91 protein-coding genes, 12 tRNA genes, 3 rRNA genes and 3 pseudogenes (2 of these 109 only partly in view) are annotated in these 115,343 nt (G+C 62.2%); 72 read left to right on the top strand and 37 right to left on the bottom strand.

Annotated features, from left to right (window positions below; genetic code table 11):
* The 4 genes from pstC to H0194_RS03730 all read left to right on the top strand — a co-directional run.
* Nucleotides 1–499: the 3' portion of a phosphate ABC transporter permease subunit PstC gene (gene pstC, locus H0194_RS03745; RefSeq protein WP_185176493.1), read on the top strand. It extends 566 nt beyond the left edge of the window; 499 of the gene's 1,065 nt are visible here — the last part of the coding sequence; the start codon falls outside the window, past its left edge; its stop codon occupies nucleotides 497–499.
* A gap of 14 nt (nucleotides 500–513) precedes the next feature.
* Nucleotides 514–1,434: a phosphate ABC transporter permease PstA gene (pstA, locus tag H0194_RS03740; RefSeq protein ID WP_185176492.1), complete on the top strand. Its 921-nt coding sequence runs from the start codon at nucleotides 514–516 to the stop codon at nucleotides 1,432–1,434.
* A gap of 33 nt (nucleotides 1,435–1,467) precedes the next feature.
* The gene (pstB, locus tag H0194_RS03735; protein WP_185176864.1) at nucleotides 1,468–2,241 is read left to right on the top strand and encodes a phosphate ABC transporter ATP-binding protein PstB; all 774 of its coding nucleotides are present in this window, start codon (nucleotides 1,468–1,470) and stop codon (nucleotides 2,239–2,241) included.
* Between the two features lie 212 nt (nucleotides 2,242–2,453).
* Complete coding sequence (locus H0194_RS03730) at nucleotides 2,454–3,497, top strand: cytochrome P450 (protein ID WP_246389049.1); 1,044 nt, start codon at nucleotides 2,454–2,456, stop codon at nucleotides 3,495–3,497.
* Here H0194_RS03730 and phoU read toward each other — a convergent pair.
* Nucleotides 3,494–4,258 carry a phosphate signaling complex protein PhoU gene (phoU, locus tag H0194_RS03725; protein WP_185176862.1) on the bottom strand — a complete coding sequence of 255 codons (765 nt, stop codon included), beginning with the start codon at nucleotides 4,256–4,258 and terminating at the stop codon, nucleotides 3,494–3,496. The two genes, H0194_RS03730 and phoU, sit on opposite strands and share 4 nt — an antisense overlap.
* Before the next feature lie 44 nt (nucleotides 4,259–4,302).
* Nucleotides 4,303–5,448, bottom strand: coding sequence for a tRNA dihydrouridine synthase DusB (gene dusB, locus H0194_RS03720; protein ID WP_185176491.1), 1,146 nt, complete (start codon nucleotides 5,446–5,448; stop codon nucleotides 4,303–4,305).
* Between the two features lie 234 nt (nucleotides 5,449–5,682).
* Here dusB and scpC point away from each other — a divergent pair, with 234 nt between their 5' ends.
* From scpC to H0194_RS03705, 3 genes are all read left to right on the top strand, one after another.
* The gene (gene scpC / locus H0194_RS03715; RefSeq protein WP_185176490.1) at nucleotides 5,683–7,194 is read left to right on the top strand and encodes a succinyl-CoA:acetate CoA-transferase ScpC; all 1,512 of its coding nucleotides are present in this window, start codon (nucleotides 5,683–5,685) and stop codon (nucleotides 7,192–7,194) included.
* Between the two features lie 82 nt (nucleotides 7,195–7,276).
* Nucleotides 7,277–7,349 (top strand) — tRNA-Lys (locus H0194_RS03710).
* A gap of 312 nt (nucleotides 7,350–7,661) precedes the next feature.
* Nucleotides 7,662–7,952, top strand: coding sequence for a hypothetical protein (locus H0194_RS03705; RefSeq protein ID WP_185176489.1), 291 nt, complete (start codon nucleotides 7,662–7,664; stop codon nucleotides 7,950–7,952).
* Here the strand turns inward: H0194_RS03705 and H0194_RS03700 are convergent.
* Nucleotides 7,949–8,317: a metal-sensitive transcriptional regulator gene (locus H0194_RS03700; RefSeq protein WP_185176488.1), complete on the bottom strand. Its 369-nt coding sequence runs from the start codon at nucleotides 8,315–8,317 to the stop codon at nucleotides 7,949–7,951. The two genes, H0194_RS03705 and H0194_RS03700, sit on opposite strands and share 4 nt — an antisense overlap.
* Before the next feature lie 140 nt (nucleotides 8,318–8,457).
* On the opposite strand from H0194_RS03700, the gene H0194_RS03695 reads away from it, so the two are divergent.
* The 5 genes from H0194_RS03695 to H0194_RS03675 all read left to right on the top strand — a co-directional run bounded on the left by H0194_RS03695 (nucleotide 8,458) and on the right by H0194_RS03675 (nucleotide 9,503).
* A tRNA-Glu gene (locus H0194_RS03695) sits at nucleotides 8,458–8,530 on the top strand.
* A 38-nt stretch (nucleotides 8,531–8,568) separates the two neighbouring features.
* Nucleotides 8,569–8,645: transfer RNA gene (locus H0194_RS03690), tRNA-Asp, on the top strand.
* A 258-nt stretch (nucleotides 8,646–8,903) separates the two neighbouring features.
* Nucleotides 8,904–8,977: transfer RNA gene (locus tag H0194_RS03685), tRNA-Asp, on the top strand.
* 24 nt (nucleotides 8,978–9,001) lie between these two features.
* Nucleotides 9,002–9,074, top strand: a tRNA-Phe gene (locus tag H0194_RS03680).
* A gap of 69 nt (nucleotides 9,075–9,143) precedes the next feature.
* Nucleotides 9,144–9,503, top strand: a complete 360-nt coding sequence (locus H0194_RS03675) for a GNAT family N-acetyltransferase (protein ID WP_185176487.1) — start codon at nucleotides 9,144–9,146, stop codon at nucleotides 9,501–9,503.
* Between the two features lie 24 nt (nucleotides 9,504–9,527).
* Here the strand turns inward: H0194_RS03675 and epsC are convergent, their stop codons facing one another.
* Both epsC and cysK read right to left on the bottom strand, forming a co-directional pair.
* Nucleotides 9,528–10,091, bottom strand: a complete 564-nt coding sequence (epsC, locus tag H0194_RS03670) for a serine O-acetyltransferase EpsC (protein WP_185176486.1) — start codon at nucleotides 10,089–10,091, stop codon at nucleotides 9,528–9,530.
* Nucleotides 10,092–10,162: 71 nt separating this feature from the next.
* Nucleotides 10,163–11,098, bottom strand: a complete 936-nt coding sequence (gene cysK / locus H0194_RS03665; RefSeq protein WP_185176485.1) for a cysteine synthase A — start codon at nucleotides 11,096–11,098, stop codon at nucleotides 10,163–10,165.
* Between the two features lie 344 nt (nucleotides 11,099–11,442).
* On the opposite strand from cysK, the gene ramA reads away from it, so the two are divergent.
* From ramA to H0194_RS03630, 7 genes are all read left to right on the top strand, one after another.
* Entirely contained in the window at nucleotides 11,443–12,282 is an 840-nt protein-coding gene (gene ramA, locus H0194_RS03660; protein WP_185176484.1) for an acetate metabolism transcriptional regulator RamA, read from the top strand.
* Nucleotides 12,283–12,336: 54 nt separating this feature from the next.
* Nucleotides 12,337–13,611 (top strand): UDP-N-acetylglucosamine 1-carboxyvinyltransferase, encoded by a 1,275-nt coding sequence (gene murA / locus H0194_RS03655; protein ID WP_185176483.1) that lies wholly within the window; start codon nucleotides 12,337–12,339, stop codon nucleotides 13,609–13,611.
* Nucleotides 13,612–14,216: 605 nt separating this feature from the next.
* Nucleotides 14,217–15,730 (top strand): 16S ribosomal RNA (locus H0194_RS03650).
* A 463-nt stretch (nucleotides 15,731–16,193) separates the two neighbouring features.
* Nucleotides 16,194–19,264 (top strand): 23S ribosomal RNA (locus H0194_RS03645).
* 121 nt (nucleotides 19,265–19,385) lie between these two features.
* A 5S ribosomal RNA gene (rrf, locus tag H0194_RS03640) occupies nucleotides 19,386–19,502 on the top strand.
* Together the 16S, 23S and 5S rRNA genes form the textbook arrangement of a ribosomal RNA operon.
* A 294-nt stretch (nucleotides 19,503–19,796) precedes the next feature.
* Nucleotides 19,797–20,552, top strand: a complete 756-nt coding sequence (locus H0194_RS03635; RefSeq protein WP_185176482.1) for an ABC transporter ATP-binding protein — start codon at nucleotides 19,797–19,799, stop codon at nucleotides 20,550–20,552.
* An 8-nt stretch (nucleotides 20,553–20,560) separates the two neighbouring features.
* Nucleotides 20,561–23,155, top strand: a complete 2,595-nt coding sequence (locus tag H0194_RS03630; protein ID WP_185176481.1) for an ABC transporter permease — start codon at nucleotides 20,561–20,563, stop codon at nucleotides 23,153–23,155.
* Here H0194_RS03630 and H0194_RS03625 read toward each other — a convergent pair.
* Together H0194_RS03625 and H0194_RS03620 are read right to left on the bottom strand one after the other, a co-directional pair.
* Complete coding sequence (locus tag H0194_RS03625; RefSeq protein ID WP_185176480.1) at nucleotides 23,152–23,544, bottom strand: fluoride efflux transporter FluC; 393 nt, start codon at nucleotides 23,542–23,544, stop codon at nucleotides 23,152–23,154. The two genes, H0194_RS03630 and H0194_RS03625, sit on opposite strands and share 4 nt — an antisense overlap.
* On the bottom strand, nucleotides 23,541–23,906 hold the full coding sequence (locus H0194_RS03620) for a fluoride efflux transporter family protein (RefSeq protein WP_246389048.1): 366 nt from the start codon (nucleotides 23,904–23,906) through the stop codon (nucleotides 23,541–23,543). The genes H0194_RS03625 and H0194_RS03620 overlap by 4 nt, the downstream gene beginning before the upstream one ends.
* Nucleotides 23,907–23,986: 80 nt before the next feature.
* Between H0194_RS03620 and H0194_RS03615 the strand changes: the two genes are divergently transcribed.
* The 3 genes from H0194_RS03615 (at nucleotide 23,987) to H0194_RS03605 (ending at nucleotide 25,484) form a co-directional block, all read left to right on the top strand.
* Entirely contained in the window at nucleotides 23,987–24,484 is a 498-nt protein-coding gene (locus H0194_RS03615) for a DoxX family protein (RefSeq protein ID WP_281382577.1), read from the top strand.
* Between the two features lie 86 nt (nucleotides 24,485–24,570).
* A complete protein-coding gene (locus H0194_RS03610; protein WP_185176479.1) occupies nucleotides 24,571–25,323 on the top strand; it encodes a DsbA family protein in 753 nt (250 codons plus the stop codon).
* Between the two features lie 85 nt (nucleotides 25,324–25,408).
* Nucleotides 25,409–25,484: transfer RNA gene (locus H0194_RS03605), tRNA-Ala, on the top strand.
* A 168-nt stretch (nucleotides 25,485–25,652) separates the two neighbouring features.
* Here the strand turns inward: H0194_RS03605 and H0194_RS03600 are convergent.
* Nucleotides 25,653–27,800 (bottom strand): YhgE/Pip domain-containing protein, encoded by a 2,148-nt coding sequence (locus H0194_RS03600; RefSeq protein WP_185176478.1) that lies wholly within the window; start codon nucleotides 27,798–27,800, stop codon nucleotides 25,653–25,655.
* Complete coding sequence (locus H0194_RS03595; protein ID WP_246389046.1) at nucleotides 27,797–28,342, bottom strand: hypothetical protein; 546 nt, start codon at nucleotides 28,340–28,342, stop codon at nucleotides 27,797–27,799. Before H0194_RS03595 ends, H0194_RS03600 begins: the two co-directional genes overlap by 4 nt.
* Nucleotides 28,343–28,667: 325 nt before the next feature.
* On the opposite strand from H0194_RS03595, the gene H0194_RS03590 reads away from it, so the two are divergent.
* Entirely contained in the window at nucleotides 28,668–29,438 is a 771-nt protein-coding gene (locus H0194_RS03590) for a fructosamine kinase family protein (RefSeq protein ID WP_185176477.1), read from the top strand.
* 6 nt (nucleotides 29,439–29,444) lie between these two features.
* On the opposite strand, the gene nadE is transcribed toward H0194_RS03590, so the two are convergent.
* A complete protein-coding gene (nadE, locus tag H0194_RS03585; protein WP_185176476.1) occupies nucleotides 29,445–30,293 on the bottom strand; it encodes an ammonia-dependent NAD(+) synthetase in 849 nt (282 codons plus the stop codon).
* Between the two features lie 26 nt (nucleotides 30,294–30,319).
* Here nadE and H0194_RS03580 point away from each other — a divergent pair, with 26 nt between their 5' ends.
* The 9 genes from H0194_RS03580 (at nucleotide 30,320) to H0194_RS03540 (ending at nucleotide 40,411) form a co-directional block, all read left to right on the top strand.
* Nucleotides 30,320–31,726 (top strand): sugar porter family MFS transporter, encoded by a 1,407-nt coding sequence (locus H0194_RS03580; RefSeq protein WP_246389044.1) that lies wholly within the window; start codon nucleotides 30,320–30,322, stop codon nucleotides 31,724–31,726.
* 119 nt (nucleotides 31,727–31,845) lie between these two features.
* Nucleotides 31,846–31,968 (top strand): type B 50S ribosomal protein L36, encoded by a 123-nt coding sequence (gene ykgO / locus H0194_RS03575; RefSeq protein WP_012732041.1) that lies wholly within the window; start codon nucleotides 31,846–31,848, stop codon nucleotides 31,966–31,968.
* A 450-nt stretch (nucleotides 31,969–32,418) separates the two neighbouring features.
* Nucleotides 32,419–32,658, top strand: a complete 240-nt coding sequence (gene nrdH, locus H0194_RS03570; protein WP_185176474.1) for a glutaredoxin-like protein NrdH — start codon at nucleotides 32,419–32,421, stop codon at nucleotides 32,656–32,658.
* A 50-nt stretch (nucleotides 32,659–32,708) separates the two neighbouring features.
* Complete coding sequence (gene nrdI, locus H0194_RS03565) at nucleotides 32,709–33,143, top strand: class Ib ribonucleoside-diphosphate reductase assembly flavoprotein NrdI (RefSeq protein WP_185176473.1); 435 nt, start codon at nucleotides 32,709–32,711, stop codon at nucleotides 33,141–33,143.
* Between the two features lie 148 nt (nucleotides 33,144–33,291).
* On the top strand, nucleotides 33,292–35,418 hold the full coding sequence (gene nrdE / locus H0194_RS03560) for a class 1b ribonucleoside-diphosphate reductase subunit alpha (protein WP_246389132.1): 2,127 nt from the start codon (nucleotides 33,292–33,294) through the stop codon (nucleotides 35,416–35,418).
* Nucleotides 35,419–35,540: 122 nt separating this feature from the next.
* On the top strand, nucleotides 35,541–36,536 hold the full coding sequence (gene nrdF / locus H0194_RS03555; RefSeq protein WP_185176471.1) for a class 1b ribonucleoside-diphosphate reductase subunit beta: 996 nt from the start codon (nucleotides 35,541–35,543) through the stop codon (nucleotides 36,534–36,536).
* 466 nt (nucleotides 36,537–37,002) lie between these two features.
* Nucleotides 37,003–38,700: an aa3-type cytochrome oxidase subunit I gene (ctaD, locus tag H0194_RS03550; RefSeq protein WP_185176470.1), complete on the top strand. Its 1,698-nt coding sequence runs from the start codon at nucleotides 37,003–37,005 to the stop codon at nucleotides 38,698–38,700.
* Nucleotides 38,701–38,853: 153 nt separating this feature from the next.
* Entirely contained in the window at nucleotides 38,854–39,642 is a 789-nt protein-coding gene (locus H0194_RS03545) for an ACT domain-containing protein (RefSeq protein WP_185176469.1), read from the top strand.
* A 10-nt stretch (nucleotides 39,643–39,652) separates the two neighbouring features.
* The gene (locus H0194_RS03540) at nucleotides 39,653–40,411 is read left to right on the top strand and encodes an aminoacyl-tRNA hydrolase (protein ID WP_185176468.1); all 759 of its coding nucleotides are present in this window, start codon (nucleotides 39,653–39,655) and stop codon (nucleotides 40,409–40,411) included.
* Nucleotides 40,412–40,419: 8 nt separating this feature from the next.
* Here the strand turns inward: H0194_RS03540 and H0194_RS03535 are convergent, their stop codons facing one another.
* Both H0194_RS03535 and H0194_RS03530 read right to left on the bottom strand, forming a co-directional pair.
* A complete protein-coding gene (locus tag H0194_RS03535) occupies nucleotides 40,420–42,405 on the bottom strand; it encodes an ATP-dependent DNA helicase (RefSeq protein ID WP_185176467.1) in 1,986 nt (661 codons plus the stop codon).
* 149 nt (nucleotides 42,406–42,554) lie between these two features.
* Nucleotides 42,555–43,892, bottom strand: a complete 1,338-nt coding sequence (locus H0194_RS03530) for a nicotinate phosphoribosyltransferase (RefSeq protein WP_185176466.1) — start codon at nucleotides 43,890–43,892, stop codon at nucleotides 42,555–42,557.
* A gap of 104 nt (nucleotides 43,893–43,996) precedes the next feature.
* On the opposite strand from H0194_RS03530, the gene clpS reads away from it, so the two are divergent.
* From clpS to rdgB, 7 genes are all read left to right on the top strand, one after another.
* Complete coding sequence (gene clpS, locus H0194_RS03525) at nucleotides 43,997–44,284, top strand: ATP-dependent Clp protease adapter ClpS (protein WP_185176858.1); 288 nt, start codon at nucleotides 43,997–43,999, stop codon at nucleotides 44,282–44,284.
* Between the two features lie 19 nt (nucleotides 44,285–44,303).
* Nucleotides 44,304–44,843, top strand: coding sequence for a DUF2017 domain-containing protein (locus H0194_RS03520; RefSeq protein ID WP_185176465.1), 540 nt, complete (start codon nucleotides 44,304–44,306; stop codon nucleotides 44,841–44,843).
* A gap of 42 nt (nucleotides 44,844–44,885) precedes the next feature.
* Nucleotides 44,886–45,653: a rhomboid family intramembrane serine protease gene (locus H0194_RS03515; RefSeq protein ID WP_185176464.1), complete on the top strand. Its 768-nt coding sequence runs from the start codon at nucleotides 44,886–44,888 to the stop codon at nucleotides 45,651–45,653.
* Nucleotides 45,654–45,726: 73 nt separating this feature from the next.
* A complete protein-coding gene (gene murI, locus H0194_RS03510) occupies nucleotides 45,727–46,551 on the top strand; it encodes a glutamate racemase (RefSeq protein WP_185176857.1) in 825 nt (274 codons plus the stop codon).
* Nucleotides 46,552–46,649: 98 nt separating this feature from the next.
* Entirely contained in the window at nucleotides 46,650–47,417 is a 768-nt protein-coding gene (locus tag H0194_RS03505) for an MBL fold metallo-hydrolase (RefSeq protein WP_185176463.1), read from the top strand.
* Between the two features lie 36 nt (nucleotides 47,418–47,453).
* Complete coding sequence (gene rph, locus H0194_RS03500; protein WP_185176462.1) at nucleotides 47,454–48,191, top strand: ribonuclease PH; 738 nt, start codon at nucleotides 47,454–47,456, stop codon at nucleotides 48,189–48,191.
* 35 nt (nucleotides 48,192–48,226) lie between these two features.
* Nucleotides 48,227–48,829 carry an RdgB/HAM1 family non-canonical purine NTP pyrophosphatase gene (rdgB, locus tag H0194_RS03495; RefSeq protein ID WP_185176461.1) on the top strand — a complete coding sequence of 201 codons (603 nt, stop codon included), beginning with the start codon at nucleotides 48,227–48,229 and terminating at the stop codon, nucleotides 48,827–48,829.
* Nucleotides 48,830–48,855: 26 nt separating this feature from the next.
* On the opposite strand, the gene H0194_RS03490 is transcribed toward rdgB, so the two are convergent.
* Together H0194_RS03490 and H0194_RS03485 are read right to left on the bottom strand one after the other, a co-directional pair.
* Nucleotides 48,856–49,233 (bottom strand): DUF3817 domain-containing protein, encoded by a 378-nt coding sequence (locus H0194_RS03490; RefSeq protein ID WP_185176460.1) that lies wholly within the window; start codon nucleotides 49,231–49,233, stop codon nucleotides 48,856–48,858.
* Entirely contained in the window at nucleotides 49,211–49,678 is a 468-nt protein-coding gene (locus H0194_RS03485; protein WP_185176459.1) for a hypothetical protein, read from the bottom strand. Before H0194_RS03485 ends, H0194_RS03490 begins: the two co-directional genes overlap by 23 nt.
* Before the next feature lie 127 nt (nucleotides 49,679–49,805).
* Between H0194_RS03485 and H0194_RS03480 the strand changes: the two genes are divergently transcribed.
* From H0194_RS03480 to acpS, 4 genes are all read left to right on the top strand, one after another.
* Nucleotides 49,806–49,887 (top strand) — tRNA-Leu (locus H0194_RS03480).
* A gap of 353 nt (nucleotides 49,888–50,240) precedes the next feature.
* The gene (locus tag H0194_RS03475; protein ID WP_246389042.1) at nucleotides 50,241–51,386 is read left to right on the top strand and encodes an SPFH domain-containing protein; all 1,146 of its coding nucleotides are present in this window, start codon (nucleotides 50,241–50,243) and stop codon (nucleotides 51,384–51,386) included.
* Nucleotides 51,387–51,521: 135 nt separating this feature from the next.
* Complete coding sequence (locus H0194_RS03470; RefSeq protein WP_246389040.1) at nucleotides 51,522–60,695, top strand: type I polyketide synthase; 9,174 nt, start codon at nucleotides 51,522–51,524, stop codon at nucleotides 60,693–60,695.
* Nucleotides 60,696–60,733: 38 nt separating this feature from the next.
* On the top strand, nucleotides 60,734–61,174 hold the full coding sequence (acpS, locus tag H0194_RS03465; RefSeq protein WP_185176855.1) for a holo-ACP synthase AcpS: 441 nt from the start codon (nucleotides 60,734–60,736) through the stop codon (nucleotides 61,172–61,174).
* Between the two features lie 8 nt (nucleotides 61,175–61,182).
* On the opposite strand, the gene H0194_RS03460 is transcribed toward acpS, so the two are convergent.
* Both H0194_RS03460 and bcp read right to left on the bottom strand, forming a co-directional pair.
* On the bottom strand, nucleotides 61,183–61,818 hold the full coding sequence (locus tag H0194_RS03460; RefSeq protein ID WP_185176458.1) for a TetR/AcrR family transcriptional regulator: 636 nt from the start codon (nucleotides 61,816–61,818) through the stop codon (nucleotides 61,183–61,185).
* Nucleotides 61,819–61,824: 6 nt separating this feature from the next.
* A complete protein-coding gene (gene bcp, locus H0194_RS03455) occupies nucleotides 61,825–62,316 on the bottom strand; it encodes a thioredoxin-dependent thiol peroxidase (RefSeq protein ID WP_185176457.1) in 492 nt (163 codons plus the stop codon).
* 168 nt (nucleotides 62,317–62,484) lie between these two features.
* Here bcp and H0194_RS03450 point away from each other — a divergent pair, with 168 nt between their 5' ends.
* Nucleotides 62,485–62,763: a DUF3618 domain-containing protein gene (locus tag H0194_RS03450; RefSeq protein WP_185176456.1), complete on the top strand. Its 279-nt coding sequence runs from the start codon at nucleotides 62,485–62,487 to the stop codon at nucleotides 62,761–62,763.
* Between the two features lie 81 nt (nucleotides 62,764–62,844).
* Here H0194_RS03450 and H0194_RS03445 read toward each other — a convergent pair whose 3' ends face one another.
* Entirely contained in the window at nucleotides 62,845–63,441 is a 597-nt protein-coding gene (locus tag H0194_RS03445) for an isochorismatase family protein (RefSeq protein ID WP_185176455.1), read from the bottom strand.
* Between the two features lie 61 nt (nucleotides 63,442–63,502).
* Here H0194_RS03445 and H0194_RS03440 point away from each other — a divergent pair, with 61 nt between their 5' ends.
* On the top strand, nucleotides 63,503–64,846 hold the full coding sequence (locus H0194_RS03440; protein ID WP_185176454.1) for a glutaminase: 1,344 nt from the start codon (nucleotides 63,503–63,505) through the stop codon (nucleotides 64,844–64,846).
* Nucleotides 64,847–64,955: 109 nt separating this feature from the next.
* On the opposite strand, the gene H0194_RS03435 is transcribed toward H0194_RS03440, so the two are convergent.
* The 3 genes from H0194_RS03435 to H0194_RS03425 form a co-directional block, all read right to left on the bottom strand.
* Nucleotides 64,956–65,984, bottom strand: coding sequence for a PRC and DUF2382 domain-containing protein (locus H0194_RS03435; RefSeq protein WP_185176453.1), 1,029 nt, complete (start codon nucleotides 65,982–65,984; stop codon nucleotides 64,956–64,958).
* A gap of 366 nt (nucleotides 65,985–66,350) precedes the next feature.
* A complete protein-coding gene (locus H0194_RS03430) occupies nucleotides 66,351–66,728 on the bottom strand; it encodes a hypothetical protein (protein WP_185176452.1) in 378 nt (125 codons plus the stop codon).
* 92 nt (nucleotides 66,729–66,820) lie between these two features.
* Nucleotides 66,821–66,893 (bottom strand) — tRNA-Lys (locus H0194_RS03425).
* A 302-nt stretch (nucleotides 66,894–67,195) separates the two neighbouring features.
* On the opposite strand from H0194_RS03425, the gene H0194_RS03420 reads away from it, so the two are divergent.
* From H0194_RS03420 to H0194_RS03410, 3 genes are read left to right on the top strand one after another with little or no spacing between them, the layout of a single operon-like run.
* Nucleotides 67,196–68,473, top strand: coding sequence for a L,D-transpeptidase (locus H0194_RS03420; protein ID WP_246389039.1), 1,278 nt, complete (start codon nucleotides 67,196–67,198; stop codon nucleotides 68,471–68,473).
* Nucleotides 68,451–69,416 carry an MsnO8 family LLM class oxidoreductase gene (locus tag H0194_RS03415; protein ID WP_185176451.1) on the top strand — a complete coding sequence of 322 codons (966 nt, stop codon included), beginning with the start codon at nucleotides 68,451–68,453 and terminating at the stop codon, nucleotides 69,414–69,416. The genes H0194_RS03420 and H0194_RS03415 overlap by 23 nt, the downstream gene beginning before the upstream one ends.
* Before the next feature lie 40 nt (nucleotides 69,417–69,456).
* A complete protein-coding gene (locus H0194_RS03410; protein ID WP_185176450.1) occupies nucleotides 69,457–70,239 on the top strand; it encodes a DUF6882 domain-containing protein in 783 nt (260 codons plus the stop codon).
* 57 nt (nucleotides 70,240–70,296) lie between these two features.
* Here the strand turns inward: H0194_RS03410 and H0194_RS03405 are convergent, their stop codons facing one another.
* Complete coding sequence (locus H0194_RS03405) at nucleotides 70,297–70,659, bottom strand: PH domain-containing protein (RefSeq protein WP_185176449.1); 363 nt, start codon at nucleotides 70,657–70,659, stop codon at nucleotides 70,297–70,299.
* A 178-nt stretch (nucleotides 70,660–70,837) separates the two neighbouring features.
* On the opposite strand from H0194_RS03405, the gene H0194_RS03400 reads away from it, so the two are divergent.
* A protein-coding gene (locus H0194_RS03400) for an IS3 family transposase (RefSeq protein ID WP_185176448.1) occupies nucleotides 70,838–72,075 on the top strand; the annotation gives its coding sequence in 2 pieces (ribosomal slippage) (nucleotides 70,838–71,165 and nucleotides 71,165–72,075; 1,239 coding nt in all).
* 75 nt (nucleotides 72,076–72,150) lie between these two features.
* Nucleotides 72,151–73,127: pseudogene (locus tag H0194_RS03395) on the top strand (IS3 family transposase); the annotation flags it as partial.
* A gap of 36 nt (nucleotides 73,128–73,163) precedes the next feature.
* Here the strand turns inward: H0194_RS03395 and H0194_RS10960 are convergent.
* From H0194_RS10960 to H0194_RS03375, 3 genes and pseudogenes are all read right to left on the bottom strand, one after another.
* A pseudogene (locus H0194_RS10960) lies at nucleotides 73,164–74,074 on the bottom strand (IS3 family transposase); the annotation flags it as partial.
* Between the two features lie 264 nt (nucleotides 74,075–74,338).
* Complete coding sequence (locus H0194_RS03380) at nucleotides 74,339–75,319, bottom strand: hypothetical protein (protein ID WP_185176445.1); 981 nt, start codon at nucleotides 75,317–75,319, stop codon at nucleotides 74,339–74,341.
* Nucleotides 75,320–75,487: 168 nt separating this feature from the next.
* Nucleotides 75,488–77,395 carry a hypothetical protein gene (locus H0194_RS03375; RefSeq protein WP_185176444.1) on the bottom strand — a complete coding sequence of 636 codons (1,908 nt, stop codon included), beginning with the start codon at nucleotides 77,393–77,395 and terminating at the stop codon, nucleotides 75,488–75,490.
* Nucleotides 77,396–77,581: 186 nt separating this feature from the next.
* Between H0194_RS03375 and H0194_RS03370 the strand changes: the two genes are divergently transcribed.
* Nucleotides 77,582–78,418: a trypsin-like serine peptidase gene (locus H0194_RS03370; RefSeq protein ID WP_185176443.1), complete on the top strand. Its 837-nt coding sequence runs from the start codon at nucleotides 77,582–77,584 to the stop codon at nucleotides 78,416–78,418.
* Between the two features lie 164 nt (nucleotides 78,419–78,582).
* Here H0194_RS03370 and H0194_RS03365 read toward each other — a convergent pair.
* The 4 genes from H0194_RS03365 to H0194_RS03350 all read right to left on the bottom strand — a co-directional run bounded on the left by H0194_RS03365 (nucleotide 78,583) and on the right by H0194_RS03350 (nucleotide 80,359).
* A tRNA-His gene (locus H0194_RS03365) sits at nucleotides 78,583–78,655 on the bottom strand.
* A gap of 50 nt (nucleotides 78,656–78,705) precedes the next feature.
* On the bottom strand, nucleotides 78,706–79,344 hold the full coding sequence (orn, locus tag H0194_RS03360) for an oligoribonuclease (protein ID WP_185176442.1): 639 nt from the start codon (nucleotides 79,342–79,344) through the stop codon (nucleotides 78,706–78,708).
* 34 nt (nucleotides 79,345–79,378) lie between these two features.
* Complete coding sequence (gene cmrA / locus H0194_RS03355) at nucleotides 79,379–80,194, bottom strand: mycolate reductase (protein WP_185176853.1); 816 nt, start codon at nucleotides 80,192–80,194, stop codon at nucleotides 79,379–79,381.
* 91 nt (nucleotides 80,195–80,285) lie between these two features.
* Nucleotides 80,286–80,359 (bottom strand) — tRNA-Arg (locus H0194_RS03350).
* A 98-nt stretch (nucleotides 80,360–80,457) separates the two neighbouring features.
* Between H0194_RS03350 and H0194_RS03345 the strand changes: the two genes are divergently transcribed.
* From H0194_RS03345 to ald, 6 genes are all read left to right on the top strand, one after another.
* Nucleotides 80,458–82,581: a bifunctional copper resistance protein CopD/cytochrome c oxidase assembly protein gene (locus tag H0194_RS03345; protein ID WP_185176441.1), complete on the top strand. Its 2,124-nt coding sequence runs from the start codon at nucleotides 80,458–80,460 to the stop codon at nucleotides 82,579–82,581.
* A gap of 302 nt (nucleotides 82,582–82,883) precedes the next feature.
* Nucleotides 82,884–83,618, top strand: coding sequence for a single-stranded DNA-binding protein (locus H0194_RS03340; RefSeq protein WP_185176440.1), 735 nt, complete (start codon nucleotides 82,884–82,886; stop codon nucleotides 83,616–83,618).
* A gap of 111 nt (nucleotides 83,619–83,729) precedes the next feature.
* Complete coding sequence (ettA, locus tag H0194_RS03335) at nucleotides 83,730–85,400, top strand: energy-dependent translational throttle protein EttA (RefSeq protein ID WP_185176439.1); 1,671 nt, start codon at nucleotides 83,730–83,732, stop codon at nucleotides 85,398–85,400.
* A gap of 161 nt (nucleotides 85,401–85,561) precedes the next feature.
* Nucleotides 85,562–85,990 (top strand): acyl-CoA thioesterase, encoded by a 429-nt coding sequence (locus tag H0194_RS03330; RefSeq protein WP_185176438.1) that lies wholly within the window; start codon nucleotides 85,562–85,564, stop codon nucleotides 85,988–85,990.
* Entirely contained in the window at nucleotides 85,983–86,639 is a 657-nt protein-coding gene (locus tag H0194_RS03325; RefSeq protein ID WP_185176852.1) for a DUF8185 domain-containing protein, read from the top strand. The genes H0194_RS03330 and H0194_RS03325 overlap by 8 nt, the downstream gene beginning before the upstream one ends.
* Before the next feature lie 187 nt (nucleotides 86,640–86,826).
* Nucleotides 86,827–87,912, top strand: coding sequence for an alanine dehydrogenase (gene ald / locus H0194_RS03320; protein WP_185176437.1), 1,086 nt, complete (start codon nucleotides 86,827–86,829; stop codon nucleotides 87,910–87,912).
* A 7-nt stretch (nucleotides 87,913–87,919) separates the two neighbouring features.
* Here ald and chrA read toward each other — a convergent pair whose 3' ends face one another.
* Together chrA and H0194_RS03310 are read right to left on the bottom strand one after the other, a co-directional pair.
* Nucleotides 87,920–89,119, bottom strand: a complete 1,200-nt coding sequence (gene chrA / locus H0194_RS03315; RefSeq protein ID WP_246389126.1) for a chromate efflux transporter — start codon at nucleotides 89,117–89,119, stop codon at nucleotides 87,920–87,922.
* A 166-nt stretch (nucleotides 89,120–89,285) separates the two neighbouring features.
* Nucleotides 89,286–90,344 carry a mechanosensitive ion channel family protein gene (locus tag H0194_RS03310; protein ID WP_185176435.1) on the bottom strand — a complete coding sequence of 353 codons (1,059 nt, stop codon included), beginning with the start codon at nucleotides 90,342–90,344 and terminating at the stop codon, nucleotides 89,286–89,288.
* A gap of 128 nt (nucleotides 90,345–90,472) precedes the next feature.
* Between H0194_RS03310 and H0194_RS03305 the strand changes: the two genes are divergently transcribed.
* Nucleotides 90,473–91,246 carry an SDR family oxidoreductase gene (locus H0194_RS03305; protein ID WP_185176434.1) on the top strand — a complete coding sequence of 258 codons (774 nt, stop codon included), beginning with the start codon at nucleotides 90,473–90,475 and terminating at the stop codon, nucleotides 91,244–91,246.
* On the opposite strand, the gene H0194_RS03300 is transcribed toward H0194_RS03305, so the two are convergent.
* Complete coding sequence (locus tag H0194_RS03300; RefSeq protein ID WP_185176433.1) at nucleotides 91,243–93,333, bottom strand: FAD/NAD(P)-binding protein; 2,091 nt, start codon at nucleotides 93,331–93,333, stop codon at nucleotides 91,243–91,245. The genes H0194_RS03305 and H0194_RS03300 overlap by 4 nt on opposite strands.
* 143 nt (nucleotides 93,334–93,476) lie before the next feature.
* Here H0194_RS03300 and H0194_RS03295 point away from each other — a divergent pair, with 143 nt between their 5' ends.
* Genes H0194_RS03295 through crtI form a run of 6 tightly spaced genes read left to right on the top strand, consistent with a single transcriptional unit; the run spans nucleotide 93,477 to nucleotide 101,323 of the window.
* A complete protein-coding gene (locus H0194_RS03295) occupies nucleotides 93,477–95,153 on the top strand; it encodes a TIGR04028 family ABC transporter substrate-binding protein (protein ID WP_185176432.1) in 1,677 nt (558 codons plus the stop codon).
* Nucleotides 95,154–96,107 (top strand): ABC transporter permease, encoded by a 954-nt coding sequence (locus H0194_RS03290; protein ID WP_185176431.1) that lies wholly within the window; start codon nucleotides 95,154–95,156, stop codon nucleotides 96,105–96,107. It begins immediately after the preceding gene.
* Nucleotides 96,104–96,919, top strand: a complete 816-nt coding sequence (locus H0194_RS03285; RefSeq protein ID WP_185176430.1) for an ABC transporter permease — start codon at nucleotides 96,104–96,106, stop codon at nucleotides 96,917–96,919. The genes H0194_RS03290 and H0194_RS03285 overlap by 4 nt, the downstream gene beginning before the upstream one ends.
* A gap of 3 nt (nucleotides 96,920–96,922) precedes the next feature.
* Nucleotides 96,923–98,548 carry a dipeptide ABC transporter ATP-binding protein gene (locus H0194_RS03280; protein WP_185176429.1) on the top strand — a complete coding sequence of 542 codons (1,626 nt, stop codon included), beginning with the start codon at nucleotides 96,923–96,925 and terminating at the stop codon, nucleotides 98,546–98,548.
* Nucleotides 98,549–98,550: 2 nt separating this feature from the next.
* The gene (locus tag H0194_RS03275) at nucleotides 98,551–99,810 is read left to right on the top strand and encodes an alkylhydroperoxidase domain protein (RefSeq protein ID WP_185176428.1); all 1,260 of its coding nucleotides are present in this window, start codon (nucleotides 98,551–98,553) and stop codon (nucleotides 99,808–99,810) included.
* Between the two features lie 10 nt (nucleotides 99,811–99,820).
* On the top strand, nucleotides 99,821–101,323 hold the full coding sequence (gene crtI, locus H0194_RS03270; RefSeq protein ID WP_185176427.1) for a phytoene desaturase family protein: 1,503 nt from the start codon (nucleotides 99,821–99,823) through the stop codon (nucleotides 101,321–101,323).
* 81 nt (nucleotides 101,324–101,404) lie between these two features.
* Here the strand turns inward: crtI and pepN are convergent, their stop codons facing one another.
* On the bottom strand, nucleotides 101,405–103,939 hold the full coding sequence (pepN, locus tag H0194_RS03265) for an aminopeptidase N (protein ID WP_185176426.1): 2,535 nt from the start codon (nucleotides 103,937–103,939) through the stop codon (nucleotides 101,405–101,407).
* A gap of 103 nt (nucleotides 103,940–104,042) precedes the next feature.
* Between pepN and H0194_RS03260 the strand changes: the two genes are divergently transcribed.
* Nucleotides 104,043–104,666: a mycothiol-dependent nitroreductase Rv2466c family protein gene (locus tag H0194_RS03260; RefSeq protein ID WP_185176425.1), complete on the top strand. Its 624-nt coding sequence runs from the start codon at nucleotides 104,043–104,045 to the stop codon at nucleotides 104,664–104,666.
* Between the two features lie 24 nt (nucleotides 104,667–104,690).
* Here H0194_RS03260 and H0194_RS03255 read toward each other — a convergent pair whose 3' ends face one another.
* Nucleotides 104,691–105,122 (bottom strand): hypothetical protein, encoded by a 432-nt coding sequence (locus H0194_RS03255; RefSeq protein ID WP_185176424.1) that lies wholly within the window; start codon nucleotides 105,120–105,122, stop codon nucleotides 104,691–104,693.
* A gap of 144 nt (nucleotides 105,123–105,266) precedes the next feature.
* Here H0194_RS03255 and H0194_RS03250 point away from each other — a divergent pair, with 144 nt between their 5' ends.
* The gene (locus H0194_RS03250) at nucleotides 105,267–105,749 is read left to right on the top strand and encodes a ribose-5-phosphate isomerase (RefSeq protein WP_185176423.1); all 483 of its coding nucleotides are present in this window, start codon (nucleotides 105,267–105,269) and stop codon (nucleotides 105,747–105,749) included.
* 108 nt (nucleotides 105,750–105,857) lie between these two features.
* Here the strand turns inward: H0194_RS03250 and H0194_RS03245 are convergent, their stop codons facing one another.
* Nucleotides 105,858–106,688: an aldo/keto reductase gene (locus H0194_RS03245; protein ID WP_185176422.1), complete on the bottom strand. Its 831-nt coding sequence runs from the start codon at nucleotides 106,686–106,688 to the stop codon at nucleotides 105,858–105,860.
* Nucleotides 106,689–106,744: 56 nt separating this feature from the next.
* Nucleotides 106,745–107,539, bottom strand: a complete 795-nt coding sequence (locus tag H0194_RS03240) for a DUF1542 domain-containing protein (protein ID WP_185176421.1) — start codon at nucleotides 107,537–107,539, stop codon at nucleotides 106,745–106,747.
* 133 nt (nucleotides 107,540–107,672) lie between these two features.
* Between H0194_RS03240 and H0194_RS03235 the strand changes: the two genes are divergently transcribed.
* Nucleotides 107,673–107,747 (top strand) — tRNA-Gly (locus H0194_RS03235).
* A 133-nt stretch (nucleotides 107,748–107,880) separates the two neighbouring features.
* On the opposite strand, the pseudogene H0194_RS03230 reads toward H0194_RS03235, so the two are convergent.
* Nucleotides 107,881–109,067: pseudogene (locus tag H0194_RS03230) on the bottom strand (IS1249 family transposase).
* Between the two features lie 215 nt (nucleotides 109,068–109,282).
* Nucleotides 109,283–109,486, bottom strand: a complete 204-nt coding sequence (locus tag H0194_RS03225) for a cold-shock protein (RefSeq protein WP_185176420.1) — start codon at nucleotides 109,484–109,486, stop codon at nucleotides 109,283–109,285.
* Between the two features lie 325 nt (nucleotides 109,487–109,811).
* Between H0194_RS03225 and H0194_RS03220 the strand changes: the two genes are divergently transcribed.
* From H0194_RS03220 to H0194_RS03200, 5 genes are all read left to right on the top strand, one after another.
* A complete protein-coding gene (locus H0194_RS03220) occupies nucleotides 109,812–111,458 on the top strand; it encodes an ABC transporter transmembrane domain-containing protein (protein WP_185176419.1) in 1,647 nt (548 codons plus the stop codon).
* Nucleotides 111,455–113,269 carry an ABC transporter ATP-binding protein gene (locus H0194_RS03215; protein WP_185176418.1) on the top strand — a complete coding sequence of 605 codons (1,815 nt, stop codon included), beginning with the start codon at nucleotides 111,455–111,457 and terminating at the stop codon, nucleotides 113,267–113,269. Before H0194_RS03220 ends, H0194_RS03215 begins: the two co-directional genes overlap by 4 nt.
* Nucleotides 113,270–113,353: 84 nt before the next feature.
* A tRNA-Pro gene (locus H0194_RS03210) sits at nucleotides 113,354–113,427 on the top strand.
* 344 nt (nucleotides 113,428–113,771) lie between these two features.
* The gene (gene tig, locus H0194_RS03205) at nucleotides 113,772–115,127 is read left to right on the top strand and encodes a trigger factor (protein ID WP_185176417.1); all 1,356 of its coding nucleotides are present in this window, start codon (nucleotides 113,772–113,774) and stop codon (nucleotides 115,125–115,127) included.
* Between the two features lie 183 nt (nucleotides 115,128–115,310).
* On the top strand, nucleotides 115,311–115,343 hold the beginning of the coding sequence (locus H0194_RS03200; RefSeq protein ID WP_185176416.1) for an ATP-dependent Clp protease proteolytic subunit. The gene runs 567 nt beyond the window's last position; the window shows 33 of its 600 coding nt (coding positions 1–33); it begins with the start codon at nucleotides 115,311–115,313; its stop codon lies off the right edge, out of view.

Genomic DNA, 115,343 nt, shown 5'->3' with positions numbered 1-115,343 from the left:
CTCGTGGGCGGGCGGTTTCTTCCTGTTCACCACCTACTCCAACTCCCCGTCCTTCGGCACCGCCCGAAACATGTTCACCGGTGGCATTGTTCTGGCCGTGATGATTCTTCCGATCATCGCCGCCACCGCCCGTGAGGTGTTCGTGCAGACCCCGAAGGGCCACATCGAGGCTGCTCAGGCTCTGGGCGCAACGCGTTGGGAAGTTGTTCGCATGACCGTGCTTCCGTTCGGTCTGTCCGGCTACATCTCCGGTGCGATGCTCGGCCTCGGCCGTGCGCTGGGTGAAACCATGGCGCTGTACATGGTCGTGGGCCCGTCCACCGAGTTCCGCTGGTCCCTGTTCGATGGTGGTACGACCTTCGCTACCGCGATTGCTCGTGCCGCGCCGGAGTTTAACGACCCGACCCGTTCGGGTGCGTACATCGCCGCCGGCCTGGTCCTGTTCGTGTTGACCTTCGTGGTCAACGCTATCGCCCGTGCGATCGTGGCTAGCAAGTAGAAAGCGAGAAAACAATGACTAACAAGACTGTTGCCCCGACCTCCTCGAAGGTCAATGGCTCCTCCGCTTTCACTGACATCTCTGGCAGCCGTAAGGCCGTCAACACTATCGCGTCCGTCATCATCTACCTGTGCATGTTGATCGCACTGATTCCACTGGTATGGGTCCTGTGGGAGCTTATCGTCAAGGGCCTCCCCGTCACCCTGCGCGCCGAGTGGTGGACCGAGGACATGCTGGGCACGATGTACCACTCCAAGGGCGGCGGTGCGCTGCACGCCATCACCGGTACCTTCATCCAGACCCTGATCGCCTCCGTGGTCGCTATCCCGATTGGCGTGTTCACCGCCATCTACCTGGTGGAGTACTCCACCGGCGGCTGGCTGGGTCGCATCACCACCTTCATGGTGGACATCCTCTCCGGTGTTCCTTCCATCGTCGCCGCACTGTTCGTGTACGCAGCGTGGATCACCACCATGGGCTTCGACCGCTCCGGTATGGCTGTGGCCTGGTCGCTGCTCCTGCTCATGATTCCCGTGGTTGTTCGTAACACCGAGGAAATGCTGCGCGTGGTTCCAATGGACCTGCGCGAGGCCTCCCTGGCACTGGGCGTTCCGAAGTGGAAGACCATCGCCAAGATTGTTCTGCCGACCGCCCTGTCCGGCATCGTCACCGGCATCATGCTGGCGATCGCGCGCATCATGGGCGAGTCCGCACCGGTCCTGATCTTGGTGGGCTCGACCTCCGCGTTGAACACCAACCCGATGGACGGCCCGATGTCCTCGCTGCCACTGATGATGCTCGATATGTACAAGGCCGGCGTTACCGAAAACGTCCTGGACAAGATGTGGGGTGCCGCGTTTACGCTGGTGCTGCTGATCGCCCTTTTGAACATTGGCGCACGCATCATCTCCGCTAAGTACTCAGTCAAGAAATAATCACCCCTCTCATATCCCCAACAGGAGTAAATGATGTCCAAGCTTGCACTTAATGACGTCAACATTTACTACGGCGATTTCCACGCTGTACAGAACGTCAACATGCAGATCCCGGCACAGGCAGTGACCGCTTTCATCGGCCCTTCCGGCTGTGGTAAGTCCACCGTTCTGCGCACTCTCAACCGCATGCACGAGGTTATCCCCGGTGCTTCCGTCAAGGGCGAGATCCTTCTCGACGGCGAGAACATCTACGGCAAGAACATTGACCCAGTGGCGGTGCGTAACACCATCGGCATGGTGTTCCAGAAGGCTAACCCGTTCCCCACCATGTCCATCGAGGACAACGTTGTGGCAGGCCTGAAGCTGTCCGGTGAGAAGAACAAGAAGAAGCTCAAGGAAGTTGCAGAGAAGTCGCTGCGCGGCGCGAACCTCTGGGAAGAAGTCAAGGACCGCCTGGACAAGCCGGGCGGCGGCCTCTCCGGTGGTCAGCAGCAGCGTCTGTGCATCGCTCGTGCGATTGCAGTGGAGCCAGAGGTTCTGCTCATGGACGAGCCTTGCTCCGCTCTTGACCCGATTTCCACCCTGGCCGTGGAGGACCTCATCCACGAGCTGAAGGAAGACTTCACCATCGTCATCGTGACCCACAACATGCAGCAGGCAGCTCGTGTGTCCGACAAGACCGGCTTCTTCTCCCTGGAGGCAACCGGTAAGCCGGGCCACCTGGTGGAGTTCAACGACACCACCAAGATCTTCGAGAATCCTGACAAGAAGGAAACCGAAGACTACATCGCTGGTCGCTTCGGCTAAACCAGCACGCACATAGTCCGAGCAACGAGCCCGGCACTCCCGCACGCGCGGGTGGTGCCGGGCTCGCCTCAGTTTTCACGCCTCAACTCGGGACATATGAGCTACCACGAATCACAGTCAGGAACTGATCCCAGCGCTGGGCGGAGAGCGTCCACAGCACCGGTTGCCCAGTTGTCCATGGCGGTTCGCCTGGGGGAGAAGACACTGGCGAAGTGGTAGTTGCCGGACACGCGGAGGCCGTTGCGGTCGCGCAGGACCCCATGCGCTATTCGTCGGCTGTGTCCCGCTTCATGCAACTGCCGAATGGTCTCGACGGTGAGGCGCACACCGCCATGCGGGGTCTCCTTGACCGTTACCTCAACGTCAGCGTCGTCGAGAAGCTCGAAGCAACCTTCCGCGGCGTCGCCCGGGAGCTCCTCAAGTCATTTCCTGGGAGCAGCACTGTCGACGCCGTGAGTGAACTCGGCGAGGTCTATGCCGTCCGTGCCATGCTGGCCTGGCTAGGATGGCCGCAGGAATTGGAGCCGCGCCTGCTGGCATGGGTCCAGGAGAATTCCGCGGCCACCCGCTCCGGGGAGTTGGAACGCACGGCAGCGGTGGCGGCGGAATTCGACGCCATCATCGGGGACGTCATCACGCCGCGCGTGGACAATCCAGGAGAGGACGTCACAAGCGCGCTCGTGCACGATACCTCCTTGGGGCGACGCTTGGAGGGTGAAGAAGTTGTTTCCATCCTGCGGAACTGGACGGCCGGCGACCTCGGCTCCATGGCGCGCTGCATCGGGGTGATTGTCGCGCGCCTGTGCGACGACACCACACTCCAGGATCGGTTGCGCCAAGGGGTGAAGGAGGTGGAATTTACCTCTATCGCGGATGAGATCCTGCGCATTGACGATCCTTTTGTGTCCAACCGTCGAATCACCACCTGTCCAGTGAAGCTCGGCGACCTTGAGCTACCGGCTGGGCAGCGCGTGCGCATTCACTGGACCGCGGCGAACCGTGATCCGCGCGCCTTCCCGGAACCCGACACCTTTGCGCCCGAAGCCAACGCAGAGCGCAACCTCGTATGGGGCACGGGGCCGCACGAATGCCCCGGCAAACCGCTATCCATGGTGGAGTTGCGAGCGTTCTTCGAGGAACTATTAACACAGTTCAAGCTCGAACGTCCCGAACAGGGGACCGCGGCCGCGCCACAGAGGGAGGAATTCCCCGTGGGTGGCTGGGCGCGCCTGCCAGTTGTGTTAACGCGGCTTTAACCCTCAGGGGCATCGGTGGGGCGGGGGCTGGAGCGGCCGTGGAACTGCTTCTCCAGATCCTGGAAATGTCGGAGCATCTCTTCCCTGTCCTTGGCCTCGGCGCGCTCGGCCAGGTACTGGTCTGGGGTGAGTCCGGTGGTGAGGTAGACAATGCGGGCGGAGACGTTGACGCAGTGATCCGCGAAGCGCTCGTAGTAGCGCGCCAGCAACGTAAGATCGACGGCCTCGCGGGTGGTGTATTCCCACTCCTTCATCGTGAGCGCAGTGAGCAGGTGCTCGTTGATGTCATCAACCGCGTCGTCGTCCTTGGTCAGTTGCAGCGCCACGGTGGTATCCGGGCTGACCAGGAGGCTGCGGGTGGTTTCGCACATGTGGCGCACCAGTCGGCCAAGTTCCACAAAGTACCCGCGGTAGGCCTCAGGCACCGCCGGGTCTGGGTGGCGACGGCGAGCAGCCTTGGCCACGTGCTTGCTCAAGCTGGCCATTCGGTTGAGGTCTTCCACGATATAAATGGAGGAGACCACTTGGCGCAGATCGGAGGCCACGGGGTTCTCCAGTGCTAAGAGCTTCACGGCGCGTTCTTCGCAACGCTGGCGAATATCTTCCAGGTCATCACTGGTGGACAAGGCTTCTTCCGCGGGCTCGAGCCGGGAATGCACCAGGGCTTCAGTGGCCTTGTCCATGATCGAACCCACCATATCGCACATGATGATGAGATCGTGTGCGAAGTTGTCAAGGTTCTCACGATAGGCGGTACGCATGGAATCCATATTAGGGGAAAGTATGCGTTGGCGTGCGGCGAAATTTATCCGCCGGAATTTTCAATCTCCGCGCCGACCGGCACGGTATCGTCCTCGGGGTCGTCAAGCCAGCCGTCGGGAAGCGCCACCTTCGCCGGGGAACCCTGGCGCCCGCGGGCCCCGTCGGCGTCGTTAGCCTTAGCAGTAGAATCCGCCCACGGCTCCAGCATCTCCTTGAGGTGCGCCAGCGATTCCACCCGTGCCAACTGCGCGCGGACCTCGCCGCCGACGGGGAATCCGCGCAGGTACCAGCCCATATGTTTGCGGATATCGCGACAGGCGTGGTGCTCGCCATCATGCGAGGCCAGCAGCTCCGCATGGCGGTAAATAATGCGAGTAACTTCTCCCAGCGTCGGTTCCTCCGGGATAGGCTCGCCGCGCAGCTGGGCGGACAGCTCAGCGAACAACCATGGCCGTCCCAGACAGCCACGCCCCACGACCACGCCGTCGCACCCGGATTGCGCCATCATGTCCGAGGCGTCGGTGGCTTTGAAAATATCTCCATTGCCCAACACAGGTACCCCCGACTCCGCCAGGTGCTCCTTGAGGCGGGCGATCTCTGTCCAGTCCGCATCGCCTGAGTAACGCTGCGCAGCGGTGCGGCCGTGCAATGCGACGGCTTGGGCGCCCATGTCCACGGCGATCCGCCCGGCGTCGAGATGCGTGCGGTGCTCATCGTCGATGCCGATGCGCATCTTTACCGTTACTGGGATGTCCGTGCCCTCCGTGGCGCGCACCGCGGCGTCCACAATCTGGCCGAACAGCCGCCGCTTGTAGGGGAGCGCAGCGCCGCCGCCTCGGCGGGTGACCTTGGGCATGGGGCAGCCGAAGTTCATATCGATGTGGTCGGCTAAATTCTCGTCCACGATCATCTTCGCGGCTTTGTAAGTATATTCCGGATCCACAGTGTAGAGCTGCAGGGAACGCGGGTCCTCGTCGGGCGCGAACGTCGTCATGTGAATCGTCTTCTCATTGCGCTCCACGAGTGCTCGCGCGGTCACCATTTCGCAGACGTAGAGTCCCGACACGGTGCCAGTCAGCGCGCGCTCTTGTTCGCGGCACAGGGTGCGGAAAGCCACGTTGGTTACCCCTGCCATCGGGGCCAGGATGACGGGGGATTCGAGGTTAATCTTTCCAATTCGCAGACTCACAAGGCCCCATTGTGCTCCCTGTGCAGGTCTGAGGGCAAATATGAAATCTTCGCTGGCTTGCCGACGCCCGCGTGGGGCACGGCCACGAAACCCTCCGGGTGGGAGGCCTGTCAAAGTTTTGCAAACTATTGGAAAAGATTTGGGAAAGTTCGCTAATGTGGTCTGTGTAACTTTAATTGAAGGGGGCCAACGTACGTTGTCTGGCCATGTCCTTCCTGCAAGGAGGTAAAACGCATGTCCGAGAGGATCGCGAACGAATTTTTCCAGTCCAAGGTGATGTCTGCTGACGAGGCGGCGCAGTTTGTCAATCATGGCGACCGCGTAGGCATCTCCGGCTTCACGGGCGCCGGCTACCCGAAGGCTCTCCCACAGGCCATCGCGGACAAGGCGCGTGCGGCGCACGAGAAGGGCGAGGAGTTCAAGATCGACGTCTTCTCCGGCGCGTCCACCGCACCGGACGCAGACGGTGTTCTGGCGGAGGCAGACGCACTGCGCTTCCGCACTCCGTACAACTCCGATCCGGTCCTGCGTAACAAGGCTAACTCCGGCGAGATCCTGTACCAGGACGTGCACCTGTCCCACATCGGCATGCACGTAGAGCAGGGCTTCTACGGTGACTTCCAGGTCGCCATCATTGAGGCCGTGCGCATCACCGAAGAGGGTAACATCATCCCGTCCTCCGCAGTGGGCAACAACCTCGAGTACATCGATGCCGCTGACAAGATCATCATTGAGGTCAACGAGTGGCAGTCCCTCAACCTGGAGGGCATGCACGACATCTACAAGATTGAGAAGCTGCCTAACCGTCAGCCAATCCCGATCACCAAGGTCTCTGACCGCGTGGGCACCTCCTACATCGAGATTCCGCAGGAGAAGGTCGTAGCGGTCGTAGAGACCAACGCTCCGGACCGCAACGCTCCGTTCAAGGCCCCGGATGAGGTGTCTGAGAAGATCGCTGCAAACTTCATCGAGTTCCTGGAAGGCGAGGTCGCCGCTGGCCGCCTGGCTTACGACCAGTTCATCATGCAGTCCGGCGTGGGCAACGTCCCGAACGCCGTGATGGCAGGCCTGCTGGACTCCAAGTTCGAAAACATCCAGGCCTACACCGAGGTTATCCAGGACGGCATGCTCGACCTCATCGACGCCGGCAAAATGACCATGGCGTCCGCGACGTCCTTCGCGCTGTCCCCGGACTACGCAGAGAAGATGAACGCGGAGGCAGATCGCTACCGTAACCACATCATCCTGCGTCCGCAGCAGGTGTCCAACCACCCTGAGGTCATCCGCCGCGTCGGCCTGATTTCCTCCAACGGCATGATTGAGGGTGACATCTACGGCAACATCAACTCCACCAACGTGGGCGGCACCCGCATTATGAACGGCACCGGCGGTTCTGGTGACTTCACCCGTAACGCTTACATCTCCACCTTCGTGTCCCCGTCCGTGGCGAAGGACGGCAAGATTTCCGCCATCGTTCCTTTCGTGTCCCACACCGACCACACGGAGCACGACACCATGGTCATCATCACCGAGTACGGTGTCGCTGACCTGCGTGGCCTGGCTCCGCGCGAGCGCGCCGAGAAGGTTATCGCCATCGCTCACCCGGATTACCGTGAGGCACTGACCAGCTACTTCGAGCGCGGTATGCAGGGCAAGTTCGTACACACCCCGCACGATCTGAAGTCCGCCTTCGAGTTCCAGATTAAGTTCGCCGAGACCGGCGACATGCGCGACGCCGACGTCTAAACGTCGCTCGGAACCTGTTTCACCCGCCGAATTGACCTAGTTTTTGCTGGGCCAGCCCGGCGGGTTAAACTATGTGTTCGTTGGGCCTTTAGCTCAGTTGGTAGAGCTACGGACTTTTAATCCGCAGGTCGCGGGTTCGAGCCCCGCAGGGCCCACAGCAAGCACCCCATACGCTGCATAAACGCGGTGTATGGGGTGTTGTCGTTGGGGTGCTAGGTCATGGGGATCCCTTATTTGATCCCTCATCGCTGATCTTCTGCGCTCACCGCCGGGCGTGTGACGCGGTTTTTGCGTTGTGAGCGCAAGTCACGCAATATCGGCCTGAAAAACCGTCACTTGCGCTCACAACGTAAATTTTGCGGGGCTCACAGCGGGCGGCTGGCGCCGAGACCGCAGTCGAGTAGGGGACATGGCTACTCCAACCGCGACGCGGGATAGTGAAGGCAAGGTGCACTTCCGGCCCGCCCATGCCTGTCGCCATCAAGAAGTGCGTGCCGGACGAACAGCTCGTCGTGGACGCCGGCATGTGGGTGCCGGAGATGCGCGTCGAGGACGGCGCCATTGAGCTGTTGCACGCGATTGAGGATGCCGAGGGCGCGGCGTCGATAGGCCCGGGTTGGGAGTTCTACATGGACCGCCTCGCGGTCGCATACCGCGGCGAGGACGTTGTTGCCGTGGACCTCGAGACGGACTACTACCCGGTGATGAGCGACTATTTCACCGCGCTTTACGGACGCGTGGCTAGGAAGGCGCGCTAGCTCTTCACCATCTTCTTGATGGCTTTCATTGCCTCGTCGATCTTCTCGCGCGCCACCTCGCCGTCTTCGGCGGCGGCCCCGGTGACGCAGTGAGAAATATGGTCGTCGAGAAGCGCTAGGGCGACGTTCTCCAGCGCCGAGGTTACCGCGGAGATCTGGGTGATGATGTCAATGCAGTACTGGTCCTCGTCCACCATCCGCTGAATGCCCCGCGTCTGCCCCTCGATGCGCTTGAGGCGCATGAGGTATTTGTCTTTGTCCTCGTTGTAGCCGTGCACGTTCGCCTCGTGGCAGGCACACGTAGCAGTGGTATCTGAGGCTGCCGTGGGGGCTGCAGGAGAGGGGGCATTATCGGTGGCGCTCATAGACACTGATTATCCCACCCGCCGTGGCAAAGAGAAAGTGTGTGGGGGTAACGCCGCAGCGTGGCTGCCGATTTTGTTTCCACCGTAGCTGTCAAGTATATTTTGATAAGTCGCAACAGCGCGTGCGCGTGATGCGGCAGGCCCCCATCGTCTAGCGGCCTAGGACACCGCCCTTTCACGGCGGCGGCACGGGTTCGAATCCCGTTGGGGGTACGAAAAGTTCAGGACTTTTCGTACGTTTGAATAGCAATGGCCCTGTGGCGCAGTTGGTTAGCGCGCCGCCCTGTCACGGCGGAGGTCGCGGGTTCAAGTCCCGTCAGGGTCGCCATTGTTTTTAGCCTCCCGGCATCCATAGTGGTGTCGGGAGGTTTCTTTTTGTCGCATAGACCCGCGTGCCGAGGACGCTAGCGGTCTCGGTGTGGGCGGGGTGTTGAGGAAGTACTCTTCTAGGTTTGCGTGAATCGGGCATTTACCTGGCGATTTGTGCGATTCATAGCCAGCTGTGTAAAGTGAATTCTCGTGCAAAGGAGTGCCTCAAAGGTTCGCGCAGCGAGCTGAAGAGGGCTGCGGAGCATAAAACTGAAAAGGCCCTGTGGCGCAGTTGGTTAGCGCGCCGCCCTGTCACGGCGGAGGTCGCGGGTTCAAGTCCCGTCAGGGTCGCAAGGTTGTCCTTGTGGCAATCTTGGCCAGATAGCTCAGTCGGTAGAGCACACGCCTGAAAAGTGTGGGGTCGCCAGTTCGATCCTGGCTCTGGCCACAATCACACCCTCGAATTAACTAGGAAACGTCCAGTTAATCCGAGGGTGTTTTTGGCATACTGGGCGCCATGACAAACGCAGATGGCAAGAACGCAGAGTCCAACCCGGCAGTAGAAGTGCGCCAGGATGTGGAGAATTCGCGCTTCGTCGTCACCGTGGACGGCCACGAGGCTGGCTTCGCGGCGTACAACGAGGGGACTCCTAGCGCCGGTGCAGACGCCACAGTGGAACCGGCGGCTAACGTTCGCGAATTTGACCACACGGAAATCTACCCGGAGTTTCAGGGGCGGGGGCTGTCGAAGCCGCTCATTCAAGCCGCACTGGACGCCACGCGCACGGAGAGCTTGAAGGTGGTGCCGACCTGTTCGGCGGTTCAGGGCTTCATCGACAAAACCCCCGATTACCAGGACATGGTAGCCGAGGGCTAGGAGCTTCTTGCGCTTGTTGGAGCGCTAGATGTAATAGTCCGGATCCACCAGCTTGATGCGCTCTTCCTTGCGGCGCGGGCGGTTGGTGGCGGGGATGCCCACCGCGATGTGGTGAGCAGGCACGTCCTTGGTGACCACGGCGTTGGCGCCGATGGCGGAGCCCTCGCCGATGGTGATGGGGCCCAAGACCTTCGCGCCCGCACCCACCGTGACGTTGTCCTCAATAGTGGGGTGGCGCTTGGTCTGCGTCAGGACCTGGCCGCCCAGGGTGACGCCGTGGTACAGCATAACGCCGTCGCCGATCTCGGCGGTCTCGCCGATGACGATGCCCATACCGTGATCAATGAAGAATCGGCGACCGATTGTAGCCCCGGGGTGGATTTCCACGCCGGTGAGTAAGCGGGTTGCCTGCGCGAGGATGCGGGCGGGGCCTTTAAATCCGCGTAGCCATAACCAGTGGGAGATTCGGTGGGACCAAATGGCGTGCAGCCCGGAATAAACAATGGCGTTTTCCATGTCCCCGCGCGCGGCGGGGTCATGGTCGCGGGCGTTCTTTAGGTCTTCACGGATCCTCGCGATGATGCTCATGGGGACTGAGCATACTCTTTACTCTCGCGCCCCGCGGACATTAGTCTACGGCGACCGAGTGGGCTTGCCGCTTAGTCGCGGATGTCCTCGAAGAGGACGGTGGAGACGTAGCGCTCACCGAAGTCAGGGAGAACAACCACGATGGTCGTGCCCTCGTACTCTGGGCGGCCCGCTAGCTCGAGAGCAGCGTGTACGTTAGCGCCCGCGGAAATGCCGACCAGAAGGCCCTCGTCGGTGGCCAACTTCCGTGCGGTGGCGATGGCATCCTCGTTGGACACGGTCAGCACCTCATCCAGGATGGTGCGGTCCAGAACCTCCGGGATGAAGTTGGCGCCCAGCCCCTGGATCTTGTGCGGGCCGGCCTTGCCCGCGGTCAGGAGCGGGGAAGCAGCGGGCTCAACGGCGATGGCCTTGATGTCGGCGTTCTGTTCCTTGAGGTAGCGGCCGGAACCGGTGATGGTGCCGCCAGTGCCGATGCCGGCAACAAAGGCGTCGAGCTGGCCGTCGGTGTCCTCCCAGATTTCCGGGCCAGTGGTCTGGTAGTGGACAGCGGCGTTGGCTTCGTTGGCGAACTGCCGGGCCAGGATTGCGTTCGGCTCGGCTTCCAGGAGCTTGTTTGCCTTGTCGACGGCGCCCTGCATGCCGGCTGCGCCAGGTGTAAGGACGATTTCTGCACCATAAGCGCGCAGCAGGACGCGGCGCTCGTTGGACATGGTCTCCGGCATGGTGAGCTTCACGGTGTAGCCGCGCGCCGCGCCGACCAGCGCCAAAGCGATGCCGGTGTTGCCAGAGGTGGCTTCGATGATGGTGCCGCCAGGTTTGAGCTCGCCGGAAGCCTCCGCAGCGTCGATAATTGCCTTACCGATGCGGTCCTTCACCGAGTTAGCGGGGTTGAAGGACTCAACCTTGGCCACGATCGTCGCGCCCTTGCCTTCGGTAAGGCGGTTGAGGCGTACGAGCGGGGTGCCGCCGATGGTGTCGAGGATGTTGTTATAAATCTTGCCCATGAGGTGTACTTCCTTTGCGGATTGGGAATTTCAATTCTTTCTACTCCCTGGATGGTACACCACATTTCTAGACTTTCCAGTATATTGTTAGTAGACTAAACGGTCTACTAATCTACTATTTGTCCAGCGCATAGTCTAGAAACGAGGTTGTGGATATACCGCCTAGTGAAGGGGGTCAAAGAATACGACTGCGATGCGCGAGGGGCAATTGGGAGATTCAAAACTGAGGGGCTACTATTACCCCCATATAGCCCCGCGCAAGCGAAATTTTTGGAATTTTGTTGTTACATACAGCAAATTTCGGGTGCACCTTAACGGGTGTATCGGCGACAGTAGGAGAGGTCATGGATTCAGTACGAATCAAAGACGACGCAGAAGCGATCCGCTCGGCACTCACAGCGCTGAAGAACGAGACCGGCATCCCGGTCACGATGTTCGCGACGTTGCATAGTGATAATCGCTTGCACATCTCCCATTGGATTGGCCTCCGGACCCCGGCGCTGCAGGACCTCGTCCTGGAGCCCGGCGTGGGCCTTGGTGGTCGCGTCGTCGCTACTCGACGCCCCGTGGGTGTCACCGACTACGCGCGCGCTACCACCATCACCCACGAGAAGGACTCCGTCATCCAAGACGAGGGCCTGCACTCGCTAGTAGCTGTCCCTGTTATTGTTCGCCGTGAGGTGCGCGGCGTCCTCTACGTTGGTGTGCATTCCCCGGTGCGCCTTGGTGACAAGGTCATCGAAGAGGTCACCACCACTGCCCGAATTCTCGAGCAGGAGCTCGCGATCTCCGCAGCGCTGCGCCGTGGCGACGGCGCTAAGGGTGCTGGGGTAGGCAGCCACGTTATGAATGGTGCGGAGTGGGAACAGGTGCGTTCCACCCACTCGAAGCTGCGCATGCTTGCTAACCGGGTGGAAGACGAGGCGCTCCGCAAGGAACTGGAGTCTCTGTGTGATCAAATGGTCTCTCCAGTGCGGGTCAAGCAGACCACCAAGCTCTCCGCGCGCGAATTGGACGTTTTGTCCTGCGTCGCGCTTGGCCATACCAACGTCGAAGCCGCCGCAGAAATGGGCATCGGTGCTGAAACCGTCAAGTCTTACCTGCGTTCCGTGATGCGTAAACTTGGCGCGCACACCCGGTACGAAGCCGTTAACGCTGCCCGCCGTATTGGCGCCCTGCCGTGATGGCGCGCCGGGGAAGAAAGCCAGCGCGCTAGATTTCCCGGTAAGTTGGTGGGCGTGAAGGATCAATTCTTAGTTTCAGGGGGAGCCCGCCTGCAAGGCTCCGTGAAGGTGGATGGCGCCAAGAACAGCGTGCTTAAGCTGATGGCGGCTGCCCTGTTGGCCGAAGGTACCACCACCTTGACCAATTGCCCGGAGATTCTCGACGTCCCGCTCATGCAAAAGGTCCTCGAAGGGCTGGGGTGCGAGGTCACCGTTGACGGCGGGGCCGTCTCCATCACCACCCCGAGCGAGCTGTCTTCCGATGCCGATTTTGATGCAGTTCGTCAGTTCCGTGCGTCCGTATGTGTGCTTGGCCCCCTCACCGCCCGCTGCGGCCGGGCCAAGGTCGCTCTTCCAGGCGGCGACGCGATCGGCTCTCGCCCGTTGGATATGCATCAGTCCGGCCTCGAGAAGATGGGGGCCACCACCCGCATTGAGCATGGCGCTGTCGTTGCCGAGGTAGACCGGCTGCGCGGTGCGCACATCAAGTTGGACTTCCCCTCCGTGGGTGCCACGGAAAACATTGTGACCGCAGCCGTGCTCGCGGACGGGGTCACCACTCTGGACAACGCTGCGCGTGAGCCAGAGATCATGGACCTTTGCGACATGCTGATGTCCATGGGTGCGCAGATTGACGGCGCCGGCTCATCGACGTTGACCATCACGGGCGTCGACAAGCTTTGTCCCACCACCCACGAGGTGGTCGGTGACCGGATCGTCGCCGGCACCTGGGCCTACGCGGCGGTCATGACGCAGGGCGACATTACTGTCGGTGGAATCTCTCCACGCCATTTGCACCTCCCGTTGGAGAAGCTCAAGGTTGCCGGCGCCCACATCGAAACCTACGAGAATGGTTTCCGCGCCAAGATGGATCGCCGTCCGGACGCCGTGGACTACCAAACCTTGCCTTTTCCCGGCTTCCCGACGGACTTGCAGCCCATGGCAATCGGCCTCTCGGTGATTGCCAATGGCACTTCTGTGATAACCGAGAATGTCTTCGAATCGCGTTTCCGTTTCGTCGATGAATTGTTGCGCCTTGGTGCTGATGCACAAGTGGATGGCCATCACGTGGTCATTCGCGGAATCGACAAGCTTTCATCGACTCATGTGTGGAGTTCCGACATCCGCGCTGGTGCGGGGCTGGTCCTCGCAGGCTTGGTAGCTGATGAGCAGACGGTGGTGCACGACGTTTATCACATCGACCGCGGTTACCCGCACTTCGTGGAAAATCTCAACCGCCTTGGCGCCAACGTGCAACGAGTGAGCGTGGAGGAGCCAGAGATCTACTAGCTGCCCACTCCGCGAGGGCAAGCTTTTCGACGTCCCCGGTGCAGACCAAAACTAGTGCCTAAAACTGCGGTTTCTTGGTGGCTGTTTTTGTGTGTTGTGCTGGGGATTTGTGTTTGGTTTGTGTGGTGTGTAAGTTTATCTAGGTCAGCGCGACCGACAGCGCCCCACAGGAATTGATTGTTTCTGGTTGTGTGGCGGGAGGAAAACAGGTGCTGGCTAAACACTCGCTTATCTTCTTTGTGGTGGTTTTGTGCCGTCATGGGGTTGTGGTGTGGTGACGTTGTCTGAGAACTCAATAGTGTGCCAATGTACTTTTTTATTTTTTGTGTTGTTGCGCATGGTGTGTTGGTGGTTGTGGTGTGTGCCGGGTGGCGCCTTGTAATGAGGGCGTTACTGTAAACATTTAAGTGTTTCATTGGCTGCATTGTGATTACTGATTTGCATTTGTGTGTGATGATGTTTCTGGCCTCGTTTTGCCCCGTCGGGTTGGGGTCAGTTTTTGTAGTATTTTTTTTGTCAGCTACATGGGCATTCTGCGGCTTTTGGTTGTGGGTGTTTGTGTGGTTTGTCTTATTTTGGTTAGGTTTGGGCTTTTCACGAGCCTTTTTGTGGAGAGTTTGATCCTGGCTCAGGACGAACGCTGGCGGCGTGCTTAACACATGCAAGTCGAACGGAAAGGCCTTGCTTGCAAGGTACTCGAGTGGCGAACGGGTGAGTAACACGTGGGTGATCTGCCCTGCACTTCGGGATAAGCCTGGGAAACTGGGTCTAATACCGGATAGGACCATCGTTTAGTGTCGGTGGTGGAAAGTTTTTTCGGTGTAGGATGAGCCCGCGGCCTATCAGCTTGTTGGTGGGGTAATGGCCTACCAAGGCGTCGACGGGTAGCCGGCCTGAGAGGGTGGACGGCCACATTGGGACTGAGATACGGCCCAGACTCCTACGGGAGGCAGCAGTGGGGAATATTGCACAATGGGCGGAAGCCTGATGCAGCGACGCCGCGTGGGGGATGAAGGCCTTCGGGTTGTAAACTCCTTTCGCTAGGGACGAAGCTTTTGTGACGGTACCTAGATAAGAAGCACCGGCTAACTACGTGCCAGCAGCCGCGGTAATACGTAGGGTGCGAGCGTTGTCCGGAATTACTGGGCGTAAAGAGCTCGTAGGTGGTTTGTCGCGTCGTCTGTGAAATTCCGGGGCTTAACTCCGGGCGTGCAGGCGATACGGGCTAACTTGAGTACTGTAGGGGTAACTGGAATTCCTGGTGTAGCGGTGAAATGCGCAGATATCAGGAGGAACACCGATGGCGAAGGCAGGTTACTGGGCAGTTACTGACGCTGAGGAGCGAAAGCATGGGTAGCGAACAGGATTAGATACCCTGGTAGTCCATGCCGTAAACGGTGGGCGCTAGGTGTGAGGGACTTCCACGTCTTTCGTGCCGTAGCTAACGCATTAAGCGCCCCGCCTGGGGAGTACGGCCGCAAGGCTAAAACTCAAAGGAATTGACGGGGGCCCGCACAAGCGGCGGAGCATGTGGATTAATTCGATGCAACGCGAAGAACCTTACCTGGGCTTGACATACATCAGATTGCCGTAGAGATACGGTTTCCCTTGTGGTTGGTGTACAGGTGGTGCATGGTTGTCGTCAGCTCGTGTCGTGAGATGTTGGGTTAAGTCCCGCAACGAGCGCAACCCTTGTCTTATGTTGCCAGCATTTAGTTGGGGACTCATGAGAGACTGCCGGGGTTAACTCGGAGGAAGGTGGGGATGACGTCAAATCATCATGCCCCTTATGTCCAGGGCTTCACACATGCTACAATGGTCGGTACAACGCGCAGCTACATCGTGAGGTGGTGCGAATCGCTGAAAGCCGGCCTTAGTTCGGATTGGGGTCTGCAACTCGACCCCATGAAGTCGGAGTCGCTAGTAATCGCAGATCAGCTACGCTGCGGTGAATACGTTCCCGGGCCTTGTACACACCGCCCGTCACGTCATGAAAGTTGGTAACACCCGAAGCCAGTGGCTCAAACTCGTTAGGGAGCTGTCGAAGGTGGGATCGGCGATTGGGACGAAGTCGTAACAAGGTACCCGTACCGGAAGGTGCGGGTGGATCACCTCCTTTCTAAGGAGCATTATTATTTTTTATTCCTGGCATGTTGTGTACACGGTTGTGTGCGGGGGTGTCAGGTGTGGTGGTTGAGTGCCCGTGTGTGGTGCTGCTGCCGTTATGTAAATCGGGTGGACGCATACCCGGTGCCTATTGTGGGGCGCTGTAGAAGCAACTTTTTACCTGCGTGCTGTTGTGCAACGTTTTTGATGCAAAAGATAGAAGTTTTGAGTGTGTTGGCATGCTGTTGGGTGTCTGGGACATGCGTTTGTGTGTTCTGGTTGCCGCATCATTGAAGGTGGGCTGCTTGTGGGTGGTCTGGTTTTTTGGTGGTGTGGGTGTTGTGTGAGAACTGTATAGTGGACGCGAGCATTACAAACACATATGTACTGGTTCTTTTGTGGATTGGTGGGTGTGTGTTTGGTTTTGTTTTGTAGTGTGTTTTGTTTGTTTTTTTAATCAAGTGTGTTTATCTTGTGTGTTTGTTGTTAAGGGCGCATGGTGGATGCCTTGGCATGCTAAGCCGATGAAGGACGTGGAAGGCTGCGTTAAGCCTCGGGGAGTTGTCAATTAAGCGTTGATCCGAGGATGTCCGAATGGGGAAACCTAATCATCTTTGTGGGTGGTTACCTGCATCTGAATTCATAGGGTGTAGGGGGTAATGCGGGGAAGTGAAACATCTCAGTACCCGTGGGAGAAGAAAATAAATTTAATGATTCTGCTAGTAGCGGCGAGCGAACGTGGATGAGGCTAAACCGTGTGTGTGTGATACCGGACAGGGGTTGCGCATGCGGTGTTGTGGGGTTGTTGCGTGCATCATCTGTTCGTGGTGCGTGTGGTGTGTTGTGTTAGGTGAACTGGCTTGGAATGGTCGACCGGAGTGGGTGAGAGTCCCGTAGCTGAAGGCATGGCAGGCTGCATTGTGATTGTCCCCGAGTAGCAGCGGGCTCGTGGAATCTGCTGTGAATCTGCCGGGACCACCCGGTAAGCCTAAATACTTAGTGTGACCGATAGTGAATTTAGTACCGTGAGGGAATGGTGAAAAGTACCCCGGGAGGGGAGTGAAATAGTTCCTGAAACCATGTGCTTACAATCCGTCAGAGCACCTGTTGTGTGTGATGGCGTGCCTTTTGAAGAATGAGCCTGCGAGTCAGCGGCATGTCGCGAGGTTAACCCGTGTGGGGTAGCCGTAGGGAAACCGAATCCTAATGAGGGTGTTGTCAGTGGCATGTTCTGGACCCGAAGCGGGGTGATCTACCCATGGCCAGTGTGAAGCGATGGTAAGACGTCGTGGAGGCGCGAACCCACGTAGGTTGAAAACTGCGGGGATGAGTTGTGGGTAGGGGTGAAAGGCCAATCAAACTCCGTGATAGCTGGTTCTCCCCGAAATGCATTTAGGTGCAGCGTTGTATGAGCTTGTTGGAGGTAGAGCTACTGGTTGGTTGAGCGGGACTATCATCTTAGCAATGTCAGCCAAACTCCGAATGCCAGCAATTTGTGTTATACAGCAGTGAGACTGTGGGGGATAAGCTTCATAGTCGAGAGGGAAACAACCCAGATCGCCGGTTAAGGCCCCTAAGGGTGTGCTAAGTGGAAAAGGATGTGGGATCGCGAAGACAGCCAGGAGGTTGGCTTAGAAGCAGCCATCCTTGAAAGAGTGCGTAATAGCTCACTGGTCGAGTGGTTCTGCGCCGACAATGTAGTGGGGCTCAAGCACACCGCCGAAGCCGCGGCAACAATTTTATTGTTGGGTAGGGGAGCGTCGTGCATGATGTGAAGCAGTATCGTAAGGCGCTGTGGATTGTGTGCGAGTGAGAATGCAGGCATGAGTAACGAATTGGAAGGTGAGAATCCTTCCCGCCGGATGACTAAGGGTTCCTGGGTCAAGTTCGTCTTCCCAGGGTGAGTCGGGACCTAAGGCGAGGCCGACAGGCGTAGTCGATGGACAACCAGTTGATATTCTGGTACCCGTATTATCGCGCCCATGGTAAAGCATTGATACTAACTACCCACAAACCACACCTGATCACCTTCGGGTGTGTGGTGTGGTGCGTGCGTAGGGCCTGATATGTGGTCCAAGTGATGGGGTGACGCAGTGGGGTAGCCAAGCCGCTTAATGGATTGTTGGTGTAAGCGTGTAGCTGATGGCATAGGTAAATCCGTGCTTGTTAGGTAAGACGTGATGCGTAGCCCTAATGGGGTGAAGTTGGTGATCCCGTGCTGTCGAGAAAAGCCTCTAGCGATGTGGTGATACGGCCCGTACCCTAAACCGACACAGGTAGTCAGGTTGAAAATACTAAGGCGTTCGGGTGAACTGTGGTTAAGGAATTCGGCAAAATGCCCCCGTAACTTCGGGAGAAGGGGGACCACATACTGTCAACACCTTTTCGGTGGGCAGCGGTGTGTGGTCGCAGAGAATAGAGGGAAGCGACTGTTTATCAAAAACACAGGTCCATGCGAAGACGTTGAAGTTGATGTATATGGACTGACGCCTGCCCGGTGCTGGAAGGTTAAGAGGACCTGTTAGCCAGTAATGGCGAAGCGGAGAATTTAAGCCCCAGTAAACGGCGGTGGTAACTATAACCATCCTAAGGTAGCGAAATTCCTTGTCGGGTAAGTTCCGACCTGCACGAATGGCGTAACGACTTCTCTGCTGTCTCAACCACAGGCCCGGTGAAATTGCACTACGAGTAAAGATGCTCGTTACGCGCGGCAGGACGAAAAGACCCCGGGACCTTCACTATAGCTTGGTATTGGTGTTCGGTTCGGTTTGTGTAGGATAGGTGGGAGACTATGAAGCTATCACGCCAGTGGTGGTGGAGTCGCAAGTTGAAATACCACTCTGATCGGATTGGATACCTGAACCTTGGCCCATGATCTGGGTTGGGGACAGTGCCTGGTGGGTAGTTTAACTGGGGCGGTTGCCTCCCAAAATGTAACGGAGGCGCCCAAAGGTTCCCTCAGCCTGGTTGGCAATCAGGTGTTGAGTGTAAGTGCACAAGGGAGCTTGACTGTGAGAGAGACATCTCAAGCAGGGACGAAAGTCGGGACTAGTGATCCGGCACCAACGTGTGGAAGTGGTGTCGCTCAACGGATAAAAGGTACCCCGGGGATAACAGGCTGATCTTCCCCAAGAGTCCATATCGACGGGATGGTTTGGCACCTCGATGTCGGCTCGTCGCATCCTGGGGCTGGAGGAGGGCCCAAGGGTTGGGCTGTTCGGCCATTAAAGCGGCACGCGAGCTGGGTTCAGAACGTCGTGAGACAGTTCGGTCTCTATCCGCCGCGCGCGTTGAAACTTGAAGAAAGCTGTCCCTAGTACGAGAGGACCGGGACGGACGTACCTCTGGTGTGCCAGTTGTTCCGCCAGGAGCATTGCTGGTTGGCTACGTACGGAAGGGATAACCGCTGAAAGCATCTAAGCGGGAAGCCTGTTTTAAGATGAGGTTTCTTTTGAGGTCCCCTAAAGACTATGGGGTTGATAGGCCAGACCTGGAAGCAGCGTAAGCTGTTAAGGCTACTGGTACTAATAGACCAAAACAAACACCAAACAACACTTGGTGAAACAAAAAACAACAAAAACATGACAAAACTTGTCGCACGCGTCCACTATGCAGTATTTGACACAACACCACCAGAAACACACCCATAGTGTGTGTCCTGAAGGTTTGTCGGTGGCAATAGTAGCAGGGAAACGCCCGGCCCCATTCCGAACCCGGAAGCTAAGCCTGCTCACGCTGATGGTACTGCACCCGGGAGGGTGTGGGAGAGTAAGTAACCGCCGACACTACAACATAAAACAACTCAATAAACCCAAAAGAGGCCCACGGCACACCACACAGCGTGCCCTGGGCCTCTTCCCCCTTTTCTTTCTCCTACCCACACCCCGCCAGGCCGACTGGATCGTGCAAAAACTACTAGCACACATCATTACAGGTACCCGCACAACCAAAAACCACAGAAAACTCACAACAGTAGGCCACATGTCGTCCGAGGGGATGATGGCGTGGGTACTGGTGAACGCGTAGTGTTATCTCTTGTTGTTTAAAGAAACGCAAGTAACAGGAGTAGATGGCTACGCATGGAATCTCACGTAGGACAAGCATCGGGGAAGCCCGCCGCGGCGCGGGCAGTGGACCTTTTCAAGCAGTATGGCCAAGGCGATACCGCCGTGACTGCACTCAACCGGGTGAGCGTCGAATTCGCTAAGAACGAGTTCACCGCCATCATGGGGCCGTCCGGTTCCGGCAAGTCCACCCTGATGCACACCATGGCTGGTTTGGATTCCGCCACGTCCGGTGCCGCGTTCATCGGTGATACCAACCTGTCGGGCCTCAATGACAAGGCCGTCACGGCGCTTCGCCGTGACCGTCTGGGATTTATCTTCCAGTCCTTTAACCTCGTGCCCACCTTGACCGCCGAGGAAAACATCTGCCTGCCGATGAACATCGCGGGCAACAAGGTAGACCAGGCGTGGTTTAAGGAAGTGACGGATCGTCTCGGGTTGTCCCAGCGGCTAAACCACCGACCAGCAGAGCTGTCCGGTGGTCAGCAGCAGCGCGTAGCGTGTGCTCGCGCGCTTGTGGCGCGACCGGAGATCATTTTTGGCGACGAACCCACCGGTAACTTGGACTCGAATTCCTCGGCGGAGGTTTTGGATATCCTTCGCACCGCTGTGAACCAGGACGATCAGACCGTCGTGATCGTGACCCACGATGCCAAGGCGGCGAGCTACGCCGACCGCGTGATTTTCCTCGCTGACGGTCAGCTGGTTAACGAAATCTACCAGCCGACCATGGAATCTATCCACGCAGTCATGGCCGAGATCGAGTCCTAGGGGTTTTGATGGCTTCAGCAAACACGATGCGCAAAGTTTCGTTGCGTAATGTATTCGCCCATAAACTTCGCTTGGCGCTTACCGTCATCGCGGTGGTTCTAGGCACGTCGTTTATCTCCGGTGCGTTCATGTTCACCAACTCTTTGTCGGACACCTTCGACTCCGCAGTGCAGAACGCGTTCACGGATGTGGACGTTGCAGTCACCCCGGCTGACGGGGAGGAGCACGTCAAGAAGGAGGACCGGGCGAAGTTAGAAAAGGATGACAAAGTCGCAGCGGTCAACGTCATCGATAACAAGACCGTGGTTGTGGCGCGAGAGGACGCGTCGCCGCTGCAGACCGGTGGCGGTACGTCGTCGCTCGGCCTGTGGTACTCGCCGGAAGATTCGGTGGCGAAGCCGAACGAGCTCGTCGAGGGCGCCGCTCCGAAGGGTGAGAAGGAGGTCGTGGTTAACGCCAGCGCCGCGGAGCAACACGGCATCAAGGTCGGGGACAAGCTCTTGGTCGTAGAGCCGGACGAGCGCTACACCATGAAGGTCACAGGCATCTATGAACCCGCCATGGAGGAGGCGGCAACCGGTGTCCGCCTCTACATGGATGCGAAGACATACCTGGGCGGTAATGGGGGCGTCGCCAAGCAAGTGGTGGTGAAGGGCGCAGACGGGGTCGAGCCACAGGCTCTCGTGGATCACCTAAATAAGGAATACCCCAAGAATTTCACCGCCGAGACCGGCGAGAAGCTGGCGGAGGAGATGTCGGACGCGATTTCGTCCGCGCTGAAGTTCGTCAACTACTTCCTCGTTGCCTTCGGCCTCATCGCGCTGCTGGTCGGCACGTTCATTATTGCGAACACCTTCTCGATGATCGTCGCACAGCGCACCAAGGAGTTCGCGTTGCTCCGCGCGCTGGGCGCCTCTCGCCGCCAAATTACAAACTCCGTGGTCGTGGAGGCCATCATCATTGGCGTGCTGGGCTCTATCCTCGGTGTTTTTGCCGGCGTGGGCCTGGTGGCGGCGATTAAGGCCGTTATGGAAAAGCAGGGGATGCCGTTAGGAGACAGCCTGGGGCTTTCGGTCTCCGCTGTCGTGGTGCCCATCGTCCTTGGCACGTTGGTCACGGTGGCTTCCGCGTGGGCCCCGGCGCAGCGCGCGGGCGCGGTGGAGCCTGTAGAAGCCATGCGTAGTACGGAATCCGCAGCGGGCTCGTCGCTCAAGGTGCGTTCCATCCTCGGCCTCTTGGTCTTGGCGGTGGGCGTCGCTGCCGCTGTCCTCGGTGCGTGGGTGATGTCCGATGCCTCTACCGCAACTCGCGCCATTCTCGTCGGCGTGGGCGCCTTCGGCCTCATCGTGGGCTTCTTCCTGGCCGGTCCGGCATTGTCACTGCCCATCGTTCCCGTCTTCGGGCGGCTGATCGGCGCACCTTTCGGGGCCGTCGGCACGCTGGCGGCTACCAACTCCCAGCGCAACCCTCGGCGTACGTCGGCCACCGCCTTTGCCCTTACCCTGGGTCTTGCCCTGGTAACGGCGATCGGCATGCTCGGTGCCTCGATGAAAACCTCCGTGGCCGACGTCATGGAGGACAAGGTACGCGCGGACTACATCCTGTCCGGGCCTACGACAGGGGGCTTTCCGACGCCCAGTGAGACCCCCAAGTTAGCCCGCGAGGTCGAGGGCGTGGACAAGGTTTTGGCCATGACGATGGCACCGGCGGCCGTGGACGGTGAGGCCTCGGTGGCTTATCAGGTGTCCATGTCTTTCGGCGTGGATGAGAACCCCGCGGACTTCATCAACATGGAGGTCGTGGAAGGTGACGTGAACCTGAAGGATAACCCGGGCTTCATCGCTACGGATGAGTTTGCGAAGAAGAACGGCTGGGTCGTGGGCAAGGAATACGACCTCACTTCCGCCGCGGCCGCGATGGCCGAGAAGAAGGGCGCGAAGCTCCCTGGTGCGAAGACTGAGAAGGTCAAGCTCATCGGCACCTTCAAGCGCAATGAGGTCATCGAGAACATGGCGGTGAGCCAGGAGAAGCTGAACAAAATCGTCTCCGCGGGACAAACCCGCACCCAGCTGGTGGGCGTAAACGTCGCGGAAAGTGCGGATCCAGAGCAGGTTCGCCCGAAGTTGGAAGAGGCGGTCAAGGACCTGGTGGTGGTGCAGATCATGTCCGCCGAAGAGTTCTCGGACCAGGCCGCCCAGGCGGTCAACCAAATGCTGGCCATCCTCTACGGACTGCTGGCTCTGGCGGTGATCATTGCGATCCTGGGCATCGTGAATACCTTGACCTTGGGTGTGATCGAGCGCCGCCAGGAGATCGGCATGTTGCGTGCGGTGGGTACGCAACGCCGGCAGATCCGCACCATGATTACGTTGGAGGCGGTGCAGATCTCCGTGTTCGGCGCAGTCATGGGCATACTCATCGGCCTTGGGTTGGGCTGGGCGTTCCTGGAGGTCTTAAGCTCCCAAGGCCTGGACACCATCACGGTGCCGTGGGGCCAGCTGGTCATCATGCTCGCGGCGTCGGGCGTCGTGGGTGTGATCGCGGCTATCTGGCCGGGCGCCCGAGCGGCGAAGACCCCGCCGCTCGAGGCCATCGCCGATTAACCCGCGATGAAGTGGCCCCACCGCACCCCGCGGCCGGCGGCCACCACGCCGACGGCGAGAGTGAAACCGAGATAGATGGCGAGCGTCTTCCACTGGCGCTCGCGCAGCAGCTCGCCGCACTGCTTGGCCAGGGTGGACCAGGTGGACAGCCCGCCGGCCACGCCCACGCTGAGTGCCAGCACGGCGCGCGCCTGCCACGACTGCGCGGTGAACCCCGCCTCCTGGGAGATGCCAAAAGCCACGCCTGCCAGCGTGCAGGCCGCCAGGTTCGCGGCGAAGATGGCGGGGCGATCGGGGAGCACGCGCAGCAGGCCCCAGCGCCCGAGGCCGCCTCCGAAGCCGCCCAGTGCGACCAGGGCAATGGACAAGGCAATGGTGGATAGGGTCATGCGCCTGACCTCGCTTGACGACGCCCCGAGTTTCGCCGGTGCCAGGCATCACCCAGGCACCACGCCGCGATGCATCCCACGGTCATGGCGGCAGTAAAGCCAGCGGCCACGGCGGCGTGAGAGGTTGCGGTGGCCACCGCGAAGGCCGAGAAGGTGGTGAAACCGCCGAAGAATCCAGTGCCCCAGAACGGCCCCGGCTTGGCGGCACCCATGAGAAGGCAGCCGACAATATTGATGACGAGGAGAGGGGCGTACTCGCCCCACGGCGCCAGGGCGGCGCTGGTGCCGTAACGGGCAACCGCGCCGAGGGCGACGCCGAGGCCGACGGTCAGGGCGTCGCAAAGCGCGCGGGGCATAGACATGGCATTAATGGTACGAAACTTTTAGGATTCGAGGATTTTGTGTCAGCCGAGCGTGTCGTATCATTAACCGCGTGAACACAATCAAAAGGTTGATATCCGGCGCTGGTGCGGACGGGCAGGGCGTGGACACGCGCACGTTCGTTGTGGACCTCGTCTCCGCGTTCGCGCGGTTTTACATGGCCTATATCTGGATCAAGGCGGGTGTGTCCAAGCTTGGGCAGCACCACTCCGTGACTCAGTCGATTAAGGGCTACGAGATCTTCACGCCGGAATGGTCGGATGCGTTGGCCACGCTGATCGGCCCCCTCGAAGTCGCCGGTGGTGTGCTATTGCTGCTGGGCATCTTCCTGCGGGGATCGTCTAAGGTGGCGGCTATCGTATTGACGCTGTTCATGATTGGTATCGCACAGGCCTGGGCGCGCGGGCTCGGTATTGATTGCGGATGCTTCCAGCCGGACCCCGGCTCGGACGCGCAGGTCATGAACTACGTCAAGACCTTGGCTCGCGACGCGTTCTACATGGTGCTCACGGTATGGACAATCGTTCGTCCGTACCGCCGCGCCGCCATTTACTCGTAACTAGTTGTTAAAATACCCAGCGTCGACTCATGCAGCAGCGGCGCGCACATAACATCACGTTCGCGTGAAGAAAAGAAGGTTGAACAGTGAGCAAGACCAGCACCAAGGTGCAAGACCCCAACGCCAAGGGCAGCAACGGTTTTATCGTGGCCGTCGGTGTCATCCTGCTGATCGTGGCGGCGATTATCGGCTACATCGTGTGGAATGGGCAGAACGCCAAGACGGATCGCCTCGCCGAGCGCGAGGAGATTCCGGTCAACATGGACATTGAGCTCAAGGACAATGCCTTCGTGCTCAAGTCCGACAAGGCCACCAAGGATACCCCCCGCGTAGAGCTCTACGAGGACTTCTCCTGCCCACACTGTGCCGATCTGTCGATTGCCACCGACGAGCAGATGCATAAGGCGGTTGAGGACGGCAAGCTGATCGTGGATCTACGCATGATGAACTTCCTCGACGGCAAGGATGCCGCGGGCAACATCAACGTGGGCCACTCCACCAAGGCCATCGCCGTGGAGAAGCAGATCCTCGAGGCCGGCGACCTCAAGACCTTCTGGAACCTGCACGACGTGCTCATGAGGGACCAGCAGAAGGTGGTTGGCCAGTGGGAGGACGAGGACTTGGTCAACGCTGCCAAGGCACTCGGTGCGAGCGAGGAAGCGCTCAAATCCCTGGAGACCATTGACACTGATGCCGCGATGAAGCTGGCCCAGTCGAACTTTGAGAAGCTGGAGAAGGACACCGGCAAGGCGTCCACCCCGCGCGTTATCAAGGACGGCAAGGACCTCAAGGTCGAGGATCTCTCCCAGTGGGTTGAGGTTGCCACCCAGGGTAAGTAAACCCGCATTAAGCAGCGGATTTGGTCACGCTGACGAGTCCGCTGTATATTAAATCAAGTTCCGCTGAATGGCGAAACTTGGTTAAGGGGCTATGGCGCAGTTGGTAGCGCACCACACTGGCAGTGTGGGGGTCACGGGTTCGAATCCCGTTAGCTCCACCATCACAACCCCCGTCTACGTCGGTAGGCGGGGGTTTTGCGTTGGACGTGGCGAAAATTTACATTGCGAGCGCAAGTCAGCGAAAACTTGGATGTTGAAGGCTGACTTGCGCTCGCAATGTAAATCCCGCGAGGAAGATGACGCGCGTCTGGGGCGCCGGGGCGCCACAACTAGACGTCGATAGGCGGGTGCAGGCGCTTCATCGTCCACATCCGGTTGCGGCGGGCACACAGAGAGGTCACCGCAACCGCTATCGCTGTGATGGCAGCCACGGCAAGGACTGCCTGCAGCAGCCGATGGTCGATGTTGCCGTACATGAGCTGTCGGAATCCGTTGATGGAATAGGTCATCGGGTTAATCGGGTGCAGCCAGCTAAACAGCTTCGGCTCTGTTTCTACGGGGTAGAGGCCATTCGATGACAGGATCTGCAGCATGAGTAGCGCCATGGCTAGCACCTTGCCAGGGCCAGGGCCAAGGGCCACGTTGAGCATTTGGTTTACTGCCACGAACATCACGGAGACACCCAAGCAGAACAACCACAGCGCCACCGGGTGGGCGGCGTTAAGCCCCACGCCCCACAGCGTGACCGCTACGATGGCACTGGCCTGGGCCATGCCGATCAGGGCGCCCGGCCACAGGCCGTCCCACGCCGCACGCAGCGGGGATACGCCGGCGGCCACCGCGCGGTTGTGTAGGGGGCGCAACAACAAGAACGTGATCATTCCGCCGATGAACATCGCGAGTGAGAAGAAAAACGGGGCCAAACCTGTACCGAAGGTCTGTGGGCCCGCTTCGTCACGAGCATCGAGGCTCGTAGGATTGGAGATGAGGTCGGCGGTATTCGAGCGCTGAGCGGCGTTCATGGCGGGCACTTTCTGGGCGCCGGAGTCTAGCTTTTTCGCTAGGGTGTCAGCGCCATCGACAAGCTTTTTCGCACCGGAGACCGCGGTGGGCATTTTCTCGTTGAGCTTGTCCGCACCGTCTTCCAGCTTGACCAGTCCGTCAGAGAGCTCCTTGCTCTTGGTGGCCAGGGTAGACGTGCCTTGGTCGTTGAGAGCGTGCGCACCGTCGGCCAGGTCGCTCGTGCCGTTCTTGAGCTTCTCGGTGCCATCGGTGAGCTTCTTCACCTGTTTGGGGAGCTTTCCGGTGCCCTCATGCAGGCTGTCAAATCCCTTGCGGAAGTCCGCCTCCGGGTTGCCTAGCTGGTAGGACAGTGCTGCGGTGCCATCAGCCAACGCGTGGATATCTTTGACGTTTTGCGATTCGGGGCCCAGGGCGGATTTGTCAGCTTTATCCGCGAGGTCTTGGATGTCCTTTCCTGCCGCGCGTACCTGCGGGATGGGGCTGGCAGCCAGCTGTTTCGCCAGCGTCTCCAGATCCTTTGTGGCATCGCTTTGTGCTTGGGAAAGAGTGTCCACCTTGGCGGTGAGTTTCTGCACACCATCGTCGATTTGATCTGCGCCGGTGCTGAGTTCATCGAGACCGTCGTGGAGCTTGTCGACGCCGTCTGACATCTCGTTGAGCTTGCCAGCCGCGGTGTCCACGCCCTCGTCCAGGTCCGAGGCGCCTTTGGCGACTTTATCCGCGCCGGTGGCCAGATCCCCGGCCTTTTTGTCCAGTTCCTTGGCGCCCTTCGCGAGTTTGCCAGCGCCCTCCGCGGCGTCACCGGTCTTGTCGGCGAGCTTGTCGACGCCTCGTTCAGCCGTGACCAACCCGTCCTTGAGGTCGTCCGCGCCGTCGTGAAGCTTGGAGGCACCATCTGCGGCCTGGTCGAGGCCGGTGCCTGCGTCTTGGATGCCGACGAGGACCTTGTCCACGACATTGGCGCCCAGTTCGTTGGAAATTGTAGGGACCAGCGTGCGCATGACGTTTTCGCCGATCATGGTGGACAGGTAGCCGTTGGCCGAGTTGTAGTTCGTTTCGATGACCGCTGGGTGGGCGTCGCTGTCCGAGATAGACGCCACTGACTGTGAGAAGTCCGGGGTGAGCCGAACGACGAAGTAGTAGTCACCGTTGCGCACACCTTCTTGGGCGGTGCTGTTGTCGACGAGGGTGAAGTTAATCTGGTCTTGATCGCCGAGACTGTCTACGATGCGATCGCCGGCCTGAAGGGGCTGGCCGTCCACAGTGGCACCTTCGTCGTCGTTGACGAACGCGATGGGGAGCGACTTCAAGTTGCTGAACGGATCCCAGAACGCCCATAGGTACAGTGCTGAATAAAGAAGTGGGATCAGGATGATTGCGAGGATTGCCACGCGTCCAAGCTTGCTGCGGTGGAAGCGGCGTAGCTCCCCGCCAACGTGGAGGCCTGAGATCATTGGTCGGAGTCCTTTGGTTCTGGTTGGAGATGGTGGTGGTCAGTGAACAATTCGATGCTCTGATGAGGCGGGGCGCTCTCTGCGGGGAGAGGATTCACCGAATTGATGACTACTGGAAAGCGCTCCGCTAAGCGCACTAGAGTGTCGAGAAGAGCGGCGCGATCGGCGCTTTCACGGACCTGGTCGAGGTCATCCATGATGAGCAACTTGATTTCTGAGCCGGTCGCGGGGCGGAGTGCCAATGCAATGCGCAGCAAAATGCGATCCAGACTGGAAAGCTGCGCGACGTAGGCGTCTAGCGGTGGAAGTGGCCTGTGACCGAAGACGTCAGCGCACAGTGCTTCGTAATAGTCTTCGTCAACCCGCGAGGTCCACGACAGCCAGGGTCGGGACCACCCGCGATGTTCGGTGAGCACAGTTCTGACGCGTACATCTCGGTCGAGGGCATCGATAGCGTCAATGCCCGCCACCGCCACTGTGCGGCGGATGCGCGCGGGCTTTGTCTCCCCCGCGACTTCCAAACGGCCGTGGCTTAGTTTCATTGCTCCCGCGAGACATAGCGCGAGCGCGGTTCTTCCAGAGCCACCACGTCCGGTCAGCACAGTGAGGCCGGTAGCGGGGATGGAGAAGGTGAGGGGGCCGAAAACACGGCCTTCGTCGGCGTCGAGACTGAGGGCTTCAGCGTGGACGATGGGGGGGGGAGTCGGTGGGGTCCGGGGGTGGTGCGGTCTGCATGGAGTGCTCCTAGCGTTGTGCCACTCGAAAATAGTTTCTCTGTTTGAGTAATTTACTCTTGGAGTCAAATCGCACACGAACATGCAGTCGCGCACAAATGCCTCTCGCCTTCGCCGACTAGAATAACTTCCCATGGAGACACCGCCGAGGATTCAACCAGAGGAATACACCAAGAACTGCGCAACCCCGGAGCAGGCACAGGCGGAGGCCGCCGGGCTGCGGTGGCTGCGGGAGGGGAGCGACCGGGTCATTGAGGTCCTGGGGGTTGAGGGGTCCGCGCTGCGCATTCGTCGCGTGGAGCGGGTGCGCCCGAACGTGGAGGACGCCCGCGCGGCGGGCCGCGAATTGGCAGCGATCCACGCGCAGGGCGCGCCGGCCTTTGGCGCGGCGCCCGAGGGCTGGGAGGAGCCCAACTTCATCGGGCGGGTGGAGCAAGAGTGCACGCCCACCGAATCCTGGGGCGAGTTCTACGCCACCCAGCGCGTGCTGCCTTTTGCCCGCGCGGCGCTGGAACAGCATGGGGCACTCGAGGAACTGAAAGTAGTAGAAGCCGCCTGCGAGCGCATCGCGGACACCTCCTGGGACGTCCAGCCCGCGCGTATTCACGGCGACCTGTGGGCGGGCAACCTGCTATTCGAGGACGCCGGGCCCGTGTTTATCGATCCCGCGGCGCATGGCGGGCACCCGCATACGGATCTCGGCATGCTGGCGCTGTTTGGCGCCCCGCACCTGCGGGAGATCCTCGTCGGCTACAACGAGGTCGCGCCCTTCGGCACGGAGGACGACCTCCTGGTATTCATGCACCAGCTGCACCCGCTCGCCGTGCATTCGCTCACCCATGGTGCGGCGTACGTCCCCGAGCTTGTCGACGCCGCGCGCAAGACCCTCAGTGCGCTGGGCTAGGCGTCGCTAGCGCCACCACTGCTCATCGGGTCCCGGGGGCAGGTGCCGCTTGTGCTGGCCGCGCGCCCAGTGGCGCTCGATGACCTCGCGGGCGTCGGCAGGCACGTCCTTGCCCTCCAGGTAATCGTCAATGAGGCGATAGGTCACTCCGAGCGCCTCCTCGTCAGAGAGCATGGGGCGATCCTCTTCCAGATCCGCGGTGGGGATTTTCTCCCAGGTGCGCGCCGGGGCACCCAGGTGCTCCAGCAGGCTGGCGCCCTGCCGCTTGTTCAGGCCGGCCAGCGGCAGTAGATCGGCCGCGCCATCGCCGAACTTGGTGAAGAATCCCGTGACGTTCTCCGCCGCGTGGTCAGTGCCGATAACTAGCGCCCCCACCTCGCCGGCCACGGCGTACTGCGCAATCATCCGCTGCCGGGCCTTGACGTTGCCCTTGTTGAAGTCGCCGAGCTCTCCGACGCCGTCCTCACCCGTCGCGAGTGCGCCCGCGACGGCCGCATCCATGGCGTCGGTGGCGCCCGCGATGTTGATAGTCAGGGAGTGGTCAGGCTGGATGAATTCGAGCGCGAGGAGGGCATCGTCCTCGTCGTTTTGCTGGTTATACGGCAGGCGCACCGCCCAGAACTGCGCGCCGAGGACGCGGTCCACAGCCAGCTGCGCGAGCTTGCCGCCGAGCGTGGAGTCTTGGCCGCCGGAGATGCCGAGGACGAAGCCCTTGGCGCCGGTGATAGTGAGGTAGTCCACGAGGAATTGGACCCGACGCTCAATTTCTTGTTCTGGATCGATAAAGGGCTTGGTGCCCAGCGTCTTTATGATGTTTTCTTGCACGCTGCCTGGTGTCGGTGACATGACTTCCATCGTAGAGGACTGGGAAGATGGCGGTCGTGAAACAAACAAAGCAGTCCTCGTACGTCCGCTGGGTGGCCACCATTGCCGCGCTCGGCGGACTGTTGTTTGGCTATGACACCGGCGTCATGTCCGGTGCCTTGCTTTTCTTAAGCCCCGAATTTGACATGGACGCCCACCAGGAAGGCCTGGTCACCTCCATGCTGCTGGTCGGTGCTGCGGTTGGAGCGATTACCGGTGGGCGCATCGCGGACGCCCTGGGGCGTCGCAACACGCTGCTGGCTGGTGGTGTCATCTTCGTGGTGGGGTCCATCTGGTGCGCTGTGGCGCCGTCGGTGGCAATGCTCGCCGCCGCGCGCACGTTCCTGGGCGTAGCGGTGGGCGCGGTGTCGATCGTCTCGCCCATGTTTATCGCGGAAAAGGTGCCTGCCGACGTCCGCGGGCGCATGGTCTCGCTCAACACCCTCATGATCGTCGTTGGCCAGCTTGCCGCCTACCTTGTGAACTCGGCGCTGGCCCACACCGGCAACTGGCACCTCATGCTGGGGCTCGCCGCCGTGCCGGGCGCGATGCTTGCCATCGGCATGCTGTGTATCAATGACACCCCGGCGTGGTACTTGCGGCGTGGCGACGTCGCGAAGGCCCGTGAGGTAGCCGCGCGCTCGGGTATGTCCTTGGGCGAGGTGAGCGGGGCCACTGCCGACGCTGCTGCCGACGCTGGCGCTGAAACGGGTGCGGATGCGGGCGTCGCCAAGCCCTCGGAATGGAAAGCGCTGAAGGGGAACCGGTGGATTCAGGTGACCGTGGCGTTGGCCATGCTCATGGGCCTTACCCAGCAGATCACGGGCGTGAACGCCATCGTGTACTTCGCACCGACGCTCATGAACCAGGTGGGCATCTCTACACAGAACTCCGTGTACACCTCCATCGTTATTGGCACGGTATCGGTGATCGCTTGTGTGATCGGACTGCAGTTGGTGGACCGCATTGGGCGCAAGCGGCTGTTGCTCTACGGGTTGACTGGCAACGTCATTTCTCTGCTGGTGTTGTCGGTAACCTATGCCTTCGCGGATCGGTCGACGGCGCTGGCGATGGTCTCGCTAACCTTCATGGCGCTGTTCATCGCCTTCCAGCAGGCGGCGGTCTCGCCGACGACGTGGCTGCTTATCTCTGAGCTCGTCCCGGTCCAGGTGCGCGGCATCGGCATGGGCATCGCTGGTTTGAGCCTGTGGGTGACCAACTGGGCGGTCGCGCAGTACTTCCTGCCGCTGGTGGAGTGGCTGACAGGGCCGTGGGCGTTCGCGTTGTTTGCCGGTTGCGGTGTGGTGGCCATTGGCTATACCAAGGCGCTGATCCCGGAAACCATGGGGCGTAGCTTGGACGAGGTGGGCGAAGAGATGCGCGTGCGTTACGGGCGTTTTGGATCTGGGGCCAAAGGCAGGTAATATTTCCCCTCGTGTCATGCTCGGTCGAGTAATCAGCCGAGTCGTGCTGTGACAGTAATTATTAATCATTCGCACTTTTCTCGCGAACAGATGCGCAGTCTCAATGAAAGGAGCGCCCGATGAAGGTCCGCAAGTCGCTTCGGTCGCTGAAGAACAAGCCGGGCGCTCAGGTTGTGCGCCGCCACGGCAAGGTCTTCGTGATCAACAAGAAGGATCCGCGCTTCAAGGCTCGCCAGGGCTAAAGCGTCGATTCATGGGACCACGAATGAATTTGTGGCCCAAGGGATTAAGCGTCCCGTGTTTTCCGCCTCGTTGGGGTGGGGGAACGCGGGGCGCTTTTCCTATGCCTCAAGGTGAACTTGAGGTTAATAGTTCCTGAAATTGCACGCGTGTAGTTCCACGGGTGGTGCTTGGCGCGACAGTGAAGGACAAGATGTGGGGCGTAGGGAGTTGACATCCTGGGAATTCCACCGATGTAACTACTATATGTTGTGCCACTTGCGACTTTTTGGCACAAAGTATAGTGTTGAGGCTACCGCTCAACGGAGACCGGAAAACACCAATTGACTTCGCTGAAACCGCCGTCAAAGGCAAGCCTTCAGTGCTTCTTGGTTGCCGTTGGGTCCAATAAATAAAGCGTCCTCGCCGTCGGTACCTGGTACCGCTTCTTGAAACAAGGAATTCTCAGCAGTATGTCTATCACCGTCTACTCCAAGCCAGCTTGCGTCCAGTGCACCGCTACCAAGAAGGCCCTCGATCGTTCGGGTCTCGATTACGAAGTTGTTGACATCAGCCTCGACGATGAGGCTCGCGATTACGTGATGGCTCTGGGCTACGTGCAGGCGCCGGTTGTAGAGGTGGACGGCGATCACTGGTCCGGCTTCCGCCCGGATCGCATCAAGGCTTTGTCTGCTACCGCTGCCTCCGCTTAGCCACCCCACCGGGGCCGCGGCCCTGGATGCACCTTAAAAAGAAGAACATCATGCTCGTCGTTTATTTTTCCTCCGCTACCGAGAACACCCGGAAGTTCGTGGAAAAGCTCGGGTTCCCCAGCAAGAGGATCCCGCTGCACAAAAGCGACGAGCCTTTGGTAGTTCATGAGCCCTACGTCTTGGTATGCCCGACGTATGGGGGAGGGGCATCCATTTCTCACCAGAACTCCCGGCCGGTGCCCGTCCAGGTCATTCGTTTCCTCAATAACCCCCACAACCGCGGCCTCATACGAGCTGTTATCGCGGGGGGAAACAGTAACTTCGGCGCGGACTTCGGCAAGGCCGGAGACGTTATTTCCCGCAAGTGCCGCGTTCCTTACGTTTATCGCTTCGAGCTCCTCGGAAACGAAGATGACGTGCGTCTTTGTCGGGAAGGACTCCAAGCAAACGCGCAAGCGCTAGGCTTGGAACCAATGTCGGCCTAAGGCAGCCGCGTCCGCGTCTAAGTACATAATTTCTCATTAACTTTCTTGCCCTCATCTTCCACGCACCCCTCGGAAAGGCCCCTGTTTCGTGAGTACTCCCACCACCTCCGGTTCCGCCCAGCAGCTAGGAAAGTCCGTCGCAGAGCCGGTGAAGCCGGCCGACCAGCTTGATTACCACGCGTTGAACGCACTGCTGAACCTTTACGACGAAAACGGTCAGATTCAGTTTGATAAGGACCGCGAGGCGGCCAACCAGTTCTTCCTCCAGCACGTGAACCAGAACACCGTCTACTTCCACGACCTGGAAGAAAAGATGGACTACCTGGTGAAGAACAAGTACTACGAGCAGGAAGTGCTCGATCAGTACGACTTCGACTTCGTGAAGTCCCTGTTCAAACGCGCATACGGCTTTAAGTTCCGCTTCAAGTCCTTCCTGGGCGCGTACAAGTACTACACCTCTTACACCCTGAAGACCTTCGACGGCCGCCGCTACCTTGAGCGCTTCGAAGATCGCGTGGCCATGACCTCCTTGTTCTTGGCTGACGGCGACAAGGGCCTGGCGGAGAAGATGGTGGACGAGATCATGTCCGGCCGCTTCCAGCCGGCTACCCCGACCTTCCTCAACGCCGGTAAGGCACAGCGCGGTGAGCTGGTGTCCTGCTTCCTCCTGCGTATTGAGGACAACATGGAATCCATCGGCCGTTCCATCAACTCCGCGCTGCAGCTGTCCAAGCGCGGTGGCGGTGTGGCGCTGCTGCTGTCCAACATCCGTGAGTCCGGCGCGCCGATTAAGCACATCGAGAACCAGTCCTCCGGCGTCATCCCCGTGATGAAGCTGCTCGAGGACTCCTTCTCCTACGCCAACCAGCTTGGCGCCCGCCAGGGTGCCGGCGCGGTGTACCTCAATGCGCACCACCCGGACATCCTCAGCTTCCTGGACACCAAGCGCGAAAACGCCGACGAGAAGATCCGCATCAAGACCCTGTCGCTGGGCGTGGTCATCCCGGACATCACTTTCGAGCTGGCCAAGAAGAACGACGACATGTACCTTTTCTCGCCATACGACGTCGAGCGTGTCTACGGCAAGCCCTTCGCGGACATCTCCGTGACCGAGCACTACGAGGAGATGGTGGAAGACCCGCGCATTTCCAAGAAGAAGATCAACGCGCGCCAGTTCTTCCAGACCTTGGCGGAGATCCAGTTCGAGTCCGGCTACCCGTACATCATGTACGAGGACACCGTGAACAAAGCGAACCCAATCAAGACGTCCTGGATTAACATGTCCAATCTGTGCTCCGAGATCCTGCAGGTAAACACCCCGTCCGAGTTCAACGCGGACCTGAGCTACGAGACCATCGGCAACGACATCTCCTGTAACCTCGGCTCGCTCAACATCGCGATGACCATGGATTCCCCGGACTTTGGTTCCACCGTGGAGACCGCCATCCGCGGCCTGACCGCCGTCGCCGACCGCACCTCCATCGACTCCGTGCCATCCATCCGCAAGGGCAACAACGAGTCCCACGCCATCGGCCTGGGCCAGATGAACCTGCACGGCTACCTAGGCCGCGAGCACATCGCCTACGGCTCCGAGGAAGGCCTGGACTTCACCAACGCCTACTTCGCCGCCATCATGTACGCCTGCCTGCGCGCGTCCAATAAGATTGCCCGCGAGCGCGGCGAGTATTTCGCGGAGTTCCCGCAGTCCGAGTACGCCACCGGCGAGTTCTTCGACCGCTACAACCCGGCGGACTTCGCCCCGAAGACAGAAAAGGTCAAGGAGCTTTTCGCCAACTCTTCGATCCACACCCCGTCGGTGGAGGACTGGGCGCAGCTGAAGGCGGACGTCGCCAAGCACGGCCTGTACAACCGCAACCTGCAGGCAGTGCCGCCGACCGGTTCCATCTCGTACATCAACAATTCCACCTCGTCGATCCACCCGATTGCCTCCAAGATTGAGATCCGCAAGGAAGGCAAGATTGGCCGCGTGTACTACCCGGCACCGCACATGGACAACGAGAATCTCGACTACTTTCAGGATGCGTACGAGATCGGCTTTGAGAAGATCATCGACACCTACGCTGAAGCCACCAAGTACGTGGACCAGGGCCTGTCGCTGACGCTGTTCTTCAAAGACACCGCCACCACTCGTGACATTAACCGCGCGCAGATCTACGCATGGCGCAAGGGCATCAAGACCTTGTACTACATCCGCCTGCGCCAGATGGCACTGACCGGCACCGAAGTCGAGGGTTGCGTATCCTGCATGCTGTAGAACCCCGCTCGCAGGGCCGCGGCGCTTAACGACGCCGTGGGGTAGCGGTCAATCACCCAAGTTCAACGCCCCGGATAAGAGCGGGGCAACAAGGCAGTAGACAAGGCGACAAGGGAGTCAACGTGGTCGAGCACAACGAGTACGACAAGTTTCTGGCTGAACACGAGAAGCCGGTGAAGGCTATCAACTGGAACACGATTCCGGACGACAAGGACCTGGAAGTCTGGGATCGTTTGACTGGCAACTTCTGGCTGCCGGAAAAGGTTCCGGTGTCCAACGACTTGCAGAGCTGGAAGACGCTCACGGAAAAAGAGCAGGAGACCACCATGCGTGTGTTCACTGGCTTGACCCTTCTGGACACCATCCAGGGAACCGTGGGTGCGGTGAGCTTGCTTCCCGACGCCGTGACCCCGCACGAGGAAGCGGTGTACACCAACATCGCTTTCATGGAGTCGGTGCACGCGAAGAGCTACTCCAATATCTTTATGACGCTGGCGTCCACCCCGATGATCAACGACGCGTTCCGCTGGTCCGAGGAGAACGAGAACCTGCAGCGCAAGGCCAAGATCGTCATGTCGTACTACCAGGGCGATAACCCATATAAGAAGAAGGTTGCCTCGACTTTGCTGGAGTCCTTCCTCTTCTACTCGGGCTTCTACCTGCCGATGTACTTCTCTTCGCACGCCAAGCTGACCAACACCGCGGATATCATCCGCCTCATCATCCGCGACGAGGCTGTCCACGGCTACTACATCGGCTACAAGTACCAGGTGGGTGTGTCTAAGCTCAGCCAGGAGGAGCAGGACGAGCTCAAGGCCTACACCTTTGACCTTGTCTATGATCTCTACGAAAACGAGCTGGACTACACCGAGGACCTCTACGACGAGCTCGGCTGGACCGAGGACGTCAAACGCTTCTTGCGCTACAACGCTAACAAGGCGCTGAACAACCTTGGTTACGAGGGACTGTTCCCGGCGGACGAGACCCGTGTGTCGCCAGCCATCCTGTCTTCCCTGTCGCCGAACGCTGATGAGAACCACGACTTCTTCTCCGGCTCCGGTTCGTCCTACGTCATCGGTAAGGCCGAGGACACCACCGACGACGACTGGGATTTCTAACCCGTTAACGTTGCCGCCGCAGGCTCAGCTGCGTTATTCCTGAGACCACCCGACGCCCCGCACGCGCTCCAGCGCGCGGGGCGTCGGTCGTTACTGTGCGGGGGACGTGCTCCTGGGGCGCCTTCCCGTTGGAGTTCCTTCAACCTTAAGTTTGATACCTACCGGGGGTGTTAATCGTCGACCGGGGCGCAACGTCCTCGAAAACGGTGTGGCGTATGCCACGTGTTTGGCCAGCGGAAGAGGGGGATCGCTGGAAACTCGGCCGAGTTGGGGCCGTCGACGTGGTACAACGCGGCATGGGTGGGAACTTTCCGTGGCACGCCCGCGACTAGTGGGTGCAACCGGATTGGGATTGGCTGGAAATTCTTCCAGGCGATGGCCTAATATTAATCGGTGTAAAAGCGTGGCCTTTGTAGTGCGTATTAAAAGTGCGTGGTGCAAAGGCCTCATAGTCAGGAGGATTCACATGACCGCTGTGGCGCCAAGGGTGGACAATTACGTCCAGCCGACTCGTCCAGAGCCAACTGGTAATGCAAAACAGGGCTCCTTTGCCTGGAAGATGCTTACCACCACCGACCACAAGCAGCTGGGCATCATGTACATCATCATGTCGTTCAGCTTCTTCTTCCTCGGTGGTCTGATGGCCCTGCTGATCCGTGCGGAGCTGTTCGTTCCGGGTCTGCAGTTCTTGTCCAACGAGCAGTTCAACCAGCTGTTCACCATGCACGGCACCGTGATGCTGCTGCTGTTCGCAACCCCAATTGTGTGGGGCTTTGCTAACTACGTCCTGCCACTGCAGATTGGTGCCCCGGATGTTGCCTTCCCACGTCTGAACGCCTTCGGTTTCTGGATCACCACCATCGGTGGCGTGGCTATGCTCTCTGGCTTCCTGACCCCGGGCGGTGCAGCAGACTTCGGCTGGACCATGTACGTCCCGCTGGCTGACAGCGTGCACACCCCAGGCATCGGCGCTGACATGTGGATCGTCGGTGTCGGTGCAACCGGTGTTGGTACCGTTGCATCCGCTATCAACATGGTGACCACCATCCTCACCCTGCGCGCTCCTGGTATGACGATGTTCCGTCTTCCAGTATTCACCTGGACCATCTTCGCGGCATCCATCATCGTTTTGATGATTTTCCCTCTGCTGCTCGCTGCAGCGTTGGGTGTTCTGTATGACCGCAAGCTCGGCGGACACATCTTTGACTCCGCTAACGGTGGCGCAATACTCTGGCAGCACCTCTTCTGGTTCTTCGGACACCCAGAGGTTTACGTTATTGCACTTCCATTCTTCGGCATCATTTCCGAGATCGTTCCAGTGTTCTCCCGTAAGCCAGTCTTCGGCTACATCGGCCTAGTATTTGCAACCTTGGCCATCGCGGCACTGTCCATGGCTGTGTGGGCACACCACATGTTCGTAACCGGTGCGATTCTGTTGCCGTTCTTCTCCTTCATGACCTTCCTGATTGCGGTTCCAACCGGCGTTAAGTTCTTCAACTGGGTGGGCACCATGTGGAAGGGCCACATCACCTGGGAGACCCCGATGATTTGGGCAATGGGCTTCATGTCCACCTTCCTCTTCGGCGGTATGACCGGCGTTATGCTGGCCTCCCCGGCACTGGACTTCCACCTCGCTGAGTCCTACTTCCTGATTGCTCACTTCCACTACACCCTGTTCGGTACCGTGGTGTTCTCCGCCTTTGGTGGTCTGTACTTCTGGTTCCCGAAGATGACCGGTCGTATGCTGGACGAGCGCTTGGGCAAGATTCACTTCTGGTTGACCTTCATCGGCTTCCACGGCACCTTCCTCATCCAGCACTGGGTGGGCAACATGGGTATGCCACGTCGCTACGCCGACTACCTCGAGTCTGACGGCTTCACCGCGTACAACCAGATTTCCACCATCTTCTCCTTCGTGCTGGGTGCTTCGGTTATCCCGCTCGTGTGGAACACCTTCAAGTCCTGGCGCTACGGCGAGATTGTCACCGTGGATGACCCATGGGGCTACGGCAACTCCCTGGAGTGGGCAACCTCCTGCCCGCCGCCGCGCCACAACTTCGTGTCCCTGCCGCGTATCCGCTCCGAGCGCCCTGCGTTCGAGCTGCACTACCCGCACATGGTGGAGCGTATGCGTAAGGAAGCACACGTTGGCCACGGCCACTAGTTAACGAAAGTTAGCGCAGTCGCCTTCCAAGGCTGACACCTGAATTTCCTGACAAAGTTGGGCCCGCGAGGTTTTACTCGCGGGCCCGCTTTTTATATTCCACCCTCCGCACTTTTTTGGCGCTGCAAGCAAGATAGGACAATAATGGATAGTGTGAATAAACCCGCGCGCACTAAAGCAGTCATCTCCACCTCCGGCCCGGATAAGCCCGGTATTTCCTCCGCGTTCTTCCGCGTCCTTGCCTCCAATGGCGTGGAACTCGTGGACGCTGAGCAGTCCATTATCCGCGGGCGCATTACCTTGGTGGCGTTTGTCAACATCGATACTGACCGCATTGATGTCACGCGCGAGGGCCTGACGAACACGTTGAGCGTCTACTCGCATAACGTTTTCGTGGAGGCTGGCGATGACGTCGAGCGCGGCTCCCGTGCCCGTTCGACGCATTCCCTGGTGCTCTTTGCGCCGGAGATTTCCGCACACTACGTATTCGCGGTCGCCCAGACACTGGCTGACTTCGACGTCAACATCGACCGCATCCGCGGCACCGCGCGCACCCCGCTGACCGCGATTGAGCTGTACCTCACCGTGCCCCACGACGACGAGGGCGTACGTGCCGAACTTGCCACACTGGCCCAGCGCATCGGCTTGACGATAAGCATGTCGCGCTTCGTGCGCATGCGTGCCATCGACGACGTCGTGGTGATCAATGAGCCGGAGGGGCAGGCGCCCGCCATCGAGGAGAGCTTCGCTGAGTCGCTGCGCACCGCAGGCTTCCCAGTGGAGTTTGTCGATGCCGAATCCGACCGCGACGTTAGCCGTTCCCTAGTGTTGGGCAGCGGTGCCACCGGCGCTGAAGTTCACTCCCGCGCGGGCATGTCCGTGGCAGGCGTGAGCTCCGAGATTCCCGATGCCCTGAGCATCCTGGGCATCGTGGACGCCTAATCCGCGACGCATGACCCCCGAGTTTCACCAGGCGCACCGCCGACTCGTCGCCGCCACCACCGCACGGAGTTGGCGTGATGACGTCGAGGACCCCGACGATCCCGCGACCGTCCAGGCAATGCAGATGGCATTGAACCTGCCCAAAGGTACCCCGCCCGCGCGCAACGCGGTGTTGGTCGCCGCCGCGCAGGCCGTCGTCGCCGTGTGCCTTGACGAGCGCGCTGGCGCTGAATCCGGTGCCTTCGTCGACGGCCTCGCTCAGTGGTACGGCCACCGTATCCGGAAGGTAGCGCGCCGTGCCCGCAATAAGGCCTGGGACGACGTCCAAGCTCTGCCCGGCGTCACGGTGGATAACCTCGCGCGCGCCTTCGTTCCCTCCGCGGTGGCGGAGGTTCCCGCGGCCGTCGCGAAGCTGCAGATCGGGCACACCGATCTCCCGCATGATGATGACCTACCGGCACCCACCCCGGAGCACCCAGCGTTGTACGTCGACGGCGGATTGGGGATGTCCATGGGCAAAGCCGCAGCGCAGGTCGGACACGGTTCCATGCTCCTGGCGGCGGCCATGACCGCGGACGAGGCCCACGAGTGGGCCCAGACCGGCTACCCGCTCTCCGTCGTGGAAGCCTCGCCGGAGGTTTTTACTGCTGCCCTTGAGAAGGCAGAGACTGATCCCGGTGCGGGCGTAGTGATCCGTGATGCCGGCTACACCGAGGTTGCGCCGGATTCCGCGACCGTCGTCGCGTTCCACAGCCCGCTCGCCGAATAAGCTGCGGCCTAGTTCCCAGCCACGAGTCGGCGCAGGGCGCCCTTGGCTACGTCGGGCGCCGTGGTCTGCCAGTAGGGCAAAAGAGAGGACTTCAAGAAGCCACCGTAGCGCTTGGTGTCCAGGCGCGGATCCAGCACAGCGATGACTCCGCGATCGTTGACCGAGCGCAACAGGCGGCCCGCGCCCTGCGCCATGAGCAGCGCAGCGTGCGACGCGGAGACTTCCATGAAGCCGTTGCGGCCCGCGGCGTCGGCGGCTTCCTTGCGTGCCTGCGGCAGCGGATCGTCCGGACGGGGAAACGGGATGCGGTCAATGGTCACCAGTGAGCACGCGGTACCGGGTACGTCCACACCCTGCCATAGCGACAGCGTGCCAAACAGACACGAGTTTTCGTTCTTGGAGAACTTCTCCACGAGGGCGCCGACGGAATCGTCGCCCTGCAAAAACACGTCAAAGGGCAAGCGTGGGCGCAGCGCCTCAGCAGCTTCTTTGGCCGCCCGGGTGGAAGAAAACAGGCCCAGGGTGCGCCCACCCGCGGCCATGATGAGCTCGAAGAGCTCCTCCAGGCGTTCCTTGCCCAGGCCATCGCGACCGGGGTCGGGAAGGTGGCGCGCCACGTAAAGGATCCCGGCTTTGGACGGGTCGAACGGCGTACCCGCGTCCATGGAATCCCACTCGCCGGCCGGGAGTCCCCAGCGGGCGGCCATCGCGTCGAAGCGACCGCCGATAACCAAGGTGGCCGAGGTCAGCACCACTGTGCGGGAGCCGAAGAGCTTCTCCCGCAGCATGTCCGCTACCGACAGTGGCGCGACCGCCAAGGTGCTGAGGTCATTGTCCCGCCCCGTCTCCAGCCAGACGACGTCCTCGTGCTTCGCCGGGTTGGGGGAAGAGAAAACATCGAGGATGCGGACGATGGTGCGTACGGTCTCATCGACCAAGTTCGTGAGGTTCATTCGCTCCGCGTAGGTCTCGGGGTCCTGCGTGGGCTCACCGGACGGGACGTCGGAAATTGCGGTGCGTAACGACAGTAAGGTCTCCTGCAGCGAGACCAGCTGGCCCTTGATGGGGCCTTCGATGTTTTTCCACCTTCCCGGTGGCAGCTCGGAGACGTCCTGTGCGAAGTCATCGGCCTGCTCCGTCAGCCGCGCGTCCTTGCCCTCCGCGCCCAGGGAGCGCGCTCGGGTGGCCATCATCCGCAACGAACGCGCATTGATGGCCGCGGTGGCAGAGGCAGTGATGCGAGCGTCCAACTCGTGGGCCTCGTCCACGATGACGGCGTCGTGCTCGGGAAGGATGTTGATGTCGCTGAGGGCATCGATGGCCAAGAGACTGTGGTTGGTGACCACGATGTCCACGTCCTGGGCACGCCGGCGGGCGGCTTCTGCGAAGCATTCCTCGCCGTGCGGGCAGCGCGTGGCACCCAGGCACTCGTTGGAAGTCACCGACACCGCTTTCCAGACCTTGTCCGGAACGCCCGGTTCCAGGTCATCGCGGTCGCCGGTCTCCGTCTCGTCCGCCCAGTCAGCAACGCGCTTGACCTGCTTGCCCAACCAGGTGATCCCGCCCTCGTCCTCGCCAAGTTCTGCAGGGGTGCCTTCTTCTTTAGCGATCCGGTTGAGGCAGACGTAGTTGTTGCGGCCTTTCAAAATCGCAAACGTCGGCTTCTTCTCCATCTCGCCGTCCAGGGCGTCGACAAGCCGTGGCAGGTCGCGCTCCACCAGCTGTCGCTGCAGCGCCAACGTTGCGGTGGAGACCACCACCGTGGAACCGGTTGCCTGCGCGTGCCGAATTGCGGGGACCAGGTACGCCAGCGATTTGCCGGTACCCGTGCCGGCCTGGACAGCGAGGTGCCGCTTGTTCTCCAGCGCGGTGCTGACGGCATCCGCCATCTTTTCCTGCCCCTCGCGGCGGGCCCCACCCAACGCGGCAACCGCCACCTCCAGCAACGCCCGGGTGCTGGGAAGCTCTGCTGGGGTGGCGGTCTCTTCAGTCATGCTGGGCGGCTTCTTCCTATGGGGTGCTGTGCGTGCCGGGAATGACCCAGGCAGGCTGTTAGTACCTAGACAGTGTATCTAACGCTCATGACTTTCTGTGACGCGCTTCGTGAAGTGTAGGAGCTCCGGTGATGTCGTCTGTCGGGGGATTAGAAACCAGAAAAGCGAGTGTTGAGCGCCGGCTCGCCACGCGAGAGCGCCAGGCCTTCCCATGGGAGGGAGACCAGGGCCTGCTTGACGTATTCGCGGGCCTCCTCCAAGGAAGGCAGCTCGTCGACGAGCTCACCGTCGCGCATCATCGGGGTCGTGATCTCGCGGACTTCCAGGCGGGGCGACACAGCGTCGGGCTGCTCGGCCGCGATGGGGGTGACTACTTCCTCCACCGCGGTACCGGTGCTGCGGTAGGTGCGGAAGCCGCGCTTGGCGGCGCCCAGCGATTGCTTGGAGGAAGAACGCTTGGCCACTGGATGTCCTTCGACCTCCACGACCTTGTACACCAGGCCGGCGGTCGGGGAGCCGGAACCGGTGACCACCGAGGTGCCCACGCCGTAGATGTCCACGGGATCGCCGCGCAGACCAGCGATGGCAAACTCGTCGAGGTCCGAGGAGACCACGATCTTGGTGTTGGTGGCGCCGAGATCGTCGAGCTGCTTGCGCACGCGGCGGGTCACCGCGCCGAGGTCGCCGGAGTCGATACGCACGCCGCCGAGCTCCGGTCCGGCGACCTTGACTGCCGTCTCGACGCCCTTGGTGATGTCATAGGTATCCACCAGCAGCGTGGTGTCCGTGCCCAGCGTCTCCACCTGGGAGCGGAACGCGGCTTCTTCGTTCGGGGTGCCGTCCTCGTTGACATGCGCCAGCGTCCACGCGTGTGCCGCGGTGCCGGAAGCCGGGATGCCGTAGCGGTAAGAAGCCTCGAGGTTCGAGGTGGCTTCAAAGCCCGCCAGGTAGGCGGCGCGGGCCGCGGTGACCGCCGCGTATTCATGGGTGCGGCGGGAACCCATCTCAATGATGGGGCGACCGTCGGCGGCCGTGACCATGCGGGCGGCGGAGGAGGCTATCGCGGAGTCCGCGTTCATGATGGAGAGGATGACCGTCTCCAAGATGACGCATTCGCCGAAGGTGCCCCGGACGGTCAATAGCGGTGAATGGGGGAAGTACAGCTCGCCCTCGCGGTAGCCGTCGATCTGCCCGGAGAACTTGTAGTTACGCAGGTAGTCGATGGTTTTTTCGTCAAGGAAGTGAAGCGTTTCCAACTGCGCTTCGGTGAAACGGAAATCCTGGATAGCGCGCAGCACGCGGGTGGTGCCGGCCACCATGCCGTAGCGGCGTTCGTTGGGCAGGCGGCGGCAGAATACCTCACAGGCGACCTGGCGGTCCACGGTGCCGTCGCGAAGCGCCGCCTGCAACATGGTGAGCTCGTACTTGTCCGTGAGCAGAGCGGTGGAGCGGTCTGCGGACAGGGAAGTCGGTGGAGTGTAATTCACCCCACATACCTTACCCGAAAAGAATTTGCCAGAAATCCGCGCTACGCTTGTACCTTATGAAGGTGCCTAACGCTATTGACTCCTCCCGCGTGGTTGCGGGGCCCATGGCCTCGCCCGAGCTAGATCAGGAGTTGCAGCTCGACGTTGCCACGAGTGAGAACCTGCCCTGGATGTGCATCGTCTGGGATGACCCCGTCAACCTCATGTCGTATGTCTCCTATGTTTTCCAGACCGTGCTGGGCTACGACAAAAAGCGCGCCCAGGAACTCATGATGCAGGTGCACACCGAGGGCAAAGCAGTAGTCTCCACGGGCGAGCGCGACAAGATCGAAGGCGACGTGAAGAAGCTTCAGGTTGCTGGCTTGTGGGCAACCATGCAGCAGGCCGGCTAGGGGGAGTGAGGTAGCGACAATGCAGGAGTGGAAGAAGAAAAAGGCGCTCATCAAAGGCGTCAAGTACAGCACGGTGTTCGAACCGATTGAGCGGGAGGTCTTAGGCGATCTCGCGGCGTCGGTGAGCGAAGCGATCATCGCGCGGGTGCAGTCCGCGCCCAAGGATGAACTTGCGGACATGATGGGGATGGCCTCCGGGCACAAGGACGCCCCGGAGGATCCGTCGCTAGCGCGCCTGTTCCCGGATTTCCAGCGCGAGGGCGATGAGGAGTTCGACGGCGACGCGCAGCTTCTACGCAGCCTGCACGAGAATGACATCGCGCGCGCGAAGCTCATGAACCTCCAGCTCATCGGCGAGGTCTTGGGGCCCAATGGCAGCGTCAATGTGACGTTGGACGAAGAGGAGGCCGCGTCCTTCGTGGCTGGGCTCAATGACCTGCGCTTGTTCCTCGCCGCCAGCGAGATGCCGCAGGGAGAGGGCCCCATGGCGGACCGGGACGCTCTAGTAGAGTGGCTGGCGTACAACCAGGACAGCCTGCTGACCGCGATGATGGATTAGCGGCGTCCGCCCAGGACTAGCCGGAAAGGGCGCATCCTCACCATGAGCTACCAGTATCCCTCCGGGGGTGACCGCAGTCGCCCCACCTCCGGCTATGGCCAGATGCCGCAAACGGGTCCGCAGCCCGGTGGCTTTAATCAAGGAAATATCTTCGGTGATGCCCGGCCCGTCTCCTACCAGGGGCCTGGCGCGCCGCGCCGCACCCAGCGCCCGCAGGCTGGTGGTTTCCGCACGGGGATGTCGTTTGCGGTGCTGTACGTTGTGTCCATCTGGGCCGTGCACCTCATCAATACCTTTGTCTTTGGCGGGTTCCTGACGCATTTTGGTATCCACCCGTGGGATATCTCCAGCATGTGGGGAATCCTCACGGCGCCACTACTGCACGTCGGATTTGATCACCTCATTTCTAACACCGTGCCCGGCGCTATTTTTAGCTTCTTCATTGGAGCCACCGGCCGCCGCACCTGGTGGGAAGTCACCGGCATCGTGGTGGTGCTGGGCGGCCTGGGCACGTGGCTGCTGGGCGGCTTGGGCACCAATCACGTTGGCGCATCCGGGCTGGTGTACGGCTGGCTGTGCTACCTGGTGTGGCGTGGTTTGTTCAACCGCAGTTTCCGCCAGGTCATCTTGGGCGTGGTTCTGGGCTTCATGTACGCCGGCCTCATTTGGGGAGTGTTGCCTAACGACGCCGGGGTGTCCTGGCAGGCACACCTGTGCGGCGCCCTGGCCGGCATCGTGGCCGGAATGGTTATCACGAGCGATGATCCGCCGCGCCCGAACTCCGCGGCGAATCGTCAGCTGACGTACTAGTTGCATTGCGTAGCGGCTAGACTTGGCCACCATGAGTAGCTCCACCCCCCACGATCCTGTTGCGCGTTTTGTCATGGGCACTCAGGAGATCACCGAAGTGAGCCCGATTGGCATGTTCGACTCGGGCGTGGGCGGTTTAACGGTGGCACGTGCGCTCATGGACCAGCTGCCCAATGAGTCCATCTACTACATCGGCGATACCGCCCATGGCCCTTACGGCCCGCTGCCGATCGCGGAGGTGAGGGAGCATTCCCTGCGCATCGCCGATGAGCTGGTGGAGGCCGGGTGCAAGATGCTCGTCATCGCGTGCAACACCGCCACCGCCGCGTTCTTGCACGACGCTCGTGAGCGTTACGACGTCCCCGTGGTTGAGGTCATTCAGCCTGCCGTGCGGCGCGCGCTACGCACGACCCGCAACGGCAAGATCGGCGTCATCGGCACCCAGGGCACGGTGAACTCCGGCGCGTACCAGGACATGTTCGCCATCAGCCCGGGCATCGAGGCGCACGCGGTGGCCTGCCCGCAGTTCGTTCCCTACGTGGAGCGGGGCATCATCACCGGCCAGGAGATCCTGGACATCGCCAAGGGGTATGTGCAACCGTTGCGCGAAGCGGGCGTCGACACGCTCGTCCTCGGTTGCACCCACTACCCCCTGCTCACCGGTGTTTTGCAGCTGGCCATGGGAGACGAGGTCAACCTGGTGTCGTCAGCGGAGGAGACCTCGAAGGACGTCATCAAGGTGCTGACGGAAGAAAACATGTTGGCACCGCTGGGAAACACCCCGACGCGAGTGTTCAAGTCCACCGGCGACCCCGAGATCTTTGAGACCCTCGCCAGCCGATTCCTGCCGCCGTCGACCGGCGAGCTGCGCCGCATCGGGGCCGGGGAACACTTCTAGGCCTGTTCCTGCGGTCGACGAAGGTATATTTCCAAGGGATTTGCCGCAAAACCTGCTTTTGTCCCCCACAACGGTGAATTTCGTGGCAGGATAACCCCATGAAGTTGACCGTCCTTGGTTGTTCTGGTTCCGTGCCTGTGCCGGGAAACCCGGCCTCTGGTTACCTGCTGTCCTTCCCGGATGCGCCGTCCATCGTCATGGACATTGGCCCGGGCACCCTGGCGGCCCTGCAACAGGTCCAAGATCCTTGCGACGCCCATGTGCTATTCAGCCACCTGCATGCTGATCACTGCATGGATTTTCCCTCCCTTTTGGTGTGGCGCCGCTTCCACCCAGAGGCGCCCGCGGCATCGCGCAATCTGTGCTTCGGTCCGCAAGCAACCCCGGTCCACCTGGGGCGGCTGAGCGCGGACGCGGGCCAGGAGGTCGACGACATGTCCGATACCTTCGCGTTTGAAGCGTGGGCCGATGGCGAATCTGTCCTCATCGACGACGTCACCGTCACCCCGTTTGCCGTCTCCCACCCGGTGGAGGCCTTCGCGCTGCGCGTGGAACACCGCAAGTCCGGCACGGTGCTGACCTACTCCGGTGACACCGCGTACTCGCCGCGGCTTATCGACGCCGCGCGCGGCGCGGACGTCTTCATGTGCGAGGCGGCGTGGGGCGTAGACAGCTCCGACAAACCCGAGGGGATGCACATGAGCGGCGCCGACGCAGGGCGCGCCGCCTGCGAGGCTGGGGTAAGCAAGCTGCTGCTGGTCCATCTGCAGCCGTGGGGCGACACCGAGGCGACTCTTGCTGCGGCCCGCGCAGAATTCGACGGCCCGGTGGAGCTCGCGTTCGCGGGCCAGGAGCTGTCGCTGTAGCGTCGCCGGGTGGCGGCACCGGGTAGCCTGGGTGCCATGACTGATTTCACCCGTGCCGACGGCCGCGCCGTCGATGAGCTTCGTCCTGTCCGCATCACCCGGAACTTCACCTCGAACCCCGCTGGTTCGGTGCTCGTGGAATTCGGTAACACCCGCGTGATGTGCACGGCTTCCGTGGAGGAGGGCGTGCCGCGCTTCAAGCGCGATTCCGGCGAGGGCTGGTTGACGGCCGAATACGCGATGCTGCCGTCCGCGACGCACGAGCGCATGCCGCGCGAGTCCATGAAGGGCAAGGTCAAGGGCCGCACCCACGAGATTTCCCGCCTGGTAGGCCGCAGCCTGCGCGCCGCGGTGGATCTGTCCCAGCTGGGGGAGAACACCATCAACCTGGACTGCGATGTGCTCCAGGCCGATGGCGGCACCCGCACGGCGTCGATCACCGGCGCCTACGTGGCGCTGGCGGACGCCATCGCCGAGCTCAAGGAGCGCGGCGTGGTCCCCGGTGAGCCGCTGCTGCAGCCAATCGCCGCTATCTCTGTCGGCATCATCGACGGCCAGGTGTGCCTGGACCTGCCGTACGAGGAGGACTCGCGCGCTGAGGTGGACCTCAACGTGGTGATGCAGGAATCCGGCAACTTCGTGGAAATCCAGGGCACTGGCGAGCACGGCCTGTTCGGCCGCGAGGAGCTCAACCAGATGCTCGACGTCGCGCAGAAGGGCTGCTTCGAGCTCATCACCGCGCAGAAGGAAGCCCTGGCGCAGCCACTGCGCTAAAACACTCACAAAGTACCGAAGGAGACGCGAACACCATGCAGTTCCTGGTCGCCTCAAACAACGCGAAGAAGCTCAAGGAGCTAGAAACGATCCTCGCGGACGCCGGCATCGCCGGGGTGGAGCTGCTGCCGCTCAGCGCAGTGGAGTCCTACCCGGAGCCGGTGGAGGACGGGCGGACGTTCGCGGACAACGCGCTCATTAAGGCTCGCGCCGGTGCCCAGGCCACCGGACTCGTTTGCGTGGCGGACGACTCTGGCCTCGCCGTCGAGGAACTCAACGGCATGCCGGGCGTGCTCTCGGCGCGCTGGTGCGGCGCCCACGGCCCGGACGAGGAGAACAACCGTCTGCTGCTGGGCCAAATGCAGCACGTGCCGGACGAACGTCGCGCCTGTGCGTTCGTCTCCGTGTGCGCACTGGTGACCCCGGACGGCAAAGAAGTCACCGTGGAGGGGCGCTGGCCGGGAACCCTGCTGCGCGCGCCGCAGGGCGAGAACGGCTTTGGCTATGACCCGCTGTTCCAGCCGGAGGGTGAAAAGCGCTCCGCGGCGGAGATGACTCCGGAAGAAAAGAACGAGGTGTCGCACCGCGGGCGCGCCTTGCGCCAGCTGGTGGACACCATCGCCGAGCTTGCGGGCTAGGGGCGTCGGCAAGCCCCACCCTGGCCTTAGGCCAGCTGGAACTGCTCCTTCACCTCGCGGCGGCGCTTAGCCTCCATGAAGAAGGAGAAGAACGGGACCACCCCAGCCAGTGCGGTGAGGATGATCTTGCCGAAGTCCCAGCGCGCCCGCATGCCCAGCATGAGGCAGCTGATCACAAAGGCCATGTATACCCAACCATGCACGATGGCGATAATGGTGGCCCAGCCCGGCATTTCCATACCGAAGCCGTACTCGAGCACCATGCGGACGACGAGGAAGATGAGGAAAACGCCGGTCACCCACGCGGCGATGGAGAAGAAGTTCAGCGCCGGGCGGATGCGCTCCTGGCGTTCCGGGTGCACCTGTTTCGGCTGCGGGGCGTTATTGCTTGTCGGCTGAGTCATTGTTCTCCTTCATGTTGTCGGCGGCCGCGTCCGGCCCCCGGTTAGCTGCTTTCCGACGTCGCGGGGCGTTGCGCTCATTGAACTCCGCAACGTCCATCTGCGGGCGCTCGGGCAAGAAGTCCTCGGAAATCTTGGTGACTTTCTTATCCGGCTTTTCCGCCTGATACTGGAAGTCCTCCTCGCCTGATTCCGCGGCTTCGGATTCGGCCTCGATGCGCTCGTTTTCATACTTGATGGACATGCGATACGCGTAAATCACAAAGGCGGCGAACAGCGGCCACTGCAGGGCGTATCCCAGGTTTTGGAAGTCTCCGGAGCCTGACTGGAACCGCGTCCACTGCCAGTATGCGAGACCCAGGAACGCGCACACAAAGAAGGCGATGAGCACGATGTGCCACCAGCGCACCTTAATCTTCTCGCGTTTTTCGTCTTGTGGGGTACTCACGCTAGGACATCCTACCCGGTTGTCCTCCAAAAGTATGATCGGTGCCGCGGCGCGGGGTAATTTCCGTTTTCTTCCCGCCAACCAGTACACTCTCTTCTGGCACGCGGTGTACGCCGACGTGTTCTACGCGCCCGTGGCGGAATTGGCAGACGCGCTGGATTTAGGTTCCAGTGTCTTCGGACGTGTGAGTTCAAGTCTCACCGGGCGCACATTTTTTATCCGGCCGCTGGGGAACGATCCTTGGGTCGGCAAGGGGTGGTCCCTGGGACGGAATTGGGCCGACAGTGGGGCGGCATTGTGCAAATACTGCGAGATCTCGGAAAAGATCGCCTCACATGGCGCTGTTTCGCAGTTTTATCCAAGGCGCCGCGGTGAAATCCTTCGGTGAGCGCAAGGCCGACTTGATCCGAATGCCTTCTGCGTTGTAGGTGCACCCACCCTAGCGCAGTGCGCTCAAATGTGGGACTGTAAAGGGTAAGTGGGTACCACTTTCAAGAATGGGCAAGGGAAGTCGCCTCAAAGATGCGGGCGGCTTCGAGCGATTGTGCGAAGGAGCGCGGCTATGAGCGGTGTGTTGATTGTCTTCGGAATTCTGGTGCTGCTGGTCCTGGCGGTGCTGGCGGGTACGTTCTTTATCGTGCGCACCCGCGAGGCGGCCATCGTGGAGCGCTTGGGCAAGTTCAACCGTGTGGCCCACGCCGGTCTGCACGTCAAGATTCCGTTCGTGGATCGCATCCGTGCCACGATTAACCTGCAGGTCCGCCAGCTGGACGTCCTCGTGGAAACCAAGACCAAGGACAACGTCTTCGTGCAGATCCCCGTGGCTGTGCAGTACCAAGTGGTCGGTGGCCGCGAGCGCGAGTCCTACTACCTGCTGTCTAATCACGAGCAGCAAATTGTGGCCTATGTGCAGGACAACGTTCGTTCCTCCGTCGCGGGCATGATTCTGGATGACGCGTTCTCGTCCAAGGATGACATTGCGCGTAACGTTGCCTCCTCCCTGCGCGACAACATGGCGGCGTACGGCTGGCACTTCGTTAACACCCTGGTTACCGATATTCGTCCGGATTCCCGTGTGCGCGAGTCCATGAACTCCATCAACGCCGCCCAGCGTGAGCGCGAGGCCGCCATCGCCCAGGCCGAGGCTGAGAAGATTCGCGTGGTCAAGGAGGCCGAGGGGGCGGCCGAGGCGCGCAAGCTGCAGGGTCGCGGCGTCGCGGAGCAGCGTAAGGAGATCGTCGAGGGCATCGCTGCGCAGTACGAGATGCTGCGCCGGGCCGGAGTCAACGAGTCCCCGGAGACCCTCATGCTGGTGTCCCAGTACCTCGACGCCATGGTGGACGTCTCTCGCAACGGCCAGTCCTCCGTGCTGTACTTGCCGTCCAATCCGGAAGGCATGGGCAGCATCTTCGATGGCATGCGCGACGTCCTCATGGCCAACCACGCGCTGAGCGCCGATAGCGTCAATCCGGCCGCCACGCGCCCCCAGAAGAAGGAGCAGCGCCGTGCCACCAGTGGCTCTGCCAGCTCCACCGCCACCAGCTCTAGTTCCAGTGCCGGAAACTATGGCGACGGGGCCGGCAGCATTGCCGGTGGCAACAGCTCCGCGCTCGAGGGCGGCAATCCCAACTTCTCGCAGTTCGGCGGCCAGGGGATCGAGGGCTACGAGCAGTTTGACGTGCAGCCCTACAAGCCCAGCGAGGACTAGTTTCTGGCGCTTGCGGGGGTACCCTTTTTTGGGCGCGACGCGCCAAAAGATGACGGAATCCTCATGATTTTGTGGCATGCTAGGTAAGCTAAAACCTTTCTATAGCAAAACAATGCGCAAGGAGTGTCTGCCACAGTGAGCGTCGACGTAATTAAAACTGCTGGTGAAGTCAAGGTTCCTGCAGCCGCGGAACGTCTGATTACCCGTCTGGACACGGAGCCTTTTGCGCTGTCCTTCTCCGGGCAGGGCTACCCGTGGATTGAGCAGTTGGCGAGCTCACTGGCATCAGGCGCACGCACCGCCATCACTGCTGCGGTGGCGGAGTCCGACGAGATCCTCAAGCCCGTGGCAGACGAGCTACTTCCGTGGCTTCCTCACGGCTTTAAGCCTCTGGAATGGGCCGCCGATTCCACCGTCGCCGAGCGCCTCGATCTCTCCTCCGCGGAGATGTCCACCCCGGGCATCACACTGGCTCAGCTGGCGCTGCTGGATAACCTCACGGCCCAGGGCCTGCGTCCCGACGCCGCAGTCGCCCACATCGGCCACTCCCAGGGCGTGCTGGCCACCTTGGCGTCCACCGGCACGCTCGATGCAGGGCAGACCATCGCGCTCGCGCGCCTCATCGGCGTCGCCGTGGCGCAGGCCTCCCGCGAAACCGGCCTCATCCGCACCGGCGAGCTCGGCCCCATGGTGTCCATCGGCGGCATCGTCACCGAAGCCGATGAAGAGGCCCTGCTTCAGCTTATCGACGCCGTGTGCGCCGACGTCGCCGACGATCTCAAGCCGGTGCTGGCGTTGCGCAACAGCCGGGACGCGGTCGTCCTCGTCGGCCGCCCTGACGATAACGCTAAGGTCATCGCCGCCTTGGAAGACCACGTCATTAACCCGCTCAACGTGCAGTGCGGCTACCACCACCCGGCCATGGAGTGCGCCGTGGACCAGGTCATGGAGTGGGCGCGCTCCTGCGGCCTGCCCGAGGACAGCGCCCGCCTGGGCGCCCGCGCGGTGCTGTCGGAGCCGGTGCACTGGCCCGAGCGTGTGGAGGACGCCGTGATCTCCGGGGCCCGTTGGATCCTGGAACTGGGGCCTACCGGGGGCGTCGCCAAGCTCACTGCCCGCATCGTCGCCGGGTTGGGGGTGGGCGTGCTCGACGTCTCCACCCACGCAGGTCAGGCCCAGCTGTTCGACGCCGGCCAGGCCCCACAGGCCCCGGTCAACTACGCCGACTTCGCCCCGAAAGTGCGCAGCGGCGAGGCATTGTCCACCACGTTCACTGAGCTCACCGGCCACTCGCCGATTATGCTCGCCGGCATGACCCCGACCACTGTGGACCCGCAGATCGTAGCCGCGGCGGCCAACGCCGGGCACTGGGCGGAGCTCGCCGGCGGTGGCCAGGTCACTGAGACCATTCTGAATGAGCACCTGGCGCGGCTGGGTGAGCTGCTCAATCCTGGCGTGAATGCGCAGTTCAACGCCATGTATCTGTCGCCGAAGCAGTGGCGCACCCAGATCGAGGGCAAGCGCGCCGTGCCGCGCGCCCGCGAGAACGGCGCCCCGATCGACGGCATTGTGGTCTCTGCGGGCATGCCGCCGTTTGAGGAAGCGGTGGAGTTGGTGAAGTCCCTGCGCGACCAGAACTTCCCGTGGGTGGCCTTCAAGCCCGGCGCGGTCAAGCACATCCACAACGTGCTGCGCGTGGCAGACGCCATCCCGGAGATCCCGCTCATCATTCAGGTCGAGGGCGGCGTGGCTGGCGGCCACCACTCGTGGGAAGACCTCGATGACCTGCTCATCGCTACCTACGGCGATATTCGCCGCCGCGACAATGTCGTGCTCGCGGTCGGCGGTGGCATCGGCACCCCAGAGCGCGCCGCGGACTACCTCACCGGTTCGTGGGCCGAGGAGCACGGCCTGCCGCCGATGCCCGTCGACGCCATTTTGGTGGGCACCGCCGCTATGGCGGCGAAGGAATCCACCGCGTCGGAGTCCGTGAAACAGGCGCTGGTGGACACCACCGGCCTGCCGGCTGAAGACGGCTGGGTCGAGGCCGGCACCGCGCGCTCGGGTATGGCCTCGGGCCGCTCCCAGCTGGGCGCGGACATTCATGAGATCGACAACTCGTTTGCTCGCGCGGGTCGTCTCATTGACGAGGTAGCCGGCGACGCCGATGCTGTGGCCGCGCGCCGCGATGAGATCATCGCCGCTATCAACAAGACCGCCAAGCCCTATTTCGGCGATCTGGAGTCCATGACGTATGCGCAGTGGCTGCGCCGCTACGCCGAGCTGTCCTTCCGCGGTGACTGGGTGGATCTGTCCTGGGCGAAGCGCCTGGGGGAGATGATCGACCGCACTCAGGCCCGCCTGGATGCCCAGGATCACGGCGAGTTCACCCCGGCGGTGACCTTCGATCCGCAGCCAGGCGAGGTCAATGACCCGGCCGCCGCGCTTGATGCCTTGGAGCAGGCCTACCCGCAGGCCGCGGACATCGAACTGTACCCGGCGGACATCGCGTGGTTTATCAAGCTGCTGCGCTCGCCGGGCAAGCCCGCGGGCTTCGTCCCGGTCATCGACGCCGACGTGCGCCTGTGGTGGCGCGCGGATTCGCTGTGGCAGGCCCACGACGCGCGCTTTGACGCCGACGAGGTCTGCATCATTCCGGGCACCGTCGCCGTGGCAGGCATCACCGAGGCTAACGAGCCAGTGGCCGACATCCTGGCCCGCTTTGAGAAGGCTGCCGTGCAGCGTCTCTACGCCGTGGCGGAGCAGCGCGCTCAGCTGCACGACGACGCGCAGGTGACCGAGATCGCCCCGCGCACCCTGCTGGAGCGCGTGCGCACCGCGCCATATGTCTCCTGGGCCGGGCGCTACCAATCCAACCCAGTCCAGCTTCTCGACGACCCGCAGCTCGAGGTCATCAACAACGATGCTGCCGACGCCGCGGCTGAGGTAGTGCGCCTGACCGTGGACATGGGCGATGGGGCCTGCGTCATCGACTTCCAGCTACCCGAAGGAGCGCCGTATGCGGCGGTTCCGGAGGTGAGCGCGGCCTCCGCAGAGCGTGCGATGCAGTCGCTGGTACGCACGGCAGCCGGCGGCCAGCTCGCTGAGGGGGAGTGGACCACCGACATCAACCCGGCCCTGCGCGCGCAGTACACCAATGTCACCGCCGGCTACGTCACCGCCGCCGAGGGGGAGCACGCCGCTGCCACCGCGGCGCCGGACGTCTTGGTCGGCCGCGCCTGGCCCGCGGTGTTCTCCGCCATCGCGCAGGCCGAGATCCCTGGTACGGGCCGCAGCGTCATCGAGGGTATGCTCGACCTCGTTCACCTGGAGCACAACCTCACCCTGCACCAGCCCGTACCGGAACAGGCGCAGTTGAAGGTCACCGCCCGCGCCACCGACGTGCGCGATACCCTCGCTGGCCGCGTTGTGGAGGTCGAGGCCGAGATTCGCGCAGGCGACACCACCGCAGTGGAGAACAACACCGGTGAGAACCTGCTGGCCACGTTGGTCGAGCGCTTCGCCATCCGCGGCCGCCGCGGCGAGGCCGACGTACCTGTCACCCCGACGCCAGACACCGTGACGGACAAGGCGCCGTCCTTCCGCAACCTGCTCACCGTCACCGCACCGGAGAGCATGCGGCCGTTCGCCGTCGTCTCCGGCGACCGCAACCCGATCCACGTCAACACTGACGCGGCGGCGCTCGCCGGACTGCAGGACGGCGTGATCGTCCACGGCATGTGGACCTCCGCGCTGGCCCAGGCGGCCGCCGCCTTCGACGGTGTGGAGATCCGCGAGTGGTCCGCCACCATGGCGGCTCCCATCCTCCCAGGCGCCACCATCGAGTACCTGGTGGAACGCACGGGCGTCGACACGCGCGCGGGCTTCGGCGAAGTCCGCACCGTCACCGCCACGGTCAACGGCGAGCTCGTGCTGACCGCCCGCGCCATCATGTCCGCGCCGCGCACCTTCTACGGCTTCCCGGGCCAAGGTATCCAGCACCCGGGCATGGGCATGGACGCCTACACCTCGTCCGCCGCCGCGCGCGAGGTGTGGGACCGCGCCGACCGCCATACCCGCTCCAAGCTGGGGTTTTCCATCCTGGACATCGTCCGCACCAACCCGGATGCCGTGGTGGTTGACGGCGAGCGCTTCGCGCACCCCGACGGCGCCTTGTTCCTCACCCAGTTCACCCAGGTGGCCATGGCCACGCTTGGTTGCGCCCAAGTGGCAGAGATGCGCGAGGCCGGGGTGTTGGAGAAGGATGCCTTCTTCGCCGGCCACTCCGTGGGCGAGTACAATGCCCTGGCCGCGTTCGGCGAGGTCCTGTCGCTGGAAGCCGTGGTGGAGATCGTCTACCGTCGCGGCCTGACCATGCACCGCCTGGTCGAGCGCGACGCCAACGGCGTGTCCAACTACGGCCTGGCAGCGCTGCGCCCGAACAAGATGGGAGTTGCTGCCGACGAGGTGTTCAACCACGTCGCACAAATAGCCGCGGCCACCGGCGAGTTCCTTGAGATCGTCAACTACAACATCTACGGCGTACAGTACGCGGTGGCCGGTACCCGCAAGGGCCTGGCCGCGCTGGCCGCCGATGCGGAGAACCACGCGCCGGGCAAGCGAGCGTTCATCCCGATCCCGGGCATTGACGTTCCGTTCCACTCCTCGCACCTGCTGGGCGGCGTGGACGACTTCCGCGAGCACCTGGACAGCCTCATCCCGGCGGATCTGGATTACCAGGTGCTGGAGGAGCGCTATGTGCCTAACCTGGTGGCGCGCCCGTTCGAGCTCACCGAGGACTTCGTCCGCGCTATCGCGGACGTGGTGGATTCGTCCTACATCACGGACATCCTGGCGGACTTTGACGCCGCTCTGGCGGATCGCCAGAAGCTCGCCCGCGTCCTGCTCATTGAGCTGCTGGCCTGGCAGTTCGCGTCGCCGGTGCGCTGGATTGAGACCCAGGATCTGCTGCTGGCGCCGCAGGGCCGTACCGCGGGTGCGGGCACCCCGGGCCTGGGTATTGGCCGATTCGTTGAAATCGGCGTGGGCTCCTCGCCGACGCTGGCGAACATGTTGGGCCAGACCCTGCGCCTGCCCAAGTACGCCGCCGCCGACCTTGAGGTGTTCAACATCGAGCGCGACCGCGCCCTGGCTTTCGCCGAGGATGCTGCTGCGCGCCCGGACACCGACGGCGATGCCGCCGCGGACAACACAGGCGACACCGTCACCGATGCTGCCGCCGCCCCTGCCGGTGCCGCCACTACCGCAGCGGCCAGCGAGACCTCGGAGGCCGCCATCGCGGCGCCGGTCCCAGCAGCTCCCGCTCCCGCTCCGGCAGCAGGCTCAGCGCCGACGCCGGAGGATCGGGTGTTTACCGCGGGCGATGCGGTGGAGATGCTCATCGCACAGTGGACCAAGGTCCGCCGTGATCAGATGGGTCCGGCCGATACCATCGAGCAGCTCGTGGAGGGCGTATCGTCCCGCCGCAACCAGCTACTGCTGGACCTCGGCGTCGAGTTCGGACTCGGTGCCATCGAGGGTGCCGCCGACGCGGAGCTGTCTGCGCTGCAGTCCACCGTCGCCGGCATGGCCAAGGGCTACAAGGCCTTCGGCCCGGTCCTCGGCGACGCGGTGGCCGACTCCCTGCGGCGTTTGACCGGCCCGGCGGGCAAGAAGCCGTCGTACGTTGCTGAATACGTCACCGGCACCTGGCAGCTGGGCGCGGGCTGGGCGGATCACGCCACCGCCGCGCTCGTGCTGGGCACCCGCGAGGGCGCGTCGTTGCGTGGTGGCGAACTCGCCACCTTGGAGCCGGCGTCCCCGAGCAACGCCAAGGAATTGGACGCGCTTATCGACGCCGCGATTGTTGCCGCCGGCGAGCGCGTGGGCGTCACCATGGCCAAGCCCGCCGCCGGGGGCGTCGCCGCGGGCGGGGTAGTGGACTCCGCCGCGCTCGGCGAGTTTAGCGACAAGCTGACCGGCGACCGCGGCGTGTTGGCCGCGACCGCGCGCGAGCTGCTGGCACAGCTCGGCCGTCACGGTTTCGCGGATAACGACTCTGCGCGCGCGGCCACCGAGGCCGTCACCGCGGCGGCGACCGCGAACCAGGAGCTTGCCGAACTCATGGACACCGTGTCCGCCGAGCTGGGGCAGGACTGGCCGCGCCAGGTGGCGCCGAGCTTCGACGCCACCAAGGCCGTGCTGCTCGACGACGCCTGGGCGTACGCGCGCGAGACTCTCTCCCGCGTGGCGCTGGGCGAGATGGACGCTGCGGACGTGGACGTCACCGGTGCCGGCGCAGAGGTCGCTGCCATGGCTGAATTCCTCGGCCTGCCGCAGCTTGCGGAGCAGGCGCTCGACAACACCGCGCTGGAGTTCACCACGGACGTCGCCGTGGTCACCGGTGGTTCACCGAATTCCATCGCTTCCCAGGTCATCGCGGAGCTGCTGCGCGGCGGCGCCACCGTGGTGGCCACCACCTCGCGTCTAAACCACGGCCGCCTGGACTACTACAAGAATCTCTACGCCCAGCACGCCCGCGGCACCGCGGCGCTGTGGGTGGTACCAGCGAACCTGAGCTCCTACCGCGACGTCGACGCGCTCGTGGAGTGGATCGGAAACGAGGACACCGCCACCGTCGGCGGTTCCAAGAAGGTACTCAAGCCGGCGCAGGTGCCCACGCTGCTCTTCCCGTTCGCGGCACCGCGCGTGTCCGGCTCCCTGGCTGACACCGGCGCCCAGGCGGAGAACCAGATGCGCCTGCTGCTGTGGGCCGTGGAGAAGCTCATTGCGGGCCTGTCCACCCTGGGCACGTCCACGCACGTGGGCCAGCGCCTGCACGTGGTGCTGCCGGGCTCGCCGAACCGCGGCACCTTCGGCGGCGACGGCGCCTACGGTGAGTCCAAGGCTTCCCTGGATGCCCTGGTCAACCGCTGGTCGGCGGAGCCGATCTGGGGCGAGCAGACCAGCCTCGTCCATGCACTGATCGGCTGGGTGCGCGGCACCGGGCTCATGGGCGGCAACGATCCGCTTGTCGACGCCGTGGAGGCCAAGGGCGTGCGCACCTTCAGCACCGAGGAGATGGCCGCCAACCTCATTGGGCAGGCTTCCCACGAGGTCCGCGCCCAGGCCGCGCAGGCCCCGGTCGTCGCTGATTTCACCGGCGGTCTGGCCGACGCCGACGTGGACATGGCCGCGCTGGCCCGTGACGCCAGCGCCGCCGCCACCGACACTGACGCTGCCAACAACGGCGCAGGCGCAGGGGAGACGACCCCGCGCACACTGCGCGCGCTGCCGTCCATTGGCAGCGCCGTCCGCACCGTGGGCACCGACCGCCCCACCCCTGACTTCAGCGGCACCAACGGCCCCGCCGTCACACAGGACCTCGATGACATGATCGTCATCGTCGGCGCCGGCGAGCTCGGCCCGATTGGCACCTCTCGTACCCGCTACGAGGTGGAGATGACCGGCGACCTGTCCGCCGCGGGCGTCATCGAACTGGCCTGGAACCGCGGGCTGATCACCTGGGAAGGCGGCGCCGGAGTAGACGGTACCGGCGGCTGGGTGGACGCCGACGGTGTGGACATCGACGAAGAGGACATCTACGCCCGCTACCACGACGACGTCCTGGCAGGCGTCGGCATCCGCCGCTTCCACGATGATTTCGGCATGGTGGACAACCTCGCACCGGAGCTGACCACCATCTACCTGGAGAAGGATCTGACCTTCACCGCCGCCAACGAGGAGGAGGCACGCGCGTTCGCCGCCGAGGCCGAGGGCGCGAGCGTCCACTTCAACGGCGAGGACTGGGAGGTCACCCGCCCGGCGGGTTCCGCGGTCCGCGTGCCGCGCCGCGTGGCCATGTCCCGGTTCGTCGGCGGCCAGGTGCCGGAGGGCTTCGACCCGGCGCGCTACGGCATCCCCGCGGACATGGTGGACAACCTGGACCGCGTGGCGCTGTGGAACATCGTGTGCACCGTCGAGGCTTTCCTCGCGGCCGGTTTCACGCCGGCGGAGCTGTTGGCCAGCGTCCACCCGGCACGTGTGTCCTCCACGCAGGGCACCGGCATGGGTGGTACCGGTTCGCTGCGCTCGCTGTACGTGGATAAGCTTGTGGCCACCCCGCGCCCGAACGATATTTTGCAGGAGGCGCTGCCCAACGTCGTGGCCGCGCACGTCATGCAGGATTACGTCGGCGGTTACGGCCAGATGATCCACCCGGTCGCCGCCTGCGCCACGGCGGCGGTGTCCGTCGAGGAGGGTGTGGACAAGCTGCGCCTGCGCAAGGCTGACTTCGTGGTCGCCGGCGGCATCGACGACCTCTCGCTGGAGGGCATCACGGGCTTCGGCGACATGGCCGCGACGGCCGACTCCGGGGACATGGCCGCCAAGGGCATCGAGGATAAGTACTTCTCGCGCGCCAATGACCGCCGCCGTGGCGGCTTCATTGAGGCCGAGGGCGGCGGCACCATCCTGCTCGCGCGCGGCACGCTCGCTGCGGAGCTGGGCCTGCCAGTGCTCGGCGTGGTGGCATTCGCGGAATCCTTCGCCGACGGCGCGCACACCTCGATCCCGGCACCGGGTCTGGGCGCCCTGTCCGCGGCCCGCGGCGGCGAGGACTCCCGACTGGCGCTCGCCCTGCGCGAGGTGGGTGTGGCCGCTGACGACGTGGCGGTGCTGTCCAAGCACGACACTTCTACCAACGCCAACGACCCGAACGAGTCGGATGTGCACGAGCGCATCGCACATGCGATTGGCCGCAGCGCGGGGAACCCGCTGTACGTGGTTTCGCAGAAGTCGATCACCGGCCACGCCAAGGGTGGTGCGGCGGCCTTCCAGCTGGTGGGCCTGACGCAGCTGCTTCGCGACGCCGTGATCCCGGCCAACCGCAGCCTCGACTGCGTGGACCCGGTCCTGCGGAAGCACGAGCACCTGGTGTGGCTGCGTCAGCCGCTGGATGTGAGCTCCCGCGGCATCAAGGCTGGTCTACTCACCTCGTTGGGCTTCGGTCACGTTTCCGCCTTGGTGGCGGTGGTGCACCCAGGCGCCTTCATCGAGGCGCTGCGCACCGCTCGCGGCGAGGACGCCGTGACCGAGTGGACCCAGCGCGCCGCTGCCCGCGTTGCCGATGGCGAGCGCCGCTTTGCCCGTGCCCTGCACGGCGGCGCCGCGCTGTTCGAGCGCCCGGCGGACCGCAACCTGGGCGGTAGCGGTGACGCCGTCAAGGAGCGCGAGGCTGCAGTCCTGCTCTCGCACGACGCCCGCCTGCGCGACGGCCTCTTGGAACCGAATCCGGAGGAGCGTAGCTAGTGAACCAGGAGCAGCCCGGCCAGGTGCACCTCGGCCAGGTGTCGGTGGGCACCGACCTGGTGTACGTGCCGGACTTCGCGGAACAGCTCGATACCCCAGGCACCCGTTTTGCTGACGTCTTCGATGCCTTGGAGCTGCGGGTGGCCGCGGGCAAGCCGGCGGCGCAGCGCGCGGCGCACTTAGCTGGGCGCTGGGCCGTGAAGGAGGCCTTCATCAAGGCTTGGTCGCAGGCTCTGTATGGCCGCCCGCCGCTGCTGCCTGCCGATGCCGTGGACTTTGCCGAGATCCAGGTCCGCCCCGACGCATGGGGGCGCATCGACGTCGCGCTTTCCGGCGCGGTCGCCGAGGCCTTCGCTGCTACGTGGGGAGGACGTGAGCAAGCAGGCCACGCTGGGGAAGCGGGGCAGGGGCCGTGCCTCACGGCGTCGTTAAGCCACGACGGCGACTACGCCACCGCTACCTGCATCATCTACTGGTAGGCCGCGACTTACTGGTAGGCCGCGACGCTGAAGAGGTAGGCGACCATCATGCGCTTGATCTCCTTGACTGCGTAGTCGAACTTGTCCGGGTCGTCATTGCGGACCGCGTAGTTGAGCAGGGACACCACGGTGTGGATGAGCAACCCCGCCAGCTCCACGCGGCGCTCATAGTCCATGGTCGGCGCCAGCGGGCGCAGGATGTCACTGAGCAGGTCCAGCATTTCGCGCTCGGTGTCGGCGCCCGTCGCGCGCGTGGACGGGGTGGCCTGCATCGCGTGCCAGACCGCGCGACGGGACGGGTCCTCACGCCACAGGCGCGCGAGGTGATCGATGAATTCCTCCAGCAAGTCCGGCCACTGCAGGGCGGGCACGCGCTGGGAGAATTCCAGCAATTCGGTGACGTTGACCTTCGTGTCCTCGCGGTCGAGCTCGCAGATGAGGACGTATTTGTTGGCGAAGAATTGATATAACGTACCGATGGGGACCTCGGCGCGTTTGGCCACCTCGTCGAAGGTGAAAGACTCGAATCCGAGATCCACTAAGACGCTGCGCGCCGCCGCCAGGATGCGGTTGTAGCGCTCGCGGCTGCGCGCCTGAGCAGGGCGCCGCCGCGGCACGAGGATCTCGGAGACTTCTTCGGTCATGATGTCTTAGGAGTTGGTTGCCTCAAGATCCTTGATGATGCGCGCAACGTGGCCGGTGGCACGCACGTTGTACTTGGCCAGACCGATGGTGCCGTCCGGCTCCACCAAGAAGGTCGAGCGAATAACACCCTGGACCACCTTGCCGTAATTCTTCTTCTCGCCGAACGCGCCATAGGCCTCCATGACCTCCTTGTCCGGGTCGCTGAGCAGCGGGAAGTTGAGCTCATGTTCGTCGCGGAACTTGGCCAGGGCCTCCACTTTGTCCGGGGAGATGCCCACGACGGCAATGCCGGCGGAGTTGAGCTGTGCCAGGGAATCGCGGAAATCGCAAGCTTCCTTCGTGCAGCCCGGGGTGTTCGCGCGCGGGTAGAAGTAGACCACCACGCGCTGTCCCGTGAAGTCCGCCAGGCTCGTGGTTTCGCCCTTGTCATTAGTCAGGGTGAAATCGGGGGCCTTGTCGCCCACATCCAATCGCTTCGCTTCTGGGGGAGTAGTCATGCCTACACCTTACCGTTGTTGCTACCGCGTCCGGTGCCTACGTTTCGGTGTGCCTTATCGGTGACACCCGGTGTTCGCCTCCCGGCCGCGTTCGCTCGCGAATACACCAATTGCGTTAAAGTGGTGGGAGTAGAAAACGCATGAGACAAACTTTGGGAGACTTTATTTATGGCACGCGATATCAATGACATTCAGCGCGACATCGAGCGCACCCGTCGCCAGCTCGCCAACACCTTGGACGAGCTGACCGTGCGCACTAAGCCGCAGAACATTATGTCTGACGCCCAGGGCGCAGCTACCGAGAAGCTGCAGGACCAGAATGTGCAGATGGTCCTGGCCGGCATCGGCGCGCTCGTTGTTGGCGGCATCGCTTTCGCTGTGTTCCGCAGCAAGCGCCGCTCCAACGACATCAAGGAGCTCAAGCGCCTGCTCGCCGAGCGCAAGTAGTCCTCAGCGCTCATAGCGCACCGTCGAGGCGTCGAGGCTGCCCCCAGTTTAAGGGGCTGGCGTCGGCGCCTTCAACGATCGTTAGACGACCTCGGCTCCCGCCGCGCGCATCTCCTCCAACGCTGCGGCCGCGGCCTCGTCGGACACCGGCGAGCACATGTCGGTGAGCACGCGGACCGTGCGATCCGTGGCGAGGATGTCGAGGACTGAGGCCCGCACGCAGTGATCCGTGGCAATGCCCACCGCATCCACACTCGTGATGTTGTGGGCGTCCAAGTAGTCCAGGAAGCCGGTCTGGTTGTCTCCCTCCGCGGTGGTCGCCTCGGCCGCCGAGTACGCCGCGGTGTACTCGCCCTTGAAGAACGCGGCGTCGGCAGGCTGCGCCGCCAGTTCGCTGCGCAAGACCGGGTGCAGTTGCGCGCCGGGGGATCCCGCCACGCAGTGCACCGGCCAGGTGGTGACAAAGTCCGGTTCTTCGGAGAAGTGGCCTTCAGGGTCGATATGCCAGTCTTGGGTGGTGAGCACTTCGTCGTAGTCCCCGCGGTGTTGTGCTACGAATGTGGCGATGGCGCCCGCCACGGCGTCGCCACGCTCGGTGCCCAATGCGCCGCCGGGGCAGAAGTCTTTTTGAACATCGATGATGAGAAGGGCGCGTCGGCCCGCAGCTGGTGTAGTCATACCTTGGGATAGTAGCCACTAGGCGCCGCGAGCGGGCGGCTTTCCACTAAGGTTGTCAGTCGTGCAGACACCCATTCCGTTTTATCTCAAAGAAATCCTTGACCAAGCCAAGCCCAATACTGACGGCGAAGTAGCCGACTACATCCCGGTGCTGGCCAAGGCCGACCCGGAACGCCTCGGGTTGGCACTGTGCACCACCACGGGGCACGTGTACTCCGTGGGGGACGATGAGGTGGAGTTTTCCATCCAGTCCATCTCCAAGCCTTTCGTCTACGCGCTGGCGCTGCAGGAACTCGGCGTGGAGGCCGTGAAGAAGGTCGTGGGCATGGAACCTTCGGGTGAGGCCTTCAACGAGCTGTCGCTGGGGGAGGAGGACCATCGCCCGGTCAACCCGATGATCAACGCGGGTGCGATGACCACGACCCAGCTCATCAACGGCGTGGACTCGGGCGTGGAGGAGCGCGTGGAGCGCATCCGCAGCTTCCTGTCTAAGCTGGCCGGCCGCGAGCTGCAGATTGACCAGGAGGTCCTCGACTCAGAAATGGAGGGTGCGGACCGCAACCTCTCGCTGGCGCACATGCTGCGCAGCTACGGCATCATCGAGGACGAGGCGCACGACGCCGTGCTCACGTACACCCAGCAGTGCGCCATCAACGTCACGGTTAAGGACCTGGCGATTATGGCCGCCACCTTGGCTAACGGTGGCACAAATCCGGTGACGGAGGAGAAGCTTCTCGACGCCGACGTGTGCCAGCTCACCATGGCCGTGATGAGCTCAGCGGGCATGTACGACGGCGCGGGGCGCTGGATGGCGAACGTGGGCATCCCGGCGAAGTCGGGCGTGGCCGGCGGCCTGTTGGGCATGCTGCCCGGGCAGCTCGGCATCGCGTCGTTCTCCCCACGCCTCAACGAGGAAGGCAACAGCGTCCGCGGCGTGGAGATGTTCCGCCGCCTGTCCCAGGACATGGGCCTGCACCTGATGTCCACGGAGGAGCGCTACGGTATCCAGCCCATCCGTAACGTCATCCACGAGGGCGCGGATTCCTACTTCTACATCCAGGGCCGCATCAACTTCAACGCCGCGGAGACCATTCTCCACGAGCTGTTTGATTACGATCTCAAGGACCAGAACGTCATCGTGGATATCTCCCGCGTCAATGCGGTCAACCGTATGGGCCGGCGCATGCTCAAGGAAGGCTTGCGGCGCCTGCGGGAGGCAGGCCACGAGATCGCCATCGTCGACCCGGACAACGTCATGCCCAACCTGGAGATGCGCGACGGCACCATGGTGCCGGTCCGCGAACAGGAAGGGGCCCTCGATCCCGACGAAGAGCTGCGCGATGAGGCTGCGACCTTGACAGCACTGGCCGAGGAATCAGCCGCAGAAGAATCCTCCACGAACTAAACCCTTAAGTGGTGCGCCCTACTCGGGCCCTCCTCACTGGCATGCGAAAACGCCGGGCTCCCCGTAGTGGGGAGCCCGGCGCTTTGTGAGCTAGGGCTTAATTGCCGTCTTACTTGCGGTGCTTGCCGTCGCGGTCGGCGCCCTCGAAGCCCTTCTCGACCTCAATCTCCTCGCGGCCGAGGTCCTCAGTCACGGTCTCGGTGTCGCGGACGGTGCGCTTGTCCAGGGAAACCTCCTCGACAGGCACGGTGTTCTTCTCCACGTTGACGCGCTCCTCGTGCAGGGTCACGGAAGCCTCGTCCTCGGTCAGGCGGCCGTTGCCAGCACCAGCTGCCGCAGCCTTGCCGTCAATCGGGGTGCGCTCGACGCGGACCTCTTCGCGCTCCACTGGAACCTCAACGGTCTTAGTGTCGCGGACGACGTACTTGCGCAGGCGGGCAGTGCCGGTTTCCACACGGTCCTTGTCCACGCTCAGGCGCTCCTCGGAGCGAACCAGGGACTCGTCACGGTCGGTGCGGTCGCCGTCCTGGAACTTCGCGTCCGGGTCGGTGAAACGAGCGTCGTTGCGGTTGCCCGCTGCGGCGCCTGCAGCACCTACGCCAGCACCTGCAGCAGCGCCGCCGACTGGACCGCGGCTGCCGTCGATGTCCTGCTTGTCCACGCCGCCCTGGCCGGTGCCGGCCGCGCGGTTCTCCGCGATTTCGTCAAAGCCATTCTTGCGGTCGTTGTTCACGCCGGTGTTCACTACGTTGCCGTAAGGCTCGCGACCGTTGTATTCCTCGCGGGACTGGTCGAAGCGGTCCGGCTCGTAGGTCTCGTAGTTGTCTACGGAGTCCAGCTCGTAGTGGCGGTAGATGGTGTTCTGGTCGTCCTCGGTGAGCTGTGCGTCGTCGGTGATCTCCGGGGCGTCCTTGATGCGCTCCTTATCGAAGGCCAGCTTCAGGTTCTCACCCTCCAGACGGTGGCCGCGCAGCGGGACGAGGGAGGAGCTCATGCCGAACAGTCCGTGGCCCACCTCGACGAAGTCCGGCTGGCCGGATGCGTCGTTGATGAAGACTTCCTTGACTGCGCCCAGCTTGTCACCGTTGCGGTCGTATGCGGTTGCGTTAACCAGTTCCTGAATCTTGCGGTTATCCATTGTGCTTTTAACTCCTTCGTTCTGCTTGGTTGTAACTTGCACTATCCACGGTAGGAACGAATGATGAGGTTCGCCGCCAGGATTTGGCATTCAGAAAGTACACAGCGAACGTTGCTTGAAATCTAGCGGCGGGTACGTACCATGCGCGAGCTTCTCGACGCCCCGGTGATTGCGGCCCGACTTAATCCATGCGGTCTTTGTTGTGAACAGGGAAGACGCTCCATAGAAGATGGGGGTGCCCCACTATCTTGGCCGGCTTGGGGGTGACGCGAACGACATGGCGTGGTTAAGCGATGATAACGGCGCCTGCCACCCTTCCTGCGGAAACAAATTTTGTGATAAGAATCACAAAACGGAGGGGTGGGCCTAGAAAGACAGCATCTCTGTCGTTGGAAGCGGTACTGCGATGCCATCTCCCGGTGGGGCGATGTCGAGATCCCAGACCGTGTTGTCAGAGATGTGCAGGAAGATTTCTGCATAGCCGCCGTGGTCGTAGGCGGACAGCACGGTATTCGCAGGCCCCTTTAGTGGGTTAAGGTGCGCATTGGGGTCGGTGTCGTGACCTATTTCAAAAGACGGGCAGGAGCCACAGCCGCATTCGCGGGTCACGTGTGCGGTGCGGATGGAATCGATCCAGCGCATCCGGTGCTCATCTGTGGGGCCCCACTCGCCATCCACGGGATCGGCGTTGGCGCAGATGGCCATGAGGAGAAACTCTTCCTCCGGGGTGAGCTTGCGCTGCATGCCGATCAATCCTTCGCGCTCGGGGGCATGATGGGGGTGGTACGCCAAAAGGCCAAGCTTGGCGTGAAGCCTTGCTTGACCTTGAGGTATTGTGCGCCATCAGGGAATCGAACCCCGAACCCACTGATTAAGAGTCAGTTGCTCTGCCAATTGAGCTAATGGCGCATCGTGCGTGTTCAACTTCTCGGCCCGAAGCCCGTCGGCTTCTTGCTTCGTTGTTGTCCTTGCAACGAGGAATTACTTTAACACCCGATTAAATGACTGCAAAATCGGCAGGTGAAACCGCATTTTTAGGGGCGTCGTCAAGCGTAAAAAAGTTCTGCAACGATTAGGTCTCTTTTGTCGTGTATGTGACGTCGGTGGTGGTGTAATTTATGGCGAGGAAGTAGGCTGTGGGAGATTGTCTTGACACCTGCCATTGGGTGTCGTGAGCTTTGTTTTATAGAGGGAATAAAGTGTTCAATACAGTGAATGCGTGGGCAACGAAACGAGTTGTGGCCTGTATCGCGGCCGTAGCCACCGTGGCGTCGCTGACTTCCTGCACCATCGAGCGGGAAGACAACGCCGACGAGCTCTCGCCTGCGGCCAAAGCTGAATCCCTCGGTGCGGAATCGTCCGCACGCACCGCGCCGGACGCGGAAGAGGGGGCCGAGCGCGACGGCAAGGTGGACAAAGATTCTGCAGACGTCAAAGCCAAAGCCCCGGAGATTTCCGTCAAGGACGGCGCCAAGGACGTCGACCCCCTCGTCCCCGTCACCGTGACCTCGCGTGGCAAGGGACTGAAGACCGTGACCATGACCAACGAGTCCGGCAAGGTTATCGCGGAGAAGCTCTCCGCCGACGGCATGGTCTGGTCCACGGACGAGGAACTGGGGTACTCGCGCACCTACACCATCGTCGCAGTGGACGAGAACGGCAGGAAATCCACCGCCACCTTTAAGACCCCAGTGGTCAACGGCACGACTGCGGTGAGCCTGTCGCCGCTGCCGGGGTCCACTGTGGGCGTGGGGCAGACCATTGCCTTCCGCTTCGCCGCGCCAATGACCGATCGCAAGAAGGCTCAGGAAGCGCTCGAGATCAAGACCTCCCCGGAAGTAGACGGCGCTTTCTACTGGGTCAATGATTATGAGGTGCGCTGGCGCCCAAAGAAGTACTGGCAGCCCGGCACCAAGGTCAAGGTCACGGCCAACATCAAGGGCAAGGATCTTGGCGGCGGCATCTACGGTACGGAAAACAATAAGACGGACTTCACCATCGGCGACCGCGTGGTCACCCGGATCAACGACGCCACGAAGACGATGACCGTATTTAAGAACGGCAAGGCGCTGCGCACCATCCCGGTGTCCCTCGGTCGCGACGGGGAATTTGCCACGCCCAATGGCGTTTACATGATTGGCGACGAACACGAGCAGCTGCTCATGGACTCCACTACCTTTGGTCTGGCGCTGGACCAGGGCGGATACAAGACGAACGTGCAATTCGCCACGCAGATGTCGTACTCCGGCATCTACGTCCACGCCGCGCCGTGGTCCGAATGGGCCCAGGGCAGCCAGAACACGTCGCACGGCTGCGTCAACGTCACCACGGAAGCGGCGCAGTGGTTCCAGAGCGTGGTCAAGCGCGGAGACATCGTGGAGGTGAGCAACACCTCCGGGCCGCAGCTGTCCGGCTTCGACGGTCTGGGTGACTGGAACATTCCGTGGTCGGAATGGAAGAAGGGTAATGCAACTAGCGGTTCTCGATAGAGCAGCGACCACCCCGGCAGAAACCGTCGGGGAGACCCTCCGCGGGGTCATCAACCACGCCCGCGATGTAGAAAATCTCGGCTTCAGCCGCTTCTTCGTCGCGGAGCACCACGGCGTGCCCGGCATCCCTGGCTCGCAGCCCGCGCAACTAGCCACGGCCGTCGCCGCGCACACCACCTCCATCCGCGTGGGCACCGCCGGCATCATGGTGCCCAACCACCCGCCATTCATCATCGCGGAACAGATCGGCGTCCTGGAGGCACTCTACCCAGGTCGTATCGACGTCGGCCTGGGTTCCTCAGTGGGCTTTACCCGCCCGGTCCGCGCCGCCCTGCGGCAGGCTGAGCCCCGCGAACTCAAAGCGCGCTACGGTGCGGACCTCGACGAACTCTTAGCGTTCCTTTCCGGCGAGGCGACCGTCCACGCCCGCCCCGAGAACCACGCCGCCACACCACTGTTCGTGCTTGCGGGCTATCGCTCCGCCACGCTGGCCGACGAACGCGGCTTGGGCATCATCACCGGTGGCCCCGCCGCGACCCAGGCCTCCGCGCTGGAGATCTACCGGAAAGCGTTTAAGCCCTCGCCGTGGCTGCAACGCCCGCACGCCATCGCCTCGCTCAACATCGCCGCCGCCGACACCGCTGCGGCCGCCCGCGATCTCCTTTTGCCGGAGAACTACTCCAAGGTCCTCTCGCAATCCACGGGCGAGTTCTCGCCTCTGCGTCCGGCACATGAGCTGGACCTGGACGCGCTGACCAACCAACAGCGCGAGCGCCTCGCCGAGGCCCAGTCCTTCGACGTCACCGGCACTATCGACGACGTCGCGAAGCAGCTCGCCGCCCTCGAACGTGAGCTCGGCGTCGATGAGTTCCTCGTCACCGGCGACATCCCGGACCGCGCCGGACGCCTGCGCAGCGAGGATTTGTTGTCCACGCTGCTTTAGCTCCCCGCCCGGCGGCTATACACCGACTATTCTGGGCGCCATGATTCGTGAAATCCGCCGCGTGGGCCAGCACGCCTACTTCTATGCCCTCTCCCGCTCGGAACAGCTCATCGAGTGGCTCAACGATGAGCTCGGCGACTACACCGTCGAAGCACAGGACGAGGGCCGTCGCACCACCCTGGTGGGCAAGGACAAAACCATCACGATCACCGGGCACGTCATCGCTTCTGTGGCTGTGAACCCGCAGACCCTGCTCTGGCGCTGGGCGGACGACGACACCGCCTCGGTGGCGGCGCTCATCCGCGATTGGGGTCGCGACAACGGCCTGCGCACCCTGACCACCCAGGAGGTGCCCTACGAGCCTCTCGACGCCCCGGCAGCCAACCCCGCCCACATCGCTGAGGACCTCGGCTGCCTCGGCTTCGAAGTCTTCGGGCAGGACGCGATGTACCTGTTCTTCCCGTTCAACAAGGCCGGCTCCCAGCTCGTTCTCTTGGTGGAGAACTTCAGCGAAACCCCGCCCGCCTTCGACTTCACCGCGTTCATGACCAAGCTCCCACGGCTCATTACCTTCGCCGATGACGTCGCCTGGTCCATGGACGGCCTCACCCGCATCCGCCCGGACTGGCAAGTCCAGCACACGCTTATCACCGACAACGAACGCGGAGGCGACAACGGCGACAACGGCGACGACGACAACTACACCGACCGCTGGTCCATCACCAACGAGTCCGGCCTCACCGCCACCTACGACCTCGCCTACGACTCCCACCGCCGCGTCACCGCCGTGCGCGCCAATCTGCCCGCAGTGGGTGGGAATTAGTTTTTGCTCTCGAGTCGAAGTCTGGAGAGCCTTGCGGCTGGTGTTCTAGAGCATGAGCTAAAGCACGCAGTGTGCGATGAGGCTATCGATGCGACGGACATCGATTTTCTTGCCTAACTTGATCTTGATGTGCCCCGCACGGGTCCATAGCTCGACCTCGGCATTGAAGTCCATACGGCCCGCATTTTCCGTAGACCACATGGTGATAGAAGAGTATGGAATCGAGTAGATTTCGATCTTCTTTCCGGTCAGCCCTTGAGAGTCGCGAACGATGAGGCGCTTTGACGTGAAAATGGCCGAGTCACGGAACGTCTTGAAAGCAGCGTAGGGCTGCTCACTTTGGACAAGCATGCGGCTGACGTCCTCGGGGATAGGGACCTCTTCAAAGAACGTCCACTCGGTAATTGGCGCCATTTCCATTGTCACTCCTGAGCATGTGTGAATTAATAAATAGAGGTGCTGAAAATTTTACAACCTTCATGCTCAGTTCATCGCACATGCGTTGTTTTTAACACCCGTGGGGGAGTGGGACCTGACCCCCAGATGGCGGACACCTTGAAACCAGCATCTCGCTGGGGAAGTGAGGTACCTTTCCACCATGCCACGCAAGACCTACACCGAGCAGTTCAAGCGCGACGCAGTCTCGTTGTACGAGTCGACCCCCGGAGCAACGCTCAACGCGATCGCCTCCGATCTCGGGGTCAACCGCAACTCCCTGCGCACCTGGCTCGACGCCTTCGGCACCGGCACCAAGACCAACGCCAACGGTGAAAAAGTCGCCAGCCCCATTGCTGCAGCCAACAGCGCACGCACGCCTGCTGAAGGACTCTCCGACGCCGAACGCATCCGCGTGCTGGAACGCGAAAACGCCAAGCTCCGGGAGGAACGAGAGATCCTCCGCAAGGCGGCCAAATATTTCGCGGAAGAGACGAACTGGTGAACCGCTTCCGGTTCGTTGATGACAACCGAGGCCTCTACGAGGTCAAGCGGTTATGTGAGGTTTTGAAGATCAACCGGTCCTCGTATTACAAATGGAAATCAGCTGCTTCTGCCCGCCGGCGACGCGTCCTTGACGACGCGGTGCTGGGAGCGAGGATCAAGGCCGTGTTCACGGCCGAGAACGGTTGTTACGGGGCGAAACGCGTGACGGCGGCCATCAATTCCGATCCAGCCAACGACGACCTTTTCAATCACAAGCGCACCGCCAGGTTGATGCGCCAGATGGGCCTGTTCGGCTACACCAAAAAACGCCGGGTGAAGACCACCGTGTCTGCGAAACGGGCTCCGAAGTTGCCCGACCTGCTGAAACGCCGGTTCACCGCGGAGAAACCGAACACCATCTACGTCGGCGATATCACGTACCTGCCGATCGCGGACGGGTCGAATATGTACCTGGCCACCGTCATCGACTGCTATTCGCGGCAGTTGACCGGTTTCGCGATCGCCGACCACATGCGCACGGAGTTGGTCGAAGAAGCTCTCACGATGGCCCACGGGGTCCGAGGCAACCTTGACGGGGCGATTTTCCACTCCGATCATGGCAGCGTCTATACCTCTGGGCAATACCGGAAGCTGTGTGAACGATTCGGTGTCACCCAGTCGATGGGAGCAATCGGGACGAGCGCGGACAACTCGTTGGCGGAGTCGTTCAACGCCACGCTGAAACGGGAAGTCCTCCAGGACGAGTCCGTTTTCCCAAGTCAGCTCGTATGTCGTCGGGACGTGTTCCGGTGGTGCACGCACTACAACACCAGGCGCTTGCACTCGTGGTGCGGCTATCGCTCGCCGAACGCCTTCGAAGCCGCCGGATCAGCTACACTTACTATCGCATCTTGATTAAATCCCCGTGTCCACTTTCCGGGGTTCGGGCCCCCACAGAATTGTCCGTTGCCGAAGAAAACCACCAACTAAAAAAAGGAAAACGCGCTCCTGCGTGAAGAGCGCGACATCCTTCGCAAGGCCGCTAAATATTTCGCGGAAGAGACGAATTGGTGACCCGCTTTCGGTTCGTTGATGACGCTAAGAAAAACCATTCGGTTAAGCGGTTATGTAAGGTTCTGGGGCTCAACAGGTCCTCCTACTATAAATGGAAAAATAGCAGCTCAACTCGCAGAAAAAGACTCATATCCGACGCCATTCTCGGCGCCCGGGTCACGACTGTATTCACCGCTGAAAATGATTGTTACGGCGCCAAGCGAATTACCGCTGAACTCAAAGACCAGGTCGCTCATGACCCCGTGAATCATAAGCGAGTTGCGCGGGTCATGCGTAAACTCAAATTGTTTGGCTACACCAAAAAACGCTAGGTCACTACCACGGTGTCCGATCAGAAAAAGCCGGTGTTTCCTGATCTGGTAGGGCGCAAATTCACTGCTCCTGCACCGAATCAAGTCTATGTCGGGGACATTACGTATCTGCCGATTGCGGATGGGTCGAATATGTACCTGGCCACGGTCATTGATTGTTATTCACGCAGGTTGGTGGGCTTTTCCATCGCAGATCACATGCGCACCAGCTTGGTCCAAGACGCACTGCTGACGGCCAAAGGCCAGCGTGGAAGCCTGACTGGGGCGATCTTTCACTCGGATCACGGCAGCGTTTACACCTCGAATGCGTTCCAGGCCGCCTGTAAGGACATGGGGATTAGGCAGTCGATGGGATCAATCGGGACCAGTGCGGATAACGCGTTAGCGGAGTCCTTCAATGCCGCGATGAAGCGGGAAGTCCTGCAGGAGTCCAAGACATTCATGAATCAGTTGCTCTGCCGGAGAGATGTATTCCGCTGGTGTACCCGTTACAACACGCTGCGTCGGCATTCCTGGTGTGGTTATCTCGCGCCATCGGTGTTTGAGAGCCGGAATCTAGCTATACTGAGATCTGCTTCCTAATTAAACCCTCGTGTCCACTATTCGGGGGTCGGGCCCGTTGCCTCGGACCCCGTGGGCCATCGTGAGAGCTTCTTCGACCAACTCCGTGCGCATGTGGTCGGCGATCGCGAAACCGGTCAACTGCCGCGAATAGCAGTCGATGACGGTGGCCAGGTACATATTCGACCCGTCCGCGATCGGCAGGTACGTGATATCGCCGACGTAGATGGTGTTCGGTTTCTCCGCGGTGAACCGGCGTTTCAGCAGGTCGGGCAACTTCGGAGCCCGTTTCGCAGACACGGTGGTCTTCACCCGGCGTTTTTTGGTGTAGCCGAACAGGCCCATCTGGCGCATCAACCTGGCGGTGCGCTTGTGATTGAAAAGGTCGTCGTTGGCTGGATCGGAATTGATGGCCGCCGTCACGCGTTTCGCCCCGTAACAACCGTTCTCGGCCGTGAACACGGCCTTGATCCTCGCTCCCAGCACCGCGTCGTCAAGGACGCGTCGCCGGCGGGCAGAAGCAGCTGATTTCCATTTGTAATACGAGGACCGGTTGATCTTCAAAACCTCACATAACCGCTTGACCTCGTAGAGGCCTCGGTTGTCATCAACGAACCGGAAGCGGTTCACCAGTTCGTCTCTTCCGCGAAATATTTGGCCGCCTTGCGGAGGATCTCTCGTTCCTCCCGGAGCTTGGCGTTTTCGCGTTCCAGCACGCGGATGCGTTCGGCGTCGGAGAGTCCTTCAGCAGGCGTGCGTGCGCTGTTGGCTGCAGCAATGGGGCTGGCGACTTTTTCACCGTTGGCGTTGGTCTTGGTGCCGGTGCCGAAGGCGTCGAGCCAGGTGCGCAGGGAGTTGCGGTTGACCCCGAGATCGGAGGCGATCGCGTTGAGCGTTGCTCCGGGGGTCGACTCGTACAACGAGACTGCGTCGCGCTTGAACTGCTCGGTGTAGGTCTTGCGTGGCATGGTGGAAAGGTACCTCACTTCCCCAGCGAGATGCTGGTTTCAAGGTGTCCGCCATCTGGGGGTCAGGTCCACTTTCAATATTGAAAGCATCCGACGACAACACCACACTCACCACTTTCTGTAAAAATAAGGCCTAGACCCGGCTAGGCACGTGTAAAACAATGCTAGGAACGGCCCTATTTTACAGGAAACATTCCGCCACACACCGGCGTAACAATAAGGTGTACTCTTTTTGTTCATTATGGATACATAATGAACAAGTCTTTACTTCATCTGCTCACTGTATGAAGCGCGTGATATGGAGGAGATTCCGCAGGCACTATCTGAGCATGCGTTCTTTTCGTAGCTCAAGCGGGCTGTGATTTCTTCTGGGGCGTCCCATCGGCGGATTTCAATAGAGTCCTTGCGACGAATTCCGAAAAGCGCCTCAGCTGAAAAATTAACTGGCACAAAACTTTTCTCATGGAACTCCGGAATTGTTCCAGTGAGCTCCGGAGGTTTAGTGTCGCGGTGGTTGATAAATACGTTGCCGTTAGTGTCAATGACACCATTCTCGCCCAACGGTAGGCTTCGTGTAACAGCAAAGTCTTTAGGAAGAACCATGGAAAAATGGCTGACCTTCTGCGTTACCAGCTCATCATCGTCACTGATTCGGACCTCAAACGACTTAAAACGAGTGACCTCTCCTGTTGTTCGTCCCTCTAGGACCTCGAATACGCCGTTACCCAAATAGTTGACGTGAGGATATTTGAAATCCGGGATAGAGGTGTCATAACCGCGGGGGAACTCAATAGTTTTTACGGAACCATCGCTGCGGACCAACACGAGGTCCTTCTTGTGGCGTTCGCCTTCATAAGAATCTCCGACGACAAGCGCGGCGTCCTCTCCTACGGCAAGGGAGTGCGGAACGGTTGGAATCGGTTCCTTGAATGTTGATTGTCCGTGAAATACAACAAGGGAGTGGTGGAATTCAGCCGAATCGGAATCGTTTACGATGCCTACGGTTAAATTTCCTTCAGGAGAACCGCCATAGAACGAGACGGGACTTCTCTCTAGAAAGGAAGCTTTTTCTTCACCTGATCCGAGATCCTTTATTGAGTCTGGAAAATAGCCGTAACTTCCTTCGCGGGTGGTCAAGGCTACGGGGGTCCAGCTTCCTTTACCCTGCGATGAGGCAAGACGCTGCCCAGAGGAGGAGTACAAGTAATAAGTGTTGTGGATACTTGAAGGATAAGGCTCAACCACGGGGCCATAGGAGACTACGAAGTTTCCGGGAGAGGCCCAGGCTTGTTTGTCTCCAGTAGATCGCTCGACGTCTGTGCACCCCGCAAGAACTAGGCACGCAGCGGGTACAACCAGCCAGGGAAAGCTGTGTTTTCTCGAGAGTATCTTCCTCATCTGAAGGTTCCAGTACTATTCGTAGTCTTCTACGAACGGGCTATCTCTGACATCGTCTGGATAGACTCCTGGTCCTCCGTTTTTGTCCAAGTCAATATCATTTTTAGAAGCGTACATGTATGCAGCCCAAACTAGAGAAGAACAATTGAAAGAGTCACCGTCGACATTTCTGTTGAAAGCGAAGTTGTACCGATATCCTGCCCCAGGGGAATTATACCCTGCTCCAGCCTTGCTAGCTGCCCATCTTGCTGCAGAATTTCTTATTTCCTGGGACGCGTTGACTGTCTGCTTACGGAGGTTCCTTAGCCGCGGAGCATGGGTTCTTCGGGGATCTCCGTTTTCAAAGTTTTGACGTCGTTTCACCCCTGCTGTTGAGTCATCCTGTCCGGACAAAGAACTGCTGCCCACTGCCCCCGAGGCTTCAACAGTGTCGTTTTTCGAGTTATCGCTAGCATGGGGATCGCCAACAAAAATTCCATTGTGCCCATGATTTACACGAGCAGTTGTCGCGTCAGAGTAGAATATATCTCCTCGATTTTTGGGATTAATAGGATCTACATCCGTACCTTCAGGCAGGCCCCCTGACTGTAAGGATACAGTTTCCAGCTCATATCTATCGTTGTATTCGATTAACTCATTAAGCGCATCAGCGAAAGCTTTCTTTACATCGCTCTGTTTAGTGAACTTTATGTAGTCCATTCCATCCGCATATACTTGGCGTGCGTCAAGATGTCCATGCTGATTACCGGGCATAAAATCTACGATTTTCTGGACTACATCGCCGTACCCCGTTAAAGTTTTATGCTCAAATTTTTGACTAATTTTCACATCATTAGCGGACTCAACGGCATCTTCTACAGGGTATCCGTAGCTACTTTTTTCGAAACCAGCTTTACCCCACTCTATGAGGATAGAACCGAGAACAGCATGTGCCCCGTGCCGCGGTGTCCAGTAGATCATTCCGCGCTCGAAGACGTTGTAGCGTCCGACACCGTCAGGGGTGGTTAGCTCATCGCTGATGGGGTAGCCAAGTTCACTGTTTTGGGCTCCCATGGATTGCCATTTGTCATAAATTCGGCCTTGGATGCTAGCCTGAGTTGCCGGCAATGCATTGTGGGTGTAAACATGTCCACCTTGGAAGTCTTGTTTAAACCACTGGTTTCCTAAAGCCATATCGCTGGTAGTGGGGTACCCAAGGAAGCCCTTTTCCCAGCCATGGCGTTGCCAGACTTTAGCTGCTGGGAGACTAACTGTATGTGCTCCTGTCTTGGGGTGCCAGTAGATATATCCATTGACAAACTCAGAACGCTTTCCTCTTCCGTCTGGATTGGTGAGCTCATTAGACTTTGGCAGAAGAAGGAAGCTGGTTGGGCCGCCTACCTTATCGTATTTTTCTTTAATTAAACCGCATACTTCAAAGGGAGAAGGCCAGTACACTTTACACCCTGGCCGAGCATTCAGCGTTGGAGTATCAGGGTTGGCAAGTTGTGCTTCTCGTATTTCTGCCTTGTCGGCTTCGTTCTTGTCAATACCGGCAGGAATTTCTTCTCTGTCGGAGCGCATTTGACCAGGAATAACTTCACTGTTGGGATTAGAAGTCGGATGCCATTCTTTCAGCCCTTGTGGGTTGAGCTCTTCATTTGTGGCTTGGTTGACTTCATATCCTTCTGCCCCTGGAGGGGTTGGGATTCCCCACTGAGCAAATGGACCATCGACTACTTGTTGCGAAGTCGTATCACGGTGATCAGAGGGGTAAAAGTCGTTGTCGGCAGACGGTGTTTCAGATGTTTGAATTTTTGATTGTTGTTCATCGCGTATCGATGATCCCAGAAGTGATGATTGTGCGACTGCAGTGCCGGGAGTGGTACTGATTAATAAGCTTGCTGCGACGAAAGCAAGTAGTTTGCGTGAGAGAGATTTCATGGCAGTCCTTAGATGAGAGTAAAACAAGGAGTTGTTCTACTAGGTCAGCTTATAGCCTGGCGGCAGGCTACGCTGGTTAAGTGAAAAAGTTCTCCTTTCTAATCTCGTGGGATACCGATGAAAATAGTTAAACTCGGCCTTTCTTCTCTAGCCTGCGTATTTTCTGCGCTAGGAGCTTGTTCTGCCGTGGCTGTTGCTGCAGATAATGACTTCGCTTCATTGCAAGCAAGCAGTACTGTGCCGGTGAATGATAATCGTATTGCGGCTTTGTGGTCAGTAACTCCAAGTTTGGATGACTCACAGCAACAACGTGTTCGGCGTGATTGCACGGCAAGCTATGTAGGGGACAATTTCTGGTTGACCGCGCATCACTGCGTCTCTAATTCACCTTTTATGGATGGTTTTCTCCGCCAATCAGATGGTGAAGTAGCAGGTATCGCTGCTATCTATACCAAGTCTTCTACTGAAGATGTTGCACTTATTAAAGTCGGTGACGGAATCAATGCCGATTCATTTACCTTGGCCGCAGAGCCGTTGAAGATCGGGGATCAAGCCGTACTTACCGGTTATGGTCAACCTCACGACTATGCTTCTTCGGCGTCAACAGTCATTTCCGAAAAGGTAGACTCTTTGAACTTTGGAAACGTTACGTATACAGATCTGTTCAAAGGGAAATCGTCAACGGACTCACGCTCCTGTGGTGGAGATTCAGGAGCACCTGTCTATAAAAACAACACTCTCTACGCAGTACACACTGCCGGCGGATTTAACCCAGAATGCACCGATGGAAAAGATAGGCCCATGTGGCATACAAACCTCCCCCCGAGAGCTCACTGGGTACATGAAACCATCCACTCTAACGTGGGACTTTCCCCTCAAGAAAAAGTTAAAGCAAAAAACGGCCTTAAGTATGCTCCCCCTGTAACTCATCCGCCCGTTGAGACCCATACCCCAGATACTCATAAAGAAACACGAAAAAGCTCTTCTGCAATGTCCTCGCTATCAAGCTTGAGTCATTTTTAAAACATCAATGATCGTATATAGATTCCAAATTTCGGGCTTATTCCTGATCTTGTCATAGCCCAAGGCTCTCGGGATATGCGACAAAAAGTGTGTCCGGGTCGGGAAAATGGCAAAAAGTTGGCCCCTTAACCAACGTTGCCGCAGGTTAAGGGGTCTTTCTTAGGGGTGGCTGACGGGGCTCGAACCCGCGACACCCAGGATCACAACCTGGTGCTCTACCAGCTGAACTACAGCCACCATTGCTGCCTTAAAAGCAGCGGAATTAAGATTAACCCACAACGCGTAAATTACAAAAACCGCTGGTAGGCATCGGTGGCGGCCTGCTTTGCGTCGAGTGCTTCCTCGGATGTGGGGTGGTCGCCGGCCACGAACACGGCGCGGCGGTAGAAGTCCAGCTCGCGGATGGACTCCACGATGTCCGCCAGGGCACGGTGGGCCAGGCCCTTGTCCGGCTGGTTGAAATACGCGCGCGGGAACCAGCGGCGCGAGAGCTCCTTGATGGTGGAGACGTCAATCATGCGATAGTGCAGCGCCTCGTCCAGGCGCGGCATGTAGGCGCGGATAAAGGTGCGGTCCGTGGCGATCGAGTTGCCTGCCAGCGGTGCCGGATGGTTGGGGTCGCAGTGCTCTTTAATGAGAGCCAGGACAGCATCCTCAGCCTCCTGGAGGGTGACCTTCGACGCGCGGATTTCCTCGTCCAGACCGGACTTCTTGTGCATCTGGGTGACGAAAGCGTCCATCTCCGCCAACTCGTCCTCGGTGGCGTGGACGACCAGGTCCACGCCCTCGCCCACAATATTGAGGTCCGCGTCAGTGATCACCGCGGCCACCTCCACAATGACGTGGCGGGCCGGGTCGAGCCCGGTCATCTCCAGATCAATCCAGACGAGGCGGTTGTGCTTTTCAGGGGTTGCTGCGTCAGTCATAGTTTCAGCCTAGTAGTCGGGTCGTGAGTAGGTTCTAGTGCGCCATCTTGGAGTAGAAATAACCCATCACTGGCGCCAACAAGCCGGTGGGGGCGTAGGAGGAGATCTCGTTCATGGCCTTCGATAGCGGGCCGGGAACTACGCGGCGCTTGTTCTTGGCCATGGCGTCGAGGGTTTCCTCGGAGCAGGACTCATAGGTGGTCCAGAGGAAGTCCGGGACCACCTTGTCAATGATGGATTGTTCGGCCTCCGGCACGACGGCCTCGCGCACCGGGCCCGGCGCCAGCAGGGTGCAGGTGACGCCCGTGCCCTTCAGCTCGTAGTGCAGGGCCTCCGTGAAGGCGTTGACGCCCGCCTTGGTGAACACGTAGGTGGCGTTGTTCGGGATGGGCACGTTGCCCGCGGCGGAACCCACGTTGCAGATGGCGCCCGCGCGGCGCGGGATCATCTGATCCAGCGCAGCTTTGGTCAGGCGGAAGACCGCCGTGGCGTTGAGGTTGTACTGGTTGGTCTCGTAGTCCCAGTCCTGGTCGATGAACTTGCCAAAGCTCGCGATGCCCGCCGAGTTGATGATGATGCTGATCTCGTGATCGTTCATGAACTCGATGACACGGTCGACGTCCGCGTCCTGAGCCAGGTCCGCTGCCAGAACCTTCGCGTCTACCTGGTGGGCCGCGGTGAGTTGATTCGCGAATTCCTGGAGTACTGCCTCGCGGCGTGCCACCAACACCACGTTATAGCCGCGGGAGGCTAGGTCCTTGGCCATCGCCTTGCCAATGCCTTGCGACGCCCCGGTCACCAAAGCGTAGGAGTTGGTTGAAGGCTTTGGGAGGCCGGGAGCGGGGTTCATTCGAGTAACCATGCGCGTAACTATGTCCTTTCGATGGGGGCTGGCTTACCAGGCTACCCGTCAATTGCTGTGGTTACGGCATGAATATGCGTGCCCCCAGCAAGATTCGAACTCGCGACACACCGGGTAGAAGCCGGTTGCTCTAATCCACTGAGCTATGGGGGCTTGGCGGGCAGCGCGCGTGGGCGCTTCACGCCACGGAAAATAGTACCGCACGGGCGGGCGGATAGGTTAGCTGGCAGGCGGGCGATAGACTCAGGGCCATGGTGGAAACGGTTTCAGTCACTGCTCACGGCGGGCAGCGGAGCAAGGTGCGGGCCACGTGGCCGTATGTGCTGCTGACGGTCGTGCTGGCCGGCGTTGTCGGCGGCGGCATCTCCATGTTCTTCCTCGCTGACTCGCTGGCGGCGCTGGGCATCCCGGATCCGGGCGTGCCCACGACCTTCGGCCTGCCGTTCTTCCGCGCCGTAGCGTGGATCCTGATGGCCGTGACGGTCGGCTCGTTCATGGCCTCGGCCTTCCTGATTACCCCGCGGCGTGTGGATGTCGGGGCGGTGGACGCGGGCGGTGAGGACACGGGGCGTCGGCAAGCGCGGCCCTGGCTGCTGGACGCGGCGCTGACGGTGGATGGGCACCTGGCTGCGCGCATGGGCCGGGTGAGCGCCTGGCTGCTGGTGCTGGTGTCACTCATCGAGGTGCCGATGGTGCTCTCCGATGTGTCGGGTACGCCGTTTCTGAAGACGCTGGACCCGCAGAGCTTCGGAGAGGCGCTGCGGCAGGTGTCCACGTCCATGGCGTGGTTTGTCACGGCGCTGGTTGCGCTGCTGGTGGCGGTGTTGGCCACGTTCGCGCGCTCCTGGGCGCTGCAGCCGGTGATTTTCCTGGTGGCGCTGCTGACGGTGGTGCCGCTTGGTATGGACGGGCACTCGGCATCGGGCGGTGACCACGACTACGGAACGAACTCCTACCTGTGGCACCTGGTGTTTATGGTTCTATGGGTCGGCGGGCTGGTGGCACTGCTCGCGCACGGCCGACGCCTGGGGCCAGGCATGGGCACGGCGGTGGCACGCTATTCCAAGGTGGCGCTGTTCGCGATTGTCGTGATGAGCGTCTCCGGCGTGATTAACGCGCTTATTCGCGTGGAGGTGGGCGACCTGCTCACCACGCGCTACGGGCTCATCATCGTGGCCAAGGCGGCGCTGACGGTGGTGCTGGGACTGCTGGGCTTCGCGCACCGGGAGCTGACCATCCCGCAGCTGCACCGCCGCCCGGAGCTGTTTAGGCGCGTGGCTTTCGTGGAGATCCTGGTCATGGCCGCCACCGTGGGCGTGGCGATCACGATGGGGCGCACCCCGCCGCCCCCGCCGCGCGATCCGAACCTCACGGCCATGCAGATTCAGTTCGGCTACAACCTGGAGCAGGCGCCGGGCTGGGGTGCCATCTTTACCAATTGGCGTTTCGACGTCATGTTTGGCACCATCGGCCTGCTCCTGGCGGCGGGGTATGTGGCGCTGGTGTTGCGCTTGCGTCGTCAAGGCAAGCAATGGCCGTGGCGCCGCACGATGTGGTGGCTGCTTGGTTCGCTGGGGTTGACCTTCGTGATGAGCTCGGGGCTGGGCATCTACTTCCCGGCGCTGTACTCGATGCACATGCTGGGGCACATGATTTTGTCCATGGTCATTCCGGTGTTGCTGGTTCTCGGCGCGCCGCTGACGCTCATTGTGGAAGCGACCGAACCCAACGAGGCGGAGCCCGGCCTGCACGAGTGGGTGGAGGCGTTCCTGGCCTCAGACTTGCTGCGCTTCCTCACCCACCCGGCGTATAACCTCATCCAGTTCCTGGTGATCTTTTACGCCATCTACATGAACTTTGACTTCTATAACCTGGCCATCTCGGAGCACGCCGGGCACCTGCTCATGAACACCTCGTTCCTGGTGTCGGGCTACATGTACTTCTGGGAGCTCATTGGCAAGGACCCGATTCCGAACCGTCGCCCGACGCACCTTCGCCTGTTCGTGCTGTTTTTGTCCATGCCGGTGCACCTGTACTTCGGCGTGTACCTCATGCAGCTCAACACCGTGATGGGCGAGCCGTTCTACCAGTCCATTGACTTGCCGTGGAACCCGGACCTGCTCCATGACCAGAAGGTGGGCGGCGGCATCGCATGGGCCTTTGGCCAGTTCCCGTTGGTCATCGTGTTCGGCGCGTTGTTTATTGAGTGGCTGTCCAAGGATCGCGAGGAGGCGGCGGTGTTCGATGCCAAGGCCAAGGAGGACCATGACATGGACTTGGACGATTACAACGCCATGCTGGCCAACCTCAGCGGCGGCGACGCCGAGGCGGAGCGCAAGCGCCGCAGCTACTTCTACGGCGAGGACGACGAGTAGGCCAGTAGTGGATGTCGGGCAGTGGATGACGAGCCGCCGCGAAAAGATATCAAGATAGCGTGCCGACGTCCCTAGGGGAGAGGTCTGTGACTTATCCCACTTTTGGGCTGTGGTGGCTGTGGATAACCGGGCGCCGTGGGTCGCGTGTGGCCGCCGCGGCGAGGCTCGGTTGGTGAATTATCCACAGGGCGGGAAACTGCCTCTGGTGGGGTGGGGGAATGCTGGCGAGAATGTGACACACGCTGTACAAAGAGCAGCTTTCAACGACACATTCCAACCAGACCACACCAAGGAGCACCACCATGTCCCAGCAATCGATCACCATTACCGGCCACCTGACTCACCCGCCGAGGCTCATTCGCACCGGCGAGGACCAGTACAAGTGCGAGCTGCGCATCGCGTCGTCGCGGCGTGTGCGCGATGACAAGAACCCCGGCGCCAACGAGTGGCGCGATACCGACCTGTTGTTTATTACCGCCGAGGTGTGGGACCAGTTCGCCATTAACGTGCGCAAGTCCCTCCACCGTGGCATGCCCGTGGTGGTCGTGGGCTCGTTGGTCTTTGATAGCTGGTCCGACGAACAAGGCAAGAAAGCCAACCGCATGTACCTCAAGGCCTCCTTCGTCGGGCTGGACCTGCGCCGCTACGTCACCGCGGCTCGCAAGAACGCGGTGATCTACAACGCCGAGGGCACCGGCAGCGCCTGTCTCGACCTCGGTGAGAACGGCCTGCGCATCGACGAAGATCGCTTTGGCCAACGTGCCCAGAACATCTCGGCCTGTGACACCACGCAGGCGCGACTGATGAACGAGGCCCTCCACCGCGGGGAGAAATACGATCCATCGACCTATATCCCACCGAAGGAGATTCGCGATCAGATGCGCGCGGCCGGCATCTCTACCGCGGAACCCCCGTTTGATCAGACGCCTGGCCACGGGGACGCGGCGGACGTCGCTGAGGTTGCCGTAGCTGCCGAGCCGAATAATGACGAGGAGGTGCCACTGGACGACCGCGAGCCCGTGGCCGTCGGCGCCTAGGTGCAGAGGCAGGCGCAGAGGTAGGGAGCACACCTCGCCCGGTGTGAAGGGGACTAATGTACCCTTTGAGTTGATTATCTTTAACCTCGATCAAACGAAAAAGGGGAATCAATGGGCGAGTTCATCTACACGATGAAAAACGTGCGCAAAGCCATTGGTGACAAGGTCATTCTGGACAACGTCACCATGGCTTTCTACCCGGGCGCCAAGATTGGTGTCGTGGGTCCCAATGGCGCCGGTAAGTCTTCCATCCTGAAGATCATGGCAGGCCTGGATCAGCCGTCCAACGGCGAGGCTTTCCTAGATCCGGGCGCCACGGTGGGCATCCTCCAGCAGGAGCCGCCACTGAACGAGGAAAAGACTGTCCGTGAGAACGTCGAGGAGGGTCTCGGCGACATCTTCCAGAAGAAGCAGCGCTTCGAGGAAATCGCGGAAGAAATGGCCACGAACTACTCCGACGAGCTCATGGAAGAAATGGGCAAGCTGCAGGAGGAGCTGGACGCCGCTGACGCGTGGGAGGTTGACTCCAAGATTGAGCAGGCGATGGAAGCGCTGCGCTGCCCACCGTCTGATGAGCCGGTGACCAACCTTTCCGGTGGCGAGCGCCGCCGCGTGGCCTTGGCCAAGCTGTTGCTGTCCGAGCCGGACCTGCTCCTGCTCGACGAGCCCACCAACCACCTGGACGCCGAGTCCGTGCAGTGGCTGGAGAAGCACCTCGAGTCCTACCCAGGCGCCGTCCTGGCCGTGACCCACGACCGCTACTTCTTGGACCACGTCGCCGGTTGGATCTGTGAGGTGGACCGCGGCAAGCTCTACCCGTACGAGGGTAACTACTCCACCTACCTGGAGAAGAAGCAGGAGCGCCTCGAGGTTGCGGGCAAGAAGGATGCCAAGCTGCGCAAGCGCCTGAAGGACGAGCTGGCCTGGGTGCGTTCCGGTGCCAAGGCCCGCCAGGCCAAGAACAAGGCCCGTCTGGAGCGCTACGAGGAGATGGCTGCCGAGGCCGAGAAGTACAAGAAGCTGGACTTCGAGGAAATCCAGATTCCGACCCCGCCGCGCCTGGGCAACAAGGTCGTGGAGGTCAAGAACCTGGAGAAGGGCTTCGACGGCCGTACCCTCATCAAGGACCTGTCGTTCACCCTGCCGCGTAACGGCATCGTGGGCGTTATCGGCCCGAACGGCGTGGGTAAGACCACCCTGTTCAAGACCATCGTGGGACTGGAACAGCCGGACGCCGGCACCGTTGAGGTGGGCGACACCGTCAAGCTGTCCTACGTGGACCAGAACCGTGAGAACATCGACCCGGACGCCACCGTGTGGGAGGTCGTGTCCGACGGCCTGGACTACATCGTCGTTGGTCAAAACGAGATGCCGTCGCGTGCGTACCTGTCCGCGTTCGGCTTCAAGGGCCCGGATCAGCAGAAGCCTTCCAAGGTGCTCTCCGGCGGTGAGCGCAACCGCCTGAACTTGGCGCTGACCCTGAAAGAGGGCGGCAACCTGATCCTCCTTGACGAGCCGACCAACGACCTTGACGTCGAAACCTTGGGTTCGCTGGAAAATGCTCTGGAGAAGTTCCCGGGCTGCGCCGTGGTCATCTCCCACGACCGCTGGTTCCTGGACCGCACCTGTACCCACATCCTGGCCTGGGAGGGCAACGTGGAAGAGGGCAAGTGGTTCTGGTTCGAGGGCAACTTCGGTGACTACGAGAAGAACAAGGTGGAGCGCCTCGGCGAGGACGCCGCCCGTCCTTCCCGTGTGACCCACCGCAAGCTGACTCGTTAAGCAGGATTGACCCTTCCCCCACCTTCATGGGTGGGGCGGGAGACGGCAGTGCAGGGAAAATGAATTGTTTCCCGGCGCTGCCGTTTTAATTTGCCTACCCTGTAGTAGGTAGTAAGACATCCAAAACTTTCTCGCTTTGACATCAAGGAGCTTTGCCGTCCATGTCCGGTTCCCCACAAGAGGTCCAGTCCATCGTCCGCGAACATCAGGTGCAGGTACGGTGGTCTGATTTTGACCGCTACGGCCACATGATGAACGCTAACTACATCGAGATCGCGCAGGAGGCGCGCCTGCTGTTTGCCAAAGAGACCTTCTTCTCCAAGGGCATCGAGTTTGCTTCCTACGTGCGCCACCTGACCGTGGATTTCCGCGCGCCGATTACCGGCTCCGACATTGTGGCGCTGAAGGTAGAAACCGAGATCGTGGCCATGGGGGAGACCTCGTTCACCACCCGCCAGCGCATCTTTGATCAGCACGGCAACGTGTCCTGCGTGGTGGACTGCGTGCAGGTTACCGTGGATATGAAGACCGGCCGCCCGCGCCCTGTCACGGAGGAAGAGCACGCAATTCTGCTCAATGGCCATGCTTAACGAGTCCATTTCCCTGGCCACCGGCGCCGCGGGCATCAAGGCACTCCTGGCCCGTGCTGTGGGCCTGGACGCCACCGCCAGCGCGCGACTGCGCCAGTTGGACGCGGAGACCGTCGAGGTCTTCGTCACCACCCCCTTTGGAGTGATCGCCTCACGCCGCTGCGGCGGCGAAGTTTCCCGTGACGGCGCGGTGGTCAACGCCCAGGCGTTTCTGGACGCGCTAGAGCTCGTGGTCGATCTCAGCGATGGCCCTGCGATGACCCTGGACCTCGGTCCTGCCCGCGATCCCTCGTGGATGGGCGCCTTGCCTCCCGCGCAGGGATTCCAGTTGTTGGACACCCTGCCGGTGCCGGTCGTGCGCGAGCTCGCGGACAAAGGCCAAGACCTGGCCCGGCAGTTCTCCGGCCCACTGGGGCCGCCTGCCAGCTTGTTGGACCAGACGGTGGTCACCGTCGAGTCGGAGGCCGGCAAGACCGCGGAGATTCCCATGCGCCTCATTTTTGCCTGCACGAACTTAGGCCTCATCCCGGGTTTTGCTGCGCCGCTGGACATCCCGCGCCACCTGCGCGTGTCCACCGTGGGCCGGTGGCTGCGTGTCGACGCCCCGTTCGGCACCGTGTACAAATCCGCCAGCCTGCTGGCGTTTTAAGGGGGTGCCCGTACCGCTTGTGCCCGTGGCTTGTGTACGGGGCGTCGCCAAGCGACGGCGCCCACAGGGTGGATATTATGTGGTTTGCAACATATTTTCCTGCCTGGGGAGTAGGGTGGGAAATGACAGTACCCTGCACTCTGTGTGGCATAGCGTCGCGCAGACGTGAACCCTACGAGGAGTAGACATGCGCATTGGCGTCCCCAAAGAAATCATGAATAACGAAAACCGCGTGGCGCTGAGTCCCACTGCCGTGGCCGCGCTGGTGGGTGACGGTCACGAGGTCTTGGTGCAGGCCGGCGCGGGCGCGGGGTCGAGCTTCACCGATGCGGACTACGAGGCCGCGGGTGCCGCCATCGCCCCAGACGCGGACGCCACGTGGGCGGACGTCGACCTCATCGTCAAGGTCAAGGAACCCCTGCAGGAGGAGTACCAGTACTTCCGCAAGGATCTCACCATCTTCACCTACCTGCACCTGGCCGCCGTCCCTGAGCTTGCCGACGCCCTCGTGGAATCCGGCGTCACGTCCGTGGCGTATGAGACCGTCACCGACAATGACGGCGGACTTCCGCTGCTGACACCCATGAGTCAGGTGGCCGGCCGTCTGGCGGTCATTGAGGGCACCCACCACCTGCTCAGTACCCAGGGTGGCCGCGGCGTCTTGCCGTCCGGTGTTCCCGGCACCCAGCCTGCTCGCGTGGTGGTCATCGGCGGCGGCCAGGTGGGCATGTCCGCCGTAGCTATGGCTCATGGTCTGCGCGCCGAGGTGACCCTCATGGATATAAATCCCAAGGTCCTGCAGCGTTGCGACGACCTCTACCAGGGCTCTGTCCGTACCTTGGTCTCCGATCCGGCGACGCTTGAGGCAGAGCTCAAGGAGGCCGACCTGGTGGTCGGCGCCGTGCTCGTCGCGGGTGCGAGGGCCCCGAAGCTGGTGACCGAGGACATGGTCAAGCAGATGAAGCCGGGCGCGGTGTTGGTGGACGTGGCCATCGATCAGGGCGGCTGCTTCGAAAACTCCCGCAAGACCACCCACGACGAGCCGACGTTTCAGGTGCACGACACCTTGTTCTACTGCGTGGCCAACATGCCCGGCGCGGTGGCGAATACCTCCACTCGCGCGCTGGGGTCAGCGACCCTGCCGTATATCCGCGCGGTGGCCGCGGGCTCCCTGGATTCTGCCATCGAGCGTTTCCCCGGCCTAGCCCCGGGCGTGATGACGCGTAACGGCGAGCTGGTGAGCCAGCCGGTGAAGGAAGCGCTGGGCACATAGCGCGCAGCTAAAGGAAGATGAAGCCCGCGAGCGCGCCGCCGGCGGCGATGAGCCACGGCGGCAGCGACACAAAGCGGGTGCCCAGGTAGCAGGCCGCCGCGATGATTCCGGCGGGCACGGAGGTGATGCCGTGCACTGCCACTGGGTCGATGAGCGCGGCGGCAAGCAAGCCCACCACCGCGGCGTTAATGGCGGTAAAGGCCGTCTTGAGGCGCTGGTTGTCCTGCCACTTAGTCCAGAAGTAGAGGCCGGACACCATGAGCAGGCCCGCGGGTAAGAAGATGGCGAGGGTGGCCAACACCGCGCCCCACACACCGCCGTCGACCGCGCCCACATACGCCGCGAAGGTGAAGATGGGGCCGGGCACGGCCTGGGTGACGGAGTAGCCGGACAGGAACTGCTCCTGACTCATCCACCCGGTGGCCACGGTCTGTTCCTCCAGCAGCGGCAGGACCACGTGGCCGCCCCCGAAGACGAGGGCGCCGGCGTGGTAGAAAGCGTGGGCGCGCGTGAGCACGTAGCCGCCCACGGTGTTCGCACCTACCCACAGGCCCACCAGCAGCACGAAGAACGTCACCAAGCAGGCGTACGCCACGTTTTTGGGCACTGGGCGCACCGAGCGGATGTCGTCCCGCGTGGCCGCGTCATCTGTGCTTTCTGTGGCGTCCGCGCCGTCCGTGGGGTTCTCCTTCGCCAAGGAATGCACCAGCAATCCCACCGCGCCCGCGGCGAGGATGGCGCCGATCTGGACGAGCGGGTGCTCGACGAACAACACCAACAACAGCGTGGCCACGGCGATGACCCAGTGCAGCACCGAGTGCAGGAAGTTCTTCGCCATGCCCACCACGGCATGCAGCACCACGGCCACCGCAGCGGCCAATAGGCCTTTCACCCAGCCGGCGTCGGCGGCGTTAAAGGATCCGGTACCCATGAAAAGGCCGAAGCACGCCAGCAAGATAGCCGAGGGGGCGGTGAACAACAGCCACGCCAGGCCCAGGCCGGCGAAGCCGCCGCGGTGATAACCCAGCGCCATGCCCACCTGCGACGAGCCGGGTCCGGGGAGAAATTGGGAGAGGCCCACCACGGAGGCGTATGCCTTATCGCTGAGCCACTCGCGCCGCTCGACGAATTCCCGGCGGAAATACGCCACATGGGCCACTGGTCCGCCGAACGCGGTAAAACTCAGCGGCCCAAACGAGCGCGCAATATCGCGCGCCGGGTGAGGGGACGAGCTTGAGGAACGCGAGGGAGAAGAATCCGAAGAAGTGGAGTGGGCATTCACACCTGTTTACCTTATGGCAGGAGCGGGGCGCCCGCTGGGCGGTTGCACCCGCGTCTTCGTGCCCGCCTCCTTGTACCTGCCTGTAGTCGAGTTACTTGCTTTCTTCCTCGGAGGTCGGGCCCACCTGCCGGCCGGCGATGGCCCGCGGGGAGCCGACGCCGTGCGGGTACGGCGTGCTGATGCCGTGCGCGTTCATCGCGTTGAGCACCTCGGCGTACACGGCGCGCTGCACGTCCCACTGCGCGCCGGGAAGCGTCTTGATGGACAGGCGGTAGGACAGGTAATCCGGGTTGAACTCGGTCACGCCGTTGAGCACGGGATCGTCGATGACCTTGCCCGCGACGGCGGTGTCTTGGACCGCGCGGCGGGCGGCCTGCGCAATAATGTCGCGGGCCGTTTGGGTGTCGTTGGTTAGTCCCACCGGGATCTGCAGGCGCGCGATGGAGAAGGAATCCGAGTGGTTGGCCACCTTGAGGATCTCGCCGTTGCGGACGTACCAGAGCGCGCCGTCGATGTCGCGCACCGTGGTGATGCGCAGGGTGATGGATTCGACGTCGCCGAAGGTGCCGTCGCCCAGGTCGATGGTGTCGCCAATGCCGTACTGGTCTTCAATGAGCATGAAGATGCCGGACAGGAAGTCCTTGACCAAAGACTGCGCGCCGAAGCCCAAAGCCACGCCGATGACTCCGGCGGAGGCGATCAGTGGCGCGACGTTGACGCCCACCTCGGACAGGATGGCGATGATGGCAGTCACCCACACGAAAATGGCGGCTGCCGAACGGCTGACGTTAGCCAGCGTGCGAATGCGGGAAACGCGCCGGGACTCCTTTGCCGACTCCAACGCCGTGGCGCGTTTGGCGGCCTCGGCGGCGCGGTGGCCCTTGCCGAAGGACAGCATCGGCTTGGAGCTCGGCTTGTTGTCGATGCTGTGCTGCGCCACGCGGGAAATCACCCGCCGCAGGATGGCGTGCGCGATGATGGCGATGAGCAGGATGACCGCGATGCGGATGGGGTGCTCGATGAGCCACTCGTGCGTGGTGGGGTCCTGCCACCACTTTTCCACCGCATCCGCGGTTTCTTCGGCCTTCTGGCCTGCCCCCTCGGGGGTGTTCGCGGCCGGTGCGGCCAGCAGGTGCAACGGTTGCGCCATGTGTCCTCCTGTTCACATCTGCGTCCTGATTCTCGTCACCACAATGTACTCGTTTTCACGCTCTCCGCACGCGCCGGGACCCGCGGGGCCGCCGGGGCCAGCCGCGGCGGCCGGTAGGCTGGGGAACCATGCAGGCTATGAAAACAGCAATTGTCACTGGAGCATCCGGCGGCATGGGCCGCGACATCGTCGCGGACTTGGTCGCCGACCACAAGGTCTACGCCCTCGGGCGTAACCAGGCGGAACTGGACGCGCTCGTCGCCGAGCATGGCGACGCCGTGGTGGCGCTGCGCGCCGACTTAGTCGCGGAAATGAGCCGCGGAGCAGACGCCGGGAAGGAGACTGCGGACAACGCCGCGTCGGGCGTGCTGGCCGACGGCGCGTTGGCTGCCCTCGCCGAGCTGGACGAGGTGCACACCCTGGTCCACGCCGCGGCGATTGCGCACAACCATTCCGTGGACAGCGCCACGGTGGCCGACTGGCAGGCCCACTTCGATATCAACGTGACCGCCCCGGCGTGGCTGACCCAGCAGCTGCTGCCTGCCCTGCGCCGCGGCGGCGCCACTGTGGTGTTCATTAACTCCGGCGCGGGCCGGAACACCTCCGCGGGCAACGTGGTCTACTGCGCGTCGAAGCACGCGCTGTATGCGCTGGCCGACGGCCTGCGCAAGGGCGAGCTGGACCTGCGGGTGTCCACCGTGGCGCCGGGCCCGACGGACACCGCGATGTTTAAGGGGCTACAGGGCGATTACAACCCGGAGCACGTTATCGCACCGGTGGAGGTGGCGCGCGCCATCCGCGCCGTCGTGGACGCCGGCCCCACCACGCAGCTCACTGAGGTGCAGGTGCGCCCACGCATCGAGCTCGCCGATCGCGCCGCGCGGGACGCCAAGGACTCCTAGTCTTGAGCCTCGCCCGCGGTGCCCAGCACGCCCGCGGCGATGAGCAGCGAGCGCACCGCTTTGTCGGTCTCCTGGAGGAACAGTGGGTCGGTGCCCGGCATGGGGGAGATGGTGGTGTCTGGCATCTGCGCGTAGGTGGGGATGCCCACGATGTGCACAGATTCGTCGACCTGACCGTCCGGGTTCACGGCGCGCCGGGTGGCCGGGTCGATTTCCGGCGAGCCGGTGGCCACGCCACCGTCGATGAACGGGCGGACGCGATTCTCCGCCACCAGCGCGGCACTGAGGGTATCGCCCGGGCGGCGAATGTCCGGCGAGTGCATCCAGGCGTCCACCAACACGGTGGAGCGGGCCTCGCGCTCGCCGGAGCGCATGACAAACTCTTCGCCGTCCACCGACACCGTCGGCCGTGCGCCGAGGAAGGTGACTAGCCCGGCGTCCACCAACGCCAGCAGCTGGCGGGTGCGAAACAGCGGCGGGCCGGAGCCCATCATCTGACCAAAGGCCATGAACTCCGAGTACGCGCCACGGCGAGATTCCAGGGTGTAGCGCGCCTCTGAGCCCAGTACGGAAACCTTCTTGCGCGCCGAGGACAGCGCCCATAGCCCGGCCTTGAGCGCAGAATCATGGCCCGCGGCGGCCTCAGCGATGTCGGCACTCAGCCCCTCGGCGATAAAGGCGGTCAGCTCGTCCACGCTGGGATCGGCGTCAGCGGTGACGCCCGCCAGGGGATTCATGATCTTGCTGGGCTCAAAAGGTCGGGAGCTTAGCTCCGCGGTGGCTGTGGTGAGCGCGTCGTATACTGCGGCGGAGTTGTTGCTGGCCGCGGCCGCGGTGAGGTCTACGGCGTCGATGGCCGCCACGACGTCGGCAAGCGGGGCACGCATCGCCTCCGGTGTCAGCCGGGCCTGCTGGCGGTAGTACTCCTCGAACGCGTCGCGGGCGACGGCGGGCAGGACCTGGGTGGCAAAGTCGATGGAGTTCGAGCCCGCCGGGGCGCCCTGAAGATCCGCGATGGCGGCGTTGAGGCGCACGTGCGGGGAGCGCGGCGGCAGCGAGTGATACTCGGACTTCGGGATGTACGGGTAGCCGCGGCCGGAGGCCACGATGAGGTGCGGTTCCTTGCCCGATGGGTGGTAGGTCAGTCCGGAGCGGGTGTTGGGGGTCTCCTCGAATTGGCCGCCGCGGTCGAAAGTGAGTAGCGCCATGACGTCGTAAAAGCCCATTCCCAGGCCGCGGACCAACACGTCACTGCCATCAGTGGGGATGTCGTGGACGTTCTGTTCCAGCGGATTGTCCGGGGCGACCCACACCAACGGGCGGGCGCCGTTGGTGGCACCGGCGGTGGCACTGTCTTGGGTCGCGTCGTGGGACCGTGCGACGGCGTCGGCGAGCGCGGCCTCGTGGTCGGTGGGCGCCGGCTTGAGCCAGCCGCCGGCGAGCACGGTGGCGGCGACCTCGATGCGCTCCTCGGCCACCGCGTCGTCTTTGTCGGCGCTACGGTCACCAGTGATAGTGATGACGTCCGCTGCCGGGGCGCCCCCCGCAGTGGGCTGTGGCGCGGCGGCGATACGCAGGGCGCGGCCGTGGTGGGGTCGGACCTCGATGTTCTCTGGCAGGTTATCCAGCGCCACTTCGTAGACCCACTGCAGGTAGGCGCCGTACAGCGCGCGGGAGGGGTTGGACTCCGGGCGGGTGGCGGCGATCTCGGTGGCGAAGGAGCGCGCGATCTCCGGATCGGGGACGTGGGCCGCGAACAGCTCGGCCTTGGGGCCGTCGATGTGCTCGCCGCGGATGAGCTGGATCCACTCGTGCATCGTCGGCCCCTCGAGCACCGGCGCGCCCACGGTGGAGCCGGGTTCGGTGAACAGCGTGACGGCGCCGGCGAGGGTGTTCATGCACAGGGTTCGAGTCTGCGCGGTGTCCCAGATGCGGCCGGCGCCGTGCTGGGCGTCGTCGATGGTGTGGACGATGAGGTGGCCGATCCGGTCGGCGCCGAGCGCGCGGGTATAGGCGGCGAGGCGCTCGAGCATGGAGATGCCGCGGGGCCCCATACCGATGATCGCGATGGCGGGCGAAGCCGACATGGTGCTGCTCCTTACAAGTTTTAGACCAAGTTGTCTAACGCTGTTGTACTATTTTGTCTAACTAGGTGTTAGTCTTACTCTACCCCGTAGCCAGTTTAAGGCCACACGGGAGAGCATCATCACTACGTCGAAAGCGAACGAACGTGTCACTAACAGGGAAGTTCCTGCGGGTCGCTGCCAGCGCCGTGGTTGCCGCTACCGGCGCTGCTGTGCTGGTCAGCTGCGCCACAGGGACGCAACGCGCAGACGACTCAGCGGGGGAGTCCATCACTTTCCTCGAGCCGAACTTCTTTAAAACGCTCTACCCGCCAGGAGCCGGCTATTACCCCAACGGCGGCGTGGTCAACCAGATCACCGATCGCCTGCTGTACCAAGACCCGGAGACCCTGGAACTTTCGCCGTGGATCGCCACCGACATGCCCAAGGTGAACAAGGACGCCACCGTCTACGAATTCGACATCCGCACAGACGTCACGTACTCCGACGGCTCCAAGCTCACCGCGCAGAACGTGGTGAATAACTTCGACCTCTACGGCCTGGGCGCCAAAGACCGCCTGCTCACCGTGTCCGAGCAGATCAACAACTACGAGCGCGGCGAAGTCGTGGACGACGACACTGTCCGCTTCCACTTCTCCGCGCCGTCGCCAGGATTCCTGCAGGCCACGTCTTCGTACAACGCCGGCCTGCTCTCCGACGCCACGCTCGCACTCGACGACGAAGGCTTCGGCCCCGGCAGCGCCACCAAGGTGGTCGGATCCGGCCCGTTCGTCATCGAGTCCGAGGAGATGGGCAAGGAGCTCATCCTCAAGGCCCGCGAGGACTACGACTGGGCCCCGCCCGCGCACCCGCACCAGGGCCGCGCGCGCCTGGACAGCATCCGCTACGCCCTGGCCGCAGAGCAATCCGTGCGCTCCGGTGCGATGGTCTCCGGCCAGGCGGACATCGCCCGCCAGATCGCCGCGCCGGAAGAGACCCACCTCAAGGCCCGCGGCATCAACATCGTCTCGCGCGGCACCAACGCGATGAACAACCAGCTGGACTTCCGCTTCGGGCACCCGCTCCTGCAGGACAAGTTGGTCCGCCAGGCGATCATCCACGCCGTGGATCGCGAGCGCATCCTCAAGATCTTGTTCTCCGAGACCTACCCGCTGGCCACCTCCTCGGTGGCCAAGACGGCCCTGGGCTACCGCGAGCAGAAGGACGCCTACACCTTTGACCCGGAGCGCTCGAAGGAGCTTCTCGACGCCGCGGGCTGGACGCTCAACGCCGACGGCCTCCGGGAAAAGGACGGCAAGGTCCTCGAACTGACCGTCAATCTCGCGGGGCCGCAGCCGCGCTCGCGTGAGGTCATCACCATGGTCCAGCAGGACCTCGCGGCCATCGGCATCAAGCTCCATCTCAACTCCGGCGACAACGCCACCCAGGATGCGGATTCCAAGGACATCGACAAGATCCAGGTCCGCCACTCCATGGTCGGCCGCGCGGACCTGGATGCGATCAAGTCCCTGTTCTCCGTGGACAACCGCGACACGTTCCTCAACAAGAACCCCAACGGCGGGCTCTACGACCAGAAGCTGGAGGACATGCTTGCCAGCGTCGTGTCCGAACCCGACGAGGACAAGCGCGCCGACCTCGTGGGCGACGTCCAGGACTACGTGACCGAGCAGGCTTACGTCCTGCCGCTGTTCGAGGAGCCGCAGGTCTACGCCGTCCAGCCCTGGCTCAAGGGGTTCACCCCGGAGGCCATTGGCCGCCCGTCGTTCTACGGCGCGTACATCGATCACTCGGCGACGAAGCAGTCCCGGGAGGGGGAGAAGTAAATGAACGAGTACACCGGTTACCTCGCACGCCGCATCGGCCAAGCCCTGCTCGTGCTGTTTATCACCTACACCCTGGCCTTCTTCCTACTCTCCGCCCTGCCGTCCGACGGCATCATGGCGCGCTACGCCAGTCCTTCGCTGGGCTTGTCGGACGAGCAGGTCACCCAGATCCGCGAGGAGTCTAACGTTGACGATCCGCTGCTGAGCCAGTACTTCGCCGCCCTCGGCGGGTTCGTCACCGGCAACTTCGGCTACTCGGTGCAGACCGGCACGGCCGTCGGCGCGCTCATTGCCAACGCCTTCCCCTCCACCCTGGCGCTGGGGTCGGTGACCTTCGTGCTCGCGCTCGTGGTTTCCCTGGCCGTCGCCTACCTGGCCACCCGCCGCGGCTTCGGCTTCATCGCGGACTTCTTCCGCTCCCTGCCGTCGTTCATGGTGTCGCTGCCCAGCTTCCTCGTGGCCATCGTGTTGATCCAGGTGTTTTCGTTCCAGCTCGGCTGGTTCGACACCGTCAACCCCGGCCCGTGGGAAGGGCTAGTGCTCCCGGCAATCACCCTGACCATCCCGCTGGCCGCGCCGCTCATCCAGGTGCTCATCCGCGCCATCGACGATGCCAAGGCCCAGCCCTACGTCCACGCTGTGCGCGCCCGCGGCGCGACGGAGGAGTGGATTTTCTTCCGCAACGTCCTGCGCAACGCCATGCTGCCCGCGCTGACCATGGCCGGGCTCATGTTCGGCGAACTCGTCAGCGGCGCCGTGGTCACCGAGACCGTCTTCGGTCGCATCGGCCTCGGCGCGCTCACCGTGGACGCGGTCACCCAGCGTGACGCCCCCGTCCTGCTGGCCGTGGTGGTCATCGCCGCCACCGTGTACGTGATTATCAACCTCCTCGTGGATCTGGCTTATCCGCTGCTGGACCCACGCCTTCGTCGTAAAGCCCAGGTGAAAGCATGAAAAACGCAACCTTGACCGCGCTGCGCACGCCCGGGTCCATCCTGGCGCTGGTCATCCTCGCAGTGGCGCTGTTGTGGGCCGTATTCCCCGGCTGGTTCAGCAACCAGAACCCCATCGTGGGCGAGGACGTGGCGCTGCTCCCGCCGAGCGGCGCGCACTGGTTCGGCACGGACTCCGTGGGCCGTGACCTGTTCACCCGCGTGGTCTACGGCACCCGCTACACGCTCGCCGGCGCGCTCGTCGCCGTGGCGGTCGGCCTAGTCTTCGGCACGCTGCTCGGCCTGCTCGCCGGCTCCCTGCGCGGCTGGGCGGACACCGTGATCATGCGCGTGGTGGACGTCTTGCTGTCCATCCCGGGCCTGCTGCTGTCACTCTCGCTCATCATCGTGTTGGGCTTTGGCACCATCAACGCCGCGGTGGCCGTCGGTGTCACCACGATTGCCACTTTCGCACGCTTGGCGCGCTCGCAGGTCATGTCCGTGGCGGGCAGTGACTTCGTTGAAGCCGCCTACGGCTCCGGCGCCACCCGCGCCCAGGTGCTGCTGCGCCACATCCTGCCCAACTCGCTCACCCCAGTGCTGGCGCTGGCCGCGGTGCAGTTCGGCATGGCCATCCTGCAGCTGTCCGTGCTCGGGTTCCTGGGCTACGGCGCGCCGCCGCCTACCCCAGAGTGGGGCCTGCTCATCTCCGAGGCACGCGACTTCATGGCCACCTCCTGGTGGCTGACCGTGCTGCCCGGCATTGTGATCATCGCCGTGGTGGTCTCCGCTAATCACTTAAGCCAGCAGCTCAACCGGAACCAGGAGGCATAAACCATGGCTAACAGCACCGCAAGCAATGCTCCGTTGCTGAGCATCACTGACCTCGCGGTCGGCTACACCACCCGCCGTGGCGAGGTCGCGGCCGTCCAGAACGTCTCCTTCGAGGTCTATCCGGGGCAGATGACCGCGATCGTCGGAGAGTCCGGCTCCGGCAAGTCCACCACCGCCATGGCGGCCATCGGCTTGCTCCCGGACAACGCCGCCGTCCGCGCGGGCGATATCCGCTACCGTGGCCAGGACATCACCGGCTTCGACGAACGCCAGTGGCGCTCCCTGCGCGGCACCGATATTGGCCTTATCCCGCAGGACCCGAATAACTCGCTGAACCCGGTGAAAAGCATCGGCGATTCCGTGGCCGAGGGGCTGGCCATCCATGGCGTCGGCACGCCCGCCGAGCGCAAGGCGCAGGTGCTCGCACTGCTCGAGCGCGTGGGCATCGACGACCCCGCGCGCCGCTACCACCAGTACCCCCACGAACTGTCCGGCGGTATGAAGCAGCGCGTGCTTATCGCCGCCGCCGTGGCGCTCAAGCCGAAGCTCATCGTGGCCGACGAGCCGACCTCCGCCCTCGATGTCACCGTGCAGAAGGTCATCCTGGACCTGCTCGATGACATGCGCGACGAGCTCGGCCTCGGCATCTTGTTTATCACCCACGACCTCGCGGTGGCCGGTGAACGCGCCGATCACATCGTGGTCATGGAACAAGGTCAGGTCCGCGAGTTCGGTCAGGCCACCCGCGTCCTCACCGACCCGCGCCACCCCTACTCGCAGCGCCTGCTTGCCGACGCCCCGTCGCTCGCCGTCGCCAAGGCCGCCCCGCGCCCAGCCGTGACGGGCGAGGAGCTGGTCCGCGTGGAGGGACTCACCCAGCGTTTTGGGGATTTCACCGCGGTGGACGGCGTGAGCTTTAGCGTGCCCCGCGGCGCCACCCACGCGATCGTCGGCGAGTCCGGTTCGGGCAAGACCACGACCGGGCGCGCGATCGCGGCGCTGGCGGACCCGACGTCGGCAAGCATCACTGTGGCGGGGGTGGAATTCACCCGCCTGAACCCGAAACAGCGCCGCCTGCTGCGTAAACGCATCCAGCTGGTGTACCAGAACCCGTACTCCTCCCTGGATCCGCGCCTGACCGTGGGCGCGAGCATCGGGGAGCCGCTGCGCAACTTCGGCGAGAAGAACAAGAAGGTGATTGCGGACAAGGTGGCGCACTACCTGGAGCTGGTGGCGCTGGATCCGCAGCTCGCCACCCGCAAGCCGGCGGAGCTGTCCGGCGGCCAGCGTCAGCGCGTAGCGATTGCCCGCGCGCTCATCCTGGAGCCGGAGCTGGTCATCTTTGACGAGGCCGTCTCCGCGCTGGACGTGACCGTGCAGGCGCAGATCCTCCGCCTGCTGGACCGCCTCCAGCGCGAGCTGCACCTGACCTATATTTTCATCTCCCACGACTTGGCGGTGGTGCGCCAAATCTCCGACACCGTGTCCGTGATGCGCGGCGGCAAGCAGGTGGAATACGGTCCGACGGCGGAGGTTTTTGACCACCCGACCTCGGAGTTCACCCGCACCCTCCTGGATGCCATCCCTGGCAGCCGCTACCGCTCCGGCGATTTGAATCTAGGCTTGTAACCATGACCGATAACAAGACTGACATCATTAACGAATTGGCCGGCCTCGACCCGTCCGACCCGATCGCCGCCCTGCGCGACCAGCGCGGCCAGGCCAAGAAGAACGCGCAGTTGTCGTTCGCCGCGCTCCTTGAGCCGGACAACCCTGGCGGGTTCAGCTACACCGAGCGTTACGCCGTGGCGGCGTTCGTCACCGGCTTCTTCCAGGCCGAGCGCGCTTATTCCTTCTACGTGGACGTGCTGGCCGACGACGCCGAACCCCGGCTCGTCGACGCCGTCGCAGCCGCCGTGGAGCGTGCCCGCCTGGCTGGCCCGTACTCCGGCGGCGGTTACGTCCTCTTCGACGCCGACGCGTTAGGCACCCGCCTGGCCGCGGCCTTTGATTATGCGCACCTCATCGGCTTCCACCCCAAGGACGCCGACGCCGCCGCGCTGGGGCACCTAGACCAGGCCGGCTGGGGTGCTGACGAGATCGTCTCGCTGGCCCAGCTCATTTCTTTCTTGGCCTTCCAGGTCCGCGTGGTGCGTGGACTGCAGGTGCTGAGCCTGGACGCGGAGTCCTCCGGCAACGCCGCCGCGCCGGTGGCTGCGCCTACCTCTGCGACGACCGCGACTTCGGATCAGACGCAGGAGACCGTGGACTGGGAGCCCACCGCGAACACCCCGGTCCACGACATCGTGGAACCCACCCGCTTTGTCAACCACGCCCTGGGCTGGAAGCCGAATATCCCGCCCCTGGCCAAGGAGGATTTCACCGCGGAACAGCGCGATGCCCTCATCAAGCCCGAGCGCATCGACGCCCCGTACTTCCGCCTGCTCGCCCGCGACCCCGCGGCGCTTAAGGCCCGCACGCTGACGGACCTGGATATCTTCTACAACACCGACGGCGGCATGGGCCGCGCCGAGCGCGAGCTGGCCGCTACGGTGGTCTCCCGATTCAACGGCTGCGAGTACTGCGCGTCCGTGCACCAGCAGCGTTCCAAGGAGGAGGGAGGCGACGCCACCGTCATCGATCGCCTGCTTGACGAGGGCGTGGACGCGGACATGGGAACGCCCGCCTGGTCCGCCATCCGCGACGCGGCCGTGGCGCTGACCCGCACGCCCATCGCGTTTGGCAGCGAGCATCTGGCCGCGCTGCGCGCGCAGGGCTTCGACGACCTCGCCATCATCGACATGATCTACTCCGCCGCCTTCTTCAACTGGGCCAACCGCCTCATGCTCTCGCTCGGCCAGGCAGAGGTGCCCAAGCGCTTCCAGGCCTAGACTGGGCTGCATGAAGATTGCAGTCATCGGCGCCGGCGTCGCCGGCCTGGCCGCCGCGGGTTTGCTCGCGCGCGACGGCCACGAGGTCACCGTGTACGAGAAGGGGAGCGGGCCCGGCGGTCGCGCGGGCAGCCTGGAGGTGGAGGGTTTCCGCTTCGACACCGGCCCGAGCTGGTACCTCATGCCGGAGGCCTTTGACCATTTCTTTGAACAGATGGGCACCACTACTGCGCAGCAGCTGGACCTCGTGGCTTTGGAACCGGGCTACCGCGTGGCTACGGACGGTCACCCGCCAGTGGACGTCCACCCGCGCACGATCCGCGACACCTTCGACGAGCTCGAGCCGGGCAGCTGGAGCACGCTCGACGATTATCTGCGCCGCGCCGCTGACATCTACGACCTGGCGCTGCGTCGCTTCCTCTACACCGACTTCCGCAGCCCGCGCCCCTTCCTGGACCGCGAGGTCCTGCGCCGCCCGCACAGCTTTATCAATCAGCTGCTGGCCCCGCTCTCGCACCACGTTCGCCGCCAGTTCACCCACCCGGTGCTGCGCCAGATCCTGGAATACCCCGCCGTGTTCCTGGCCACCCGCCCGGACAAGGCCCCGGCGCTCTATCACCTGATGAGTCACACCGACCTCACCCTCGGTCCGCAGTACCCGCAGGGCGGCTTCGCCACGCTTGTCGACGCCCTGTATTCCCTCGCCCGCCAACACGGCGCGCGGTTCGAGTTCGCCACCGCGGTGGACGAGATTAGGGTGCACGGCAAGCAAGCCAGGGGAGTGATGGCAGGCGGGGTGTTTTACCCTTACGACGCAGTGGTCTCCGCCGCGGATTACCACTTCACCCAGCAGCATCTGCTGGCCACACCGCACCGCTCACAGTCCCCGGGCCGCGTGGACGCGCATGATCCAGGCATGTCCAGCGTGCTGGTGATGCTCGGCGTCCGCGGCGAGACCCCGGAGCTCGCGCACCACACGCTGCAGCTGTCCGCGGATTGGGACGCGGACTTCGATGCGGTCTTCGGCGATGGCGGCGATGATGCGGGCGCCTCGCGCTCCATCTACATCTCGCGTCCTTCCGCGACGGATCCTGACGTGGCACCCGCGGGTCATGAGAACCTGTTCATCTTGGTCCCCGTCCCCGCGGACCCGAGCATCGGCCGCGGCAGCGCCTACGCCGACCAGTCGTCGCCGCAGGTGGAGGCCATTGCGGACGCCGCTGTCTCGCGCGTGGCTGAGCTCGTCCCGGACCTGGCTGAGCGCATCGTGGTGCGCCGCACGCTCGGCCCCGGCGACTTCGCGCAGCGCTACAACTCTTTTATGGGCTCGTCCATCGGCCCGGCTCACACGCTGGCGCAGTCCGCGATGTTCCGTGCTCCCGCGCAGCACCGCAAGGTCCGCGGACTGTACTATGCGGGCGGCACCGTGGCTCCGGGCGTCGGCGTGCCCATGTGCCTCATCTCCGCCGAGAACGCGCGCGACCTCATCCGCCGCGCTGCCCGCAGCGCTTAATCCCGCACTACGTTACTAATGATCCGTTTTGTCTATCGAAAAGCAGTAAGCAAACAGGATCATTAGTAACGAAAGGGAGCATTAGCCGCGCGCGTCGACGGCGCGGTTATGCAGCGCGCGCACCGTGCGGGCGCGCTGCTCCGCGATGATGCGGCGCAGGCCGCCCGGCAGCTCCTTGGCCAAAAACTCGTCCGCGCGGGCCAGGCCGTCTTCGGTGATATCCCAGGAGGGGAAGAGGCCCTCCACCGTCGCGGTGGCCACCTCGTTGGAGTCGGCCTTCCAGAAGCTTTCTGCACGCTTGTAGAACTCCGCGTTCTTTTCCTGCAGGAACTCCGTGTAGCCCGCAAACCGCAGGCCCGCCAGCGTGGAGTCCAGGGCGCGGTTGCCCAGCGATTGCCCGGCCACCTCGTCCCACGCCGCAATCTTGGCCGACGGCGAGTTGATAGCCGCCTGCGCCTTCAGCGCGTACTGCTGGCTCAACGCCGAGGAATCGCGCGCCAGCTCCGCAGAGATCGCATCGCCGGACAGCGTCCCCTCGGCTACCAGAGCAGTCACGGCCTTCCAGCGCAGATCATTGTCCGTGCTGTTGTCCACGATGTCCTGCATCAGCGCGCGGGAATCCTCCGAGAGCGGCTGCGCCGCCAGCGCCTGGGTAAAGATCAGCGAGCGCTCCTTGTCCTCAAGGCGTGCGCCCTGCACAAAGGCCTCGTTGAGCAGCGCCCAGCCATGCTCCTTGGCCCACTCCGGGTCCGCGTAGTTGAAGACCGCCGTCGCCGCCTGCGACACGATGCGCTCCAGCACGCCCAACTCAGTCTCGGCCCCCGCGCCGCGGGCGACCAGCGCTGCGAAGTCGCGCGCCCGCATCGTGCCGCCGCGGGTCATCTCCCACGCGGTGGACCAGCACAGCGTGCGCGCCATTGGGTCGGCAATCTTGTCGATGTTCGCCACCGCGAAAGCCAGCGAGTCCGCGTCGAGCTCCTGCAGGCAGTAGGTCAGATCGTCGTCGTTGACCAGCACGAGGTCCGCCTTGTCGGCGCCGACCAGCTCTGGCACCTCCGTGCGCTCGCCCGCAATATCCAACTCCACGCGCTGGGTGCGCACGACCTTGTCACCCTGCAGCGAGTACAGGCCCACCGCGATGCGGTGCGTGCGCAAGGTCTTGCCGGACTGACGCACGGCGAAGGAGGTGTACGCGCCGTCGGTAAGCTCACATTCGGCGGCCAAGGTGTTGACGCCGGAGGTCTTTAGCCATTCGTCGGCCCAGAAGGACAGGTCGCGCCCTGAAGCCTCCGTCAGGTGACCCAGCAGGTCGTCGAAGGTGGCGTTACCGAACGCGTGCGCGGCGAAGTGGCGGCGTACCCCGGCGAAGAACTCCTCGCGCCCCACATATGCCTGCAGCTGCTTGAGCACGCTGGCGCCCTTGGCGTAGGTGATGCCGTCGAAGTTCTGCTCCACGGTCTCGATGTCGGAGGCGTCCGTGGAAATCGGGTGCGTGGTGGGCAGTTGATCCTGCTGGTAAGCCCACGCCTTCTCGACGTTCGCGAACGTCACCCACGCGGTGTCGTACTGCGTGGCCTCCGCCTGGGAGATGGCGGCGGACCAGGTGGCGAAGGACTCATTGAGCCACAGGTCGTCCCACCAGCGCATGGTCACCAAGTCGCCGAACCACATGTGCGCGAGCTCGTGCAGCACGGTATCTGCGCGGCGCTCGTACTTGTAGTGGGTGGCCTGGGAGGAGAAGACGTACTCGTCGCGGATGGTCACGCAGCCGGAGTTCTCCATGGCGCCGGCGTTGAACTCGGGCACGAAGATCTGGTCGTACTTACCAAACGGGTAGGCCACCCCGAAGTTGGCGTGGTAGAAGTCAAAGCCTTGCTTGGTCTCGGTGAACAGGCGCTCGGCGTCCAGGTGCTCGGCCAGCGACTGGCGGCAGTACAGGCCCAGCGGCACAGTGAGTTCGCGCGGCTGGTCGGCAGGGGTTTCGGCGTGGTGGATAAGCTCGCCGCGCCAGGTGTCGGTGACCTCGTAGTAGGGGCCCGCGCACAGCGCGACCAGGTAGGTGGACAGCGGGTAGCCGATGCGCGAGGTCCACACCGCGGTGTCTTCCTCCGCGCCGTCCGCTCGCGTCTGCAGCTCGTTGGAGATGACCGTCCAGTCTGCGGGCACGGTGTATTCGAGGTCGTAGGTGGCCTTCAGGTCCGGCTGATCAAAGCAGGCGAACACGCGCTTGGCGTCTGCGGTTTCGAACTGGGTGTAGAGGTAGACGTTGTCATCAGCAGGATCCACGAAGCGGTGCAGGCCCTCGCCGGTGCGCGAGTAGGGGATGGTGGCCTCTACCACGACCTCATAAGCGCCCGGCTGCAGCTGCAGCGGGATGCCGGCTTCCGCCGAGTACTCAAACGAAAGCTCCTCGCCGTTGACGGTGACCTTCTCCACCGTCTCTGCGCGCAGGTCCAGGAAGGTTTCTCCGGCGCCCACCGCCTCAAACGTCACGACGGTCTGGGATTTAAAATGCGTCTCCGATCCGGTCAAGTTCAACGCGACGGCGTAGTTGCCCATCGTGATGAGCCCACTGCGGTGGGCAGCTTCCTCGCGAGTGAGGTTAATGGAGGTCACAGCGTTATCTCCTTGGTTGTGGGAATTGTTGACTGACAACCAGCCTAACGCCGGCCTAGTCTGGGGGAGGCACAACGCAGCAATTATTTACAAGGAGTATCCAATGTCCTCACAGGTCACTTTTTGGTTCGACGTCTCGTGCCCGTTCGCGTGGGCTACCTCCCGCTGGATGAAGGAAGTGGAAAAGGTCCGCGACATTTCCGTCGATTTCGTGCCCATGTCCCTCTCCGTGCTCAATGACGGCCGCGACCTCGACCCCGCCTACATGGAGAAGATGAAGGCCAACTGGGGCCCGGCCCGCGTGTTCGCCAAGGTCAAGGACGAGCAGCCGGACAAGATTGACGAGCTGTACACCACGATGGGCACCATCATTCACGGTGAGGGCAACGGCGGCAAGGAAGGCTTCGGCGCCTACGACGACATCATCGCCACCGCCCTGGAGAAGGTCGGCCTGGACGCCTCTTTCGCTGACGTGGCCAACACCGAGGACGTCGACGACAGGCTGCGTGCTTACCACCAGGGCGCCATGGATGCCGTGGGCGACGAGGTGGGTACTCCCGTAGTCAAGCTTGGCGACGCCGCGTTCTTCGGCCCCGTCATCACCCGCATCCCCACGGGCGAGGAGGCAGGCAAGCTTTTCGACGCCTCCGTCACCCTCGCGGGCTTCCCGTACTTCTATGAGCTCAAGCGCACCCGCACCGAGATGCCGCAGGTCAAGAACGCTTAAGAGCCGGGGGCTTGAGGTCAAGAGCTACTGCGCGTTCTGGATGACTTCCTCTACCTGCGCGCAGAGTTCTTCGTCAGTGATATAGCCCTGCTGGCAGCCGTATTGGGTCTGTAGCTCGCCCGAGCTGGGATTACGGTTGCCGTTGGGCGCGGTGCCGTACCCGCACTCGGCTGCCGGACAGTCAGGGCTGGCGCCGCCCTGTGGTACTTCCTGCTGCGGGGCCTGCTGTTGCGGGGCTTCCTGCTGTGGGGCTTCCGGTTGCTCTACCTGCGGCGTCGGTGTGTTCGTGGTTGGGTCTGCGGCAGACGTCGTCGTCGTGGGAGCCGACGACGATGAAGTGGCAGGGGACTCAGGGGCAGTGACCGTGACGGTGGCTGGGCCGGCTGCGTCGTTGTCCGAGCATCCTGTCAGAGCCATCGCGGCGGCGAAAGCAAAGCAAAGCGCACGACATTTCATGTGCCGAGTGTGACACACCTGCACCCGGCCGTCCACACTTCTGCGGACTTGCTTAGTCAAATTTTGGCAAAGCGTGCATTTTTTCTTCTACTTAATGAGTGATCAGAACACCCTAAGACAGTAATAACGGCTATGATCAAGGCCATGCGCGTTTACTTAGGAGCGGACCACGCAGGGTTCGAGATGAAGAATGCTATTGCAGAGCACCTCAAGTCCTCTGACCACGAGGTCATTGACTGCGGTGCTCACACCTACGATGCTGACGACGACTACCCGGCATTTTGCATCGAGGCTGCCCAGTGCGTCGTCAACGATCCTGGCTCCCTAGGCATCGTCCTCGGTGGCTCCGGCAACGGCGAGCAGATTGCCGCCAACAAGGTGAAGGGCGCGCGCTGCGCCCTGGCTTGGTCTGAGGAGACCGCGCGCCTGGCCCGCGAGCACAATAACGCTCAGCTCATCGGCATCGGTGGCCGCATGCACTCTAAGGAAGAGGTTCTTGCGATTGTAGACGCCTTCCTGGATCAGGAGTGGTCTCGCGCGGAGCGCCACCAGCGCCGCATCGACATTCTGTCTGATTACGAGCGCACCGGCATCGCGCCCGAGCTGCCTGAGGCCCCGCAGTCCTAAAGCGCAGGACTTAAACGACCAAAAAGTTCCTACTCCCAGGGGATCGTTGAAGATCCTGACGAGTGTAGGAACTTTTGGTTTTTTCGGGCGGCCTTGACCAGATATTCTTTAGCCGAACTCCAGCGGGTCCGGTCCCACGCGGCCGTCCTCGCCGCGGTCCAGATCTGTAATTGCGGCCATCTCGTCCTCGGTCAGCTCGAAGCCGAAGACATCAAAGTTCTCCTTGATGCGCGCCGGGGTAGCGGTCTTGGGGAACAAGATGGTGCCGTTCTGCAGATGCCAGCGGATTACCACCTGGCCCGGCGTGACGCCGTGCGCCGCGGCGGCCTCGGTTATTTCCGGCTGGTCCAGGATGTCGGTTTCGCCCTGGCCCAGCGGCGACCACGCCTCCACATGGATCTTGTGGCTGCGGGCGGCGTCCACGTCCTTCCAACGCTGGAAGTAGGGGTGCAGCTCGATCTGATTGACCACCGGGGTGACATCGGTGGCCATCTCTAGCTTGTCCAGGTGTGCTGGGGTGAAGTTGGACACGCCAATGGACTTGGTCAGCCCCGCCTCGCGCAGTGTGATCAGCTGCTTCCAGGCGTCCACATACTTGTCCTGCTGCGGGCACGGCCAGTGGATAAGGTACAGGTCCACGTAGTCCAGCTGCAGCTTGGCCAGGGATTCCTTGAGGGCAGCCTCGGCGTCATCATGGCGATCGTTCCACAGCTTCGTGGTGATAAACAGCTCCTCGCGCGGAATGCCGGACGCCGCAATGGCGGCGCCCACGCCTTCTTCGTTGCCGTAGATAGCCGCAGTGTCGATGTGCCGGACACCCGCCTCCAGCGCGGCGGTCACCAGCTTCTCGGTCTCCGCCGGGTCCACCTGGAACACGCCGTAGCCGAGCTGCGGGATCTCATTGCCGTCGTTGAGCTTGATAGTCGGTGTTGAAGTCATGCGCCCCAATGTACGCCTCAACAATTCAGCTCCGCAGGCACCTATCTAACTCACATCTAGAAGTCGAAGTCGAAATCAAACCCGTCGCCGCCGAACAGGCCACCGTCCTCGCCGCCGCCAAAGAAGCCACCCTCGTCACCGCCGCCGACATCACCGGCGTCACCGGCATCGCCCATGTCGCCGCCTTCAACCGCGTCGACGCCGCCGGCCTCGGCCACGTCGCCGTCATAGCTCACGCCGCTCATGCCCATGAACAGCGAGTTGAACATCATGGAGTAGCCCATCATCCACACGCCAGTGGTGAGCGCATCAGCCCACCACGGGGTGGAGTACCAGCCGGCCGGGACCGGGCGGCCGGCCACCTTGCCGCCGGGGTAGTAGTTTGGCGTCGCCGCGGACGCGTACGGGGAAGCGGTAATCTTCTTGCCCTCGTGCTCGATGGTGCGTTCCTCGGTGACCTTGCCGGCCTCGCGCTGGCCTTCCAGCGGCGGCAGCTCCGGCCCGGGCGGCATGCCCATGATGTCGCGTGCGGCCTGCACGTAGTGCATGCCCTCCAGCGCGGACTCGCGCGCGAGCAGCGCCTGCTTCGACGTGGTGGCACGCGCAATCGCGGAGTTCGCGGCGGTAAAGCGTTCGGAGGCGTCCGCCATCGCTTGGGTGGAGGCGGTGTCGTTGCCCGCGACGTTCATAACCTGCCCGCCGAGGCGCTCGGTCCAGCGGCGCGCGTCCGCGAGTGCGTCGTGGAATGCTTCCTCTTCCTTACGCGCCTTCTGCTTTTTAGAATTGGCGTTGTACCACCACGCACCGCCGCCGATGACCGCACCGATTACGATTAGCTCTCCGAGTGCCACTTAAAGTCCCAAACCCTTTTCTCGTTTCATTGACCTAACACTTGTCACAACGGCTACAGCACGGTTTTAGTTCCCTGCCAACGCGGGATTTGTAGCATTCCACCGGTGTTTGTTAGATTAAAGGGCACCCTAGGGGAATGTCGTATAGTGGCTAATACCTCAGCCTTCCAAGCTGAAGACGCGGGTTCGATTCCCGTCATTCCCTCCAATTTTCCGGCGGCATGTGCTTTTCGACGAGCCCGTGCCGCCGGTTAGTTTTTCCTCCCCGTTCGAGGAGGACATGCAAAAACCGGGTTAAGTAGCAAAAAGTGTGTCTGCCGGCGTGTCGTCGGCATCGGGGGTTAGCGTAGTGGGCCTTTCCGGATTCTGATGTCGGGGTCGTAGGTGTCTGGGATAGTGTTGTCGTAGAAGGCTGGGCGTCCGGTTTCTTGGTCGGCTGCGTTGTGGTCTTCAGGTTCTAGGTCGTTGACTTTGGCGAGTTGATCTAGTCCGAAGTTGCACTGCCTGGCGATTTGTAATGGGTCGTCAGGCAGTTGCGTTTTGCTGTGCAGCCACCACTCGAGCATGCGCCGTTGTCGCTCTCCTGAACGCCCTCTGTGTATTCGGGCTAAGAGCTTGAGTTGGGAGTTGATTGCTCCTTCCAGGCTGTTTGTCGTCGATGCCCATTGTGGGTTGATGGATTTCGGGTCGGGTTCGATGTAGGTAAACAAGAATCCTTTCTTCGATAGGTTCAGCAACGACATGTAGGCCTGGCGCACGCGTGGGTGGGTGTATTCCCAGGTTTTTGTGGCGGTGCGTCGGTCTTTGGGCAGTGGTGTCTTTTCGTTGAGGAAGTCGTGGTAGACCTGCCCGTATTCGTGTAGGTGGACTGTCCATTGCGCTGCTTGTTCCGCTGTAGAAACAGCGGTGAACTGTAGTGCTAGTTGGTAGATGGCTTGTCCTGCAGGGGTGCGTGCCGGCTGGTGGTGTAGCGGCGTATGACGCGTTGTGCGTGGACGAGGCAGCGTTGAATTTTGGTGTTGGGCCACAGCTTTTTAATCGCGCTATATGCGCCGCGTCCGCCGTCCATGACAACGCATAGCGGCGGCGCTAGTTGGCTGAGCAGTTCTAGGTAGGCCTGTGTTGATTCGGCTTTCGCCCAGTGCCAGGTGATGACATGGGTGCGGGTAGCGGCGATAAGCAGGCATCCTGCGGCGGTGTAGGTGCCGTCGATAAAGACCTGGTCAAAGATGCGTTCCGGGTCGACCGTGTTGGGGATGTCGATAAGCCACAACGGCCGGAAGCGTCGATCCATACTCCACCTGCTTAGCCCACGTTCCTGAGCGATGGCGCTAAGCGTTTTATGCGCGGTGACGTAGGCGTGGAAATCGAGGAAATCTTGGGTGTGGCGCTTATCCGTCCTGGAACGTGTCAGGGATTGTCCGCAGCTGGGTGCGGTGCAGCGCCAGCGGGTTTTGCCTGCTTTTGTTGTGCCGTTTTTCTTCATCGCCCCTGCACAACCGGGACATCGTGGTCTGTTTGTAGTCACCGAACTAGCAAACAAGATCCGCTTACCACACCAGCTCGTCAGATCCCGGTATTGAACGAAAACGGAGGTGGAATAACGCCGCAGACGTTATTCCACCCTGATTTATCTACTCTTACCAGCATGTATCACGGTTTACTGGACACACTTTTTGCTACTTAACCCCAAAAACCGCCCGCGCCAGAAGGCGGGGCGGTTGGTGCGAGGGGAGTTAGCGCTTAGACAGCGGAAACCTGCTGGGCCTGCGGGCCCTTCTGGCCCTGGCCAGTCTCGAACTCGACGCGCTGGTTCTCTTCCAGGTTGCGGAAGCCGCCACCGGTGATTTCAGAGAAGTGTACGAAGAGGTCAGCGGAGCCGTCATCAGGGGTGATGAAGCCGTAGCCCTTGTCGCTGTTGAACCATTTAACGATGCCCTGGGACATGTGAATACCTTTTTCCTTGAGGATGTTGATACGTCGGCTAGCAAACTGTACTAGCGCAACGAGTCGTTGGAACTCCTAGAATCTTGAACCCTCAAAGCGGTGAAGCTAGTGGAGTGAAACTTAGGGGCCCGCGTAATAAATTTCCTGCGAGCGTAAAACGAATAAACCTTTTAACCACTGTGCAATCTAACCGCGACTAGGACTCAGTGTGTCACAGTGCGGGGCCAATGGGAACCGGGGGTGACGGCGCGCCGAGGGACGGGGGTGGTGGCCATTGGGGGAAAACGGCCTTGTCAGCGCGGCCGTTGGGTTAGGCTTTTGAGCCATGAGCAGCACCGCAAGTGATATCGAAGAGGCGCCGGGGGAGTACCCGCGGTACTCGCGGCTGCGCACGTGGTCGTGGTACGCGCCGGAAGCGCCGCGCACAGATGAGACGATGGCGCGCGGCGTCAATTGGGCGAAGCCGGCCAAGGCCACGTGGCAGTTGATGTTTGCCGAGCGCACCGCGGTGTGGGCCATTGTTGTCAGCGTGGCGATCACCGCGCCGTTATCCGCGTTGTTGTCCGTGGTGGTCGGCCGCGCCACCGAGCACGTGTTCAACCAGCCTGGCTGGGCGGTGTTCGTGTGGCCCGCGGTCATCATCACCGTGTTGCTGTTCGTACAGTGGCTGGCCGAGTCCACCCTGGACGCGTTCACGGATCTGGGACAGGCCCGTACCACGCACAACCTGCGCCTTTCGTTGCTGGGCTGGATGTTGGACTCGAGCACCAAGAACGTGAGCCCCGGCCGCCTCCTCAACACGATGGATGAGGACAGCAGCTATATCGGCCAGCTCAAGCAGGTGCTCAACTTCCCCCTGGTGATGGTGGGGTACCTTATCGGCGCGATTATCTCGCTGGCGCCGCTCGCTCCGAAGGTGGCGCTGGTGCTGCCCATCGCCGCGGTGTGCACGGCGTTGGTGTCGTGGGCCACGGCCGCGCCGCTGACCCGCGCTGCGACTCGACGCCGCGAGATGGAAAACGTGTCCCTCTCCCTGGCCACCGACGTCGCGCAGGGCAACCGCGTGGTCAAGGGCTTGGGTGCGGGGGCGATCGTGCAGGAGCGCTTCGGCACGCTTGCCGACGACGCACTCGAGGCCATGCTCGCAGAAAACCGCCGCATCCTCGTCTTCTCGCTGCTGCGCCAAGCCACGAGCACGGTGTGGGTGCTTGCCATCGTGGCGTGGTCGGCGTGGGAGACCAACGCCGGGCGGATGCCTGCGGGCACGCTCATGTCGATTATCATGCTGGTGCCGCCCGCGCTGACCACGTTGGGCGTCTCGCTGGGCTTCCTCATTGATTTCTGGGCTCGCGGCGCAGCGTCCGCGCAGCGCATCGGTGAGCTGCGCGCTGAGCTCGCAGCAGCACCGGCGGACGCCCCGGCAGCCGCCCCTACCGGCGCGACCGGCGACAGTGCGGAGCCACCGCTCGTGCCCGGCGGGCTGACAGTGTGGCGGCCGGTCTCCCTCGAAGGCCGCGCGCAGGTGCGGCTATGGACGGCCCAGCTGGCCGCCGACGGTGCGCTGTGCCCGCCGCACAAGGTCGCGGTCATGGAGGGCACGCTCGTGGACAACCTCAATCCGTTGGGGGAGATCCCGGCCGCCGACGTCCACGCCGCAGTGACGGCCGCGGCGTGCGAGGACATCATCGCGCGCCTCGGCGACTTTGGCGAAGGCGGCGCGCTGCCCACCGCGCCCATCGGCGAGGCGGGGCTCAACCTGTCCGGCGGCCAGCGCCAACGCGTGGCACTGGCCCGGGCACTCGCGGTGCGCCCTGAGGTGTTGGTGCTCGACGAACCCACCACCGGGCTCGATTCGTTGACCCTCGCGAACGTCGCCGAGCGCGTGGCCACGCTTCGCCGCGGGCAGACCACCGTGGTCATCACCACGGCGGCCACCTGGGCTCAGGTCGCCGACGAGGTGGTGGAGCTATGAGTGAGTCACGGGATCGTCGTCACGCAGATGTGCTCCTGCCCGCCGGGCCCAAGGCGATCGGCCGCTTCCTCAAGGACCTGCCGGGCTTCCCGAGCGCGGGCAAAGTTGTGCTGTTTGTACTGGTGGCCGCCGGAACCGTTACCGGCATGACGCTGACCTCCCAGGTGTTGGGGCGCGTCGTGGACATCATCGGTGGCACGGACGTCCCCGTCCTCGGCGGCGGGGACAAGGCGCTGCGGCTGGCCCTCATCCTGGTCGCGGTGGGCCTGGCGGTGGAGCTCGTCGGGCGCGTGCTCATTACCTTTATGGTCAACCACGGCTCGCGGACCACGGCGGTGTCCCTGCGCAAACGCGCCCTCGATTCGGTGATCCGCACCCCGGTGCCCACCATCATGGAACTGGGCACCGGTAACGTGATGACCCGGTTGTCCAAGGACATCGACACCCCTGTCATGACCCTGGCGATGATGGGCGACCGGCTCATGATCACCGCCTTCATCGTGCCCATTACCGCCACGACCATGGCGTTCATCCACCCGGCGTACCTCGTGCTGTTCCTGGCCATCGGCGCGGTGATGTACCCCTGGATTAAAACTATGGCCCGCGACATTCCCGCGGTGACCAACGTGGTCTCCTCCGTGGAAGCACAGCGCAACAACATCCTGCTGGACACCATCCGCGCGCTGGACACGCTGCGCCTGTTCACACTCGGAGGCTGGGCGCGGCAGCGCATGACCAGCTATTCCTGGGACACCGTGCAGGCCTGGGCGGACAAGATCCCGCTGTTTAACCGGGTGCTGAGCCAGGGCTCCACGGCGTTCGGCATGCTCCTGCTCGGCGGCCTGGCGATGAGTAAATTCATGGTGGACGCAGGCTGGCTCACCGTCGGCCAGGCAGCGGCAGCCATGCTGCTCATCATGCGCCTGGAGGTCCATGTGTTCAACCTCCTGCTCTTCGCCGGCGACCTCCAGCACGCGGTCACCGCACTCGGCCGGGCGGTGGCCTTGGCCCAGCTTGGCGACGCCCCCTCCGGCACCGCCGATCCTTCCGTGACGGTGTCTCCGGCCCCGGACGTGGTCATCACGGACGTGACCTTTGCCTACCCGGGCGGGGCGGCGGTGCTCGACGGCATCGACCTGACGCTGGCAGGCGGCACGACCACCGCGCTGGTGGGCACCTCGGGCGCGGGCAAGTCCACGTTGGCGGCGCTGGTGGCGGGGCTGCAATACCCGACGTCGGGAAGCATTGTCGTGGGCGGGGTGGACACCGCGACGGTGCCCAACTCCTGGGTGACCCAGCACGTGGCGCTGGTGACGCAGGATGTGCACTTGTTCTCCGGCAGCCTGCGCGACGACCTGCTGCTGGCCGCGCCGGGCGCGAGCGATGCGGTGCTGCTCGCGGCGCTGCAGGAGGTCGGCCTGGCGCCGGGGACGGATGCGTGGGACCGCTGGCTACCGGACGGGCTGGACACGCTTGTGGGTGCGGGTAACGAGGACGTGGGGCCGGAGGTCGCGCAGCAGATTTCGCTGGCGCGGATGGTGCTGCGGCAGCCGCCGGTGCTGATTATGGATGAGGCCACCTCGGAGGCCGGCAGCGAGCACGCCGTGGTGCTCGAGAGCGCGGCGCGGGCGGTGACGAAGGGCCGGACGGCGCTGGTGGTCGCGCACCGTCTGGACCAGGCGCGGGAGGCGGACCGCATCATCGTGATGGAGGCCGGGCAGATTGTCGAGGACGGCGACCACGACAGCCTCATCGCTCGCGGCGGCCGCTACGCGCGCAGCTACGCCCAGTGGGCGAGCGGGCAGGGCTGATTTGGTGAAAGCTTTGTGCCCGTTGTAAGGTATCCATTCGTACGCAAACGCGCCTGTGGTTTTAAAGTCGCAGCGCAGAGCTTACGGGGCGTGGCGCAGTTTGGTAGCGCACCTGCTTTGGGAGCAGGGGGTCGCAGGTTCAAATCCTGTCGCCCCGACATTCTGACCGGCAGCTTTCTTCGGAGAGTTGCCGGTTTTGTCTTGTCTGGCCCCCGAGGCGTGCCGCGCGGCAGGGCGCCCCACTGTCCACGCGTTAGGTTCGCACGCGGCGCGTTTTCGGGACAAACGCGTTGAAGTTGGGGCGGGGAATTTATGTTGTGAGCGCAAGTCAGGCAAAATGGCTCGATTTTTCACTGACTTGCGCTCACAACGTAAATGTCGCATGCGTGAAACCTGCGCGCGGCCCAGATTCATCGACCCTATTCATCTTCGCGTTACGCGGAATGGATAGACTAGGCCGAAGAAATTTAACTGTCACTTTGAAAAGCCAGGAGAGTAACTCGTGAAGACCACCGTGGACAAGCTGAGCGAGACCCGCGTCAAGCTCACCGTCAACGTTCCTTTTTCTGAGCTGGAGAAGGAAATCGAGCAGGCTTATGCTGCTGTAGCTCAGCAGGTCTCCATCCCCGGTTTCCGCAAGGGCAAGGCGCCCCGCCAGCTAATCGACGCCCGCTTCGGCCGCGGCCCCATCCTCGAGCAGGTTGTCAACGACATGCTGCCGACCCGCTATGAGCAGGCTCTCGAGGAAAACGAGATCAACCCGCTCGGCCAGCCGAACATCGACATCACCAAGATCGAGGACAACGACGTCGTCGAGTTCACCGCCGAGCTGGACGTGCGCCCTGAGATCAAGGTGCCGGACTTCTCCGCCATGTCCGTGACCGTCCCGGCCGTCAAGACCGACGACGAGGCAGTGGAGAAGGAGCTGGAGAACCTCGCCGAGCGCTTCGGTGAGCTCAAGGACACCAAGCGCAAGATGAAGACCGGCGACTTCGCCATCATCGACATCGACGTCGAGGTCGACGGCGAGAAGCTGGACGAGGCTTCGTCCGAGGGCCTGACCTACCAGATCGGTGACGACGACCTCATCAAGGGCCTGGACACTGCACTGCGCGGCATGAAGACCGACGAGGACGCCGAGTTCACCACCACCATCCAGTCCGGCCAGCACAAGGACAAGGAAGCCACCGTCAAGGTGCACGTCAAGCAGTCCAAGGAGCGCAAGCTGCCGGACATGGACGACGAGTTCGCACAGATGGCGTCCGAGTACGACACCATGGATGAGCTGCGCGAGGCCACCAAGTCCCAGGTCGCGGAGAACGGCAAGGCTGAGCAGGCCGGCGCTATCCGTGACGAGGTCCTGAAGGCCGCCCTGGCGGAGACCGAGTTTGAGCTGCCGACCTCTGTTGTTGAGGAGCAGGTTCACAACCAGCTGCACCAGGTGCTGGGCCAGCTGGCTCACGACGAGAAGGCTCTGGCTCAGCTGCTCGAGGCGCAGGGTACGTCCCGCGAGGAGTTCGATAAGCAGTCCCGTGAGCAGGCAGAGGAGTCCGTGCGCACCCAGCTGTTCCTGGACGCCGTGGCGGAGCAGGAGTCCCCGGAGGTGTCCCAGCAGGAGCTGACCGATCACATCCTGTTCACCGCGCAGTCCTACGGCATGGACCCGAACGAGTTCATCCAGCAGCTGCAGTCCTCCGGCCAGATCGCGAACCTGTTCTCTGACGTTCGCCGTGGCAAGGCCTTGGCTGCTGCTATTTGCCGCGTGTCCGTCACCGACGACGAGGGCAACAAGGTCGATCCGACCGAGTTCTTCGGCGAGGTCGAAGAGGACTCCGCGTCTGAGGAGTCCGCAGAATAAGCGCGGCGTCGCTGCGTAGCGACGTCGTCACGCCCGGCACAGTCTTTGCACTGTGCTGGGCTTTTTTATGCTTAACGACGCCCTGATCAGCTGTCAGCGAACAAATTACAACCGCCGAAAATTCGCGGGTAGTCTGGTGGCATTACCACTTCGACCGATTCATATGGGAGAACAACGATTTTTATGAGTAACAAGATTGAGATGTCGCAGGCAACC

The organism is Corynebacterium incognita (genome assembly GCF_014217255.1).
GTDB lineage: Bacteria > Actinomycetota > Actinomycetes > Mycobacteriales > Mycobacteriaceae > Corynebacterium > Corynebacterium incognitum.
This window is presented reverse-complemented; position numbering and strand designations above follow the sequence as displayed.

Bases quoted from the DNA above. Each gene is read 5' to 3' on its own strand.
- H0194_RS03255 (WP_185176424.1), bottom strand. From the start codon at position 105,122: ATGAAATGTCGTGCGCTTTGCTTTGCTTTCGCCGCCGCGATGGCTCTG.
- H0194_RS03635 (WP_185176482.1), top strand. From the start codon at position 19,797: ATGGAATCTCACGTAGGACAAGCATCGGGGAAGCCCGCCGCGGCGCGG.
- H0194_RS03505 (WP_185176463.1), top strand. From the start codon at position 46,650: ATGAAGTTGACCGTCCTTGGTTGTTCTGGTTCCGTGCCTGTGCCGGGA.
- H0194_RS03515 (WP_185176464.1), top strand. From the start codon at position 44,886: ATGAGCTACCAGTATCCCTCCGGGGGTGACCGCAGTCGCCCCACCTCC.
- H0194_RS03540 (WP_185176468.1), top strand. From the start codon at position 39,653: ATGACCCCCGAGTTTCACCAGGCGCACCGCCGACTCGTCGCCGCCACC.
- H0194_RS03215 (WP_185176418.1), top strand. From the start codon at position 111,455: ATGAGTGAGTCACGGGATCGTCGTCACGCAGATGTGCTCCTGCCCGCC.
- H0194_RS03700 (WP_185176488.1), bottom strand. From the start codon at position 8,317: ATGAGCGCCACCGATAATGCCCCCTCTCCTGCAGCCCCCACGGCAGCC.
- phoU (WP_185176862.1), bottom strand. From the start codon at position 4,258: ATGCGTACCGCCTATCGTGAGAACCTTGACAACTTCGCACACGATCTC.
- ramA (WP_185176484.1), top strand. From the start codon at position 11,443: ATGGATTCAGTACGAATCAAAGACGACGCAGAAGCGATCCGCTCGGCA.
- pstB (WP_185176864.1), top strand. From the start codon at position 1,468: ATGTCCAAGCTTGCACTTAATGACGTCAACATTTACTACGGCGATTTC.
- H0194_RS03330 (WP_185176438.1), top strand. From the start codon at position 85,562: ATGTCCGGTTCCCCACAAGAGGTCCAGTCCATCGTCCGCGAACATCAG.
- H0194_RS03305 (WP_185176434.1), top strand. From the start codon at position 90,473: ATGCAGGCTATGAAAACAGCAATTGTCACTGGAGCATCCGGCGGCATG.
- H0194_RS03490 (WP_185176460.1), bottom strand. From the start codon at position 49,233: ATGACTCAGCCGACAAGCAATAACGCCCCGCAGCCGAAACAGGTGCAC.
- H0194_RS03620 (WP_246389048.1), bottom strand. From the start codon at position 23,906: ATGTCTATGCCCCGCGCGCTTTGCGACGCCCTGACCGTCGGCCTCGGC.
- H0194_RS03410 (WP_185176450.1), top strand. From the start codon at position 69,457: ATGATTCGTGAAATCCGCCGCGTGGGCCAGCACGCCTACTTCTATGCC.
- orn (WP_185176442.1), bottom strand. From the start codon at position 79,344: ATGACTGACGCAGCAACCCCTGAAAAGCACAACCGCCTCGTCTGGATT.
- H0194_RS03445 (WP_185176455.1), bottom strand. From the start codon at position 63,441: ATGACTACACCAGCTGCGGGCCGACGCGCCCTTCTCATCATCGATGTT.
- rdgB (WP_185176461.1), top strand. From the start codon at position 48,227: ATGCAGTTCCTGGTCGCCTCAAACAACGCGAAGAAGCTCAAGGAGCTA.
- H0194_RS03260 (WP_185176425.1), top strand. From the start codon at position 104,043: ATGTCCTCACAGGTCACTTTTTGGTTCGACGTCTCGTGCCCGTTCGCG.
- H0194_RS03310 (WP_185176435.1), bottom strand. From the start codon at position 90,344: ATGGCGCAACCGTTGCACCTGCTGGCCGCACCGGCCGCGAACACCCCC.
- H0194_RS03340 (WP_185176440.1), top strand. From the start codon at position 82,884: ATGTCCCAGCAATCGATCACCATTACCGGCCACCTGACTCACCCGCCG.
- H0194_RS03405 (WP_185176449.1), bottom strand. From the start codon at position 70,659: ATGGAAATGGCGCCAATTACCGAGTGGACGTTCTTTGAAGAGGTCCCT.
- H0194_RS03245 (WP_185176422.1), bottom strand. From the start codon at position 106,688: ATGACTTCAACACCGACTATCAAGCTCAACGACGGCAATGAGATCCCG.
- H0194_RS03225 (WP_185176420.1), bottom strand. From the start codon at position 109,486: ATGTCCCAGGGCATCGTTAAATGGTTCAACAGCGACAAGGGCTACGGC.
- H0194_RS03300 (WP_185176433.1), bottom strand. From the start codon at position 93,333: ATGTCGGCTTCGCCCGCCATCGCGATCATCGGTATGGGGCCCCGCGGC.
- H0194_RS03250 (WP_185176423.1), top strand. From the start codon at position 105,267: ATGCGCGTTTACTTAGGAGCGGACCACGCAGGGTTCGAGATGAAGAAT.
- cmrA (WP_185176853.1), bottom strand. From the start codon at position 80,194: ATGAACCCCGCTCCCGGCCTCCCAAAGCCTTCAACCAACTCCTACGCT.
- H0194_RS03290 (WP_185176431.1), top strand. From the start codon at position 95,154: ATGAACGAGTACACCGGTTACCTCGCACGCCGCATCGGCCAAGCCCTG.
- ctaD (WP_185176470.1), top strand. From the start codon at position 37,003: ATGACCGCTGTGGCGCCAAGGGTGGACAATTACGTCCAGCCGACTCGT.
- H0194_RS03595 (WP_246389046.1), bottom strand. From the start codon at position 28,342: ATGAAACTAAGCCACGGCCGTTTGGAAGTCGCGGGGGAGACAAAGCCC.
- bcp (WP_185176457.1), bottom strand. From the start codon at position 62,316: ATGACTACTCCCCCAGAAGCGAAGCGATTGGATGTGGGCGACAAGGCC.
- nadE (WP_185176476.1), bottom strand. From the start codon at position 30,293: ATGGAAGTCATGTCACCGACACCAGGCAGCGTGCAAGAAAACATCATA.
- H0194_RS03705 (WP_185176489.1), top strand. From the start codon at position 7,662: ATGCCTGTCGCCATCAAGAAGTGCGTGCCGGACGAACAGCTCGTCGTG.
- H0194_RS03345 (WP_185176441.1), top strand. From the start codon at position 80,458: ATGGTGGAAACGGTTTCAGTCACTGCTCACGGCGGGCAGCGGAGCAAG.
- H0194_RS03325 (WP_185176852.1), top strand. From the start codon at position 85,983: ATGCTTAACGAGTCCATTTCCCTGGCCACCGGCGCCGCGGGCATCAAG.
- ykgO (WP_012732041.1), top strand. From the start codon at position 31,846: ATGAAGGTCCGCAAGTCGCTTCGGTCGCTGAAGAACAAGCCGGGCGCT.
- H0194_RS03520 (WP_185176465.1), top strand. From the start codon at position 44,304: ATGCAGGAGTGGAAGAAGAAAAAGGCGCTCATCAAAGGCGTCAAGTAC.
- pstA (WP_185176492.1), top strand. From the start codon at position 514: ATGACTAACAAGACTGTTGCCCCGACCTCCTCGAAGGTCAATGGCTCC.
- epsC (WP_185176486.1), bottom strand. From the start codon at position 10,091: ATGAGCATCATCGCGAGGATCCGTGAAGACCTAAAGAACGCCCGCGAC.
- cysK (WP_185176485.1), bottom strand. From the start codon at position 11,098: ATGGGCAAGATTTATAACAACATCCTCGACACCATCGGCGGCACCCCG.
- clpS (WP_185176858.1), top strand. From the start codon at position 43,997: ATGGCCTCGCCCGAGCTAGATCAGGAGTTGCAGCTCGACGTTGCCACG.
- murI (WP_185176857.1), top strand. From the start codon at position 45,727: ATGGGCACTCAGGAGATCACCGAAGTGAGCCCGATTGGCATGTTCGAC.
- ettA (WP_185176439.1), top strand. From the start codon at position 83,730: ATGGGCGAGTTCATCTACACGATGAAAAACGTGCGCAAAGCCATTGGT.
- H0194_RS03630 (WP_185176481.1), top strand. From the start codon at position 20,561: ATGGCTTCAGCAAACACGATGCGCAAAGTTTCGTTGCGTAATGTATTC.
- crtI (WP_185176427.1), top strand. From the start codon at position 99,821: ATGAAGATTGCAGTCATCGGCGCCGGCGTCGCCGGCCTGGCCGCCGCG.
- rph (WP_185176462.1), top strand. From the start codon at position 47,454: ATGACTGATTTCACCCGTGCCGACGGCCGCGCCGTCGATGAGCTTCGT.
- H0194_RS03415 (WP_185176451.1), top strand. From the start codon at position 68,451: ATGCAACTAGCGGTTCTCGATAGAGCAGCGACCACCCCGGCAGAAACC.
- H0194_RS03600 (WP_185176478.1), bottom strand. From the start codon at position 27,800: ATGATCTCAGGCCTCCACGTTGGCGGGGAGCTACGCCGCTTCCACCGC.
- ald (WP_185176437.1), top strand. From the start codon at position 86,827: ATGCGCATTGGCGTCCCCAAAGAAATCATGAATAACGAAAACCGCGTG.
- H0194_RS03220 (WP_185176419.1), top strand. From the start codon at position 109,812: ATGAGCAGCACCGCAAGTGATATCGAAGAGGCGCCGGGGGAGTACCCG.
- H0194_RS03625 (WP_185176480.1), bottom strand. From the start codon at position 23,544: ATGACCCTATCCACCATTGCCTTGTCCATTGCCCTGGTCGCACTGGGC.
- H0194_RS03535 (WP_185176467.1), bottom strand. From the start codon at position 42,405: ATGACTGAAGAGACCGCCACCCCAGCAGAGCTTCCCAGCACCCGGGCG.
- H0194_RS03275 (WP_185176428.1), top strand. From the start codon at position 98,551: ATGACCGATAACAAGACTGACATCATTAACGAATTGGCCGGCCTCGAC.
- scpC (WP_185176490.1), top strand. From the start codon at position 5,683: ATGTCCGAGAGGATCGCGAACGAATTTTTCCAGTCCAAGGTGATGTCT.
- H0194_RS03450 (WP_185176456.1), top strand. From the start codon at position 62,485: ATGGCACGCGATATCAATGACATTCAGCGCGACATCGAGCGCACCCGT.
- H0194_RS03435 (WP_185176453.1), bottom strand. From the start codon at position 65,984: ATGGATAACCGCAAGATTCAGGAACTGGTTAACGCAACCGCATACGAC.
- H0194_RS03590 (WP_185176477.1), top strand. From the start codon at position 28,668: ATGGAGACACCGCCGAGGATTCAACCAGAGGAATACACCAAGAACTGC.
- nrdI (WP_185176473.1), top strand. From the start codon at position 32,709: ATGCTCGTCGTTTATTTTTCCTCCGCTACCGAGAACACCCGGAAGTTC.
- H0194_RS03675 (WP_185176487.1), top strand. From the start codon at position 9,144: ATGACAAACGCAGATGGCAAGAACGCAGAGTCCAACCCGGCAGTAGAA.
- H0194_RS03430 (WP_185176452.1), bottom strand. From the start codon at position 66,728: ATGCAGCGCAAGCTCACCCCGGAGGAAGAGTTTCTCCTCATGGCCATC.
- H0194_RS03280 (WP_185176429.1), top strand. From the start codon at position 96,923: ATGGCTAACAGCACCGCAAGCAATGCTCCGTTGCTGAGCATCACTGAC.
- H0194_RS03460 (WP_185176458.1), bottom strand. From the start codon at position 61,818: ATGACCGAAGAAGTCTCCGAGATCCTCGTGCCGCGGCGGCGCCCTGCT.
- H0194_RS03375 (WP_185176444.1), bottom strand. From the start codon at position 77,395: ATGAAATCTCTCTCACGCAAACTACTTGCTTTCGTCGCAGCAAGCTTA.
- H0194_RS03285 (WP_185176430.1), top strand. From the start codon at position 96,104: ATGAAAAACGCAACCTTGACCGCGCTGCGCACGCCCGGGTCCATCCTG.
- nrdH (WP_185176474.1), top strand. From the start codon at position 32,419: ATGTCTATCACCGTCTACTCCAAGCCAGCTTGCGTCCAGTGCACCGCT.
- H0194_RS03475 (WP_246389042.1), top strand. From the start codon at position 50,241: ATGAGCGGTGTGTTGATTGTCTTCGGAATTCTGGTGCTGCTGGTCCTG.